Origin of the sequence: Larsenimonas suaedae (genome assembly GCF_023712105.1) — a bacterium.
GTDB classification, from domain to species: Bacteria; Pseudomonadota; Gammaproteobacteria; order Pseudomonadales; family Halomonadaceae; genus Larsenimonas; species Larsenimonas suaedae.
In genome coordinates, this window is the sequence record NZ_JAMLJI010000003.1 from 344,158 (window position 1) to 459,500 (window position 115,343).

The window sequence follows — 115,343 nt, forward strand, 5'->3', positions numbered from 1 at the left end:
TCATTGCCTCGGGTCCAAACCAGCAAAACTCGCATGATACGCCGGATGGGCAAGCCCTGGCAGCCCGGGCATTTCTTAAGCCTCGGCTCAGCATGACGCGAGCGTGCGTGCGATGCTATCATCGCAGGATTGTACGCCCATGACAGCATGATGACTGCACGGGCGATCGTCGATATGAACGTTTTACGAGGGACGCGGCTTGTCACAGTTACCGGTGATCGTCGGCATGGGCGGCATCAACGCTGCCGGCAGAACCTCGAGCCATCAATCCTACAAACGTACGGTGTTAGACGCGCTCCCCGATGCGGAAAAGCGCTATACGCTGACGGGCCTTGCCACGCTCATGGCGCGTGCGTCCTTCGAGGATGGCCAATGGATCGATGCCGATGGCTCTTCCATGGATCAAGAGACGATGATTGCACGTCATCGCGACTGGATTCTTGCGCATACCAACATTCGCCGGATCGAAGATCCACAGTTCGGTGACCATGGGATTGCGGCCAACAAGAAGGCGCAGCTGTCGCTCGAGACCCCTCTGACGTTCATGCTCAGCCGGCGCCAACTGCCCGACCCGCCGCCAGCGCACTGGGATGTTCGCGACATCGACAAGCGAAAGGTCGAAGTAACGGTGCCTGCCGGGCCACTGGATCTGCTATTGCCCGAGAACCGCGACGCTCTGGTCAAAAGCGCCGGTCAACTGCCGACCGGGTTCGAGCCGAGCGCGTTCTATCGAAGCGTGCACCACCCGCGTGGGCTTGCCATGACCATTTTTGGCGCCTCGGACTGCCTCGGCCAGAGCGGCTTCGAGTGGCAGACCATCATCGACCGGCTCGACCCGGACGAGGTGGCCGTCTACGCCAGCAACTCCATCGGACAGCTCGATCAAAACGGTTGGGGTGGCCTGCTGCAAAGCTTTGTCACCGGCCAGCGCGCCACGTCCAAGCAGATGCCGCTTGGTTACGGCCAGATGCCGGCCGACTTCCTCAATGCCTATGTGCTTGGAAGTGTCGGCGCAACCGGCGGCATGCTGGGCGCCTGCGCGACGTTTCTTTATAACCTGCGCCTGGCCACCGAAGACATCAAGCACGGCCGCCGACGAGTGGTCATGGTAGGCACCTCTGACGCCCCCATCACGCCTGAAGTGGTCGAGGGCTTTCGCGTGATGAGTGCGCTGGCCGACGATGCAAGCCTCAAGGCCTTGGACGCGCTGGAGCTTCTTACCGATGAGGACTACCAGCGCGCATCGCGTCCGTTCGCCCTCAACTGCGGCTTTACCATCGCCGAGTCGGCCCAGTTCATTCTACTGATGGATGATGGGCTTGCGCTTGAACTGGGCGCCCAGATTCTTGGATCAGTGCCGGATGTGTTCGTCAATGCCGACGGCTGGAAGCGTTCGATTTCCGCCCCCGGCATCGGCAATTACGTCACGCTCGGTAAAAGCGTCAGCCTTGCTCGAGACATTCTCGGTGATACCGCGATTCGCCAGCGCAGTTATCTCCATGCGCACGGCACAAGCACTCCCAAGAATCGCATCACCGAGTCCCACGTGTTTGATACCGTGGCGCGCGCGTTCGGCATCGAGCAGTGGCCGGTGGCCGCAATTAAATCGTTTATCGGACACTCTCAGGGCAGTGCGCCGGGCGATCAGATCGCAAGCGCCCTCGGCACGTTCGAGTACGGCCTGATGCCCGGCATCGAATCGATCGATGCGATCGCCGACGACGTGGTCGCCGACCGCTTGGCCTTTTCATTCTCGACCCGCCCAATTGAGGCCGATGTGAGCTTCGTCAATGCCAAGGGCTTCGGGGGCAATAACGCTACCGCACCGATTCTGTCACCCGAGGTCACCGAGCGACTTCTCACCAAGCGCCACGGCGAGAAGGCCATGACACAATGGCGCCATCGACGCGATGAGCGGCTTGCCGATGCGGCCAACTACGAGACACGCGCGCAACAGGGCCACTTCGAGCCCTGCTATCGATTCGGTGAAGGCGTGCTGGATGGTCACGAACTCGAGATGCGTGATGACGCACTCGATATTCCCGGTTATGCACACCCGGTATCACTGAAAGCGAACAACCCGTTCGGTCGATTGGATGGCGAATAAATGGCTCGCGCCCCTTTCTTTCGTCTAGGATGCATCAGGATGCCAGGATCGGTACCGCAATGAGGCAAGGCATGAACATTGCAGTCTACCCCGGGACCTTCGATCCCATTACCAACGGTCATACGGATTTGATCGAACGGGCAGCGCGCCTGTTCGACAAGATCGTGGTGGCTGTTGCGGCAAGCCCAGGCAAGAAACCGGCACTGGAGCTCGATACGCGCGTCACACTTGCGCGAAATGTGCTTGAAAGCCTGGATAACGTCGAAGTCGTCGGGTTCAGCTGCCTGCTGACCGAACTGATCGAACAGCATCACGGCCGAATCATTTTGCGTGGCTTGCGGGCAGTATCGGATTTCGAATACGAACTTCAGCTTGCCAACATGAACCGTGCGCAGGCGCCGCATATCGAGAGCCTGTTTTTGACGCCGGAAGTTCAGAACTCCTACATTTCGTCGACGATCGTGCGCGAAATTGCACGGCTTGGAGGCGATGTCACGGCCATGGTGCATCCAGTTGTCGCCAGCGCGCTTCAGCAACACTTTCACTGACCCCATTTGACACCCGGCGGCCCCATGGCCGCCTGACCACGAGGTACTCAGTCATGTCCTTGATGATCACCGATGAGTGCATCAACTGTGACGTTTGCGAACCGGAATGCCCTAACGGGGCGATCTCTCCGGGGGAAGAAATCTATGTCATCGACCCGAGCCTTTGCACCGAGTGCGTGGGGCATTTCGATGAGCCTCAGTGCCAGCAGGTGTGCCCGGTCGACTGTATTCCACTCGACCCCGAGCGCGAGGAAACCCGAGACGCCCTGATGGAGAAGTATCAGCGCATCGTGGCCGCCGGCTAACAGCAGCTCTGCGTCGCGTATAAAAAAACGGCCACCCTGAGGTGGCCGTTTTCGTTGCCTCTGATGCAAGACAAACCATCTAAAAGGCGTAGGTCGCCAGCACTTCGACAATCTGGGATGGCTCGTCACGCCCGAAAATGTCTTCGGCGCCCTCATCGGGCAAGGCGACACCGTAGATGCCCGAGAGCGTCAAACGCTCGCTGACGCGCCAGTTGGCGTAAACATCCAGCTCCTTTGCAAACTCGTCGCTGCCAGCCCCGGCAACGTCTGCATCATCGAGGCGAAAGCGATAGGCCAGAAGCCCCGTTTCCAGATCGTCTCTCGGGGCGATCGAAGCTTTCAGCATGCCGACCTTCAAGTTGCTGTTGAACAGCATGTATTCACCGACAACCTCCCCCATGAACCAGTTACCCCAACCGCCTGCGAATTCGTAGAACAATGTATCGTAGCGTGGGCTGAACTCGGCGTAGCGATAGGCCACTTCGGGCCGCCAGGGCGTTTCGGTAAAGGTGTAGGTACTCTGGAGATACCAGGCGTGCTCGCTGAGATTTTGGGCATCGTTGCGCTCGTGCACGTACTGACCCCCGAGCGCCCAGCCCGGCAGGCGTTCAAGAGGCTTGCCCTTGAGCCGTACGTTCCAGACCGACATGCCGTCGCGGCTCTGTGTGTCGCTGTCTTCGATCTTCAAATAGGCACCGCCCAGCTTGGCGCGCTCGGCAAACGTATAGGACGCATTGATGCCATTGAGGGTTGTTTCAACGTCCGGGCCGCCCTGCTTGTACTTGTCGGCCTCAAGGCGAAACAGATCGGCATGAACGCCGCCCGAGTCAAATGAGGCCACAGCCGCGTTCTTGAACCCCTGGCTTGCGCCGATGTAGTAGCCGCCATATTTTCCAGTGTCGGTGAATCCATCCCCGATCAAAAAACCCTCGCCAAACATGAACTGCTGTCGGCCGAGTGACAGCGTGATGGCGTCGTCGTCCAGCGCATCAAAAAGCGCACCGCTTTGCCAACCGACGTAGGCGCGATCGATCCGGGCGTTTTCGGGATGACCAGGCGTCGCCCCCGACGCATCGCCGTACCTGTTGCCCCGGGTCATGCTGGTGACCGCGGTCAGCCCTGCGAACACCTTGCTCCGCCCCGTATCGAGTTCAGCGCGAAGCGTGGGCATCGCCGTGGCCTCCCACCAGCCGGGGTTTTGCCGTGTAGGCGAGCCTCCGATCGAGCGTGTGGCGCCGAAATTGGCGTTTTTGGTCGCAGCGCCAAACGCGAACGCCTTGAACCCGCCATAAAGCCGAACCCCTGAATCACTTTCATACAGCGTATGTGGCGCAGAAGGCTCCTGAATACCGGGGTCGATGTAATCCAGATCGGTTACTGCTGCCTGCGCTGACGCTGTCATCACCATGCCGGCCTCGAGTGCGCTGAGCCAGAGGATGGCGTGACGTGCGCGTGTCCTGATTGCTCGTTGTTGCATTACCTAGTCCAAAAACGGAGCCGAAGGCTCGGCTCGAAGTAAAACCTCATCACACTGCCTCGCTTCGATGGGTTTCTCATGAAAAAACAAAAGCGTAGACCGTTCGATCCGATAATGACGTACCATTTCTTTATTGTTGCCGGCCCTTTGCTCGCTCGGCCCTTTCGGCTTTCGCTTTGACTACGCTGGACATTCTGATGCTCTCGACATCACCAAACGCTTTCGCCAAGGTGTGGCGGCTTTCATGGCCGATCATTCTTTCCAATATTACGGTGCCCTTGCTGGGCCTGGTCGACACGGCAGTGGTCGGTCACTTGAGCGATGCGCGCTATCTGGCTGCGGTCACTCTCGGGGCGACGCTTTTCAGTTTTCTGTTCTGGGGCTTTGGCTTTTTAAGAATGGGAACGACCGGACTGACGTCACAAGCGGTTGGGCGCGAGGATTCAAGCGCCGTGCGGCATCTTATTGGGCAATCGCTGCTCATGGCCCTTGGGATCGGCCTGGCCCTGATCGCATTTTCAACGCCCTTGATCGAGTTCGGGCTCTGGCTGCTTCAAGGGTCATCCGACACTCAAGCACTCGCCGCCAGCTACGCCCATATTCGAATCCTCTCGGCGCCGGCAGTCCTTGCCAATTACGCCATCATCGGCTGGTTTTTAGGGCAGCAGAACAGCCGCGTCACCCTGCTTTTAATGGTCACCAGCAATACGATCAATATCGTGCTGGATCTGTGGTTTGTGCTTGGTTTTGGCCTCAAGAGCGATGGCGTTGCCACCGCCACCGTCATTGCCGATTATTCGGCCTGCACGCTCGGGCTCTTGCTGGTCGCGCGCCAGCTTGCCTCGGTAGGCGGGCACTGGCAGCCGGAGCGTCTGTTTCGATGGCGTGCTTATGGCGAACTCTTTCGAGTCAATCACCATCTGTTCGTACGCACCTTGTGCCTATTGTTCGCGATGGCTTTTTTCACCGCGCAGGGCGCCCGCATGGATACGGTGACGCTTGCGGCCAACGCGGTATTGATGCAGCTGGTCATGATGACCTCCTATGGGCTGGACGGGTTTGCCAATGCAGCGGAGGCTCTGACCGGCAAGGCTGTCGGCGCCGGTGACTGGGACGCGTTCGGTCGCGACGTTCGCGCCTGTACTCTGTTCTCGCTACTGACGGCGGTCACGGCGTCCCTAGCCTTTCTGGGATTCGGGAATGAGCTGATCGGGCTTTTAACCGACATCGATGAGGTTCGAGACTATGCCGCGACCTACCTGCCGTGGGTAATCATCCTGCCGCTCGTGGCGGTATGGAGCTATTTGCTGGACGGCATTTTCATCGGCGCCATTCAGACTCGGGCCATGCGCGACACCATGGTGATATCGCTTGCCATCTATCTTGCGTGCTGGCTGATGACCCGCCCGCTCGACAATACCGGCCTCTGGCTTTCCTTTACGATGTTCATGCTGGTGAGATCGGCAAGCCTTGGGCTGGTTTATCGTCGCAAACGACGCGCGCAATGGTGTCGCTCTTCGTCATCACCCTAGGAAATGACCCGCGAGGCACTTTCATTAAGCAACAATAGATTAATTTAGATTACAATCATCTGACTCCATACGACCAGGGGTTTAGGCATGCGCTTGATCGGCCATCTACACACATTTAGTTTTCGACGGTTTCTTCTAAATGACCGCTACACCCTGTTCACACTGGGTCTTTTGGCGGTGCTGCTTGGGTATAGCCAGATTTCTTCGGGTTATACTGCCTGGCGGCCGATGCACTACCTGAGCCTCCATACGCTGGTGGAAATGGCCGCTATTATCTTGGCGCTGATGGCAGTGGCCGCACTGATCATGGGCTATCAGCGACAGATTCCTAGAGCGATCGTGCTGATGGCAACGCTTTATGGCCTTTCTGCACTGTTTGACCTATTACACACGCTGACCTTCCCCGGCATGCCTGCCTTTCTGGGTCAGCCGGCCTCGATGGATTTAACGCTACGCTACTGGATACTGGGCCGATTCTGCTCGGTCGGGGCGCTCTTGATCGCAGGGCTTGCAGGCGCGGCCCTGTGGCCTGCGCGAAGCCGTTGGTATGGCTGTGGTCTCGGTGCGCTCTTTTTCATGGCGACCTGCCTCATTGTCATGCAAGGCACGGCCCTGCCGGTGCTTTACGAGGACGGCAAAGGCCTGACAACCGTCAAGATTATGGTCGAGTGGACCTTCGTGGTGGCAAGCCTGTGCGCAGGCGTCATTCTTTACTTCAATCGCAAATTATCGAACTTTGTCGATACCCGGCAACTTGCAGCAGCGGCATGGATCACCGGGCTTTCGGAAATCTGTTTCACGCTTTATGCATCGTCCTATGACGGTTACAGCCTCATTGGCCATGTCTATAAGCTAATGGCCTACGCTCTGGTCTTTCGAGCCACCTTTCTTGCAAGCCTCAAACAACCCTACAGCCAACTGGCTCAGACCAAGCAGGCGCTCGCCCACGCAGAGCAGCGCTGGCAATACGCCCTTCATGGGTCGAAAACCGGCGTATGGGACTACGACGTCTTGAAGAACGACGCCTACCACTCGCCACAAACTCATCGCATGCTTGGCCATACCAACCTGGAGATTCTGAACGGGCCAGCCGAGCATATATGGGCGCAGGTACATCCTGACGACCTCCCCGGCCTGAAGCAGGTCTGCCATAGACATTTATATGATGGCGCTCCTGCAATTCACCACGAACACCGCCTCCTCGATGCCCATGGCCACTGGGTATGGGTTGAAGTTCACGGCCAGGCCATGGAGCACGATGCCAAGCATAATCCCCTTCGTGTGGTCGGCACGATCACCATCATCGACCAGCGAAAGGCGCAGGAGTGGAAACTCGAACAGACACAAGGACGGCTTCAAGCCATGTTCGATGCCTCCCCTCTCGGGATGGCTCTGATCGATGCAGAGGGTACTATTCAGGAATCGAATTCCGCCATGGCCGAACTCTTTCCTCATACCCAGGCGCCCTTGAAAAAAGCCCGGCTGTTCAATGGCCTTGACGGGAAGGATGTTCGACGGCTGCTCGTCGACTGGCGAGAGTACATCGCGCCTCCGAGAGAGGCGTATTTTCCGGTTACGTTTCGACGCGAATATCAGCTGGATACCGCAGCAGGCTCTAACCGCTGGATCGAATGGAATCTGCTGGCGCTGGCCAATGAACCGCTTTATCTGGTGCTTGCCGAAGACATCAACGAACGCCGCCACGCAACCGATCTACTGACCGAAAACGCGGCACTCTATCAGGGCATTTTCGAAAGCGGCAATGCCATAAAACTGCTGATCGACCCGGTTCATGGCGCCATATACGATGCAAACCCACTGGCCGCGGATTATTACGGTCATGACCTCTCAACCCTTCGCACAATGACGATTCAGGCGCTGAGCGGGGAACCCGAAAGCAACGTCAAACAGCGTCTCATGCAGGCACAGCTGCATTCGATCCTGCAGTTCGAGACCACGCACCGTACGGCCCACGGCGAATACCGCGCCGTGGAGGTGCATATAGGCCCCGTGCGTATCGAAGGTGACTTACTGATGTTTTGCATCGTTCATGACATCGAAGACCGAAAACGTGCCGAACAAGCACTCAGCAGGGCCAATGCGCGCCTCAAGACCCAAAGCCTTAGTCGCAAGCAACTCACGTCTCTTAGTAAACGAATGCATGGCGCAACGACGTTCGAGGCCGTCGCCTCGGTCATTACGCAGGACATACCCTCTTGCTTTCCAGGCACCCAAGGTGTTCTTCACCTGACGATCGACGAGCTGAGTGACCCCACCGAGCGTGAATGGGCGCCTGACATACCTCTCAACGTTACATTTACGGTGCTTGAGGACATCATGATCGGTGAACGGTGTATTGGCTCACTCGAGCTCGACACCCCACTCGAGGACGCGGTCGACCAGGAATGGCTACAGCAATACGCCCGCGACTGCATCAACTCGATGATTCTTGCGGTCTTGAATCTAAGGCTTCGAGAACGTCTGCATCAGGAAGCTTACCGGGACCCGCTAACCAAACTCTACAATCGCCGTCAGCTTGACCGCGAGCTTCCGGCTCGACTGAGCGCGGCTTCTGACACGTTGCCACTGACACTGGTCTTTCTGGACATCGATCACTTCAAGACCTTGAACGACACCTATGGCCACGACATGGGCGATGAAGTGCTTAGGCGCCTGGCAGGCATGATCGAGCGGTGCCTAGGCGCGACGGATATGGCCTGTCGCTTCGGCGGTGAGGAGTTCGTACTGATTTTGAGCAATGAATCCATGGAGGGGGCACACAGAAGGGTTCAAAGTCTTCTTGACGGAGTCATGTCAGAAAAAGTGGCGTCAAACGGCCATGTGGTGGAGGGGTTCAGTTTCTCGGCAGGCATAGCTCAAGCCACGCATGCAACACTCGATCCAGCCATTTTGATAGAGCGCGCCGATAGCGCGCTCTATCAGGCCAAGGCACAGGGACGCGCTCGAATCGTCTGTTCGGCTGAGCACTCCCTGTCTCATAGCCGCTGATCGCCCCTCGCTGAATTCACCAACCCATCGCCAACAATAACGGCTCAGTCAGAACCACCTTGTGGTTCAACGCCGGCTAAAACCGTTCATCACTCCCGACGTGTTGACGTCGGATGCGCGGTGCTCCGTGGCGAAGGCAAATCCTTGTACTCATTTGCCATACGCGACGAAAAGCGTCGGGGATAGAGGCTCAATCGCTCGTTTTGACAGAACACCCGCTGTTCCGACGTCTGCCAATGGCAGATATAGGCCGATCCCGAGGAGGAACGCACGCTATTGGTTACCTTTGTCATAAGCATCCCGCTAAGGTTTGGATATTGTTGTCGTCCTGTTTTTACTTTAGCGAACACTGTGCTCTTTGAAAGTATCAGCTCTCCCCTTTTTTAATGCGATCTTGTCACATAAAGAGCTTCTCATATTCCATGCAACTATACTCCCACCGCAGTATCACTCGCTGATGCCAACCAATACGCGATAGTTGCTGTTCTTTAACGCGATAGTTGGTGTTCTTTAGAGCGGTGCGTGTCTAGACTGGCGTTTGATCAGTTTACGCATCAAAGGAGCTTGCATGGCTACAACCACGTCTCAGCGGGACAGACTTCACGCCTGGTGGGATACATTCATCATTGTCGTGGTTGCACTCAACCTGCTGCTGATCCTGTTCGACAGCCTGTACGGTCTGGCCCCGGTCGCTTCGTTAATTGATAGCGGGCCGGCTTGGCTTGCAGAGAATGCGCGCTATCTGCACCAGAACTTTGTGGCCATTGACCTCTATTTCGTCGCGTTTCTGATTCTTGATGTTCTGGCCGGCTGGCTGGTCGCGATCAGGGAGCGTCGCTACCACCGCTGGTTTTTCTATCCCTTTATTCATTGGTACGACGTGCTGGGGTGCATCCCGGTAAGCGGCTTTCGTTTGCTCCGTGTGCTGCGCGTCATCGGTCTGGCAGTGCGCCTTCAGCGCATGGGCGCCATCGATATTCGCCAATGGCCAATCTACAACTTCGTGCACAAGTACTATCAGATCCTGATGGAAGAGCTTTCTGACCGAGTTGCGGTCAAGCTACTGACCAATGTGCAGTATGAATTGACCAACAATGGCGAGCTGGTCGAGCGCATTACCAACGATGTTTTACTGCCCCGCAAGGACGCACTGGTGGACGATCTGGCCGACCGGGCCAGCCGCCTGATCCTTACCAGCTACGGCAAGCACCGTGATGACATTTTGGAGGCGGTCGATGCGGTTATCGCGGGGAGCGTCTCGACCAACCCCGATATTGCCAAGTTGCGGCAACTACCGATGGGCGACCAGATTGCAAAGGGATTGGAACGAAGCCTCGCCCAGGCGCTTATCGGCCTGATCGACAGCGGCGTACGCCAGATCAATCAAACGGGGTCAAGAACGCTTGCCAGGGAGCTTTTAAGCAGTGGTTTCGACGCCTGGGTCGAAGACTCCACCCACGCCAACCGAGAGGTCGAGCAAGTCATGGTCGAGGTTATCGAGGTCATCAAGCACCAGATTCAGACCCAGCAATGGAAGTTTGAATACGGCGTTGGCACCCACGATAACGACCGGGATCAACGTAACCCGAAATAGCGACGGAACAACCAGTCTCGTAGCCGGGCAGGAACGGCAACCATGAGTGGCAGCAATACACCGCCGTTGCCCACACGAATCAAGGCGGGACGGCGGCGCTTTTTAAGTGCCTTGATCAGCCGGGCGGCAAGCGTACTGGCCGGCGTCGAGGACAACAGCTCGGAAGAAGCCGCACGCCGGTCAATGCCTTTTTTATAGACCTGCCAGGCCGAGTGACTGGACTGGCGCGCGGCCAGCTCAGAACGTGCCCGCTTGCCAAACCGTGATTCGATCGCGCCCGGTCGAACCAGAATGACATCGACGCCGAGCGGGGCGAGCTCCATACGCATGGCATCGTTCAACCGATGAAGCGCTGCCTTGGACGCACAGTACACGCCGCCATAGGGCGAGCTTACCTCCCCCGCCACGCTGCCTATGTTGACCACCACGCCGCGCGCCGTGCGCAGCAGAGGCAGGCACGCCTTGGCCAGTAGAATCGGGGCAAACACATTGGTTTCGAACTGATCTCGAAGCGCCTTCGCCTCGAAGTCAAGCACCGGCCCCATGGCGCCGAATCCGGCGTTGTTGATCAGCAGATCGAGCCCTCGCGCCTTTGACGCCGCCGAGTCACCAAGCGATGCGATCAGCGCGTCGATACCGTCTTTGTCGGTTACATCCAAAAGAACAACCGTTGCCCCCAAACGCTCGAGCGTGGCTTTATCCTCATCACGACGTACCGTCGCGATGACCTCATAGCCCGTATCCAATAGCGCACTCACCAACGCCTGTCCGATGCCGCTTGAGCATCCGGTAACCAGCGCTCGAGGCGCTTTCAACTGACTCATGCCATCGTCCCCGCTCTATTTTCGATACATAAGCATCTACTGTTCGCGATACATCAGATGCCCAACTAAGGTTAACGAACTACCGTCATTTCGCGAATATTTCGCGTCGCCGTACCCGTAAGGGTATGGCGTCTTCTTACGTCTATCGCATAGAGGTGCCTCATGGACGAGACCTCCACCACCTTTTCAAACGACCTTCATGGCACTCAGGACCACGCGTCATCCCCCGGTGGCGGCTGGCTTGCCTTGAAAGCGGTCGAACAGCACATGCTGCGCCAGCGTATCCCCTTCAAGGGCAACCAGCTTCTTTTAAAGATGAACAAGCCCGATGGGTTTGACTGCCCAAGCTGTGCATGGCCGGACCCGGTCAAGCCGCACATGGCCGAATTCTGTGAAAACGGCGCCAAGGCCGTCGCATGGGAAGCGACCCATAAGCGCACGGGGCCTGAGTTTTTTGAAAAACACACGGTCACCGAGCTGCTCGAATGGTCTGATCACGCACTGGAAGACCAGGGGCGCCTGACCCACCCAATGCGCTACAACGCCGCATCCGACAAGTACGAAGCCGTCGAGTGGGATCAGGCCATCGCCGAGATCGGGGCTGAATTAAAGGCCATCGACGACCCCAACGACGTCGAGTTTTACACCTCCGGGCGCGCCTCGAACGAAGCGGCCTTCATGTTTCAACTGCTCGGGCGTCTCTACGGCACCAACAACTTCCCCGACTGCTCGAACATGTGCCATGAGACCACCACCGTCTCCCTGCCCATGAGCCTGGGCGTCGGCAAGGCCACAACTACGCTCGATGATTTCGACCACGCCGACGCCGTCTTCATTTTCGGCCAGAACGCCGGCACCAACAGTCCGCGAATGATGGGCGAGCTTTTCAACCTTGTTCATCGGGGTGGCAAGGTGGTGACGTTCAATCCGCTGCGCGAGAAGGCGCTGGTCAAGTTCGCAAACCCTCAAAGCCCGGCCGACATGATGCGCCCCAACGGCACCGACATCAGTAGCCAGTACTATCAGTTGCGCATCGGGGGTGACATTGCAGCCATTCAAGGCATGTGCAAGGCCCTGATCGAAGCCGATGACGAGGCCCAGGCGCATGGCGAGAAGCCGGTACTTGACCACGAATTCATCGAAGCGCATACCCATGGGTTCGAAGCGTTCGTCGACTATTGCAGAGGGCTTTCCTGGCACACGCTCGAGGCCCATTCTGGTCTTGGTGAACATGAACTGAGAGACGCCGCGGACACGTACCGTCGCAGCGAGCGCGTCATCGCCTGCTGGGGCATGGGCATTACCCAGCACCGTTACGGCGGCGACGCGATTCATCAGATCATCAATCTGCTGCTCTTGCGGGGCAACATCGGCAAGCGTGGCGCTGGGGCCTGCCCGGTTCGAGGCCACTCCAACGTTCAAGGCGATCGAACGGTAGGCATTTTCCATAAACCTACCGAAGAGATGCTTTCAGGCCTCGACAAGGCCTTCGACATCACCTGCCCGCGTGAACACGGCCACGATGTGGCTCTGTGCTGCGAAGCGATTTTGCGCGGTGACGTCAAAGCGTTTGTTGGCCTCGGTGGCAACTTCTTTCGCGCCATTGCCGACCAGGAACGTGTAATGGCCGCAACGCTCGATAAGCTTGACCTGACCGTTCAGATCTCGACCAAACTTAACCGAAGCCATCTGATTCATGGCAAGAAGGCCTATATTTTGCCGTGTCTTGGCAAGACTGAACGGGACGTCAAGGCTGGACTGCCCCAGGCAAGTACAGTTGAAGACGGCATGTGCATGGTGCACGCCTCGACCGGCGAGCTTGAGCCGGCCTCTTCTCGCTTGCGCTCGGAAGTCACGATCATCAGCGACATCGCACGTGCTACATTGCCCGTTTATCCCAAGGTGGACTGGGCCTGGATGAGCGAGGATCACGACCGCATTCGCGACAAGATCGAGGCAGTGTTTCCCGATGTCTTCACGAACTTCAACGAGCGCATCAAGACGCCCGGTGGCTTCCACCTCTATAACGCCGCCCGAGAGCGGGTGTGGCTTACCGACACGGACCGGGCCAACTTCCTGTTCGATGCCGCGCGACTGGACTCAAGCATGTCCGCGCCCGAGGCGACACATTTTCAGCTTTTGACGACCCGCGGTCATGACCAGTTCAACACCACCGTCTACTCACTGGATGATCGCTACCGCGACATCTACGGCACACGGATGGTAGCGATGATGAACCCGGACGACATGGCAAAATATGGTCTGGAGGCAGGCAACAAGATCGCCTTTTCAACGGTTGCAGAAGATGGCATCGCCCGTCGAGTGGCCGGCTTCCAAGTTGTGCCTTACGACATTCCAAGCGGCTGTATCGCAAGCTATTACCCCGAAACCAACCCTCTCATTCCCATTGGCTATCGGGATGAGCGCAGCAACACCATTGCTGGAAAATCGGTTCCGGTCACCATCGAGTTGATGGATACCCAGGAAATAGAGAAGCAGACCGGTTTGCTCGCGACGGGGTAACTGAACGCGCAGGACCTTCGAAAAAAGCGCGCCTTTTAAGGCGCGCTTTTGCATCGTATAAAGTAATTTAAGCCAACGTCGATACAAGTAGAGCAACCCACGTTCAATCGTAGGAACCTTGAATGCTCGCCTCGACGCCGCCAGGCTCCCCCTCCCACAATATCCTCTATGCGCGTCAGCCGATTTTCGATCGCGAAGGCCAGCTTCACGGGTTTGAATTCTTGTTTCGTCACACCGATGGCAAGGGCTTATCAGACGGCACCGATGCCCATCAGGCCACCTGTACCGTTTTGCTCAACGCCTTTCTCGACACTTCCATTGAGCACGCCTGCGACGACACCCGCGCCTACATCAATTTTACCGAGGAAACGCTCGAGTCCGAGGTGCCCTTCGACACACGCCACTTGGTGATCGAAGTGCTCGAAGACGTTCCCCAGACCGAAGCCATGGTCGAGCGCCTCAAGTACTACAAGGGGCTTGGACACACGCTGGCACTGGACGACTACGCCCTGAAGGATGCCAATCATGCCTTTGTGCCACTGGTGGATATCATCAAGGTCGACTTTCCAGCCTATGACGATGACATGGCATTGTTGCGCGTGGTGACCGCTCTGAAACGGCGTAACCCGAGGGCGAAACTGCTGGCGGAGAAGGTGGAAACCCAAAAAGACTTCGAGCTTTGCCGACTGGCGGGCTTCGATTTTTTTCAAGGCTATTTCCTGGCGCGCCCCACGCTGATCGAAGGCAAGCACCGTCTGGTTCAAGGCACTGCCGCCTCAAGCCTTGAGCTTCTTGCGCTGTTCCAGGAGTCTGACGTGCACGCAACCGAGGTCGCTCGCATCATTCAGCAGGACCCCGTACTAAGTGTTCGCCTTTTAAAGCTGGTCAACTCGGCGCATCACCAGCGCTCGACCGAGATCGCCTCCATAAAGCAGGCCATTATCCTGCTTGGACTTGAACGCATCCGGCAGCTGGCCTGCCTCATGGCCCTTGCACAGCTCAACGTCAGTTCAGCGCTTCCCAAGCTGGCGCTGACTCGCGCGTTTTTTTGCCAGAGCCTGGCGGCCGCTCACTTTGCCGAGGGCATCAGCGACAGCGCGTTCACGGTGGGCCTTTTTTCGTATCTGGACGCCTTTTTCAAGACCCCGCTCACACACATTCTGGATGCTCTGCCCCTGCATGCCGACATCACGCGGGCCCTGACTCATCACGAAGGCACGCTTGGGCTCTTGCTCGAGACAACGCGCTATTATGAAAACGGTCAGTGGAGCTCTATCCGCTGGACGACCCTGCTCGACCATGGCATCACCCCCGACCTTATCCACCGCGCCTATATGCAGGCTCTGGAAAGCGCCAAGGTGCCGCTGCTTTAAAGCGCAGCTCACCGCCTTTCGTTTGAAAACATCAGCCACCACGACGTAGCGATTTGTTAAAAACGCGCCTGCAACGGATAGGGTGGCGCGTTCAATGGTCATAGCCTTCGCTTCAACGACGAACGGCCATTGAGGAACCCACATGCTTGTTTCCGTGCAAGGACTGCGCGCCCTGGCGGCCTGGCTGGTCGTCTTCCATCACTTCATGCAGGTCTTTTTCGACTTCAAGTCCTCGACGCTGATGGGCCATCTGTTATCGACCCGCGGCCAGGTCGGCGTGGATTTGTTCTTTATCATCAGCGGGTTCGTGATCTACGTGTCCACGGCAGGCAAGCATATGCCGACCACGACCTTCCTGATACACCGCCTCGCTCGCATTGCCCCAGCCTACTGGCTATTCACGCTGATCACTGCCGCGATCATTGCCTTTGCAGGCGATGTGATGCCGGTCTATGGCGTGAGCGTCAAGGAACTGATCTATTCGCTGCTGTTTCTGCCGTCTCAGAACCCGGGCGGCTTCGGCCTCTACCCGATTCTTCCGGTGGGATGGTCGCTCAACTTCGAAATGCTGTTCTACACGATCTTTGCGCTGTCGTTCGCAGTCAACGAGCGCTATCGACTGTGGCTGGTATTGGCGCTCGTCACCCTGGTCTGCCCTATTCTTGCCCACCAGCCCTTCGTCAGCAGCTTCTATACCGACCCCATGGTCTATGAGTTCGTCTTCGGTCTCGGCCTTGGCATGCTCTATCGAAGGAATCGCCTGCCCGAAGGCCTGTGGGTGCCTTTGGCAACCATTGCGATATCGACCGCGTTCCTTCTTAATTTTGACGACCAGACACCGTACCGCTTGTTCACCTGGGGCATTCCGAGCGTCTTGATCGTCAGCAGCGTGATCGCCATGGAGCCGTGGTTTCGAAGGCATCGGTGGCTGAAACACATGGGCGACTGGTCCTATTCGGTCTACCTGGTGCACATCATCGTGCTCTGGAGCAGCGACTATCTGCTTAGACAGCGGCTTGATTTGAGCCCCTACCTCACCTTTGCCCTGTGCATCCCGGCAATCATGGTGCTTTCCTGGTTGAGCTTCGAGCTGATCGAGAAACGGGTTTCAGGCTGGATCAAGCGTCGCCTGACCTGATACCGGACCATCGCTGCGTGTTTCGAAAAAAAACGCCGCCCCGAAAACCGGGGCGGCGTTTTTATGAGGGAAATACCCTCACAGCCGATCTACAGACGTCTCAATCAGGGGCGTGCAAGAAACCGTGGCGCTGGCGCATCGGGCACGTTTGATCGTACTCGGTCGAGCCGCTCGAACAGTTCGGCATGATCCGGCGCCGTCAGATTGATATGGCCAATCTTTCGGCCCGCCCGCTCTTCCTTGCCGTAACGGTGCAGGTGGGCATCGGGCTCGCTCAACACCGCCTCTGTGTCGACGTCCTTTCCGATCAGGTTGATCATGCAGGTCGGATGCAGCGCTCGCGTCGACCCGAGCGGCAATCCCTGGATCGCTCGAAGATGGTTTTCGAACTGGCTGGTAACCGCGCCGTCTTGCGTCCAGTGGCCGGAATTATGCACCCGCGGGGCCATCTCATTGGCAAGCAATGTGCCATCGGCGTTCTGGAAAAGCTCAAGCGTCAGAACGCCGACGTACTCGAGCGCGTCAAGCAGTGCCCGAATATACGCCTCGGCCTGGCGCTGCACTGCCTCGGACACATCCGGCATCGGCGCCATCGAATACCGCAGAATGCCTTCGTGGTGATGGTTTTCAGCCATCGGATAGAATGCAAGCTCTCCGGTTCGGCTTCGCACCGCAATGATGGACACCTCACGCTCGAACTCGACGAAGGCTTCCACCACAAGCTGCTGATGGCCGATCGCGTTCCACGCATCAAACGCTTCGTCGGGCGCGCGCAGCACGGCCTGGCCCTTGCCGTCATAACCTTCGGTCACGGACTTGGCAACCACCGGCGCCCCAAGCGCCTTCACTGCCGCTTCAAGCTCGGCGGCACTGCCGACCAGACGATACGCAGGTGTTGGAATGGAAAGGCTCGAGAACAGCGCTTTTTCTTCACCGCGATGCTGACACACCTTGAGTGCGCGATTGGATGGAAAGACGGGCATCTTGGCTTCGAGCGCCTCAACAAGCGCCACATCCAGATGCTCGAACTCATAAGTGATCAGGTCGGACGCCTCGGAAAACGCCGCAACGGCCTCCGAGTCACTGCCGGTCAGAACATGACCGATGTCGGCACTTGGCCGCCCGCCCGGGTCAAGAAATGAAAAACGGTTGCCCAACGGATACCCCGCCAAAGCGAGCATCTGCCCCAACTGGCCTGCTCCCAAGATCCCTATACGCATGCGCTTTACACCAGAAGCCGAAAAGTGAACATCAATAAATTTCAGAGGCCATTATACACGGGGATCCGGCGTATCGAGTACGGCCTGAGTCTGCTCAGCCCGAAACGCGTCCACGGCCTCTCGCACTGAAGCGTCGTGCGTGCCAACGATCTGAGCGGCCAGTAGACCGGCGTTCTTGGCCCCGGCCTTGCCAATCGCCAGCGTACCAACGGCCACCCCACCCGGCATCTGAGCGATGGAAAGCAGTGAATCCAGCCCCTTGAGCGACTTGGATTCCACCGGAACGCCAAGAACCGGCACCGGCGTTTGGGACGCCACCATGCCCGGCAGGTGCGCCGCGCCGCCAGCACCGGCGATGATGACCTCGAGACCACGCTCGGCGGCGCCTTTTGCATACTCAAACAGCAGATCCGGGGTTCGATGCGCCGAGACCACCTTGACCTCAAACTCAACGCCAAGCCGCTCCAGCATCTGGGTGGCGTGTTCCATTACCGGCCAATCCGATGTTGACCCCATGATGACTCCGACTCTAGGTGCCATGGCGCTTCTCCATTGATCAATAACGCACCGAGCCGTGCCTTGGATCAGCCGACTGGATGCCAGAACGTACAATTAGGGAAACGGCGCAGGATAGCGCTTAAACGGATGGGAGAAAAGGCGCTTAAAGGCACATGATGACCGTCAGTACGGCAAGCCCTGCAACTACCGCGGCTCCCCCGAGCGCAGGGAGAATCGAAGAGCGCGTCGCCCGCTCTGACGTAGCCAGTGCCCCGGGTTGATCGTCACTTAGATAGGAAGACAGCCCAACGACCTGAGCAAGCATCTGACACGCCTGTTCGGGAGGCGTCATCGATTCAGGCTCGAACCAGGGCGCGGGCTGATCGACACAGAGCTCAGGCAGCAGATACGCGCAGTCGCTCATGAACATGAGCCGGTGATTGAGTACCGAATTCTCGGCAAGCCATTCTCGCCCGGGAAAGGTGTCGGGTAGATTGCCGGAATCCACGTGGTATTCCCGAAACGGTCGGCCGACCAGATAGTCGTGCTGACGCCCAAGAATCTGAAACCGGTACGGCTGGCCGTTGAATGTCACCCGAGCCAGGTAGGGAAAGGCGCTGTCGGAGAATGAGGGGGTGTAATCGGTCAGCTGGTTGCTGTTTTCGATACGACAGGCCAAGGTGTCCCAGAGGCCATGAGTCAACCACTCGGTGGCAAACCCGTGATCGCTGTGCTGGTTCCAGGCCAGGCGCTGGGTGATCACCTGAACCAGGTAGCGATACATTCCCTCGGGCACCGGATAGCGCCCCGGCTGCAACGGCAGCGCCCCATGACCGGCCATACGCTCGGGGTCGAACCTCAATACCCCAAGAAGGCTGATGCGCGCTTCATGCTCATCGATGAAATAGAGCTTCAAGGGCGTCATGCACGACCTTGACGTATCCTGACTCACGACCAGCTCGCTCGGCACCTGTTTCGTTACCTGCTGAACGAACGCAGCCACTGTATCGAAATACGCACGGGGATAATGAGTGCCGGATCGCTTGATCATGGGAGCTACGCTGTATGTAAAGGGGTGGTACCGCTATAACGACCATCTGCGCATTTTTTTCAGCTATCGACAAAACCCATACCGGCGAAGGCCCATGTGAAAGTGATTGCGATGCGCCTGGTTGTACTCGGGCCCGAGTACCGTACCGAACACGTCACAGGCCCCATCAAACGCCTGATGCCAAAATAGCCCGCGCTCGCCGCCATCGTCCCATTCACGCTCAAGTGTCAATCGACGCCCATCGTCCAGCACCACACCCGCCAGGTCGAACGCATCAGCCGTGGCGTGCTCGCTGCGCCGCCCTTCGGGCCGGTTGTACACGTTTCGACAGGCAAAGCTTCCGTAATGCACGACCTGGCGTACAGGGCTGCCAAGGGTTCGTTCGGCGATGGGCTGTAGCCGATGACGCTCGAACATCAGCCACCTGACCGCCAACGGGCAGCTTGCCAGAAAGGACGCATTGAACCGCACGCCGGTTTCAAATACGCGAGCGGCCCGCTCGAGCCGACACTGACCCAGCTCGAGGGGTTTTTGAGCCACAATGTTCAGCTCAGAACGGTCGTTTTGCTCCTGCGCCAGGGTTTCCCAGCACCGGTCGGCGTCGCCTTCAAGCCGTGCCAGTTTCCACCGAGTCATCCAGGTGATCGGATCCTTGATCGCAAGCGGGGCGAAGGGGTTGTAGGCGGGGGGAACCGGTGACCATTTAGCCTGTGCATACATGCCCCAAAGCAGGACACCCATCAAGATGACGCCGATTGCCAATAGCCAACGCATAGGCTTTCCTCGCTGTTTAACACAGCATAGCCAAGGCACTGCGCATAAAAAATCCCATGCAGGGCATGGGATTGGAAGGAGTGTGCTGTCTGACGTCACATCGGCGTCACAACAACGGTTCGAGTCTGGCGTCTCGAACACCGCCATATGTTAGCCTGCTAACGCTTAACACCCTAATAGCTAAAACAAATCGCTGTAATTATCTATAGCTATCTGTCGTATCTTTTACGATTCCTGATCGCTCGAATGGCCGTTACGCTCGGTATTGATGCGTCGATTGACGGTGCGCGGTGAGCGCTTGATGCGCTCGCCCACATTGCCGGACAGCTCATCGGCTTCAAAGATATCCGCACCCACAGGCGTCTCATCGTGGCGACGATAAAGATGCGTCAACATGGCCTTGCGGTCGCTTCGAAGCTCCTTGAGCAGCACATACAGCATGGCGTACACGATAAAGGTAAACGGAAGCGCCGAAAGTACCGAGGCCGACTGCAGCCCCTTGAGCCCGCCTGCCACCAGAAGCGTCAAACAGATCGCCGCGATCAGAACGCCCCACACGATGCGCTTATAAAGCGGCGGATTGAGCGAGCCGTTATCCGTCATCTGAGACACGATGTAGGACGCGGAATCGGCCGAGGTCACCAGAAAGATAAAGATCAAAATCATCGCGATGAACGACAGCACGCCCGAAAACGGCATTAGATCGAACATCTTGAACAGCGCCGTGGTGATGTTGCTGTCGGTTGCTTCAGCAAGCTGCGCGCCCTGAAACAGATCCATGTGCAGCGCCGCGCCGCCAAATACCCCGATCCAGAGACACGCAAGCAGCGGTGGCACGATCAACACCCCAAAGACGTACTCCTTGATTGTGCGCCCGCGAGACACCCGCGCAACGAACGTCCCGACGAACGGCGACCAGGCAATTACCCAGGCCCAGTAGAACACGGTCCAGGAGCTCGCCCAGTCCTCACCGCCATAGGGTGACATGCGAAGGCTCATGCCAATGAAATTCTGAAGATAATCCCCGATGCCCATGGTAATGGTCTGAAGGATCGCGATGGTCGGGCCGGTGAACAGCACATAGAACATCAGGCCAAGGCACAGCCCCATATTGAGATTGGACAGTCGCTTGATGCCCTTATCGAGCCCGGAGGCCGCCGAGGCCATGTAACACAGAAACATCGCCCCTGTGATGATGAACTGCCACAGCATGCCCTCGGGAACCCCGAAGACGAAGTGCAGACCACCGTTGATCTGAAGCACGGCAAGTCCAATGGAGGTGGCCACCCCCATTACGGTCGCAACGACCGCGAACACATCGAGCGCATCACCCACTCGACGCCCTTTTGGCAGCTTGGCCGTGAGCGGCGATAAAACGGTCGAGACCATGCCACTTTGCCCTTTTCGAAACTGGGTGTAGGCGATGATCAACCCAACGATTGAAAACGCCGCCCACTGATGCACGCCCCAGTTGAAAAACGCATATTGAATGGCCAAGCGCGCGGATTCCGGCGTTTTTCCGTCGACGTCACCAAACGGCGGCGCCATGAAATGCGTCATTGGCTCAGCCATGCCGTAAAACACCAGCCCAACCCCGAAGCCGGCCGCCAGGAGCATACTGACCCAGGAAAAGAAGCTGTAGGTCGGCTTGCTTTCCTGAGGCCCCAGGCGAATCTTTCCGTACTTGCTGAACGCAAGTGCCAGCAAAAAGATCACGAAGCCAAATACGGAGAAAAGATAGAACCAGCCAAAGATGTGGGTCACCCAACCAAGGGCGGTATTGGCGTAATTGCCGAACTGCTCCGGCATGAGCGCCCCTATCGCGACCAGACACGCGATGACCAGCGCTGAGGTATAAAACACTCGATGGGATTTTTGAGTGGAAGCCATAAGCGTTGCTTGTCCTCCTGTTGTTATTTGTGGGTAGCCCGTCTGTCGATATACACCCGCCAAGTACCCAGACAGACGTTCCTATCACTTTGCCGCGCTGCCCTTTTCTTCGTTATTCATGAGTAAACTCACTAAAGGCCAACGTGCTGAAGACTCAAGTGCTGAAGGCCAAAAGTGGATCCATTGAAGGATTCAAACGAAACAAGGGGGTGCACTAGGCACCCCCCTGTCGGATCCGCTTACCGCGGCAAATTACATAACAACTATAGCGAACTATCGACTTTTATCCATAACGACCTGTTATGTAGTCCTCGGTCTGTTTTTTCGCCGGCTGAGTGAAAATCTGGTCGGTCTGGCCGCACTCGACCAGCTCACCCAGATACATGAACGCCGTGATATCAGAGACACGCGCCGCCTGCTGCATGTTGTGCGTCACGATGGCGATGGTGTATTCCTTCTTGAGCTCGTTGATCAGATCCTCGATGTAGCCCGTCGAGATCGGATCCAGCGCCGAGGTCGGCTCATCCAGCAGAATGACCTCCGGCTTGACCGCAATCGTTCGCGCGATACAAAGGCGCTGCTGCTGGCCACCGGAGAGCGCCTGGCCGTTGTTCTTGAGCTTGTCCTTGACCTCATCCCACAGCGCGGCGCGCTTCAGCGCCCATTCGACCCGCTCGTCCATGTCCCGGCTCGACAGCCGCTCATAGAGCTTCACACCAAAGGCAACGTTGTCATACACCGACATCGGGAACGGCGTCGGCTTCTGGAACACCATGCCAATGCGCGCACGCAGCAGGTTGATGTCGATGCGCTTGTCATTGATGTTCTGACCGTTGAGCAGCAGCTCGCCCTCGGTCTTGAGGCCGGGGTAGAGGTCGTGAATCCGGTTGAAGCACCGCAAGAGCGTCGATTTGCCACAGCCGGATGGACCGATGAACGCGGTGACCTGATTGGCCGGAATCGACAACGAAATGTCTTTAAGCGCTTGGAAGTCACCGTAATAGAAGTTCAGGTTGTTAACCTGCAACTTGGTCGGATACGCCGACTGATCCACCGCCGCGCGCTCCGGTATCGTATGACTGAATGTCGTCGTCATGGCGTTGGCCCCTGTGCGCGAATACGCATACGTTTCTTTTGATTGAGTCGTCATCACTCTATTACCCCTTGCGCCGTTCGGAAACGACACGCGCCACAATGTTCAAAAGCAAAATCGCCACGGTCAGGATCAGCGCCCCCGCCCAGGCAAGTTCGACCTGACGCGGAATGAACGAATTGATGGTCATGTTCTGATAAAGCGTCATCGGCAGGTTCGGCATCTCGGAATTGAGATCGAAGAAATTCCACTGATTCGAATTGAGCGAGGTGAAGATCAGTGGTGCGGTCTCGCCGCTGATGCGTGCGCACCCAAGCAGAATGCCCGTGATGATTCCGGCACGCGCTCCGCTGTAGCAGACCTTGCAGACCACCAGCCAGCGATGCGCGCCAAGTGCCGATGCCGCCTCTCGAAGCGAATTGGGCACAAGCTTCAGCATGTCTTCGGTCGAGCGAATCACCACCGGAATGATCAGAACCGCCAGCGCCGCGACCCCGGCCCACCCGGAGAAGTGGCCGCTCGGCAGCACCAGAATGGCGTAGATATAAAGCCCGACGATGATCGAGGGCGCCGACAGCAGCACATCATTGATGAACCGAATAAAGCTCGCCAGCCGCGACTTGCCGCCGTACTCGGCAAGCCAGGTACCGGCGGCCACACCGACGATGGTACCCACAATCGTTGCAAGCGTGGTCATGATCAAACTGCCGAGAATGGCGTTACCAAGCCCGCCACCTGTCATCTTGGTGCGCTCGGTAAACACCGAAAGCTCAAGCGCCGAGGCGCCCTTGGTGACCAGACTGAACAGAATCAGCAAAAGCCAGATAATACCGAAGGCCGCAGCCGCCATGCAGAACGCCATCACCACGCGGTTGAACAGGCGACGACGCCGATAGACCGGGTTCGACGGCGTTAGATGCGGTGAACTCTCACTCATGGTGCGCTCTGTCATTTCGGCGCCCTCCGGTCCATCCGATTGAGCATCACGCGGGCAATCGCCAGCACGATGAAGGTAATGACGAACAGCATCAGGCCAAGCGCCAGAAGCGCCGAGCGCTGAAGGCCGTCCGCTTCCGGAAACTGGTTGGCGATCAGCGCCGCGATCGACGTGCCCTGCCCGGTTACTGTCGGGTTGAAGAACAGGTTATTACCGATGACAAACGTCACGGCCATGGTCTCACCCAGCGCTCGGCCAAGCCCGAGAATCACGCCACCGACCAGCCCGCCCTTCACCGACGGGAAAATAACGCTCCGGGTCACCTCCCAGGTGGTGCAGCCAAGGCCATAGGCCGATTCGCGCACCATTGGCGGCACGGTCAGCATCACATCCCGCGTGATGGCCGTGATGAAGGGAATGATCATCACCGCAAGAATCAGACCTGCGGTTGCAAGGCCGGTACCGGCCGGGAAGATGGTCGGAAAATGGCTTTGAAGGAACGGGGCCAGAACCTCCACACCCCACATGCCATAAATGATCGAGGGAACACCGGCGAGCAGCTCGACGGTCGTCCCGAGCGGACGCCTGAGCGCCGCCGGACACTTCTCGGTCAAAAAGATCGCGATGCCCATGGAGACCGGTACGGCGATCGCGATGGCAATGCCTGAGGTCACCAGCGTTCCATAAATGGCCGGCAACGCACCGAAACGGTCCAGGTTGGCCGCCCAGCGGTCCTCGGTAAAGAAATGCCAGCCGAATTCGGACAGTGCCGGCCAACCCGAGATGGCCAGTGACATCATGATGGTTCCCAGAAGCAGCAGAACCAGCAGTGCAAAACCTCGGGTCGTGTGTTCGAACAGACCATCGAGGCGGCGGTTGCGCTTGACGGCGGATTGTTCGGTTGGCGTCGCGCCGAGCGTTACATCCTCGGACGCGCCAGACGTCGATTGGGTCACTGCATTACCCTCTTGCAACCAAAGTGACACATGAAACTTCTCTTATACAAAAACGCCGTGGCCGCAAGGCCACAGCGTCTTCATGACTCACGGCGTGGCTTACTTGGTCCAGACCTGCTCGCCGCTCTGGCTCTTGATCTGTGACCAGACGTCCTGACGGATCATGCTGGAAACGTTGTCGGGAATCGGAACGTAGTCGAGCTTGGTCGCGGCGTCGTTGCCGTTCTTGTAGGCCCAGTCGAAGAACTTGAGCGCCTGCTTGGCCGCCTGCGGGTTCTGAACGTCGGTGTGCATCAGGATGAATGAGGCACCCACGATCGGCCAGCTCTGACCACCCGGCTGATCGGTCAGCACCAGATAAAGGCCATCGGCATTTTTCCAGTCGGCATTGGAGGCAGCCGCCTTGAAGCTTTCGATACCGGCGGTCACGAAGTTGCCGGATTTATTCTCGAGCTGAGCGACCTTCAGGTTGTTCTGGTGGGCGTAGGCGTACTCGACGTAGCCGATCCCGCCCGGCGTACCGGCGACCTGATTGGCAACACCTGCGTTGGCCTTGGCGCCGACACCTGCAGGCCAGGCAACGGACTTGCCTTCACCGACATTGTTGGCGAAATCACTGCTGACCTGTGCCAGGTAGTGCGTGAAGAGGAAGTTGGTGCCAGAGCCTTCTGCGCGATAGACCGGCGTGATCTGGGTGTCCGGCAGATCCATGTCTGGGTTCAGCTTGGCGATGGCGTCGTCATTCCAGTTTGAGATTTCGCCCATGTAGATCTTGGCAAGGGTTTCGCCATCGAGCTTGATCTTGGTGCCATCGATGCCCGGCACGTTCACGACCGGCACGACGCCGCCCATGATCTGCGGCCACTGAACCAGGTTGTTTTCCTTGAGCTCGGAAGGCTTCATCGGCGCATCGCTTGCACCAAAGGTGACCGTGCGCGCGGTGATCTGCTTGATGCCGCCGCCTGAGCCGATGGCCTGATAGTTAAGGCCGACGCCCGTTGCGTCCTGATAGGCGTCAGCCCACTGGGAGTAGACCGGGTACGGGAAGGTCGCACCTGCGCCAGTGATCGTGTCGGCGGCCATGGCCGAGGCCGAACCCAGCACGAGGGTCGAGGTGACAAGCGTTGCAGCAACGTTCTTCAACATCTTGGGTAGCTCCCTGATAGAGGCAACAGATGGCATATGAGGTGGCGCGTTTGAGAGCGCTTCGTTTCGTTGCCGCTTAAGGTAGCAACCCAATATGTCAGTTTTGTGTCAGCCACCCCCAAGCCCCCGACGCGCTCACTCCGGCACAGCGTCTCCAAGCTGCCAGTATTCGATCGGACGCTTGACGCAAAAGAGCTCGATCGCCTCGCCCGTGACCGCCTCGATCAGCGCATCGGCCTTGTCGGGGTCGAGCACGAACATCACCTCTTCCGGCCGATCATTGAGCTCGAAAAAGTGCGCGCTGTGGTAGCGATGGTCGTTGCCGCGGCTATCAAGCGCGGTTCGGCGCGTATAACGCTCGATGCCGTGGGCCTTGGCAAGTTCGATCACCCGGTCAAGTACCGGCGTGCCGTGGGCCTTGCGCCCTTCCGGAGCCATGAAGGCCACTTCAAATCCGTTCATCCTGTCGCTCCTGTCATCATCCATCGAATCAACTTGACCGTGGCGAACCCAAGCCCGGTCATGCACAGCGCCCCAACCACGTGAAGCGCGATACCGGCAAGCGCCGTCAGATACCGACCCGACTGAAGCAGGCTCCACATTTCGGCCGAAAACGTTGAAAACGTCGTCAATGCTCCAAGAAATCCGGTCACGACGAACAGTTTCAACGCCGGCGGCAGCTCCGGCAGCGCCATGAAACACGCAAGTGCCATGCCGATCAGCCACGACCCCAGCCAGTTGGCGATCAAGGTGCCCGGCGGAATGGCAGGAAACAGGGCGTTGAGCATCAATCCCAACCCCCACCGAAGATTGGCGCCCAGTGCCGCACCCAGCCCGATGGCAAGCATCGAATACCACATAGCGTTCTCACTTCAATTGCATCGCTGAAGGTAAATTGCATCGTTGAAGGCAATGCGCCTTGCCCATCAAAAGGATAAGCTGGATTTAAGCTACGTTCGGTTAAATGCGCAACTCCGGCGATTCAACGCCATTCATTCGATAAATCGCATGCATTGTCATTAGTGGCATATTCTCGCCTCTTCGTAACCATTCATGGTAATTTAACCGACTTTGAATATAGCGCGCCCCTTCCCGGGCTCTCGTCGACCTGCGCAAGACGCCAGACATGCTGAAATGCCTACGCCCGCTGAACTCCCCCACATCGCTCTCACCGCTGCAGCAGCGGCTCTATAACACGTTCTGGTACGTCAACGTTCTGGCACTACTTGCACTGGTGCCCTACCTGATCATCGATTTGTTCATCGCGCCCTATCTCTGGGCCTTTCATGCGCTGGCCTCGGTGCTTCTGCTGTGCTCGCAGGTGCTGTTGCATCAAGGGTATTTGAAGGTATCTCAATTAATGTCGCTGCTGACCAGCCTTGGCATCGTAACGCTTGCCTTTCTGGCCTTCGGCGGCGACAGCGGCATGGAGTACTACTACTTCCCGATCATGGTGGCGGCCGCGGCCAGTAGCGTCTGGCCGATATGGCGGCGCATCGTGCTGACGGCCGTTATCGCAACGCTTACGTTGATCCTGATGCTGCCCTCGTTCTACGCCCCCTGGCTCACGCTCGAGCCGAACATCCTGTTGAGCGTGCGCTTCTATAACATGGCCATGGCCAGCACGATGCTGATATTCATCATGTTTCGGGCACGGACCCTGATGGAGCTTCTCGGCCGGGACGCCGACATCGACCCCCTCACTCATACCCTTAATCGGCGCGCCTTCTTTCTCGCCGCAAGACGGCTTCAACGCCGCCGCCAGCGTTTTGCCCTGCTTCTGCTGGATCTGGATCACTTCAAATCGATCAACGACCGCTTTGGCCATGACGTCGGCGACCAGGCCCTGATTCACGTCGCCGCGCTGATGAAACAGCACACCCGGCGCCACCGTGACGCCCTTGGCCGCTATGGAGGGGAGGAGTTCGTGCTGATGCTCCAAGGGGCGTCAAAAGAGCACGCGCTTCGCATCAGTCAGGCACTGTGCGCGACCATCGCCGAGACGCCGTTTACCTATCGAGGGCACACCCTTGCGATGACCGTCTCGATCGGCGTCAGCCTGTCCGATGAATCAAGCGATCTGGATACCGTGCTTTCCCTGGCGGACCAGCGGCTTTATCAGGCCAAGAGCGCAGGACGAAATCGGGCCATCATGTAGATGGCCCGATCGGTGCGGTAGGTGGAACCAGGGCGTGGCTCAGGCACGCCAGAATCAGCGGCGCTCGCGAATGGTGCGTTCGTGTTCGTCGAGGAACGGGCGCTCGGCCGGGTCGATTCGATCCATGCCGGACACCACGCGGTGCCAGTACGGATACTGCGGCGCCTGCTGGGTCAAACGGTCGAGGCGCTCGGTTTCTGAGTCGTCAAGTTCGAGCTCGACCGCAGCAAGATCGTCTTTCAGATGCGCATCCGACCGCGCGCCAATGATCAGAGCCGTCACGCCCGGACGATCCTTGAGCCACGACAGGCAGACCCGGGCAATGGAGCACTCATGCGCGGCGCCGATCTCGGCCATCGCTTCGATGATATCGAGCGCACGCTCCATGTCGTGTACGTAGGGTTCCGGCCACCCTGAGCCCTGACGCGTGTTTTCAGACGTTGCCTGACCGCGGCGAACGCTTCCGGCCAGAAGCCCCTCGCCCATCGGCCCCCACACGAGCGTACCGACGTTCTGATCGAGCGCCATCGGCATCAGCTCGTACTCAGCCTCGCGGGATTCCGGCGTGTAGTAGATCTGCTGCGAGACCGGACGCATCCAGCCGTTCAGATCTGCGGCTCCCAGCGTTTTCATCATTTGCCAAGCGGTATAGTTCGAGGTGCCGAAATAACGGATCTTGCCGCTTCGAACCAGATGGTCGAGCGCCTCGAGCGTTTCCTCGACCGGCGTCACGCCATCCCAGTTATGAATCTGATACAGATCGAGATGATCGGTGCCAAGCCGTTTGAGGCTGGCCTCGACGCCGTTGATGATGTGGTAGCGCGACGCGCCGCTGGCATTGGGATCGTCACTCAAGGGGCTTCGCACCTTGGACGCCAGCAAAATATCCTGACGCTTGCTGCCAAGCGCCTGCCCGACCAGCTCTTCCGTAAGCCCAAACGAGTAAAGATCGGCGGTATCCACCATATTGACGCCGGCATCAAAGGCAAGGCCCATATGCCGTTTGACGTCATCAAGCCCAAGGCCGCCGCATTTCTCGAAGCCGCCACGGCCTCCGTAAGGCACCGTGCCAAGTACCAGCTCTGACACCATGAGCCCTGAATTTCCGAGCGGACGATAACGCATAGTCTTGGCCTCCTTGCCACTTAAGTCGAAGACCTCAGTCTGGCAAAGACACGGTGTTTCTCAAGGCGATCTCATGATCGGCCCCGGCCGGGGTGACGAACGCCCAATTCCCTGAGCTGTTCGGTCTGATTGACCAGACTGCCCTGCCCGTCCTTCAAGCGATTGAGCGCCTGCTGGTGGCTTTTTTGCGCGCGGGTGAGCTGCTCGCCAACGTCCTCGAGGCTTGAAACGAAGCCGTGGAACTTGCCCAGCAGCCGCTCGGCGCGCTCTGTGATCGCCCGGGCGTTTTCATTCTGACGCTCCAGCCGCCAGAGATTGGCCACCGTCCTCAGGCTTGCAAGCAACGTCGTCGGCGTGACCAGCACGATGTGGCGATCAAACGCAAACTGAAAAAGGGTTGGGTCATGCTCGAAGGCCAGTGCGAACGCCGGCTCCACGGGCATGAACAAAAACACCATGTCCGGTGAGTTAAGCCCGTGAAGTGCGGCGTAATCCTTGCGGGCAAGCCGCTCGACGTGTTGACGCACTGCGGCGAGATGGCGCTTCAATGCGTCACGACGCGCAGACTCCTCCTCGCATTCAATGAACGCCAGATAATCCACCAGCGACACCTTGGCATCGACGATCAGGTGCCGGCCTTCCGGGAGATCGATGATGACGTCAGGGCGGGCTCGCCCCTGCTCCCCGGTAAGGGCGACCTCGCGGCGATACTCATGCCCCTTTCGAAGCCCGGAACGCTCCAGCACGGTCTCAAGAAGCATTTCGCCCCAGTTGCCCTGCTGCTTGCGATCGCCCTTCAAGGCCTTGGTGAGGTTGGCGGCGTCGTCACTCATCTGACGGTTGAGACTGGCCAGCTGGTCGATCTGGGTACGAAGACGCACCTGCTCGCGCTGCTCATCGCTGTGAAGTGTTTCGAGCCGTCGCTGAAAGTGACCGACCTGCTCCCGGAACGGCCCCAAGAGCGCCTCGAGGCTCTGACGGCTGCGGTCATCGAACTGGCGGCTGCGCTCGTCGAAAATGCGCCCGGCCAGATGTTCGAACTCCTGGGTGAGCCGGGCTCTGGCCTGCTTCAGCTCATCGAGCTGAGCCGCGTGATGGGCCTGGGCCTGTTCATGGCGTGACTCGAGCACGGCCAGCTGCGTTTCGGCGTCATGGCGGGCACGGGCGTCCTGAACCGCCTGCGCGCTCAGCGTCTTGAACTCCTGACGCACGTCTTTCAGGGTTTGCTGACTCTGCTCCAGAAGCGCGTCGCGCTCGGCAAGCAGCCGCTCGGTTTCGTTGCACTCCTGGGTCTTGTGATCAAGCGCCTCCTCGCACTGACCGAGTGTCTCGCCAAGCTCGACAATTCGCCGGCGCAATAGCCACACCGGCACCAGCGCACCGCACAGGAGCCCCGCAATCATCGCGACAACCAGCGCTAACGCATCATTTGACATGGCCGACTTCCATTTGAAACGTAGGGGATGAGGTGTCCGAGAGTGTATCAGCGAACTATCAAATCGGTGCCTGTCACGCCGCGCCCTTGAATCGAGTCTTCGTTATCCCAACCCATTTTAATGAGCACGGGCAAAGCGTCCTGATGGCGTCTACGATAATGAGCACGCTATCGATTCATGGAGGAAAGAGATGGAAACGATCACGCTACCGAACAGCGACCTCACCGGCAGCCGCATCGCACTTGGCACCTGGGCCATCGGCGGCTGGATGTGGGGCGGCACCGACGAAAAGCAGTCGATCGATACGGTCAAAAGCGCGGTCGAGCGCGGAATTACCACCATCGACACCGCCCCGGTCTATGGCTTTGGCGAGTCCGAAACGCTGGTCGGCAAGGCGCTCAAGCAGCATGGCCTGCGCGATCAGGTGTTGCTTGCCACCAAGTGCGGCCTCAACTGGACCGAAGACAGCGCCGTCTACCGCGACGCGACACAGTCGCGCCTGACGCAGGAAGTCGAGGACAGCCTTCGTCGCCTTCAGACCGACCGCATCGATCTGTATCAGCTGCACTGGCCCGACCCCACCGTCGAAATCGACGAGGTGGCCCATACCCTGCAAACGCTCAAGGAACAGGGCAAGATTCGCGCGGTCGGCGTCAGCAATTTCAGCGTCGATCAAATGAACGCCTTCAACCGCGTCTGCCCGCTGAGCACGATCCAGCCACCCTACAACCTGTTCGAGCGCGACATTGAACGCGACATTCTGCCAGCTGCGCGTGACGCCAACATCGGCACGCTCACCTACGGCGCGCTCTGTCGCGGACTGCTGTCCGGCAAGATGCGCGAAGACACCACCTTCGATGGCGATGACCTTCGAAACAACGACCCCAAGTTCCAAAAGGGCCGCTTCGAGCAGTACCTGAAGGCCGTCAAGCGCCTCGACGACTACGCCCGCGAGCACTACGACAAGACCGTGCTCGAGCTGTCGCTTCGCTGGCTTCTGGATCAGGACGGCGTCTCCATCGCGCTTTGGGGCGCACGCCGCCCGGATCAGCTCGACCCGGCCGGCAACGTCATGGGCTGGTCGCTCGATCAAAACGCCAAGCGCGACATCGATGCCATCTTGGATGACTGCATCACTGACCCGGTCGGCCCGGAATTCATGGCGCCGCCCACGCGTAACGACTAGGGTTTACCCGCCCGGACGCGTCAAGGCGCGTCCGGTTTCCGAGACACATACCGACATGACACAAGGAGTAGTTTCATGACTCAGTCTCTTAAAGGCGTTCGCGTTGCCATTCTCGCAAGCGATGGGTTCGAGGAATCCGAACTCAGCGTCCCCCGCGCCGAGCTGGACGCAGCCGGCATCGAAACCCACATCATCGCGCCGGAACACGGCCACATTACCGCGTGGGCCGAAACCGAGTGGGGCGAGAAATACCACGTCGACAAGACCCTCGATGAGGTCAGCGCCGACGACTACGCCGCCCTGATGCTGCCCGGTGGTGTCATCAATCCCGACACGCTCAGACAGAACGAGAAGGCACAGGCCTTCGTGCGCGGCTTTTTCAAGGCCGGCAAGCCCGTCGGTGCCATCTGCCACGCACCGTGGATTCTGATCAATGCAGGCGTGGTCGACGGCCGTCGCATGACCTCCATTCCTTCGATCTCAAAGGACCTGATCAACGCAGGCGCCGAGTGGGAAGATTCAGAAGTGGTCTGCGACAACGCGCTGGTCACCAGCCGCAAGCCCTCTGATCTCGACGCCTTCTGCAGCAAGCTGATCGAAGAGATCGATGAAGGCCGTCACAGCAAGCAGCACGCTTGATAGAGCGCTCTAGATCATCACAGCGCACCAAGTTACAGCACCCTAAGTTACAGCACCCCATCATCACGGACGATAAACGGAGCTAGATTCATGTCAGAGCTGAAAGGCACCAAGGTCGCGATTCTCGCCACACATGGCTTCGAGGAATCCGAGCTTACCTCGCCGAAAAAGGCACTCGAAGCGCAAGGTATTGAAGTGCACGTCGTTGCCCCCGAACGCGGCAGCATCCGCGCCTGGGCCGAAACGGACTGGGGCGCCGAGTATCCGGTCGACAAGACCCTCGATGAGGTCAGCGCCGACGACTACGACGCACTGCAACTTCCGGGCGGGCTGTTCAACCCCGATACCCTGCGCGGCAACGAGCAGGCACTCGAATTCACTCGCGCGTTTTTCAAGGCCGGAAAGCCCGTCGGGGCGATCTGCCACGCGCCGTGGATTCTGATCAACGCAGAAGTCGTCGAAGGCCGCCGGCTGACGTCGGTCGCCTCGGTTTCACAGGATCTAACGAACGCAGGCGCGAAGTGGGAAGACGCCGAAGTCGTCTGCGACAGCGCCCTGGTCACCAGCCGCACGCCGGCCGACCTGAACGCGTTCAATGCCAAATTGATCGAGGAAATCAAGGAAGGCAAACATCGCAAGCAGCACGCCTGATGCGATCACTTCCTTGACTGAAATGAAAACGGGCGCCCAAGGGCGCCCGTTTTTTTAGTGAGACCGTCGAGGGTTCATCGCCCATTCAAACCGGTCGATCACCTCCTCCGCCACCGGCGGCGTTCGAAGCGATACCCACACAAACACCGGCAGATTCAGTAAAAGCCCCCAGAACCCCGCGTGAATATCCAGGGGGTTGCGCCAGATCACCGTGAACAAAAGCGTCACCACGAACCCGCTTAAAAGCCCAGCATAGACACCCACCGTCGAGGCCCGCGGCCACAGGAACATGCCGATGAACGCCGGCACCACCTGAGCGGCAAACCCAAGCCCCACCAGCAGGATCATCACCAGATTCGACGGCTCCGTGATCGCAACCGGCGCGACAATGCCCGCCATGATCACAATCAAGAGCCCACGCGCCAGACGCGCGGTGGCGTCATCGCTCAGACCGGTCATGGGCTTGACCACGTCATTGGCCCAGGTAAGCGCCGTCGAGTGCAGAAACGGCTCGCACGAGGACATCGCGGCCGCAAGCGTCCCCGCTCCCAGAAGCCCCGCGAGCCAAACCGGCATGCTTGTGAGCGCCAGCTCGAGCGCGACGGTATCGGCGCGCGAAAGCTCGGGGAGCGCCCATACCCCGATGAACCCAACCACCACCATCGGCAAAATGATCACGTAGTAGCTTGGAAGCCAGGTGGCACTTCGTCGAAGCGCTCCGGCGCTTTTGGCGCTCATCCACTGCACCCAGACCGGGGGCATGAACGAGATCATCGAGACCACGATCGCGGTGGTCCAAAACGAAAAGCTCATTGAGCCATCCGCGCCCGGAAGGGTCAGGTACTCGGGGCGCTCGCGCTGAAACCGCTCGAATACCGCGCCAAACTGCCAGCTTCCGGTGAACTGATGCGTCGCCCACAGCCCGACCCACCAGGCCACGATCAGCATCAATCCGCCCTGGAACGCATTGGTCAGCCCAATGGCCCGCTGGCCACTCACAACGAGATAGATCGCCATTACACCAAGCACCAGCCAGACCGCCGCCGACACCGGAAGTGCGCCCCCGCTGAACACGTTCAGAATGTAGGCCGCGCCGATCGTCTGAAGTACCGCGTACGAGAGCGTACCGATCGACATGACAAGCGCTGCCAGCGCCCCGAGCCCCGCGCTCTGATAGCGGTCCCGGATGGCACTGGCCTGGGTCACATGGCCAAAGGCGTTGCCGAGCCGCCACACTTTCGGGCCAACGTACCAGGCCACCAGCGCGAGATAGGAGAGATAGACCACCACATAAAAGACCGGAACGCCCTTGCTGTACGCCCAGCCGGGGGCGCCCATGAAGGTATAGGCACTGATGCTTCCGGCACCGATCAGCAGATACAGCGTGACCGAGCCCATGCTGCGCCCGGCCACTGCCCACTGCTCAAGCCGCGCCATGCTGTGGCCATGACGCGCATAAAGCCCGATACCCAGCGCAACGATCAGATACCCGACCGTGATCAGAAACGGCGTTTCAGTCATCGTCGCCTCGCCCACAGATCCGATTCCCGATCACCATTGCAAGGGTCGAGGCGCCAACAATCACATACGCCCACACCGCGAGCAACGGAAGACCCGCGACCAGCACTGGCCGGTTGACCCAGGCCACCACCGGCCAAAGCCCCGACACGATCACCAAAAGAAACAGCCCGACGCACAGCCAGCCACCGCGTGTGCTCGGCCGCATGAGTGCCAAAGGTTTTTTCACGTACCACTCCCGCTTAACAGTCTTTAGGGCGCCATTGTCGGAAAGCGCGAGGCGTGATGCTACCCGGGCATGTCAAAAACCGGCGTCTGAGTCCCCTGGTACGTAGCACGCATCATCGGCTCGGCTCCGATGGCCTAAAGCTGCCCGGGCCCAACGCCGTTATACGGGCCACCCTAATCTTGGCTCATGCCCTGGCCTTACGGAGATCGTCATGCTGAATGCGTTAACCCGTCTTGCCCGTTCACCGCTCAAGAAAGAAATCACGATTGTTCATACCGACCCAGACCGACTGGCAGCCGATGCGCGCAAGCTTTCAAGCGCTCGGGTGATTTTCGGGTTCGTTTCGCCCACGTGCGATATGGCGCGTGTTCATCGAACGCTTTCAGAGGCAGCGCCCGAGGCAACGCTGATGCTGAGCCTGAGCGCCGGGACGCTTCTGAGCCAAACGGATCAGCCGCTCTATCTGTCGGCCGAAAGCCAGAGCATCGTGCTTCAGGGCTGGCACAACGATCTGGTCGACTCACTGCATGTGGTTCGAGTGCCGCTTCACTGCGAAGACATAAAGAGCGGCCAGCCCCGGCTGTCGCTCGATGAGCGTGTGACGCGAATCCGCCAGGAAGTCGAGCGCATTCGAGTGCCGTTCGAGATGGACCATACCGACACCGTCGCCATCACGCTGGTCGATGGGCTTTCCAACAGCGAAAACTTCTTGATGCGCGCCATATACGACAGTCGCCGCTTTCCGATCATGTTCGTTGGCGGCTCATCCGGCGGCCCGCTCGATTTCAGCTACACCTGTCTTGCAGATCGTCAGGGCGTGTTCGAAAACCACGCATTGATCGGCTTCGTGAAACTCAAGAAACCCTATCGGTATTCGGTATTCGGTATTTAAGTCGCAGAATTTCAAGGCGACACCCACCCGTTTCACCGTCGGCGAGAGCCGGCCGGAGCTTCGCACCCTGACCAGCGTGGTCGACCCCAACAGTGGGCGTCTCATGAACTTCGTGTCGGCGCTGTGTGCCCGATTCAATTGCGAAGCCCATCAGCTCGAGCACTACCTTAAAAGCTACACCTTCGCCATTCGCATCAACGGCGAGCTGTATATCCGCTCGATCCTGAAGTTCGACGTCGAGGCCGGCTGCGCGCATTTCGCCTGTGACCTGGCCTGCGGTGATGAGCTGGTCATGGTTCAGCCGACCGATTTCTGCGCCCAGACCGACGCCGACTTCAAGGCTCATCATGAGGGCAAGGGGCGGCTGGTTGGCGGCCTTCTCAACGACTGCATTCTGCGCCGTCTCAACAATGACCAGGCGCTCGCGCACCTTGATACCTTCGACCCACACCGGGTATGCGGTTTCTCGACCTTTGGCGAGTTGCTTGGCGTCAACATCAACCAGACGCTTTCTGCACTGCTGATCTACGACCCCGCGCCCACGTTCAAGGATACCTACACCTCTGAATTCGTGACGCACTACTCGGATTTCTCAAACTATTTCAATGAAACCGAGCTCAAGCGGCTCTACATGATGGATCGGATGAAATCACTTCTGATCGATAATCTGACCGACTACCGCCGGTTTACCGAAAGCATCATGCAGGACTTCCCCGAGTTTCAGGCGTCGATGACCACCTTTGCCGACACACTCGATGAGGTGACTCAACTCGTACTCAAGTTTTCAAACGACATGAGCAGGAACTCAGCCACCTCTGCCGAAGTCAGCGAGCGCGTTCATGAGTTGAATACCAATACGGCTCAGGCCAACGATCTGCTCGGCATCATTCATGGCATCGCGCAGCAGACCAACCTCCTGGCGCTCAATGCTGCCGTCGAGGCCGCCCGTGCCGGTGAACATGGCCGCGGCTTCGCCGTGGTGGCCGAGGAAGTACGATCACTTGCCATCAAGACCCAGGACAGCCTGACCCAGATCACCGACGTCATCGGGGCGGTTCATGGGTCGGTCGGCACCGTCAGCGACCGGCTCGAACACATGGCAGCACTGGTGGCAGAATTTACGCTTCAGGGAAATCAGATCCAACAGACCGTGACCGCCTCCTGCGCAGAGGCCGATCAATCAAAGCAAGGGCTCGATCAGATGCTTACGCGTACCGCAAGCATTCATCAGCGAATGGAGCAGGACGCCGAGCACATGGAAGACATCCTCAAACTGAGCCGCCTGCACTGAGCCCTGGAAAAATTTGCCCAAATCAGCGCTCTAAACCAGACTGAATCAGACAGAAAGCCATTGGTTAAGGAGAACCGATATGACGACGATGATTGTGGTAGCCGATGCAGCCCGTGCACGTATTTTCATGCACGATGCAGGCCTGATGAAAGAAGCCGACGCTCTGGTGCACCCTGAAAGCCGCGAACATACGGGCGATCTCAGAACCGGCGGTAAGGGCGATTCGGGCAATGGCCCCCACCAGCGTCAGACCGGCGACGACGGCGCCACTTCCGACAAGCACGCCGAATTTTTCGCCAAGGAAGTAGCAGAGTATATGAAGAAGGCCCACGATCAGGGCAAGGCGGATCGGCTTATCATCGCGGCAGCGCCCAAGTTCCTCGGCGCACTGCGTCAGAAGATGGACAAGTCGTTGGCTCAATGCGTCGATCAAAGCGTCGACAAGGACCTCTCCAGCGCCAGCGCCGAGGAAATTCGTGACAAGCTGGTACCGAAAGCCACCCTCGCCTGATATGAGCACGAAAACAGCTCATGAGACGTACCGCCCAAACGTAAAAAAGCCCGCGATTGCGGGCTTTTTTACAGCGGCACTGATCAATACTTACTTGATCTTGGCTTCGCGGTAGACAACGTGCTTGCGAACGACCGGGTCGTACTTTTTGAACTCAAGCTTGTCTGGGGTATTACGCTTGTTCTTCTTGGTGGTATAGAAGTGGCCTGTACCAGCAGAAGAAACGAGTTTAATCTTGTCACGCATGTCAGCGCTCTCCGAAAAAGGTCGTTGGGTTAGACGCGTTCGCCGCGGCTGCGCAGATCAGAAAGAACAGACTCGATGCCTTTCTTATCGATAACGCGCATGCCTTTGGAAGAAACACGCAGTTTAACGAAACGCTTTTCAGACTCGACCCAGAAGCGATGCGTGTGCAGATTGGGCACGAACCGGCGACGCGTCTTGCGCTGAGAGTGTGAAACGTTGTTACCGGTCACCGGACGCTTACCGGTAACCTGACAAACCTGGGACATGGAAGCCTCCAAACCGTAAGCGCTGAACGCTTATGTAGGTATTAGGGTGATAGTGTCGGGCAAACCGGGAAGTGGCAGGCGCAGGCCTTATGCCCTGTACTCAAAGGGCGTACTTTATACCAGACACCCCACCCTCAAGCAACCCGAGGGCTTGGTTTTCCCTAAAAAAAGGCCGGTTTTCCCTAAAAAAGCGGGACCGGAAACGCTACAGCCAACCCCGCTCGGCAAACGAGACAACCTCACCATCACCGACCACGAAATGATCGAGCACGCGAATATCGAACAAACTGAGCGCATCCTTGAGGATGCGCGTGATCGAACGGTCCGCGTCACTGGGTTCGGCCACGCCCGAGGGGTGGTTGTGCGCAAAGATCACAGCACCCGCATGAAGGGCCAGTGCCCGCTTGGCCACTTCCCTCGGGTAGACGCTTGCCGCATCGAGCGTGCCGGTAAAGAGTTGCTCGAACTTGATCACCCGATGTTGGGTATCAAGAAACAGCGCAGCAAACACCTCGTGGCTGAGGTCACGCAGGTGCGCCGATAGAAACCGACGCACCAGCAAGGGGGACGTCAGCGCATCCCCCCGGCTCAACGTGGTTTCAAGGTGGCGTTTTGAAAGCTCGAGCACCGCCTGAAGCTGAACGTACTTAGCCTGCCCAAGGCCATGCGCCTCACAGAATGTGGCCTCATCGGCGTCAAGCAAAGGCCTTAATCCACCGAAGCGCGTCAGAAGATCTCGCGCCAGATCCACTGCAGAGCGCCCCTTGACGCCGACACGCAGGAAAATGGCCAGAAGCTCTGCATCACTCAGCGCATCCGGCCCCATCGTCAACAGTTTTTCCCGGGGGCGCTCACCCTCGGGCCAATGGCAGATCCCCATGCAACTTACCTCGCACACAGTGTGAAGGTAAGTATCGACATCAGTTGCCTATTTCTTCAGACGGCAAGCACATACAGCAAAGCACTCACGGGAGCGTATTGGGAGGAGTCCAGGCCCGAAGGGCTGCCTTGCGCGCCGCCGATTTCTGCTCGGGCGTCAATGACCAGTCACCCTCATAAAGCGCACCTTCCCAGGCCCCGTAGGTCGGGTTAGGCAACAAAATGAAGCGCCGGCCGAACAGCGCCTGATCGGACTGCGCCGCCTGGCGACGACTTGAGGCGCTGTCGTAGGCACTTCGGAAGTCGGCCAGATTATCGCCCATCAGCAGTACCACCTTATGCTCGGCAAGTGCCTGGTCGCGGCGAGCCTGCTTGTCGGAGTCGTCGGTCTTGAGCAGTAGCCTTGAGGGCGACAATTGCGGAAAGCCGAGCACGGCGAGGGTATCGTGTGTCGCTTGCCACCCAACGTGATCGCGGTTGGTGATGTAATAGACCGCAACGCCCTTTTGATCGGCGTAGTTGAGGAAGTCCACCGCCCCCGGCATCGCATGCGCCTGTCTACTTTCCATCCAGCGTTGCCACAGCTCGTCGCTGTACGCCGTATCCTTGCCGACCAGATACGCCTCGAATGCGCTGTTGTCGATGATGGTCTCATCGGCGTCCACGATTATCGCAAGCGGTTTGTCACCGGCCTTGTGATACTCAAGCGCCCGATCGAGCCGGTCACGGGCCACATTGAACGCCTGATAACTCAAGGCCTGGTATTCGGCCGCGCTTTGCATCCACGCGGTTGCCATCACCAACTGCTCGTTGAGCTCTTGATTGGTATAGGAAGACGCGCTCTTGTCAGGCGGCGCCGAGGCGCAGCCACTCAATAGACCGAGCGTCATCACGGCGAACGTACAGGATCGTGCCAGCGTCATGGTCACCTCACAAAGGGTCGGGTCGGTTCGGGTTGGCTTGAACATCACGGTTAAAGACAGCATAGCGGCTCACATGAGCGTTGCATCATGAACCATGACGGTCACTCACTGCGGTGCTAAGGTAGACGCCTGATCCCAAGGAACTCTCACTGATATGTCTTCGTTGACCGGCCAGCGGATCCTGCTTGGCGTAAGCGGTGGTATCGCGGCCTACAAAAGCGCGGTGCTTGCGCGCCTGATGAAGAAGGCGGGCGCTGAGGTACGTGTCGTCATGACCGAGGGCGCACAGGCGTTCGTGACCCCCATGACCTTCCAGGCCCTGACGGGCGAACCCGTTCGAACCACCCTGCTCGACTCGGACGCCGAAGCGGGCATGGGCCACATCGAGCTGGCGCGCTGGGCTGACCTCATTGTCATCGCGCCGGCAAGCGCCGATCTCATGGCGCGCCTGGCAAACGGCATGGCCAATGACCTGCTGACCACGCTGTGTCTTGCAAGCCCGGCCAAGCGCTATTTGGCGCCTGCGATGAATCAGGCCATGTGGGCGCATCCGGCAACACGGGAAAACCTCGCTCGCCTCACAGGCCATGGCTGGCAGATGCTTGGCCCGGACAGCGGCGAACAGGCCTGCGGCGATGTCGGCAGCGGCCGAATGCTCGAACCCGAAGCGATCATGGCCGAGCTCGAACGTGAACGTGCGACACAGCCAGAAGATTTTGCCCAGCGCACCGTGATCGTCACGGCCGGCCCCACGGTCGAGGCCATCGACCCGGTGCGTTACCTCACCAACAAAAGCAGCGGCAAGATGGGCTTTGCACTGGCCGAAGCCGCTCGCGCCCGTGGGGCACGCGTTATCCTGATTGCAGGGCCGGTCACACTCGACACGCCGTCAGGCGTTGAGCGCGTCAATGTTCAAAGCGCGCGCGACATGCTGGACGCCGCCTGTCGCTACGCCATTGATGCCGATATCTTCATCGGCTGCGCGGCGGTGGCCGATTACCGCGTAGCGACGCCTGCTGAGCACAAGCTCAAGAAAACGCCCGGTTCAACCGGGCTGACGCTTGAACTGGTCGAGAACCCGGACATCATCGCAACGGTCGCGGCACTGCCGGCCCGGCCCTTCATGGTGGGCTTTGCCGCCGAAACGCGTGAGCTAGAGCGCTTTGCCACCGACAAGCTCGCGCGCAAGGGACTCGACATGATCGCCGCCAACGACGTGCTCGCGCCGGATCTCGGCTTTGGGAGCGATCACAACGCCGTCACGCTCTACTGGCAGGACGGCGACAGCCCTCGCCACGAAGCACTGCCCCCGGCCACCAAACGAACACTGGCCCATGGTATTCTTTCGCGTCTTATGGCGAACTTCAGCGCCAAGGCATCATTTGACGACAGGACTCCCCATGGACAGACCGAGGCTTAAAGCCAAGATTCTCGACCCGCGCGTGCATGATTTCCCACTGCCCCACTACGCCACCGAAGGCAGTGCCGGCATGGACATGCGGGCCATGCTCGATGCGCCGCTCACCCTCGCCCCAGGCGAATGCGAACTCGTGCACACGGGCCTTGCCGTCTACATCGACGATGCCCGTTATGCCGGAATGGTGCTGCCCCGCTCGGGCCTTGGCCACAAGAAAGGCATCGTGCTTGGCAACCTGGTCGGCCTGATCGACTCCGACTACCAGGGCGAGCTGATGATTTCGGTGTGGAACCGGGGTAACGAGCACGTCACGCTCGAACACGGCGAGCGCATCGCACAATATGTTCTCGTTCCGGTCATGCAGGCCGAGCTCGATCTGGTCGAGGACTTCGAAGACAGCCTCCGAGGTGCTGGCGGCTTCGGCCATTCCGGCCGCCATTGACCGCGTGACTCAACGAGTTCGACCATCATGAACGACGCTTTTGCCAGTATTTTCAGGGCCTATGACATTCGAGGCATCGTGGACGAGGCCCTGACGATCGACGGCGCCCGCCTGATCGGCAAGGCCATCGGCAGCGAAGCGATTCACCGGGGTGAACATCGCCTGGCGGTTGCACGTGACGGCCGCGTGTCCGGCCCGGACATGACAGACGCCCTGATTGACGGCCTTATCAGCACCGGCATCGATGTCATCGACATCGGCATGGTGCCGACACCGGTGCTTTATTTCGCCACGCACCACCTCATGCAGTGCCAGTCCGGCGTGGCCGTTACGGCAAGCCATAACCCGTCGAACTACAACGGCTTCAAGATCGTGCTGAACGGCGAGGCGCTGTCAAATGAAGCCATCACTCGCCTGCATGAGCGCATCGTTCAAGGCGCGTTCGCAAAGGGGCACGGTCAGCGCATCGCCCACGACCTCTCGCCCATCTACACCCAGCGCATCCTCGATGACGTGCACCTCGAGCGCCCGCTCAAGGCCGTGGTGGATTGCGGCAACGGCGTGGGCGGCGAACTTGGCCCTTCCATTCTCGCCGCGCTTGGCGTCGAAGTAGTGCCGATGTACGAAACCATCGATGGCACCTTCCCAAACCACGCCCCCGACCCCGGCAAGCTCGAAAACCTGAGCGATCTGGTGGAGCGGGTGCGCCTTGAAGGCGCTGACCTCGGCATTGCCTTTGACGGTGACGCCGACCGCATCGGCGTAGTTACCCCAAGCGGCGAGATCATCTACCCGGACCGGCTGCTCATGGCGCTGGCCGAGGACCTGCTTTCTCGCACGCCGGGGGCAGGCGTGGTGTTCGACATCAAGTGCACCTCGAATCTGGCCCGCATCGTTTCCGAGGCCGGTGGCGACCCGGAGATGTGGTACACCGGGCACTCGCTGATCAAGGCGCGCATGCGCGAAACCGGCGCGCTGCTTGGCGGCGAGATGAGCGGCCACGTGTTCTTCAAGGAGCGCTGGTACGGCTTCGACGACGGCATCTACGCCGCCGCTCGCGTGCTGGAACTGCTGTCGAGACAGCCTGAGGACGCCGATGCGTTTTTCGCTCGCTACCCGCAGGATCTGTGCACGTCCGAACTCAACGTGAGCGTGACCGACGCCGAAAAGTTCGCACTGGTCGAACGGTTTGCCACCACCACGGACTTCGGGCCGGATGCCACCAAGACCCTCCTTGATGGCATTCGGGTCGACTACCCCGATGGCTGGGGCCTGTGCCGGGCGTCCAATACGACGCCTGCCCTGGTGTTTCGCTTCGAGGGCAAAAGCCAGGCTGCGCTGGCCCGCATTCAGGACTGCTTCCGGGCCGCGCTCACAGTTACCGCGCCGCATGCCGTCCCCACGTTCTAAAGGCCATCGCCGCGCACGCTGGAGCAGAACGCGCCCTCAAACAGCGCGTTCTGCTCGCCCTGCAACTTGAGCGACCACGTTATTCAATCGACCACGCAACCGACTCAAATATTCACTCTATTCGAACACTCAGTCCATTCGAACACTCAACCGCCACACTCAGGAAGGTTCCATGAATTCACACGAGCGCGACCCGGCTCAGGTCGTCAAGATTCTTTCCGAAGCCCTGCCCTATATTCAACGCTTTTCCGGCAAGACCGTGGTGGTCAAGTACGGCGGCAATGCCATGACCGATGACACCCTGATCGACTCCTTCGCCCGGGACATCGTTCTTCTGAAGGAGGTCGGCCTGAACCCCATCGTCGTTCACGGCGGCGGACCCCAGATCGGCCAATTGCTCGAGCGGCTCAAGATCGAGTCCCGCTTCGTCGAAGGCATGCGCGTGACCGACTCGGAAACCATGGACGTGGTGGAAATGGTGCTTGGCGGCCTGGTCAACAAGAGCATCGTCAACCAGATCAACCAGGCCGGCGGCAAGGCGATCGGTGTGACGGGCAAGGACAACGCCCAGATTCGCGCCCGTCAGCTCAAGGTCCAGCGTTACAGCCCGGAGCTTGCCGCGCCTGAAATCATCGACATCGGCCATGTCGGTGAGGTGGAACACATCTCGACGGATTTGATCGACATGCTCTCCCAGGCCGATTACATCCCGGTCATCGCCCCTATCGGTGTGGATGAGCACGGCGCCTCCTACAACATTAACGCTGACCTGGTCGCCGGCAAGGTGGCAGAAGCGCTCAATGCCGAGAAACTGATGCTGCTGACCAATGTGGCCGGGTTGATGAACGCCCAGGGCGAGGTCATGACGGGGCTTTCGACCCAGGATGTGGACCGGCTGATCGAGGATGGCACCATCTATGGCGGCATGCTTCCAAAGATTCGCTGCGCGCTGGATGCAGTCAAGCAGGGCGTCAACAGTGCCGTTATTGTCGATGGGCGCGTCGCGCACGCCATCCTGCTCGAAATCTTCACCAACTCGGGCGTGGGGACGCTGATTACCGACAACGCCTGAATCTTGCGGGCTTTTAGCCCGCTCTGATGTCTCAAGCAGGGAACAACGGCGTATGGCCACTACTAAAAAAGGCGCCGAACGGCGTGAACAGATCCTTCAGGCACTGGCGAAAATGCTTGAAAGCGATGATGGCAAGCGGATTACTACGGCCTCGCTTGCAAGCGAGGTCGGTGTTTCGGAAGCTGCGCTTTACCGCCACTTTCCAAGCAAGTCAAAGATGTTCGAGGCGTTGATCGACTACATTGAAACCATTGTGTTCGAGCGCCTTACGGTCATTGCCCGCGATGATCTACCGATCGACCAGCGCTGCCATCATACCCTGAAACTGGTGATTGGCTTTGCCGAGAAAAACCCGGGACTGTGCCGTCTGATGACCGGCGAGGCCCTGGTCGGAGAAACAGCGCGACTCAAACCACGCATGCAGCAGTTCTTTGATCGCATCGAAACACAGCTGAAACAGAGCCTACGTGAAGCTCAGGCCAGTGAGCAGGCGCGCCTTCCGATGACGGTCGGCGCCTGTGCGCACCTGCTCATGACGCATCTGGAAGGCCGTATTACGCGGTATTCGAGAAGCCGGTTCCGGCACTCGCCCGCTGAGCACTGGGACGAGCAATGGGCCATTCTTTCCTCGGCCGTGTTCGCCCCCGAGCGTGCCCACCTGGCGCTCTAGGCTCGCGCTTCATGAACGTCAGCCTTTGGGCGAGACCAGACGGGTCGCGAAGGTCTGGGCGTCGACCGGCGTTCCGAAATAGTACCCTTGCAGCACGTGGCAGTCCTGTTCACGCAGATACTGCCACTGCTGCTCGGTTTCCACCCCTTCGACAATCACTTCAAGTGACAGCGCATGCGCCATGCTGATCACGGCCTTGATCACGCCGCGCTCTGGCGTACGTTCCGGCACACCGTCGACGAACCGCTTGTCGATCTTGAGCCGGTCGATCGGAAGCGACGCCAGATACGCAAGCGAGGAGTAGCCGGTACCGAAATCGTCCAGCGCAATTGCCACGCCCTTGGCACGCAGCGCTTCGAGCACATGGTGGCTGACCGTCAGATCTCGAATCAATTGAGTTTCGGTGACTTCAAGCTCCAGCCGATCCGGCGTCAGATCGAACCGCGCCAGTAGAATGGCTACCTGATCGACCAGCGTCGACGTCAGTTGCAAGGTGGAGACGTTGACCGAAACCCGCGGGACAATGATGCCTTTATCGTCCCACTCCGCGATCTGCTCACAAACGGTAGCCAGGCTCCAGCGCCCCAGTTCGGCGATCAACCCAAGCTCTTCGGCCAGGGGAATGAAGCGCTCGGGGGAAATTTCACCAAGGGTGTCGTGGTACCAGCGCATCAGTGACTCCGCTCCGATCACACGACCATCCTCGGCACTGACCTGCGCCTGGTAGAACATGGACAGCTCATCACGCATCAACGCGCACCGAAGCGCCTGCTCAAGCTTCAGGGGGGCACTGTCTTCTTCATAGAGGCCAACGCTGTACTCCGCGTGCAACCGGTTGTGCGCCCGCGCGTGCTGGAGTGCTAGCCGGGCATGACGCAGCAAGGCGTCCGCCCCCTTGTGGGTATCCGTGGCAACGCCTGCGGTAATATCGACGGTGACCGACTGACGGCCCAGCCAGTACTCGGGCTTGAGCGTCGCCATCAACCGCGCCAGTACGCCGTGACGGCGTTCGGCGTCCGGGAGATAAACCGCAAATTCGTCAGCGCTCAGGCGGGTCAACATGGCATCGGTGGACACACATGCCCGGATGCGCTCGGCCACCTGTTTCAAGAGCGAGTCACCGGCCTGATAGCCAAGACTGTAATTGATCGCGCTATAGCGAACGATATCGAAATAGAGCAAGGCCCCGGGTTCTTGTTCCCGCGTCGCGTTTTCCAGGTATTCAAGAAATGGCAGACGATGCAGAAAGCCGGTGATGGCATCGTGTTCTGCGGCGTGCGCCAGATGTTGCTGGCGGCGCTGGTGGCCGGTCATATCAAGCAAAACGCCCTCGAGCGTATCGCCGCTGGCCCGGCGTCTTAATACCCCACGATCCAATACCCAGGTGATCGGCCGGTGCCAGCCAAGCCCCGGCGCCAATCGATAGAGGATCTCATAGCGCTGATTGTCTTCCGAAAGCGCTGCCAATGTCTGGTGCCAATGTTCACGGTCTTCGGGATGCACCAGCATCTCGAAGCCAGCTCGCTGGTGCAACGCCTGCGTTTGGCCATTCAATAGCACATTGGCGCCCTGACTCAGAAAACAAAGTGTCTTGGAATTGCGCGACAGGCAGTACACGGCGCCTGGCAAGCGGTCGACAATGGCCTCGGCCAATGCCTGACGCGAATCCTGCCCGTCACCCTCTGAGCAATAGGGAGTTACAGTAAGCGGGTCATGCTCCGCCTTGATGTGAGAGAGCCACCACTGCCGAAGTTTCACGTTGCCGGGCCTCTATTACCTTTCTTGTTATGGACTTCTACCCTGCCCGCACCAAATTCGGAAGCGATAATTAGTAGATTGACATAAAAAAGCCCGGCTCTTACGAGACCGGGCGTTCTGATTACAAGGCATAACGTCGCATCATGCAGCGGCGTTATCCTCGATCATGTAGGACTTGAGCTTTTTCATGGCGTTCTTTTCAAGCTGTCGGATACGCTCGGCAGAGACGCCGTATGTGTCAGCAAGCTCATGAAGCGTTGCCTTATGCTCAGCCAGCCAGCGGCGCTGCAGAATGTCTTTCGAGCGCTCATCGAGCTGAGAGATGGCATAGGCCAGTCGACGAGAGGAATCCTCTTCCCAGTCCGAATTTTCAAGCAGTTCAGCCGGGTTCAGCTCGCTGTTTTCGAGATAGCTCGCTGGCGCCTGCGATGTCGCCTGTTCATCGTCTTCACCCGGCGCGTAATCAAAGCCTGCATCGTGCGCGGAAAGACGGCTCTCCATTTCCCGTACAACACCGGGCTTCACGTTCAAGTCAGACGCGATGGCATCGACTTCATCGTTGTTGAGCCAGGCAAGACGCTTTTTAGAACCACGCAGGTTGAAAAAGAGCTTACGCTGAGCCTTGGTCGTCGCGATCTTGACGATACGCCAGTTGCGAAGCACGAATTCATGAATTTCGGCCTTGATCCAATGCACCGCGAACGAGACCAAGCGAACGCCCTGAGCCGGATCGAAGCGTTTGACCGCCTTCATCAGACCGACGTTACCTTCCTGAATCAGATCCGCCTGAGCCAGACCATAACCTGAATAGCTGCGCGCGATGTATACAACAAAGCGCAGATGTGACATGACAAGACGCCGCGCCGCTTCGAGGTCGTTTTCCTCGTGCAGTCGCACCGCCAGTGAATGCTCCTCTTCTGCCGACAACACCGGAATGCCGTTAACGATCTGAATATACCCGTTAAGGTCATTGCCTGGTGACAAATTCCCGATAGGCTGAAGACTATTGCTCATGTGCACCGGGTCTCCACGTTGCCCTTACAATGCGTTGCTTCTTTAGAAGACAAAACGCGATTAAAGTTCCCTTGACCCGCCAGTATAACGTATTTGCGCCTAAACGCTAAAGAGGCCTCGTTTCACTTGGGCGTCATGTGTGACAAATGTCGGCCAACAGCAATGAACGCGCCAAGCCAGCCAAGTAGCGTACTGACGATCAGTAGAAACAGGGAACCCTCAAAACCAAGTGACGGCACGGCCCACTGACCGCCATAACTTTCAGCCAATGCCGTCAATGGGGCAGAAAGCCAAGCCATTCCGGCGGCAAGCAAAATCAGAGAAGCAATGCCGCCGCCGAGCCCAAGCCAGGCCCCACTGTAGAGAAACGGCCGTCGAACGAAGGCATGCGTCGCTCCGATGAGCGTGATGACCTCGATTTCCTCTCGTCGATTTTCGACCGACAGTCGAATTGTATTACCCACGATCAAGATCACGCCCAGTGCGAAAAGTGCCCCAAACGACAGCACTACGCGCTGACCGAGCGTCGACAGCTGCTTCAACCGCTCGAGCCACTGCATGTCCACCTGCGCCTCGTCCACCTTCGGCATCTGCTTGAGCGCAAGCGACAGCGCCGAGACCGCCTCGGGGGTCTGAGTCACGGGTTTTACGATCAACGCCGCCGGCAATGGATTCTTATCCAGCCCGCTCAGGGCGTCACCGAGGCCAAGGGTTTTCTGAAATTGCTCAAGCCCCTGCTCGGGCGTTACCAGAGTTACAGAGCCGACATCATCGCGGGCGCGAACGCGCTCCAGAAGCGAGCTTGCATCGACGTCGCTGGCCGAAGGTGTCATGTAAACCGTGAGCTGGGCGGTGTCTGACAGGTTGCGATCAAGCACCTGCGCACTGCCTAGAAGCAGCCAGAGCGCTGCGGGCAGCACCAGAGCCACCGCGATCGCCATCAGCGTCATCGCCGTGCCGATCGGGCGCTGTTTCAAACGGTGCAGAGCATCCCGCGCCGTTTGACGGTGGTGTGCCTGCCAGGCAAGACGCTGCCGCTCAAAGGACGATTGCTGATTACGTGCGCCCTGGCGCGTACGACGTCCCTTTTTCATGAACCCATCCCCTCATCGCCCACGAGACGCCCCTCGCGAAGCCGTAATACGCGATGCTTAAGCCGCGCGATCAAGGCCAGATCGTGACTTGCGATCAGAACCGTCGTACCAATGCGATTGAAATCCTCGAACAGCCGCATGATGTCTGCAGAGAGCTGCGGGTCCAGGTTACCGGTCGGCTCATCGGCCAGCAGAAGCGCTGGCTTGTGCACTACCGCGCGCGCAATGCCGATCCGCTGCTGCTCACCGCCGGAGAGTTCGATGGGCAACGCCTTTTCGCGATGAAGCAGCCCGACCTTATCCAGTGCCGCACGCACCCGACGCGCTACCTCATCGGCCGTGAACCCTTGAATCGACAAAGGTAAGGCGACGTTTTCGAACACGCTTCGATCAAACAGCAGCTGATGGTTTTGAAATACCACCCCGAGCTGACGTCGATAGAACGGAATCTGGGCGTTTCCAAGCCGACCAAGATCGTGCCCGGCCACCACGATTCGGCCTCGAGACGGCCGCTCGAGGCACGTCAAAAGCTTAAGAACCGAGCTCTTGCCCGCGCCGGAATGCCCGGTCAGAAACACCATCTCGCCACGAGACAGGCGGAAGTTCACATCCGCCAGCGCCTCGAAACGCCCTCCGTAACGCTTCCCTACGTGTTCGAAGGCAATCATCGGTTACGACTCGTCTTCCTGGGTAAACAGCGCCTTGACGAAGTCATCCGCCTTGAACGGCCGTAGATCATCAAGCGTTTCGCCCACCCCGATATAGCGAATCGGGGTCTTCAGCTGCTTGGCAAGTGCAAAGATCACGCCGCCCTTGGCGGTGCCGTCGAGCTTGGTCAGCGTGATGCCGGTCACCGGAACGGCTTCGTTGAAGGTCTGGGCCTGGCTGATCGCGTTTTGCCCGGTGCCGGCATCGAGCACCAGCATCACTTCATGTGGCGCGGTGGCATCGAGCTTGGCCATCACGCGCTGCACTTTCTTGAGCTCTTCCATCAGATGCGACTTGTTGTGCAGTCGACCTGCGGTGTCGGCAATCAGGATATCAACGCCACGCGCCTTGGCGGCCTCGACCGCATCGTAGATGACAGAGGCACTGTCAGAGCCGGTGTGCTGAGCGATGACCGGCACACGGTTACGCTCGCCCCACACCTTGAGCTGCTCGACCGCAGCGGCACGGAACGTATCACCTGCAGCCAGCATGACGCTTCGACCCTGAGCCTGATAGCGCTTGGTCAGCTTGCCGATGGTGGTGGTCTTGCCCACACCGTTGACGCCGACCATCAGGATCACGAACGGCCCCTTGCCCTTTTCAGGCAGACGCAAGGGCGCAGTCACCGGCGCAAGTACGGCCGTAAGCTCCGATTGAAGCGCCTCATACAGCGCATCGGAATCGGCCAGCTCCTTACGAGACGCCCGCGCCGACAGGTTATCCATGATTTCGGTGGTCGCCTCGATGCCGACGTCCGCCATCAGAAGTCGGGTTTCCAGCTCCTCGAGAACGTCGTCGTCGATCTGTTTCTTGCCAAGCAGAAGCGTTGCAAGGCCACCGGTCAGATTGGATCGGGTCTTGCCAAGCCCCTTGCGAACACGAGAAAACCAGCCCTTGCGCTCAGGCTCGGCGGAATTCGCCTGCTCAGGCGCCGTTTCCACCGGGTCGAACATTGCCGGCAGATCATCGGGCTTCGGTGCCGCAGGAACCTCTACCCTGGCACGTACTGGCTCGGGTTCGGGTTCGGGTTCGGGTTCGGGTTCGGGTTCGGGTTCGGGTTCGGGTTCGGGTTCGGGTTCGGGTTCGGGTTCGGGTTCGGGTTCGGGTTCGGGTTCGACAGAGCGTAGCTCCGGCTCGACCGGGTCCGCCGCAGGTGCCAAAGGCTCTGCATGAGGCGCTTCGTCACGGTCTGGTGCGGGGCGTGTGGTGTCAGTGGTTGCGCGCGCGGCATCGGCTGCCTCGGTTTCCCGGCGCAAAACCTCTTCCCAGGTAGGCTCGTCGGAACGGGCCTCGGGCGTCTGCTCGGGCTCCTCGGCAGGCTGTCGTTCAGAGTCGACTGGCCGCTGCTCAGGCGTTACAGGTGGCTGCTCGGGCTCAACAACTGGAGACGCATCTTCAGCATGTGAGGCCGTATCCTCATCTTGAGACTCTTGAGAAAGGCGCTGCTGCTCCTGCTCTTTCTCCTGCTGGGCTTGCTTTTGCTTTTTGCGTTTAAAAAAACCGAACATAGATGGCTGTCTTTGATTGTCGATTCGTCACACCATAGTGGAGTCGTGGCCACTATGCGCAAATGGATGGCGTCGATGCGCCCGAAAACTGGGGCGAATGGCAAACCACCGCCATCCTACCACTGTGTCGTGCTCACGGGTACAATGCGCGCCATGACTCGACACCGCTCCCGCTCTCCATCCAAACCGGCCCGCCACGGTAAACTTCGCCTCATCGGCGGAGATTTCAAACGGCGCCAGCTTCCGATCCTGGACCGCCCGGGCTTGAGGCCCACACCGGATCGCGTCAGGGAAACCCTGTTCAACTGGATCGGCCCTCTAGGTGGCGCTCATGTGCTCGATGCCTTCGCCGGCAGCGGCGCGCTCGGCCTTGAAGCCCTGTCGCGAGGCGCAGCCTCGCTCACACTGATCGAAAAGGACCGTCAGGCCGCGCGCCAGCTCGAGGACAACCTGACAACGCTTGACGTTCGAGAGCGCGCAACACTTCATCGCCTCGACGCACTGGCCTGGCTGGACTCGGCCGAACCGATGCCCTATGGCCTGGTCTTTCTTGACCCTCCATTCGGTCAGGGGCTTGCCGACCCCATCTGCGCCCTTTTGGAACGTGGCGGCTGGCTTACCGAACAGGCAATGATCTATCTCGAAGTCGAACAGGCATTGGTTCCGAACGTGCCGGCGCACTGGCGGCTTGAAAAACAGACACGCGCCGGGGAAACCCAGGCCCGACTGTATCGCCGCACGCCTCTTGCCGAGGGGGATACAGACGCGTAGTCTTTCCGCCAGACGCAGCGCGTCAGGTCAAAAAGGACGATCAGGAGAGGTCGATGAGTATAGAATTGTTTGATCAACTCGAACAGAAAGTCAGTACAGCGGTCGACACCATCGAAATGCTACGCATGGAAGTGGAAGAGCTGCGTCAGGAAAACGAACAGCTCAAGAGCGAGCGCACTCAGTGGGAAAGTCGCTTGAACGGCATCCTGGCGCGTTTTCAGGAATTCGACGCACAGCCTGCACAGGCCGAAGCGACTCACAGCTGAGGCGCTAGGCCGATGATGTCGTATCCAGATCACAAAGCGGGTACGACATCAAAACCCCATCTTCCCGCTCTGCCCCGTCGGCCGGGTAATACCCCGGACGCACGCCGTCCTGAATGAAGCCTCGCTTGACGTAGACACCAATGGCAGCCGCATTGCCGGCCCGCACCTCGAGCAGGAGCCGCTCCTTTCCGAGCGCCCGCCCGGAATCAACCCCGCGCATGACCAACATGGACGCTACGCCGCGCCGTCGCCGCTCCGGCGCCACGACGATCAGTTCAATTTCAGCATCGAAGGGCTGAAGACCGAGCACCAGCACACCGATCAATGCCCCATCTTCCCAGACGCCCCAGACTTCATGCTCCGGGCTACCCAGCGCCCGCACGAAATGGACCTTTGACCAGGCGCTTTCATGGCACCGTTGGTCCAGCGCCACGATGTCCTCGAGGTCACTGAGTGTGGCCTGTCGCACGTCGTACATTGATTCATTCATCCAAACGTTGCGCTCGCTCATCTGTTGATCCATGCCACCACTCATGCCACGGCTCAAGCCCTGCCCAAAGCGCGCGCTTGGCGTCGGCCGTATCAAGTTCACCCAGTGCAGGGCCCTGCCAGACCGGCAGCGTTAACAGCGTACTGTGCTCATCCTCAACCCCCAGCACACTCGAAAGCGTGTCATCGGAGCCGAACGTCAACACGCGCTCGATGAACCAGCCACGCTCCTGCCGACCGCGGATAAACGCACGGACGCCGTCCTGCGCATCGCCGAGCGGGTCGTGACACAAGAGCCCTTCGACGATCGGCCACTCGAATGATTCGAACGCGATCGGCTGACTCGGAAAGATGCGCCGAGCCGCCAGCAACGCACGCAGTAGCGCCTGATGCCGAGGCGAGATCTCGCCCCCGAGCGCGACGATCAACCAGCGCCCCTCGAGCGCCGCCACCGACCAGGAAAACGCCAGCGGTGCTTGAGTGGGCTCCGAAGGCACTGCTTCAGTGACCGACTCGCGCTTTTCGTCCTCGGGAAGCTCGATGCGCTCCTCAAGCAAGGCCCGCGCCGAGCGTGGTGACGCGGACGACGTATCGTCAGCCTGGGCCTGCCCAGGCTGAGACGGCGCGGTTACAGGTGCCGTGTGGGCAGGCGTCGTATGGACAGGCGCATCGGCTCGGCTGGCATCGCGCAGCGCCTCGACCCCTTGACGCGGCCCACGCTCGACGGCCTCGGGTAGCGCCCACTCGCAGGCCTGGGTCGGCTCTGCAAACGGCAAGCGATAGCGGGCCTCCCACGTGGGAAGCCCCATTGCCTCAAGGTACTGGCGGCGCTGCGGTTCACTGACCATGGACGTCCATTACTGTCCGGCGCCCATGCAGTTCGGCGATTCAGGACGCGCCTTGCCTCGGGCTTCCCATTCGCTTGGCGTATAGAGATGAAGCGCCAGGGCGTGCACCGGGCCCGCCAACTCATCGGAGAGCATGCCGTAGATGCGCTGATGACGCTTGACCTGAGTAAAGCCCTCGAACGCCTCGGAGACCAGAGTCACCTTGAAGTGCGTTTCCGAATTCGGTGGCACATGATGCTTGTGGCTTTCGTTCTCCACCTGCAAGACGTCCGGGTTCAAGTCCTTCAATTTTTGTTCTATGACTTCCTGGATGCGCATTGAATCACCCCTGCTGGTTGAACATGTCGTGCGTTATGTGTGCTTCGCGGGTCGCTTTTTTACTCGTTATCGGCAAGGGCCCGGGCACGCGTCAGACGCGATGCGCTGAGTGCCAGCGCGATCAGGGCCGCCACGATGGCCACGTTCAGCGCAAGCGTGATGAGCCCTGCGTGCGAGGTCTCGATGATTATTCCAGATAGCGCCAGCGCAACCAAGGCAGCACCCAACGACTGGCCGAACGTACGAACGCTTGCCATCACTCCGGCGGCGGTGCCGCTTTGCGCCCGCGGCAGGCTGCCCATCAGCTCACGGTTGTTGGGCGACTGATACAACCCGAACCCGAAACCACAAAGCGCCGTGCGCCAGACTACGTCCCACATTGGCGCTGACGATGAGAGCGTGGCCAGAGCAATGACGCCTGCGATAAAGACGATGATACCACCGGTACAGACCAGTGGCGGCGAGAACTTGTCTGCAAGCCGTCCGGCCCGAGGCGCAGTGAACATGATGGCCAGCGGCCAGGGGGTGAACAGAAGCGCCGATTCGAGCGGCGTATAGCCAAGCTCGCTCTGAAGCAGAAACGGCACGCTCAGAAACGCCATCGACTGAGAGACCCAGGCGAAAAACGACGTCACCGCCGCCATCGAGAACCGCGCCTGCCTGAAAATGCCCAGCGGCAAGAGCGGGTAATCGATCCGCTGCTGACGCCGGATAAAGGCCGCGCCGGCGATGAACCCCACCGCCAGATAGACCGCCCAGCTCATGCTCCCCTCTCGACGCAGCTCATCCACCCCGATAACCAGCCCGCCGAGCATCAGCGCCGAAAGCACCGCACCCAGAACATCGAAGGGCGCACCGTTGCCCTCTGAACGCGGCAGATAGCGCAGGGTCAGAACCAGTGCGGCGGCCCCCATCGGCAGGTTGATCAAAAACAAGAGCGGCCAGTCACCGAGCGCCAGAAGCACACCGCCAAGCGTAGGCCCTGCGGCCACCCCGGTTGCCACCACCATCGAGGACACCCCGAGCGCGCTGCCAAGCAGCCGCGACGGAAAAACCGAGCGATAAAGCGCCGGCCCCAGACTCATCATGGCCGCGGCGCCCAACCCCTGAAACGCGCGAAAGACGATCAGCGTTGTCAGAGAATTCGACAGCGCACACCCAAGTGAGCTTGCAACGAAGACGATCAGCCCGCCAATGTAGATCCGCCAGGCGCCAATTCGGTAACTCAGCGCCGCGAACGTCAAGATGGCGGCAGCGCCGGTCAGCTGATAGACGTTGACGATCCAGATCGCGTCCGAGGAAGAGACATCGAGGGTCTCTGAAATGGTGGGCAGCGCCACGTTGACGATGTTCATATCGAGCACTGCCATCAACGAGCACAGCATCAATGCAGCCATCGCCAAGGCCCGGGCGCGCGGCGGTAAGCCGTCGTCGTCCGGTTTGGAGGAGAGTAAGTGTTTCACGTGATACCGTTTCTCATTTTCATTTGAAATGAGAAGGCATCTTAATCGTCCTGACCCTCATTGACAAAGTCATCGCCCATGTCATCGCTTGATAGCGGTGACGCGCCGTCAAGGTCCACGGTCAGGTAGCTGTACTCGAGACGCACGAACTCCTTGAACAGTGCCCAATCACGCGGTGCAGGCCACTGGGTTTCGTCGTCCTCCCAGGCACCGAACTCGTGCTCGAGGATGTCGACAAAGCGCTCGTGAACATAGGCGTGCAAGGCATTCTCGGTATCCATCTCCGGAATGAGGTACACGGTGCTTTCGCGCTCGACGTCGTCAAGAAGAAGATCCTCATCGCCCTCGGTGGGCTCCAGAGAATTGATCCAATCGATGAACGCCTGGGTCGGACGAACGCTCAAGGCCGAACGATTGACCAGATGCATGGTGTACTCCTTGCGTTAAAAGCGATGGAGCGCCCTCGGTTTCGAGGGCGCTCAGGCACACACAGGGTAGCGGTCGCGCCGCCCCGTGCCAAGCACCGTCATCCGGCAGGCGTTACCCCGCCTGGGGACGCATGGCCGGGAACAGCAGCACATCCCGAATGGAGGGGGCATTGGCCAGGAACATGACCAGCCGATCGATACCGATACCCTCACCGGCCGTCGGCGGCATACCATACTCAAGCGCCCGGATGTAATCGGCGTCATAGTACATCGCCTCTACATCGCCGGCGTCCTTCTCTGCCACCTGCGCCTGGAACCGCTCGGCCTGATCTTCGGCGTCGTTGAGCTCCGAGAAGCCGTTGGCGATTTCACGCCCGCCAATGAAGAACTCGAAGCGGTCGGTCACGAACGGGTCACGGTCGTTTCGACGCGCAAGCGGGCTGACTTCGGCCGGGTACTCGGTGATGAACGTCGGGCGGTCCAGCCGGTGTTCGGCAACCTCCTCGAAGATCTCGGTCTGCACCTTGCCAAGGCCCCAGCCGGGCTTGACGTCGATGCCGAGTCGTCCGGCAAGCGCCGTCGCGGCCTCGAGCGATTCAAGCTCAGTCGCCTCGATGCCCTCGCCGTACTTGAGAATCGAGTCCTTCAGCGTCAGCCGATCAAACGACTGGGCCAGGTCATAATCGGTGCCCTGATAATGCACGGTGGTCGAGCCCAGCACCTTTTGCGCCACCTCACGCAGGAGCGTCTCGGTCAGATCGATCAGCGCGGTGTAGTCGGCGTAGGCCCAATAGAATTCAAGCATGGTGAATTCAGGGTTGTGCCGCGTCGACAGCCCCTCGTTACGGAAGTTGCGGTTGATCTCGAACACTCGTTCGAAGCCGCCGACCACCAGCCGCTTCAGATACAGCTCCGGCGCGATGCGAAGATACATGTCGATGTCGAGCGCATTATGGTGGGTGACAAACGGTCGCGCCGTTGCGCCGCCGGGAATCGGCTGCAGCATCGGCGTTTCCACTTCCATGAAGGCGCGCTCGTTGAAGAACTGGCGGATCGCGGCGATCACGCCGGCGCGAATCCGGAACGTATCGCGCACTTCCGGGTTCATGATCAGATCGACGTAGCGCTGTCGGTAACGCGCTTCCTGATCGGTCAGGCCATGAAACTTGTCGGGCAGCGGGCGCAGGCTCTTGGTCAAAAGCCGAGCCTCAACCATCATCACGTACAGGTCGCCCTTGCCGGATTTATGCACGGGGCCATGGCCATAGACGATGTCGCCGATGTCCCAGCTCTTGATGTCCTCGAGCACGTCCGTTGGCAGCCCTTTCTTGTCAACGTAGAGCTGAATCTGGCCGGACACGTCCTGAATCACGATGAAGGGCCCGCGCTTTCGCATGATGCGCCCGGCCACTTTCGCGTGACGGTCTTTTTGCTCGAGCTCGGGCTTTTCGAACGCGCCAAGCTCGGCCTGCAGGTCCGCCGCCAGATCGTCGCGGGCGACGTCGTTCGGAAACGCGCTGGTGCCCTCGCTTGAGGCCTGCTCTCGCCGCGCGCTCAGTTTGGCCCGACGCTCACTGATCAGGTGATTGTCGTCGGCCTCGAATGATGAAGTGTCCTGTTCTGACATGGTCTGTCCTGTTGATGAACCCTGAGCGTCTTGCCGATGCCCGGTTTACAGCCCCTGCTTGAGGCTCGCCACGATGAATTGGTCAAGATCGCCATCGAGCACTTTTTCGCAGTTGCTCGACTGCACGCCGGTCCGCAGATCCTTGATCCGCTGATCGTCCAGCACGTAGGAGCGAATCTGGCTGCCCCACCCGATGTCGGCCTTGCTCTCCTCGGCCTCCTGCTTGGCGGCGTTGCGCTTTTGCATCTCGAGTTCCCAGAGCTTCGCCTTCAACTGTTTCATGGCGAAGTCACGGTTGGCGTGCTGACTGCGCTGGCTCTGACACGACACCACGACCCCCGTGGGTTCATGGGTAATTCGCACCGCCGAGTCGGTGGTGTTGACGTGCTGACCGCCTGCCCCGCTCGAGCGGTAGGTGTCGACACGAAGATCCGAGGGGTTGATCTCGATCTCGAAGCTGTCATCGACTTCCGGCGACAGGAACACGGAGGCGAACGAGGTATGACGACGGCCGCCGGAATCGAACGGGCTCTTTCTCACCAGGCGATGCACGCCGGTTTCGGTGCGAAGCCAGCCAAAGGCGTACTCGCCCTGAATATGAATGGTGGCGGACTTGATGCCGGCCACATCGCCGGCCGAGAGCTCGGTAAGCTCGGCCTTGAAACCGTGATGCTCGGCCCAGCGCAGATACATGCGCAGCAGGATATTGGCCCAATCCTGCGCCTCGGTGCCGCCGGAGCCGGACTGAATATCGAGGTAGGCATTGTTGGCGTCCATCTCGCCCGAGAACATCCGACGAAATTCCAACTTCTCGAGCTGTGTCTCGAGACGGTCGAGCTCGGCGCGCACCTCTTCGACCGTGCCCTCGTCCTCTTCCATCACCGCCAGTTCCAACAGCTCCTCGTTGTCACTGACGCCTTGCGTCAGGCCATCGAGCGTTGCCACCACATTTTCGAGCTGCGCGCGCTCGCGCCCGAGCTTCTGGGCGTAGTCCGGGTCGTTCCAGACGTTCGGGTTTTCAAGCTCCCGGGTTACTTCTTCCAGCCGATCCTTCTTTTCGGCATAGTCAAAGATACCCCCTCAGGACGTCTGTCCGTTCGGACAGGTCCTTGATGTGCTGATAAATCGGGTTGATCTCTTGCATGATCGTCCTCTGTTGCCACGGGCCCGTCCTGCGGGCGAAAGGACGCCATTGTAGCCAAGGCGCTGCCCTGGCGTCATCCGCGAGCGCTTGATCGGGCTAGAAAAGTCAGGCCCGTCAAGCCCCACCCCCGACCACCGACGCTCATCAAGTCACTCGACACGAACCACGCATTTCGCCCGAGCGCCTGTCTATACTGGGCACCGGGTTCATTATCTTTTCAGGGAATCGATCATGTACAAGAAGAAGACACATCAAGCCCTTGCACTCGCTCTCGGGCTTGGGGCAGCGCCACTCACGATGGCGGCGACCCTCAACGTCGGCATCAGCGGCGACCCCTCCTCGCTCGATCCGGCCAAGATCACCGGCGGCGTGTGGGAAGAGGACATCCTGCGCGACATCTACGAAGGGCTGGTGTCGATCAGCGCCGACGGCGAAGTCATCCCGGGCGTTGCCAACTCGTGGGAGATCAGCGAGGACGGCACCACCTACACGTTTCATCTAAGAGACGACGCCAAGTGGTCAGACGGCACGGCCGTGACCGCAGACGACTTCGTCGCCGGGCTTCGCCACCAGCTCGACCCCGAAACGGCCGCCAACTACGCACAGCGCCTTTACCCGCTCAAGAACGCCCAGGCGATCAACGCCGGCGACAAGCCTCTCGACAGCCTCGGTGCCGAATCGAAAGACGACGGCAAAACGCTGGTCCTGACCCTGAGCGAGCCTACGGCGTACTTCTTCAAATCGCTGGTGCTGCCGATCGGCTACCCGATTCCAGCCCACCTCAAGAAGGAATACGGCGCCAAATGGAGCGATATCGGCCATATCGAGACCAACGGCGCGTTCAAGCCGGCCAAGTGGGTCTCGCACTCCGAGCTGACCACCGTCAAGAACCCGCATTTCCATGACGCCGACGCCGTCAGCCTCGAGGGCGTCGACTACTTCCCGATGGAAGACAAGAACGCCGGCATTCAACGCTTTCGTGCCGGCGAGCTCGACATCCTGCGCGATTTCCCCGCCTCGCGGTATCAGTGGCTCAAGAAAAACCTCGCGGAGGCGACCCAGCTTTACCCATCGCTTGGCACCTATTACTACGTCTACAACCTGAAGGACGGCTCACCGGTCACGGATGTGCGCGTACGCAAGGCATTGAGTCTTGCCATCAACCGCGAGGTCATCGCCGAGAAACTGCTCGATGGCGCCGTCACGCCCGCGACCACCCTGGTTCCGCCCGGCACCAGCCACTATGACGCCCAGCCGCAGCCAGGGCTTGATGCCCCGTATGCGGCGCGCCTGAAAACCGCCAAGGCATTGATGGAAGAAGCCGGCCACGGCCCGGACAAACCGCTGGAGCTCACGCTTCGCTATAACTCGAGCGATGAGCACAAGCGCATTGCCGTCGCCGTCGCGGCCATGTGGAAACAGCTCGGGGTCAAGGCACAGCTTCAAAACACCGAGGCCAACGTGCACTACGCCGATCTGATGGCCGGCAAGTTCGAGGTGGGTCGCGCCGCCTGGATCTCGAGCATCGATGATGCCCAGAACTTCCTGCAACTGCTGCTTCAGAAATCGAACAACTACGGGGACTACCAGAACACCGAGTATCAGTCATTGATGGCAAGATCGGACACCGAGCAGGACGCCGATGCCCGTGAAAGTTTGATGGAGCGCGCCGAAACACTGGCGCTTTCAGAGTACCCGCTCACGCCGATCTACACCTACAGCTCGCGCAACCTGGTCAACCCGGACCTTGAAGGCTGGGCCAACAACGCCCTCGACATGCACCCCGCTCGCTGGATGTCCATCGAGAAGTAAGTACGATGAGCGCGCGGCCGTTTTGGCCGCGCGCGTTTGCCTGTAGACCCGCTAGTACGCCGTTAGCTTATAAGGCTCGGGCGACACCAGCGATTCGAGCTCACCGAGCTGTGCGAAATCGACGCGCTCCAGCACAAGGTTCAACACCACGTCCTGCTGACGGAGATCGCGGACCACTCGTACCCGCGTTGGCTGCCCCGACTGATCAAGACGCATCACCCACGCCAGATACCCGCGCGAAAACCGCACCAAGCTGCCGATCGGATAGAACCCGTGGCGCTGCACGTAGCGAGTGACCCAGTGCCGCTCGAACTGCTCCGGACGCTGATAAACGAATCGATACGCCTCCATCGCCGTGCTCGCCCGGCGATCGCCTCTCGGGCGCATCATCGCATCGATCACATCGATCACCGCCGCCATTTTCGACAGCGGCGTCAGCGCCTCGGCCTCGAGTCCATCGGGATAGCCAGAGCCATCCAGGCGCTCGTTGATGCCCTGAATGATTTCAAGGCACATGGCCTTTTCAATCTGCGCCGTAGTCTTGAGCGCCTCAAGCAACACCGGCACATGCTGGCGAAACCGGTGACGGCGGTCAGCCTCGAACTCCCCATCGAGCGTTGGAAACTCAGGCCCGATCATCATCGCCTTGCCCATGTCGTGTACAAGCGCGGCAAGCATCGCCGAACGAGCCCGCGACGCATGCTCGGGCTCGGCCAGCATCAAATCGCACAGCCGGCACGACACGCAAAGCGAATGCTGAACCCACTGCGGCTCATCGGAAAGACACCCGAGCGCGTAGAACACCTGCTGACGATTGTGTTTGAGAAGCTGGATCAATCGGTCGGCACTCTTGGCAAGGGCGCGCTCAGGCAGTGGCGTCTTTTGCTGCAACGCCAACAGATAAAGGTGCTGCGTCCGCACGATATCCCGCAGATCATCGACCATCGGTGAGCGCACCTCGACAGGCCGGCCCCGGGTGCGGCGCTGCCCTTTCCTTGCAGCCGTTGAAACGTAGAGCGCCGACGCCCCGGCAAACTGCATGGCCTCCCCGTTTCGCCAGGCCACTTCGCGCTCCGTTTCGCTTAGAATGTGCATCAACTGCTGCACCTGCGCCTGAGCGAGATTTAAAAAGGCAAGCCCAACCCGAGCGTGGTGAGAGGCGGCCAACGGCCTGATGTAGCGAATCTCCGCCGCCCCCTCAAACCGCTCCTCGCTTGGAAACACCATCGACAGTGATACCGTCATGCCCACTCGGAGTGGATCACACCGCGACAGCGGCAACTCCATCATGCATCCACCGTTCGAGATGTCGCCGAGCCGCCCCCGTATTGCCGCCTGTCCCTCTAAACACATCAGCTCGAGCGGCACCTTCATGCCAGACGTCAACGGAATACGAGCACTCTGGCGCTTCGAATCTGTATTAAGCGCCTCCGGAAGCCCGGTCTCGAGCACTCGGCCATCCTCGACATGGCGCGTCCGTTGGATGCAAAGGCCGCTGAAGCGCACCACCTGCTGTGCGCTCTCGGCAATCAGTATCAGGCGCCCTGATTCCATGAAGGCCGCCTCCAACCCCGGCATGTTCGTGACGCGAATCTGAAGGCATTTTTCCGCATGATCGAAAAACTCGAAACGCGCGGGATAACGTGTTTCGGAATGATCTTCGAAACAGACGGAGATACTGCATGGTTGGTACGCTAACCCATCGAGAGCGTGCATGATGGAAAGAGGATCGCGAAGCTCGACTGATCCACCCTCCTCCAAGGAAGGCGTCGTCGCAGATGGCTCTGCCATTGAGAATTCCCTGTACCGAAAAAGCGGGTGACGCTTATTTTCACTATCGGCCAGGGTGAATTATCGCTTTATGGCGCCAAAAACATTCAAAAAAACTCAATTAGCGTATAAAACATCGCATCCGCTATCTCAGCCCTATGGCGCTGTTACCGCAAAGGGCTTGAGTGAACACGCTGAGTTTTAGGTGAAGAACCCGCCCGCAAAATAGCCCTCTCTTAAAACGGGGCAAGGTCTTTACTCCCAATATTGTTATGAAATAACATAATTAAAAACCAAGGAGGATTTATGAAATCAGGCATTCACCCCGAGTACCGTAAGGTCGTTTTCTACGACACCAGCGCCGATGTGTACTTCAAGACCGGCTCGACCATGTCTTCCAGCGAGACCATCGAGTGGGAAGACGGTAATAGCTACCCGCTGATCCGGCTGGATATCTCCTCGGCGTCGCACCCGTTTTATACCGGCAAGCAGCGCTCGGTCGGCACCGAAGGGCGCGCCGCGCAGTTCAAGCGCCGCTTCGGAAGCCTTGGGGCGCGCCGCAGTTGAGACGTCCCCGTGCCTCTCCTTTTTAAAGACCCGGCGACGGGTCTTTTTTTATGCGCACGTCGCTCCCCTTCTGCCTGATCGGCCGTCGGCTTTGATCGCATCGGATCATTAGGGATATCTGGACAAGGCGCATTTTCTGACTGTATGGTCAACTTCGGTCATATACTAAGCACCATAACAATCGTTGACCCGGGCCATACCCGACCAGAACACAACAATCAGTCAGGATACTCTGCCATGAAAACCCCATTTCAACGGTTCGCAGGCGCGTTTGCCGCAACTGCGCTGCTTTCCGCAACGCCTGTCTGGGCGCAGACGCTCAACATCGGAGTCATCGGCGAACTCGCCTCCTTCGATACCTCTCAGGTCTCGGGCGGCACCTGGGAATCGGATGTGTTGCTCGATGTGTTTGAAGGCCTTGTGACCCAGAATCCGGAGGGTGAGGCAATCCCGGGCGTTGCGACCGACTGGGACATCTCCGACGACGGCCGAACCTACACCTTTCACCTGCGAGACGACGCGAAATGGTCCGACGGCACGCCGGTCACCGCAGGCGATTTCGTCTTCGGCTGGCGCCATCTCCTGAACCCGAAAAACGCCTCCAAGTACGCCTATAACCTGTACCCGATCAAGAACGCCCGCGCGGTCAATACCGGCGAACTGCCGCCGGACGCGCTCGGCGTGGTCGCAAAAGAAAACGGCAAGACCCTCGAAGTCACGCTTAACGAGCCGACGCCCTACTTCATCGAACTTCTGACCCACTACACCGCCATGCCGCTACCAAGGCACACGGTCGAGAAATACGGCCGCGACTGGACCGACATGGACCACATCGTGACCAACGGCGCGTTCAAGCCGGTCGAATGGGTGTCTCAGTCGCGCATCACTGCGGTCAAGAATCCCGAGTACTACGACGCCCGGGATGTCGCGCTCGACAAGATCAACTACTACAGCACCGAAGACCGCAACGCCGGCATCTCCCGCTTTCGCGCTGGAGAGCTCGATGTGCTGCGCGAGTACCCCTCGAGCCGCTATCAGTGGCTTGAGGAGAACTTGCCCGAGGCCACGCACATGAGCCCGATGCTTGGCAGTTACTACTACGTGTTCAATCAGCGCCAGGGGGAGCCCACGGCCGACCCGAAGGTGCGCGAAGCGCTCAATCTGGCGATTCGCCATCAGGTACTGGCCAAGCAGATCATGGCCGGCACCTTCCTGCCGGCCTACGCCTTCGTACCACCGGGCGTGCACCACTACACCCATCAGGAGCTGCCGTTCAAGGGGCAATCGATGGACGAGCGCATGGCGCGGGCAAGCGCCTTGATGAAGGAGGCAGGCTACGGGCCGAACAACCCGCTCGACCTCACGCTGCGCTACAACTCAAGCGATGAACACAAGAAGATCGCCATTGCCGTCGCGGCGATGTGGAAACCGCTCGGAGTGCGCGTGCACATGCAGCAGGCCGAGGCCACCGTGCACTATCAGGCCATCGCCCAGGGCGATTTCGACGTCGCCCGCGCCGGCTGGGTCGCCGACTACAACGACGCCGAGAATTTTCTGGCGCTACTGGGTACTGGCGCCGGCAACAATTACGGCGCCTACTCGAGCCAGGCGTTCGACCAGAAAATGACCAAGGCCTCGACCACCCTCGATGCCGGCAAACGCGAAGCGCTGCTGCAGGATGCCGAGCGCATTGCCATCGATGACAACGCCGCCGCACCACTGCTTTATTACGTCACCCGCAACCTGGTCAATCCGGCGCTTACCGGCTGGCAGGACAACCCGGTGGACGACCATCTCTCTCGCTGGGTGAGTTTCACACCCTGACGCGTCGTAAAGGACTTGGCCGTTTCGCGCGTCTCCTTCTCGCGAAGCGGCCGACAGCTCGCTAGGATAAGCGCGCGCTTACTTCTTTCATGATGACGTTGACCAAAGCTCAGGAGATGCCTTCGATGCGCCCTCACGTTCTTTCCCTTCTCGGTCGCCGACTGCTCGGTGCGACCTTCGTGCTCGGGCTCGGCCTTGCCCCGGCGATGGCCGATACCCTGCGGGTCGGCACCCAGGGTGATCCCGCCTCGCTCGACACCGCCCACATCGGTGGCAGCGTGTGGGAAAACGACATTCTGGGCGACATTTACGAAGGCCTGGTGACGCTCTCGCCGGAGGGCCAGTACATCCCCGGCGCTGCCAAATCCTGGCAGGTCAGCGACGATGGCCTGACCTGGACGTTCACCCTCAGAGACGACGCCCGCTGGTCCGACGGCGAACCGGTGGTGGCGGACGATTTCAAGCGCGCCTTTACCCGTTTGATGACGCCAAGCAACGCCGCCGTCTACGCGAGTCTCTTCTATCCGATCAAGAACGGCCGCGCGATCACGGAAGGCACCGCCGCCTCGGAGACCCTCGGTGTGGACGCGCCGGACGCGCGCACGGTGGTGTTTCACCTGGAGCGGCCCACGCCCTACTTCGAGGCGCTTCTGGCCAACATCGCCGCCTCGCCGGTGCCGACCCACGTACTGGATCAGTTTGGCGATCACTGGGCAGAACCCGAGCACATCGTCACCAATGGCGCGTTCACTCCGACCGACTGGGTGGCCAACGACCATCTGAGCACGCAGAAAAACACCTATTTTCATGACGCCGCGAGCGTCTCGCTCGACGGTGTCACGTTTTATCCGATCGAAAACCGCAATACCGGCTTGAGACGGTTCCGTGCCGGTGAGTTCGACCTCGTTCGCGATTTCCCCCCCGAGCGGTATGAGGCGCTGAAGGAGCAGCTGCCGGGCGCGGTGCATCTGGCGCCCCAGCTTGCCAATTACTATTTCGCGCTCAACCAGCGCGACGGCCACCCCACCGCCGATGCGCGGGTGCGCGAGGCGCTCAACCTTGCGGTACGACGCGACATCATCACTGACAAGATCATGAACGGGACCGTCACCGCCGCCCGCGGCTTCGTGCCCGACGGCGTGAATCAGTACGATGCCCAGTCCATGCCGGGGCTTGAGGCGCCGATGGATGAGCGCATGACGCGCGCCAAGCGCCTTCTGAGCGAGGCCGGCTACGGCCCGGACCGCCCGCTCGAGCTGACGCTTCGCTACTCCACCACCGAGGCCAACAAGCGCATCGCGATCGCGCTGGCCTCGATGTGGAAACCGCTCGGCATCAAGACCTCGTTGATCAACGCCGAAGGCCGCGTGCACTACGCAGACCTCGCCGCGGGCAAGTTCGATGTCGGCCGCGCCAGCTGGGTTGCCGATTTTGACGATGCGGCCAACTTCCTCGGCATCCTCGAGCAGGGCGCAGCCAAGAACTACGGCGGCTATCAAAGCGATGCGTTCGATGATCTGATGGCGCGCGCCGCGCGCACCCAGGACCCGGAGACCCGCCAGACCCTGCTCGAGCGCGCCGAACGGCAGATGCTTGGGGACTACGCCTTGATCCCGATCTACATCGACACCTCGCGCAATCTGGTGAACCCGAAGCTCACGGGCTTTGCCGACAACGCCCTGAACCGCCACCTGTCGCGGTGGATCAAGTTCAACGAGTCGGACCACTGACCGGCCGTGCGCACCGACGGGCCTCAATAGCGACACACTCAATAACAACAAGCGCAATAACGACAAGGGAGTCTTTCATGGCCGTTCACTGGCGCACGCTGCTTACCGCACTGCCTCTTCTTTTGAGCCTGGGCACCGCCCAGGCCGCCACGCTTCACGTGGATAACGAAGGCGAACCCGGCTCGCTCGATCCGCAAAAATCGGCGAATCACTGGGATTCACGGATTCAAAAGGCGATGTTCGATCGCCTGGTCGACACCGCCGCCGATGGCCGCCTGATTCCAGGACTGGCCTCGCGCTGGGACGTATCCGATGACGGCACCGTCTACACCTTTCACCTGCGAGACGCGCGCTGGTCCGATGGCACACCGATCACCGCCGAGGACGCCGTGTTCAGCCTCCGCCGGCTGTTGATGCCGGCCACCGCCAACCACAACGCCAACCTCTATTACGCGATCCATAACGCGCGGGCGGTCAACCGCGGTGAGCGGGCGCCGGAGGCGCTCGGCGTCAAGGCCCTCGACGCCCACACGCTCGAGATCACGCTTGATCACCCGAGCGGCTACTTCCTGCAGGCCATGGCCATGGGCGAGGCCGCGCCGCTGCCGCGCCACGTTTTAAGCACCACTAAGCGCTGGATCGTTCCGGGCGACACCGTGGTCAGCGGTGCATTTACGCTTGGCGAGTGGCACCCGCAGTCGCAGCTCACACTCGAGAAAAACCCCGCGTTCTACGCCGCCGACACCGTCGCGCTTGACCGCGTGGTGATGTACCCGCTCGAGGACACCAACGACGCCATTCGTAGGTTTCGAAACGATCAGATCGATCTGTCGTTTGCCCAGGTGCCCTCGAGCCGAATCGACTGGGTGCGCGCCCAAAGGCCCGACGCGCTTCGCACGGCGCCGTGGGCCGGCGAATATTTCTACATGTTCAACCTGCGCGACGGCGCCCTGGCCGACGCCCGTGTCCGCAAGGCGCTGAACCTGGTCGTCCGGCGCGAGATCATCACCGACAAGGTGCTCGGCACCGGCATGCGCCCAAGTCATCGCTTCGTGCCCGAGGCCATGAGTGGCGCGGACGGCGTTACCATGCCAGGGCTCGATGCCCCCTACGCCGAGCGCGCCGAAAAGGCCAGGGCCCTGATGCGCGAGGCCGGCTACGGCCCGGACACCCCGCTCACGCTGACCCTTCGCTACAACACCGATGACGACCACAAGAAAGTCGCCGTCGCGGTGGCGGCGATGTGGAAACCGCTCGGGGTCACTGTCGAGCTCTACAACTCGGAAGGTGCGGTGCACTACGCCGCGATCAAGCAGTGCCAGTTCGACGTCGCCCGCTACGGCATGGTCGCGACCGTCAACGACCCGATCGACCTGGTCGGAAGCTACGCCGCAGGCGGCAGTGCTGCGGCCGCCAGCGGCTATCAAAACGCCCGGCTTGACGCGCTCATCGAAAAAAGCGCTCACATCGCCAATGCGGCGGACAGACGAAAGGTGCTCGGACAGGCCGAACAAACGCTTCTGGACGACTACGCGGTACTTCCCATTTTTGACTACGTCTCGAACCACCTGGTCTCCCCCAGGGTGCAGGGCTTTGAAGACAACGTCATGGATGAGCATCCGCTGCGGTTTCTGTCCCTTGCGTCCCCATCCACCCCCTCACACTCTGGAGAATGACATGGCACCGAGTGCACGACGCCATGGAGGCCACCGTCCATGCTGAGCTACACCCTGAAACGGCTGGCCTTTGCCGTGCCTACGCTTCTGGTCGTGATCACGATCTCGTTTTTTTTGATGCGTGCAGCGCCTGGCGGCCCGTTTGACGGCGAACGGCAGCTACCGCCTGAAATCGAGGCCAACCTCAAGGCGGCCTATCATCTTGATGAACCCCTGCCGATGCAGTACCTGCGCTACATGGGCAACCTGGCTCAGGGCGATTTCGGGCCGTCGTTCAAGTACAAGGATTTCTCGGTCACCGAGCTGATCATGCAGGGCTTTCCCGTAAGCCTTGAAATCGGCGGGCTCGCGATCGGCCTTGCGCTTTTGATCGGGCTGCCGCTTGGCGTGATCGCCGCGCTCAAACGCAACAGCACCATCGATTATCTGGTGATGTCGCTGGCGCTTGGCGGCATCGCGGTACCGAACTTCGTGATCGCGCCGATCATGGCGCTGGTGTTCGGGGTGCTGCTCGGCTGGCTGCCGGCCGGCGGCTGGAACGGCGGCGCCCTGCCCAACCTGGTGCTGCCGGTGATCGCGCTGTCGATTCAGCAGATCGCCTACATCGCCCGCATGATGCGCGCCTCGATGATCGAAACCATGGGCAGCCACTTCATCCGCACCGCCCGCGCCAAGGGCCTTTCGGAAGTGCAGGTGGTGCTGCGCCACGCGCTTCGCCCCTCGCTTTTGCCGGTAGTGTCATATCTCGGCCCGGCGATTGCCGCCATCGTCACCGGCTCGGTGGTGATCGAGCAGATTTTCGGCATCCCGGGCATCGGCCGCTACTTCGTGCAGGGCGCGCTCAACCGCGACTACACCCTGGTGATGGGCACGGTGGTGTTCTACGGCGCGCTGATCGTGCTGATGAACCTGCTGGTGGATCTGCTGTATTCCGCCCTTGACCCCCAGATTCGATACGACGACTGATTCGCCATGAAGACAAACCGCGAGAGCGCCTCATGACCTCGACAACGACCCCCTACCGCGGCGAGCACGACGATACGCCGCTGCCCGCCGGCGGCCCCAACCCACCAGCCGGGCCTGACAAGAACACCGGCGAGAGCCTCGGCCGCGAAGCCTGGCGCCGGCTCAAGCAGAACAAGGCCGCCATGGCGAGCCTTGTGATTCTCACGCTGATGGCGCTGGTCTGCTTCATCGGTCCGCATCTGCTGCCCTGGGCGCTCGATGAAGTCGACTGGAGCAACTTCCAGACCGCCCCCTCGCTTGAAAACGGCCACTATTTCGGCACCGACGCCAACGGCCGCGACATTCTGGTGCGCACCCTGTTCGGCGGCCAGGTTTCGCTGTCGGTGGCGCTGGTGGCCACCTTTGTCTCGCTGGTGATCGGCGTACTCTACGGGGCGGTGGCCGGTTACGTCGGCGGGCGCACCGACAACCTGATGATGCGCTTCGTCGACATCATGTACTCGCTGCCGTTCATGTTCCTGGTGATTCTTTTGATGGTGGTGTTCGGCCGCAATATCTTCTTGATCTACGCCGCCATTGGCGCGGTGGAATGGCTCGACATGGCGCGCATCGTGCGCGGCCAGACGCTCGCACTCAAGCGCCGCGAGTTCATCGAGGCCGCCCATGCGTTAGGCGTTGGCGGGCCGACCATCGTGCGGCGCCACCTGATCCCCAACACTCTCGGTCCGGTCATCATCTACGTCACCCTGACCGTGCCCAAGGTCATCCTGCTGGAAAGCTTTCTGTCGTTTCTGGGCCTTGGCGTGCAGGAGCCGCTTACCAGCTGGGGCGTGTTGATCAGCGAAGGCAAGGACATGATGGAAAGCGCGCCGTGGATGCTGATCGTGCCGTCACTCTTTCTGGCCGTGACGCTTTTTTGTCTCAACTTTCTCGGCGACGGGCTGCGCGACGCCCTCGACCCGAAAACCCGCTGATCGGAGGCCACCGTGTCTGCACTGCTTGAACTCGCTCACCTGAGCGTCACCTTCGATCTGCCCACCGGCCCGGTCACCGCGGTCAAGGACGTAAGCCTTGAGGTCAAGGCCGGCGAAACCGTCGCCCTGGTCGGCGAATCCGGCTCCGGCAAGTCGGTCACCTCCACCGCCATCATGCGCCTGCTGCCGGAACTTGCCTGCATCGAGGGCGAGATCCGCTTCGATGGCAAGACCCTGACAAAGCTCAAGGACCGCGACATTCGCGCACTGCGCGGCAACGACATCGGCATGGTGTTTCAGGAGCCGATGACCTCGCTCAACCCGATGCACCGCATCGAGCGCCAGATTCGTGAAGTGCTCGAAAAGCACACCAAGCTTCGCGGCGACAAGGCGCGGGCGCGGGTGCTTGAACTGTTGACCCAGGTCGGCATTCCCGAGCCCGAGCGGCGGATGAACAGCTACCCCCATGAGCTCTCCGGCGGCCAGCGCCAGCGCGTGGTGATCGCGATGGCGATCGCCTGCGAGCCGAAGCTCTTGATTGCCGATGAGCCGACCACCGCGCTCGACGTCACCGTACAGGCCCAGATCCTGGAACTGCTCGGTGAGCTTCAGGCGCGCTACGGCCTCGCGATCCTGTTCATCACCCACGATTTGAACTTGGTCCGCCACGTCGCCGACCGGGTCTGCGTGATGCAGCACGGCGATCTGGTCGAGCAGGGGCCGACCCGTGAGGTCTTCGCCAGTCCGAGCCACGACTACACCCGCATGCTGCTCGCCGCCGAGCCCGACGGCGTCAAGGCCCCGGTGGCAGACGCCGCCCCCGTCGTGCTCGATGCCCGCGACGTTCACGTGCGCTTCACCACCAAGCGCCATCTCTTTCGCCCGGATGAAACATTCGAGGCCGTACGCGGCATCGACCTTCGCGTTCGCCGCGGCCAGACCGTCGGCATCGTCGGCGAATCCGGCTCGGGCAAATCGACCCTTGGCCGGGCGCTGTTAAGACTCTTGCCAAGCACCGGGCAGATCGAATTCGACGAAATGGCGCTGCAGCCGCTCGATCAGAAAGCGCTGCGCCCGCTTAGAAAACGCTTTCAGGTGGTGTTTCAGGACCCGTTCGGCTCGCTGTCACCGCGGATGACGGTCGGCGAGATCATCAGCGAAGGGCTCAAGGTGCACTTTCCGGAGCTTTCCCGGCGCGAGCGCGAGGCCCGCGTGATCGAGGCGCTTAACGAGGTAAAGCTCGACCCGGCCATGCGGGCGCGCTACCCCCATGAATTTTCAGGCGGCCAGCGCCAGCGCATCGCCATCGCCCGTGCGCTGGTGCTGAAACCGGAATTTCTGCTGCTCGATGAGCCAACCTCGGCACTCGACCGCTCGGTGCAGGTGACGGTAGTGAACCTTCTGCGCGAGCTTCAAAAGAAACATGGGCTTACGTACGTGTTCATCAGCCACGATCTCTCGGTGGTGCGGGCGATGTCCGACACCGTGTTGGTGATGAAAGACGGCGCCGTCGTGGAACAGGGCCCGTCAGAAGCCATCTTCACCGCGCCCCGCGTCGACTACACCAAGAAATTGATCGAGGCGTCGTTCATCGACCGCGTCGCCTGAGATCGACCGATTCGGGCATTGGCCCGAGCCGACGGCCCTCACCGGTCGTCGGTCGCCCTTCGCGGCGCACACCGCGAAGGCTCTTTTGCACGACAGACAGTCGTGAAGCCGTTTAAACGACACACAACAAGGAACAGACGCATGACACGTCGCCCCCTCCTCTGGCCTGCCCTCGGGTTTCTGGCCGCCGCCGCCCTCGCCGGCTGCGCCCATGACGCGCCGCTTTTTGGCCCTGGCGGCTTCGATGACGCCAAGACCGATACCGCCAACGCCGAGCGCCGGGCCGAGTTCGACCGCCTCGACACCGATGGCAACGGCGTGATCGACCCGACCGAAGCGGCAAGCGACAGTGCCGATGAGGCGCTGCCGTTCAATCGGCTCGACACCAATCAGGATCGAAAGATCTCCCGTCAGGAGTTCATGGACGCCGAGCTCGACTGACCCCCACGTTTTCCCTAAAAAAAAGAAGTTGAAGGATATTCATGGTTTCTTCCAAGACGGTACGTATCGCCGGCCTCGGCCTTGCAACGTTTTTCATCGCCCAACAGGCACAGGCGTTCATCGCCTACGAAACCCCCAAGGATCGGCTCACGATCAGCGGGCGCATCGCAGGCGGCAGTACCTTCGTCAATAACGTCGATGACGATCACAATTTCACCAACGCAGGCTCGCGCGTTCGACTCATCCACGAGCACAATTTTGAGGGCGGCTGGTCATCGATTGCCCGCGCCGAATGGGGCTTCGATCCGTTTTTCGAACACGGCGACGACGACCACTACAAGCGCCTGCTCTACGCAGGGCTCAGCAACGACGAGTACGGCACGGTACTGATCGGCAAGCAGTACTCGGTCTGGTACGACCTGGTGGCGGTGTCGACCGACTGGTTCTGGTACAACGGCGCGACCGCCCAGGGCTCGTTTGCAGGACGCTCGGGCGATGGCGGCTTCGAGGGCACCGGCCGCGCCGACAACGCCATCTCCTACCGCAACACCTTCGGCGACTGGAGCGTCGGGGTGCTCTATCAGAGCGATGAGGATCACGCCCACGGCGAACGCACGCCCGTTTATGGTCAAATCGGCGGCCAGCGCGTGGTCACCGGGTTCAACTCCGCGACCAACGGCCTCGAGCGCGACTACACCGGTCAGGTGGCGGTGAACTACCAGGCCACCGACGACTGGTCCGTCGGTGCAACCTACTCCCACTCGGCGATCGATCAGTACCGAAACAGCGGCAAGCAGGCACAGAACGTCAACGCCTGGCTGCTCGGCACCCGCTGGACGCCGGGCAACTGGTACTTCGCCCTGACCGGGGGCACCTACCGCAACCTGATTCGCTCGAGCACGTTCTCAGGCGTGGATGAGGCTGACGGCATCATCGATGAAGCCCACGGCTATGAAGGCGCCGCGTTTTATAACCTCAAGGGCTACACGCCCGGCACCGTTCAGCTCTACAGCGGCTTCAACCGGCTGGAAGACGCAGGCTCCGACGCCCGCAGTGCGTTTTACCTCCTGGGTGCAGCGTGGCTGACCTTCAACGACAACCTGATTCTCGCGGTCGAACACACCTTCGATGACAGCAAGGACGCCGAAGGCGGCGACGACGCCGGTAACGACGCAACCGTTCTGTTCGCGCGCTACAACTTCTAAGCGCTTACGTCTAGGCGCTTACATATAGGCGCCACGCCCTGCCGTCGCGTGCCGAACCTCCCGCTCGGCGCGCGACGGCGCAGCGATTGACAGCGCCGCCCGCCCCGGAAAAGATGGCCTCTTCTTTGTTTCCACGAGGCGGCTCATGCCCTCCCTTCCTTTGCAGAAGGCTCGAGCACTGCTCGAGCAGTACCCCGACATCGAGACCGTCGATGTCCTCATCAGCGACCTCAACGGCGTGATGCGTGGCAAGCGCCTGCCCCGAGACGGCCTGCTCAAGGCCTGCACTCAGGGCATTCAGCTTCCCGCCTCGCTGTTTGCCCTCGACATCTGCGGCAACACCATCGAGGAAACCGGCCTTGGGCTTGATTCCGGCGACGGTGACCGCACCTGCTGGCCCCTGGCCGACACGTTCGCCCCGACGCCCTGGCGCCCGGGTCGGGCTCAGGTGCTTATGAGCATGTTCGAGCCCGACGGCACCGCGTTTTTTGCAGACCCGCGCCACGTGCTGGCGCAGACGCTTTCGCGGTTTAGCGAGCGCGGGCTTACGCCGGTGGTGGCGCTCGAGCTCGAGTTCTATCTGGTCGAGCGCCGGCGTGACGCCCGTGGGCGCATTCATCCGCCCTGCGCCCCAAGCACCGGCGAACGCGCCGTACAGAGTCAGCTCTACGCCATGAACGAGCTCGATGAGTACGCAGGTGTGCTTGAAGACATTCAGGCCGCGGCCCGCGCCCAGGGGCTGCCGCTCGACAGCGCATTGAAGGAATGCGCGCCGGGCCAGTTCGAGATCAACCTGATTCACTCGAGCGACGCTCTCGCCGCCGCCGACAGCGCGGTACTGCTCAAGCGCCTGATTCGCGGCGTCGCCGAGCAACACGACCTTGAGGCCACCTTCATGGCCAAGCCCTTCGGCGATGAAGCCGGAAGCGGCGCTCACGTGCACATAAGCCTTGAAGACGCCCACGGCACCAACCTCTTCGCCGCCGATAACGGCGCGCCCACCGGAAGCGACACACTCGGCCACGCCATCGGCGGGCTGCTCGAGCTGATGCCTGCGTCAATGGCAGTGCTCGCCCCCAACCTGAATTCGTTTCGCCGGTTTCAGCCCGGGCTTTATGTCCCAATGGCGCCGTCGTGGGGGGTGGACAATCGCTCGGTGGCGATCCGGATCCCGTCAGGCCCCGACCACGCCCGTCGGCTCGAACACCGCGTGGCAGGCGCCGACGCCAACCCCTACCTGCTGCTTGCAACGCTTCTGGCATCGATTCTTTACGGGCTTGATCACCGGGCGGCGCCCGGCGCACCCATTGCCGGCAACGCCTATACCCAGCTCGCACCCAGTCTCACCAACAGCTGGCGCGAGGCCCTGAGCCTGTTCGAACACAGCGACGCCCTGAAAGCGGCACTTGGGGAGGCGTTTCATTTTGTCTACTGCGCCAATCGGCGCGCCGAGCGCGAGCAGGCGATGGCTCGGGTCAGTACGCTTGAGTACGACTGGTATCTACGCCACGTGTAGGGAATGCATGGGATAGGGCCACGCTACCAGCCGAGCCGGTCGCGCAGCTGGTAGTACCAGGCGCCCAGCGCGCTCAGCGGCACGCTGAACGTACGCCCGCCTGGCAGCCGACGGTGCGCAATGCCTGCAAAGGCATCGAAGCGGCTGCCATCGCCGGCAAGCGCCTCGGCCACCAGACATCCGGCCAGGTGGGAACAGGTCACGCCGTGACCGGAATAGCCCTGCGCGTAATAAACGCTCGCCTCCACTCGGCCGAACTGGGGCAATCGGTTGAGCGTCAGCAGGAAATTGCCGCTCCAGGCGTAGTCGATCCGAACGTCCGAGAGCTCCGGAAAGGTGGTCAAAAGCTTGGGGCGAATCGCGCCTTCGATGCTGTCCGGATCCTGACCGCCGTAACTCACGCCCCCACCGTAGAGCAGGCGTTGATCCGCCGTCAGCCGGTAGTAGTCCAGCAGGTAGTTGCAGTCTTCCACCGCGCGGTCGGTCGGAAGCAGTGCCCGGGCCTGCGCGTCGGTGAGCGGCTCGGTGGTAATGATCTGCGTGCTGGCGGGCATCGAACGGCGCTCCATGTCGGGCAGTAACCCGCTCATGTAGGCGTTGCCGGCCAGCACCACCTTGCTCGCCCGCACCTCGCCGCGCTCGGTACGCACGCACGCGGGCTCGCCCGGCGTGACCGAGATGACCGGTGAGCCCTCAAAGACGCGCCCGCCCTGGGCTTCGAACGCCCGCACCTGCCCGAGCAGCAGATTGAGCGGGTGCAGGTGCCCGCCGGAATGATCGATCAGCACGCCGGTGTAGCGCTTGCTGCCCACCTCACGCCGGTAGGCATCACGGCCCAGAAGCTCGAGCTCTGAGTGGCCATAGCGCGCCCAAAGTGCCCGATGGTCCTTGAGGCCCTGCCACTGGCGCTCGGTGCAGGCGGCGAACAGATTGCCCTCTTTCAAATCGCAGTCGATGGCGTAGCGCGTGATGCGCTCACGAATGATGCGGTTGCCCTCGAACGCCATGCTCCCGAGCGCCCGCGCGGTCTCAGCGCCGTAACGGGCCTCGATCACGTCCATGTCCCGGCTGTAGCTGTTGACGATCTGGCCGCCATTGCGCCCGGAGGCCCCGAACCCGAGCTGCTCGGCCTCGAGCAGTACCACATCGAACCCGCGCTCGATGAGATGCAGCGCCGTGGACACGCCCGTGAACCCGCCTCCGACCACACACACATCGCAGTCAAGCGCGCCCTCGAGCGGCGCATGTTGTGAGGCATCACTCGCGGTGGCGGCGTAGTAGGACAGAGGGAGGCGAGATGCGCTCATGGCAGGCTCCGGTAAAGACGCACGATAAGTGACCGCGCGTGAGATCGAACTACGCGCGAACTGGAAACACCCAGGGGGGCCGAGCATATCAAGTCCGCCCGCCTTGTACATTGCCACGGCTCCAGCCACGCCGGCGATGCTACACTGGGTTCGCCGTTTTCTAATTCAAGCGAGGTCACGATGTCTGGCAGGTTCTCATTACGCGCCGTGTGTGCAGGCGTTGCACTGACGTGCACCGCCTCAATGGGCTGGGCCGCCGAGCCCCCCGCCTCATCCACATCCACCAGACCCTCAGCCCCATCCACCGAAGGGCAGTGGTCACTCGGCGACCTCTACGCCTCGCCCGAGGCCTGGCAGGCGCAGTTCAAGCGCACCGCCAGGGACGTCGATGCCCTCTCGCGTTTTAAAGGCCAGCTTACCGAGTCGCCCGAAAAGCTCGCCAGAGCGCTTGACGCCATCGGCGAGGTGGAAAAGACCACGGCGCGCCTGGCGGTCTTTGCAAGCCTCACCGCCGATGAAAACCTCAGTGACAACCGCGCTCAGGAACGCCAGAACCGCATAACGCAGCTCGGGGCGCGACTCGACAGCGTGACCGGCTTCGTGACCCCGGCGCTTGCCGAGATGCCGCCCGAAACGCTGGCCGATTGGGCGACTCGCCCGGTGCTTGCCGACTACCGCTATCGCCTGACCCGCATCAGCGAGCAGGCACCGCACATTCTCGGCGCCGAAACCGAGTCCGCGCTGGCGGCGCTGGCGCCCGTAACCTCCTCGGAAGAAAGCTACTCGCTGCTGTCAAACGCTGATATTCCCTGGCCCGAAATCACCGTCAACGGTGACCTCCGCCGCCTTGACAGCGCCGGCTACGCTGCGCTCAGAAAAAGCGACGACCGTGCGGTACGAAAGCAGGTCTTCGATACGTTCTGGGCCACATGGCAGACCTACGCGACCACCTTCGGGGCGCTCTTGAACAAGGAAGTGACCGCGCACGTCACCAGCGCGCGCCTGCACCACTACGACAGCGCCCTCGACGCCGCGCTCTCGAGCAATGACATCCCGGTCGGGGTCTACGATCAACTGGTGGCCTCGGCCAACGCGCACCTGGATAGCCTCCATCGCTATCTAAAGCTCAGGCAGCGCCTGCTTGGCGTCGAGACACTGCGCTACTACGACATCTATCCGCCGCTGATTGCCCGTGCCCCGGAGTTCGATCTGAATCAGGCCAAGGCGCTGACGCGTGAGGCCACCCAACCGCTTGGGCAGGCGTATCAGGGGCTGTTAAAAGAGGCCACCGACGCCGACTGGACCAGCGCCTACCCGGCCAGGGGCAAACGCTCGGGGGCCTACATGAACGGCGCGGCCTACGATGTGCACCCGTATGTCCTGATGAATTTCAACGGCCACTACAGCGACGTCTCGACCTACGCGCATGAGTGGGGCCATGGCGTGCATTCGATGCTCACAAGCAGCCACCAGCCCTGGGCGAGCGCCGATTATCCAATTTTCACCGCCGAAGTGGCGTCCACCGTCAACGAGTTTTTGCTGATCGATCACATGATCGCCTCGGCCGACACGCCAAGCCTCAAGCTCTACTACCTCGGTCAGGCGCTCGAATCGCTTCGCGCGACGTTTTTCCGCCAGACCCAGTTCGCCGAGTTCGAACGCGCCATTCACCAAAGCGTCGAGCACGGCGACTCACTCTCGGGCGAGCGGCTGAACCGCATGTACGGCGCACTGCTTGAAAAATACTACGGCGTCGATAAGGGCGTGATGCAGATCGACCCGGCCTACCACGTTGAATGGGCCTACGTGCCGCACTTCTATTACAACTTCTACGTCTATCAGTACGCGACCTCCATCACTGCCGCCTACGCGATCGCCCGCGAGCTCGAGGCCGGAAACCTCGACGCGCGCACGGCCTACCTCAACATGCTAAAGCGTGGCGGCAGTGACAGCGGCTACCGGTTGATCAAGGCAACCGGCGTGGATCTGGCAACGCCTGCGCCCTACGACGCCCTGATGGGCTACATGAACGACCTGATCGATCAGGCCAATGCGCTTTTGGACAAGCACCCGGAACTGGGCGCGCAGTAATTGACGCAAAACGCCCGGCAGGTGCCGGGCGTTGGGTCGTGTCTTGATGTAGCACGTGGTGGGCGAAGGGCTTGAACGCCCCCCTTAGAAGCGCCAGGTCACCTGCGCACCGAAGCCATGGCCATCGCTGTCGTAGCCGGCGTCATAGGTGCCGCGCTGCGGGTTGCTCTGGCTGACGCTCACGCTCTCTTCGTTGAAGTAGCTGTAGGAAACATCGAAGGTCAGCGTATCGGTGGGCTGCCAGCCGGCGCCGAGTGAGTAGATCCAGCGGTCGCCGGTCGGGACACGCACCGTGCGGGTGGCGCCATCCATCGGCGACTCGTCATAGGCAACGCCTGCACGCACTACCCAGGCCGGGTCGAGCTGATAGCTTGCACCGACGGCGTACATCCAGGTGTCGTCCCAGTTTTCAGGCTCCTGAATGTCGTTCACCCGCGGATTGCTGTTTTCGACGTAGAGCTCATCGAAGCGGCTCCAGTGCGTCCAGGTGGCGCTTGCCATGACCGTCCAGCGCGGGTCGAGCTTCTGCGTCAGCGAGAGCTCAACCGATTCCGGCAGGGTGATGTCGAGCTTGGCATCGCTTCGCGCCGACACCACGTTGAAGGTCGCGCTGTCGAGCGTGTTGTTGTAGGTGGTGTGGCCTTCCAGGCTGTAATCGACCTTCGAGCGGTAGGCGAGACCGAGCGTCGTGGCCTTGGTCGGCTGATACATCAGACCGATGTTATAGCCCCAGGCCTGATCATCGCCCTCAACCTTGACGTCGCCTTCATTGGTCGGGTCGAGCGGATTGGCCGTGGCCGCGCCCAGCTTGCCGTCGATCCAGTTGTAGGTCACGCCGAGGCCGAGCGACCACTGATCGTTGAACCTGTAGGAAAGCGTGGGCTGCGCCGTGACCACTTCGACGCGACTGTAGTCACCGAAGTAGCGGCCCTGGAAGTCGTCGCTGTAATCGGTGATCAGGCCGAACGGCACATAGACCCCGAACCCAAAGGTCCAGCGCTTGTCGAGCGGCACCACGACGTAGCCGAACGGGATCGCCTCGCCCGGAATCATGTCGCCGTCGCTCTCGCCGGAGACCGGAAGGCCAGTCAGCGGCTGACCCGAGTCTCGGGTGGTGATGTCGCTTGAGAGGTTCAAGTAGACCGTACCGACGGTCAGTTGTGCCTGGTCAAGAAACGACATGCCGGCTGGGTTGTTGAACACGGTAGCCGCGTTGGTCGGTGTCGAGGCCCGGCCGGCGAAGCTGGTGCCCTGGGTCACCACGTCCTGCTCGTTGAGCTGAAAACCGCCTGCCCAGACCGGCCAGCATGCCCCGAGTCCGATCAGTCCTGCGCTTAGGTGTAGCGTCTTCTTTTTCATGGTCATGTCCCTTGCTCACGCGGCGCTTGCCATTCAAACGGGCGTTTACCGCAATCTCTTATGTTTTGGAAGAACCTGACCTTCCGGTCAATCCCGACCTTGGCCGCACGACCAAGGTCGGCCGACATTCATATCGATGCGCAGCGCTTGACCTTTGTGTTACCCAAAGGTTTTAAACTGCAGGCCTATTCGACACGAGGTCGGCGCGATGAAAAAAGTCAGCGAAGTGGCAAAAGCCGCCGGTGTCACGGCCGAAACCGTGCGCCACTATACCCGAGAGGGCTTAATTAGTTCGACTAGAAACCCGAATAATGGCTACCAACTTTATGATGATGAGGCGCTAAGACGCCTGCGCTTCATTCAGCAGGCCCGCACGCTCGGCTTCAGCCTGAAAGACATTCACGACATTCTGGCCCATACCGAACACGGCGATTCGCCCTGCCCGTTGGTGCGTGATCTTTTAAAGGAACGGCTGCCACAGGTGCGCGAGGAAATACGAGCGCTGGAGCAGCTTGCCAAGCGTATGGAAGACGCATTGGAGAGCTGGTCAAGCATGCCGAACGCCGCCCCGAACGGCCACACGCTCTGTCAGTTGATCGAGCACTGGGAAGCGCCCGCTGACGAACCGACGCCCGACGCGCCATCCACGCAGGGAGACAGGCAATGACCTTCGAATCCACCCCGCACCAGATGCAGTTCGAGCTTGAGGGCCTTTCCTGCCAGGGCTGCGTCAAGACGCTCCGGCGCGGCCTCGAGGCCATGGACAATCAGGCAACGATCACGCTCGATACTCGCCACCTTGTCATCGGGTCCACCAAGCCCCGAGAAGTCATCGAGCGCACCGTGGCGGACGCTGGATTCACCGCGCGCCCGGCCACACGCACACGCCAGGTCGCGACCATGAACTGCCAGGGCTGCGTCTCGAAAATGCGTCGCGCGGTCCAGGCCCTCGATCCCGAGGCTGCCATCAAGGGCGAGCCGGCTCAAAAACGGCTTACGATCACCTCCGTTGCGCCTGACACCGACATCGACCGCGTACTTACAGAGGCCGGCCACCCACCGGCCGCTGAGCCCTTGGACGCAGAGCCTGTCGAACCGGGAAATGCCCCCACGGCCGCCCGCGAGCCTATCGACACGACGCCTGTCGTCGAAAACCAGGGGGCGCAGACGCTGGAACTGGCCCTGACCGGCATCACCTGCGCCGGCTGTGTGGCCACCATCCAGAACGCTCTGGACCGCGCCGACGGCGTGGACCACGCGACGGTCAACTTCGCCAGCCGCAGCGCCCAGGTTTCGACCCGGCTGTCGCCCGAGGCGCTTGTGCGCGTTATCGAGGACGCCGGCTATGGCGCGAGCGTGGCCGAAAGCGCCGACGCACTCGACGCCGCGCAAAGCGACAACGCCACCAAAGAATTTCGGCACAAGGTGCGAGACAGCGCGCTCGCCCTGGTGCCGGGCGCGCTGCTCATGGGGCTGATGTTCGTGCACATGCCGGCGTTTTCCGGCGCCGAGCGTCTTGGGTGGCTCGGTGTGGGCCTTTTGGTGCTCGCGCTCATGGCCACCGCCGGGCGCGGCTTTTTTACCGCAGCGTTCAAGGCCGTACGCCACCATCAGGCCAACATGGATCTGCTGGTGGCACTTGGCAGCGCTTCGGCCTGGGGCTACTCGATGGCCGTGGTCGCTCGGCCCGAACTCTTTCCCGACAGTGCCCGCCACCTCTACTTCGAGGCGCCGCTGATGATCATCGGGCTGATCAGCGCCGGGCAGGCGCTGGAGGTGCGCTCACGCGGCAAGACCTCTCAGGCCCTGCGGGCGCTTCTGGACCTTCGGCCATCGACCGCGCGCCGAATCGGCCCCAACGGAGACGAGAATGTTGAGATTGAGCGCATCGCGGTCGGCGACCGGCTGCGGGTACGCCCGGGCGAGCGCGTGCCGGTCGATGGCGTGATCGAGGAAGGGCAAAGTCGGCTTGATGAGTCGATGTTGACCGGCGAGCCGGTGCCGGTGTCCAAGCGCGTCGGCGATACCCTCACCAGTGGCACCCTCAATGATCAGGGTACGTTGATCTACCGCGCCACTCAGGTCGGGCGTGACACGACGCTTTCACGCATCATCGGTCAGGTGCGCGACGCCCAGAACTCCCGGCCGCCGATCAGTCGGCTCGCCGACCGGGTCGCCGCCGTGTTCGTGCCCGCGGTCATGATTGCAGCGGTACTCGCCGCTCTTGTCTGGTACAACCTCGGCCCCGAGCCGCAGGTGATGCACATGCTGATTGTCGCCACCTCGGTGCTGATCATCGCCTGCCCCTGCGCACTCGGGCTTGCCACGCCGATTTCGACCATGATCGGGGTCGGCCGCGGCGCGACCATGGGGGTGCTGATTCGAGACGGCGACGCCCTTCAAAGCGCCAGCCGGCTGGATACGCTGGTCGTCGACAAGACCGGGACACTGACCCAGGGCAAGCCCTCGGTCATCGATCACTGGCGTGCGAACGAAGGCGACAGTACCGCGGCGGTAGTCAAGGCGCTCGAAGCTCGCTCGGAGCATCCGCTTGCGCGTGCGCTCTCGGCGTTCGAGCCGGTTCAGGCGGCCTGCGATACCGAGATGGTCGATATCACCTCGGTCACATCTCGCGGTATGGCCGGACACGACGCGGCCGGCCGGCACTGGCGCATCGGCAACCGGGCGTTCATGGGGGAACACGGGGTCGCCCTGACCGACGGCGAGCCAGTCCTCGAACGCTGGCGAGCGCAGGCCCCTACGGTTGTGTACGTTGCCTGCGATGAGCGCCTCACCGCGCTCTATGCCATCGCCGACCCGATTCGCTCGGACGCGGTGGACGCCGTGGCACGGCTGAAAGCGCGTGGTCTCATGCTTGTGATGCTGACCGGGGACAACCGAGCCACCGCCGAAGCCGTCGCCCGCGCGCTCGACATCGATGAGGTTCGAGCCGAATGCCGCCCGGAGGACAAGCTCGAGGCCATAAAAGCCTACCAGCGCCAGGGCAAGCGCGTCGGCATGGTCGGTGACGGCATCAACGACGCACCGGCGCTCGCTCAGGCCGACGTCGGCTTTGCCATCGGTACCGGTACCGACGTTGCGCTCAAATCGGCCGGCATGGCGCTGATGCGCGATAGCCTTCATGGGGTCGCCGACGCCATCGCGCTGAGCCGGGCAACGCTTACCAACATCAAGCAGAATCTGTGGGGTGCGTTCGGCTACAACACGCTCGGTATCCCGATCGCCGCCGGTGCGCTCTATCCGCTGACCCACACGCTGCTGTCACCAATGGTCGCGGCGCTTGCCATGTCACTGTCCTCAGTGACCGTGGTCAGTAACGCCAACCGGTTGCGACGCGTTAGCTTGAACCAGGAGACACGCTCATGACATTTTTCGTCAACGCCTGCGGGCTACTTCTGATTACCGCGATCATCGGCTGGTTCTGGGGCCCCTCGCTTACGCGCCGCGGAAAGAAACCGTAGTGACGACCTAGGGCTTGAGGCGGGTCGACGAGGCGCGCTTTCGTTTTCTGAGGTGGCGCTTGCCACAGACGTGCGGGCGGCACCAGCGCCGCCCATGCCCGTGATCGATGAAAAACCAGCTGCAGCCATCACACTGCCGTACTTGATCAAGCGCGTGAGTTCGAAGAAACGCCTCGATTTCGAGGGCAATGGCGTCTTCCCACCGCGACGGCGACATCGAGGCGACACGCCACTCCATGCACTTACCTGATTCCATGCACTTACCTGATTCCATGTACTCGCCTGATTCCATGCACTCACCTGACTGGCCCAGGTGCGCCCGTCCAAGTGCCTGACTCAAGCGCGCATTGAGCGCATCCCCCAAACGCACCTGGGGCGTGCCATTCACGTGCGCCTGCACGTGCTCGTAAAAAAGCTGCTGGAGCGTCAGGATGTCATGCAGTATCCGCGCATGACGGTCGGCGCTTTCACCGGTTTCAAACAGTTCTCGCCATGCACGGCTGAGCACGCCTGATGCCTCGAACCAGGCCATGAGCGCCGGCCAGTCTCTCAAGCGATTGTGCCGGCGACTGCGGCCGGGATCGTCCACCGTATTCAGAAAATCAAGCGCCGGATGCCCGGCAATGACATCGCGTTGGGGCCAGAGCACTTTCGTTGAACGGGACATGACGCCTCCTTGACGATATCAACAGAGTATCCCCTGGTCGGCGAAGAAACCATGACAGTCACCGCGCCACGCCCATCGTGCGCATATGTGCACAGCCCGCCGGACCGATCATGCCCCGGCCCTTGAGCGCCCTCATGCGCACGCCCCTCTGCTAGTCTGAAATCACGCTCAGCAACAAGGAGACCGACATGACATCGACCGCGCCCCCGCTCGGCCACGTGCTTGAAAGCGTGCTCTACACCGAGAACATGGCTCGCGCGCAGCAGTTTTTCGAAACCGTGATGGGTCTCGAGTCGTTTCGACGCGATGAGCGCTTCACCAGCTACCCCACCGGCAACACCATGCTGCTGCTTTTTCAGAAGGGGCAGACCGGTGACACCGTCGTACTGCCCGAGGGCATGGGCACCATCCCGCCGCACGATGGCAGTGGACGCACCCATTTGGCCTTTGCCATCGAGGCAGAGAGCCTGCCGGCCTGGGAAACCCATCTCACGGCGCACCGTGTCGAGATTGAAGGGCGGACCCACTGGCCCGGTGGAAGCGACAGCATCTATTTCCGTGACCCCGACGGGCACTTACTGGAGCTGGCAACACCAGGGCTCTGGCCCAATTACTGAGCCGCCTGGAAATCAGATTCAGCTTTCGCCGCGGTAACGCTCAGGGCGGTGGTTGATCATCACGATGGCGTTCAAGGCAACCGCCCCGACCACCGAGAGCGCGACCTTTTCAGGCGGCAGTACAAAAAGCGCCGCGACCATCAGGGCGATGTCGATGGCAAGCTGGATGTGACCTGCGCGGGCGATGTGGCGATCCTGAAGATAGAGGGCGAGGATATTGATGCCGCCGAGGCTGCCCCGGTGGCGAAAGAGCGCGAGAATGCCGAGCCCGATCAACGAGCCTCCCACCAGCGCCGCGTACAGCGGCTGAACGTGGGTTGGGCCCAGCCAGTGCGGCATTGCCATCGAGAACAGCGACAGCAGCGCAATGGCGGTAAAGGTCTTGAGGGTGAAGGCAACCCCCATCCGCACGAAGGCCAGCCAGTAGAACGGAATGTTGACGAGGAAGAAGATCGGGCCGAAGTTCCAGCCGGTCACGTAGCTGACTAAAAGCGCAAGGCCTGCAGTGGAGCCGATCAGAAGCTCGGCATCGCTGTAGAACTGGATGCCGAGGGCGGTAAGACTGACGCCGATCAAAATTGCCAGCGCGTCCTCCCAGGGTCGATGGTGAAGTACCGAGTGCATCATGATGATGTCCTTTATTGTTGTGCCACATGGGTGGTGGTTATCCGGGCTTCGCTTGTGGCGCGGCCCCACAACAAACCTACTCAGCCTCTTACGCCCTGTCGAGCGCTGTTACCGCCTCCATATGCTCGACCATCAGCTGGATCGATTCCCGCCCTCGAAAGCGGTTACGGTTGAGCTTGAACGCCACACGCACCCGATCGTCGACCGCCACCGGCAGCGCATCGCCCGGGTCGACCGCCCGGAATCGAATTGCCTTGATCAAGGCCCCGCCGGCCTCCAGCGTCAGCATCAAATGGTTGCCCTCACTGCCGACCAGCCGGGCCTGATCCACTCGAAATTCGCCTTCAAACACCGGGGCATCGAATTCACGCCCGAACGGCGCCAGATGCGCAAGCTCATCAAGCGTTGCCAGGCTCATCTGCGCCGGGGCCAGTTCGCCGTCGCATAGAATGCGGGGGTACAGCGGCCGGGTACCGAGCTGTTCATCCACCGCCTGAACGATCGCGCGCGTGAACGCCGCCACCGCATCGATGGGCAGCCCCACCCCGGCCGCGCCGCTGTGACCGCCGAATCGCGGCAGCGCCTCGGGCGCAAGCTCGAACGCACGCTGAAGCGCGTCGCGAAGGTGCACACCGTCCACCGAGCGGCCAGAGCCGGTGAGCATGCCGGGGTCGGCGGCCGGCGTCAGCACAAAGGCCGGCCGACCGTAGGCCTGCACCAGGCGCGAAGCCACAATCCCCTGCACCCCGGCGTGGCCCTCTTCAAGGAAGACCACCAGCACCCGCGCCTCATCCCGAATCGCCGGCTGCACCCGAGCCCGCGCGGTCTCGACCATGGTCTGCTCGATTGTCTTGCGGGCCTGGTTGTCCTGGTCGAGCAGCGTCAGGTACTCGCGGGCAACGTCGTCGCGCTCGGCCAGCATGAAATGAAGCGCCGCGTAGGGGTCATCGAGGCGGGAGCGCGCATTGATGCGCGGGCCCATCTGAAACGCCAGCGTCTCGGCATCGAACGGCGTGCTGTCCGGCCCCAGCCGCTCGGCCATCACGCGCCAGCACGGCGCGTCCATCCGATTGATCAGAGAAAGTCCGAGGGTGACCACGGCGCGGTTGATTGCGCTGTCACCGAGCGAGACGCAGTCGGCCACGGTCCCTAGCGCCACGTAGGACAACCACGGCGACAGCTTGGGCGACTCGGCCTCGAGCTGTCCCCGCTTGATCAGCACCGAACGGGTCAGCGACATCACCAGCCACGACACCATGCAGCCGGCAATGGTGGTGTCGGGGTAGTCGCAGTCCGCGCGCGAGGGATTGACCACCGAGTGGGCCGAGCGCGGCGGGCCGTCGACGGGCAGTGCGTGGTGATCGGTCACCACCACGTCGATGCCGGCCGCTGCAAGCTGGGCAAGCCGCGCCTCATCGGACGAGCCGCAATCGGCGCTGATGATGAGACTTGGACGTGGCGTCAGCGCCAGCGTCTTGTCCACCAGCGGTTGGGAAATGCCGTAGCCGTCCTGAATGCGGTGGCCGATCAGGCTGTGAAGACGCGCCCGCGGCACACCGAAGAGCTCATTGAGCGTTCGAAGGATCACCACGTGGGAGGTGATGCCATCAACGTCGTAATCGGTCAGGATACCGATGTGCTCACCGGCCTCGACCGCCTGGGCAATGCGGGCCGCCGCCCGCGGCGCATCGATCAGCCGCTCGGGATGGGCGATGTGTCGAAGGCTCGGATTGACCAGCGCCTCGACCGGTGCCCTGGGCGTATCAAGCCTGCCGGCAAGAATCCGGGACTGAAGCTCGGACAGCCCAAACGCCTGCGCCTCGCGATACACGGACTCATTCAAAACGCGCCGGGTGATGCGCGGCGTCACGCTGGAGGAAGTCGGGGTCATTGGGTACCTGGATCGAACGCGGGCGTTTCACCCTCGCTTGCCGCGAGAGTGAAACGGGTGACTCGTGGTTAGCGCCTGAACGCGCTCAGCGGCGATGCTCGGCCACGAAGCGCTGGACGGCCTCGAGCTCGGCCGGCAGCACCTCATAGCGCTCATCGCGCTCGAGAAGATCCGCCATCGATGGCGGCAGGGGCGCGCCTTCGAAACCGGCCTTGACCACGGCGTCCTCGAACTTGGCCGGGTGGGCCGTGGCAAGCGTGACCATCGGGGTGGTCTGATCCCAGCGCTTGGCTTCGGCGGCATAGAAGCCGGTGGCGGTGTGCGGGTCAAGCAGTTCGCCGGTACGCTCGAACGCGTCTCGAATCACATCGATGATGCCTTCATCTGAAAGCGTTGCGCTGTCAAAGCGCTCACGAAGGCGAGACAGCGGCGCGTCGGCAAGCGCTGCCGGCTCCTGCTGGAACCGCTCGAGCAGCGCACGCACTTGCGCGCCATCACGGTTGTAGGCGTCAAACAGCAGCCGTTCGAAGTTGGACGACACGACGATGTCCATCGAGGGCGCAAGCGTTGCCAGAAGCGCCTTCTTGGAGAAGTCGTTGTCGGCAAGCGTGCGGTGCAGGATATCGTTGGCGTTGGTCGCGATCACAAACTGCTTGACCGGCAGGCCCATCTGGCTTGCGGTGAACCCGGCGTAGAGGTTACCGAAGTTGGCAGACGGCACGGTGAAGCTGACCTCACGGTGCGGCGCGCCGAGATTGACGGCGGCGTACACGTAATAAACGATCTGGGCCATGATCCGCGCCCAGTTGATCGAGTTGACCGCGATCAGGCGGGTGCCGTTCAGGAAGTCCTGGTCGGCAAAGCTGCCCTTGACGATTGCCTGGGCGTCATCGAAGTTGCCCTCGATGGCGATGTTGAAGACGTTGTCAGACAGCACCGTGGTCATCTGGCGCCGCTGCACTTCAGAGACCCGCTGATGCGGATGCAGGATGAAGATGTCCAGATGATCGCTGTGCCGGCAGCCTTCGATCGCGGCCGAGCCGGTATCGCCGGACGTCGCCCCCATGATGACGCCCTTCTCGCCCCGCTTTTCAAGAAAATGGTTCAGAAGCCGGCCAAGCAGCTGCAGGGCGACGTCCTTGAACGCAAGCGTCGGGCCGTGGAACAGCTCGAGCAGGTAGTGGTTCGGGCCAAGCTGAACGCTTGGGACCACGGCGTCGTGCTTGAAGGTCGCGTAGCTTTCATCGATCAGCCGGCGAAACGTGGCGTCGTCGATGCTGTCACCGACGAAGGGTTTCATGACCCGAAACGCCACTTCACTGTAGGGACGACCTGCCATGTCAGAAAGCTCGTCGGCACTGAACTGCGGCAGGGTTTCCGGCACGTACAGGCCGCCATCGCTTGCAAGGCCTGTTAGCAGCACTTCCTCGAAATCGAGAGCGGGGGCTGTTCCCCGCGTACTGATATAACGCATCGTTGATCTCACGGTTACCGCGCCGAGCCGGCGCGGGCATCATCAGGCGTTGTCGTCGAGGTTTTCCACACGAATGCGCGTAACACTTCCGGCCACGTCGGCCAGCGCTTCGAGCTGGCGGATCGCCTCGTTCATGCTGGATTCGCGGGTGCGGTGCGTCATCATGATGATCGGCACCAGTTCGCCCTCGGTCGCTTCCTTCTGGATCAGCGCTTCGATGCTGATGCCCTGTTCGGAGAGGATCGAGGCGACCCGGGCCAATACGCCGGGGCGGTCGACGGCCTGAAGGCGCAGGTAGTAGGCGGTGACGATGTTTTCCATCGGCAGTACCTGCGGAGCCGCTTCGCCCTGCTCGTTGATGCCGCTGAAGGCCAGATACGGTGTGCGGTACTTGTGTTCGGTGGCCATGTCACGCGCCACGTCCAGAAGGTCCGCGACGACTGCAGAAGCCGTCGGTTCGGCACCGGCACCGGCGCCGTAATAGAGCGTGGGACCTACGGCATCACCCATGATCTCGATGGCGTTCTTGACGCCATGCACATTGGCAAGCAGGCGCTGCTTGGGCAGAAGCGTCGGATGCACGCGAAGCTCGATGCCCTCTTCGGTGCGGCACGAGATGCCCAGGTGCTTGATGGTGTAGCCAAGGTTGTCGGCCTGTTCGATGTCTTCGCTGGTGATCTGCGAGATGCCTTCGGTGTAGGCCTTCTCGAACTGAAGCGGCACGCCGTAGGCGATGGACGCAAGAATCGTCAGCTTGTGCGCGGCGTCGATGCCCTCGACATCAAAGGTCGGGTCGGCTTCGGCGTAGCCGAGCGCCTGCGCTTCGGCCAGAACGTCGTCGAAATCGCGGCCGTCTTCACTCATGTGCGTCAGGATGAAGTTGCCGGTGCCGTTGATGATGCCAGCAAGCCACTGGATCTTGTTGCCACCAAGGCCTTCACGCAGAGACTTGATGACCGGAATCCCTCCGGCGACCGCAGCCTCGAACGCAACGATCACGCCCTTTTCGGCCGCAGCCTGAAAGATTTCGTTGCCGTGAACGGCGATCAGCGCCTTGTTGGCGGTCACGACGTGCTTGCCATTATCGATGGCTTCAAGCACCAGTTGACGGGCAACGTCGTAGCCGCCAATCAGTTCGACCACCACGTCGATCTCGGGATTGCGCGCAACCTCGAACACATCGCGGGTAATATTGATCCCGGTCAGGTCGCAATCGGGGTTGTCACGACGCGCGCCAACCTGTTCGACCACGATCGGCCGTCCGGCACGGCGCGCGATTTCATCGGCATTGCGCATGAGCACATTGAATGTGCCACTGCCTACCGTGCCTAGACCACAGATTCCTACCTTGACCGGTTCCAACGTTGTCATCGTTTTGCTACCCAACCGTGTGTCCAAAAAGGATCGAATCGATCCGCGTCTCTAAATCTAAATAAGGGTCGACCAGTGTAACGTCAAAGCCGCCGGCAATGAATGCCGCGCGCGCGATGAGTTACGAGTTATCGATCATGTCGATCAATCGCTCGGCCGGCAGATACCCGGCAATCAGCTCACCGTTTGGCAGCATGATCGCAGGCGTCCCCTGCACGCCAACCTGCTGGCCGAGCCGATACTGCTGGGCCACCTTGCTGGTGCAGCCGCTCTTGCCACGCTTGCCGTCGCCGTTCATGGCAGCCGTCATCGCCTCGGTCTTGTTGGCCGAGCACCAGACGTTTGCCAGTTCCTCGGCGCCTTTCGAGTTCATCCCTGCCCGCGGGAAGGCAAGATAGCGCACCTCGATCCCGGCCTTGTTGAGCATCGGCACATCCTCGTGCAGCTTGTGACAGTAAGGGCATGTGGTGTCGGTAAACACCGTGATCACGTGCTTGACCTTACCGGCGGGCTTGAACACCACCATGTTCTTTTCATCGACGTTGTCGATCATCGCCTGACGGGCATTGGCCTGTTTCTGTTTGGTCAGATTGACCAGGCCCTTGTCGGTGTTCTTGTACAGATCGCCCACCAGCAGATAATGACCCTGATCGTCGGTATAAAAGGTTTCACCCGAGGTCAGCTGGACCTCGTTGATGCCCGGCAGGGGTGAGCTCGCAACCGACTGGACCGGCATTTTCTTGCCGTTGACGACCAGCTTGTCGGCAAGGTCTGTCGTGTCCGCCATCGCCTGATGAGCCGTCAGTGCCAGTAAGCCGCCAAGCATCAGGCGGCCGATGTAGGTGCGTGAGATCATGTCAACCTCTTGGATGATGAGTGGCGTGCAGGGCTTCCAGACGCGCCTGCGCGACGTGGGTGTAGATCTGGGTCGTAGAGAGGTCACTGTGCCCTAAAAGTTCCTGAACGACACGCAAATGTGCCCCGTGATTGAGAAGGTGGGTGGCAAAGGCGTGTCTAAGCGTATGCGGCGACAGGGGTTTGCGAATGCCGGCCGTGAGTGCGTGGCGCTTGATGCGGTGCCAGAAGGTCTGGCGGGTCATGAAGTTATCACCGCGGCCCGGAAAGAGCGGGTCGCGCGTGATCACCGACATCAGTGCCGGCCGACCCACCCGAAGATAGAGGGTCAACCAGTCGATGGCGGCTTCGCCCATGGGCACCAGCCGCTCCTTGTCGCCCTTGCCGTGCACCCGCACCACCCCTTGTCGCAGGTTAAGATCGTTGACCCGAAGACCCACAAGCTCACTGACTCGAAGACCACAGGCGTACAGAAGCTCGAGCATCGCTCGATCCCTGAGCCCGAGCGGCTCGTCGGTATCGGGCGCCTCGAGCAGCGCGTCAACGTCGGCCTCATCCAGCGTATCCGGAAGATCGGGCCGCACCTTCGGCATCGCGACCCGACCGACCGGATCATGATCGATGATCGCTTCTCGAAGCCCCCAGCGATAGAACCTGCGAAGACTCGACAGTAGCCGAGCGTTGGAGCGCTCGCTGTAGCCGTGTGCCAGGCGCTCGCTGAAAAAACGCTCAACGTTGTCTTGGCGTGCCTCGAGCAGCAACGCCTGCTGCTGCTCGAGAAAGCGCAGCCAGTGCCTCAAATCGGTGCGGTAGGCCGAAAGCGTATGGGCGCTTGCGCCCCGTTCGAGCCAGAGCGCGTCGAGAAAGGTGTCGATCAACGGATCATGCTCGGCCATTGCCACTCCTTGCGCGTGCGCTTCAAAAGATGCGATGAGCGCATAAAAAAAGCCCCGCGGCAATCATGCCAGCGGGGCCTTGCTGTCGGCCAGTGTTCAAACCGGCCTCGCGTAATGACGCGATTAAGACAGCTTTTCCTTGATGCGTGCGGACTTACCGCTGCGCTCACGGAGATAGTACAGTTTGGCCTGACGAACGTCACCGCGACGCTTGACGGAGATGCTGTCAACGACCGGGCTGTACGTCTGGAAGGTACGCTCGACGCCAACGCCGTGAGAGATCTTGCGCACGGTGAATGCAGAGTTCAGGCCACGGTTACGCTTACCGATCACCACGCCTTCGAACGCCTGAAGACGCTCGCGGCTGCCTTCGACAACCTTGACTTGTACCACAACGGTGTCACCCGGGCCGAACGCAGGAACGTCTTTGTTCATCTGCTCGTTTTCGATTGCCTGGATCACCTTGTTCTTGCTGCTCATGACTTGCTCCTAAACTGTTCTTTGATGCCCACCGATTAATGCACGGCAGGCGTTGATCCCGGCGCTCGAAAACGCGGGAGTCACCTTGTGGATGACACATCCTGTCGGCTTCACCGAACTCGCCCTGATGTCGACCGCTCACCGGGCTAGGAGGATGCACCGCCGTCGCTGTCTGCGACGTAGTCCTTCTTGAACGCCTCGAGCAGGGAAAGTTCCTCCTTGCCAAGCGTTCGGTCATCAAGCAATTCCGGGCGTCTGAGCCAGGTTCGGCCCAGTGACTGCTTGAGCCGCCACTTGCGAATTTCGCCGTGGTTGCCGCTCAGAAGCACGTCCGGAACGCGCTTGCCGTCGATTTCTTCCGGCCGGGTGTAGTGGGGGCAATCCAGCAGCCCATCGGCAAAGGAATCCTCCTCGGCCGACCCTTGATGCCCAAGCACTCCCGGCACAAGCCGAGCAACGGCATCAATCAACACCATGGCCGGCAGTTCGCCGCCACTTAGAACGTAATCACCAACCGACCACTCTTCATCGATGTCGGCCTCGATCACGCGCTCATCGACCCCTTCATACCGCCCGGCGACCAGAATCAGCTTTTCTCGGCCCGATAACTCTCGCGCCCCTTGCTGATCCAGTGTCCGCCCCTGCGGCGACAGATAAATAACGCGCGCAGGCGTGGCGTCCTCGCCGTGATCGCGCGCTGCGGCCCGAGCATCGGCAATGGCTGAGCGCAGCGTGTCGACTTTCATCAACATGCCAGGCCCGCCACCATAGGGCCGATCATCCACGGTGCGGTGCCGGTCAGTGGCGTAGTCGCGGGGGTTCCAGAAGCGAACGCTCAAAAGCCCCTTGTCGACTGCTCGCCCGGTCACGCCGTGGCGCGTCAGCGCCTCGAACATGTCCGGAAACAGCGACACAACGCCTATCCACACAGCACACACCCCATCGGATGTTGGCTCCGGCGCATGTTAAAACTCCGGATCCCAGTCCACGGTCATGACGCCCTGCTCCAGATCGATGCGCTGAACCACGCCATCGATATAGGGCAAAAGCCGTTCACGCTTGTCCAGACTGTCCGCATCGCCCTTGACCACCAGTACGTCATTGGCACCGGTTTCGAACAGATACTCGATTCGGCCAAGCACATCGCCGGACACGGTAACGACCGAGAGACCTTCAATCTGATACCAATAGAATTCATCCGTACCGAGCGGCTCGAGCTTCTGAGTAGGCAGCCAGATCGTGGCGCCAGCCAACGCTTCGGCATCGGTGCGTGAATCCACCCCGTCCAGAAACACGACCAGACCCTTGCCCTGCGGGCGCCCCTGGCGAACGCGCATGGAAGTCAACGACTCTCCCGTGCCGACCAGCCAGTCAGGGTACTGAAAGATATTCTCGATGGGACTGGTGTAGGAATACACCTTGAGGCCGCCCTTGACGCCATGAGGGCTTGTCAACGTGCCAAGCTGCACCCGCTCGGAAGCACTCTTGTCACCTTGTACGGACGTCTTCAGGGCTGACATCGATCTTACGCCTCGGACGGCGCGGCTTTGCGAGCTTCTTTGACCAGCTCACGCACGCGGTCAGACAGCTGTGCGCCCTGGCTTTCCCAGTGAGCAACGCGGTCCAGATCAAGACGCAGGCGCTCTTCACCACCACGGGCAACCGGGTTGAAGAAGCCAAGACGCTCGATGAAGCTGCCGTCACGCTTGCGGCGCGAATCGGTAACGTTGACTTGGTAGAACGGACGCTTCTTGGCGCCGCCACGAGCTAAACGAATGGTAACCATATCGCTCAATTCCTTTGGTTAAAGACGATCAGGGCAGTTTTGCCCGGCTGAAACACTCACGTGCCCGCATGATGCGGGCACGTAGGTTTGAGGCCGCCGTATTTTACGGGAAACTTCAAGACTTGGGAACCACAAGGCAGGCGTTATTTACGGAAGGAGCCTCCCGGGCCACCGCCCATGGGCCCCCCCATTTGACCGCCGCCCATGCCGCCGCTTCCGCCCATCATGGAGCTCATGCCGCGCATCATCTTCTGCATACCGCCTTTCTTGCCCATCTTTTTCATCATCTTCTGCATCTGCTTGTGCTGCTTGAGAAGACGATTGACGTCAGCGATCTGCGTACCGGAGCCGGCACTGATGCGGCGTTTGCGCGAGCCGGTAATGAGTTCTGGCTTGCGGCGCTCTTTCGGCGTCATCGAGTTGATCATCGCCTCGAGCTTGCCAAATTCCTTCTCGCTGGCCTGTCCCTTGGCAAGCTCAGCCATCTGCCCCATGCCGGGGAGCTTATCCATCAGGCTGCCCATGCCGCCCATCTGCTTGAGCTGCTGGAGCTGATCGCGAAAGTCTTCCAGATCGAAGCTCTGGCCTTTCTTGATCTTCTTGGAAAGCTGATCGGCCTTTTTCTTGTCAACGGTACGCTCGGCTTCCTCGATCAGACTGAGGACGTCACCCATGCCGAGAATGCGCGAGGCGATACGATCGGGGTAGAACGGCTCGAGCGCGTCGGTCTTCTCACCAATCCCGAGGAACTTGATCGGTTTGCCGGTAATGTGTCGCACCGACAAGGCGGCACCGCCACGGGCGTCACCGTCGACCTTGGTCAGGATCACACCGGTCAGCGGCAGCGCCTCGTGAAACGCCTTGGCCGTGTTGGCCGCATCCTGGCCGGTCATGGCGTCGACCACGAACAAGGTTTCCTGCGGCGATACCGCCTTATGCAGGTCCTTGATCTCGGTCATCATGTTTTCATCGATGTGCAAACGCCCGGCCGTATCGACCAGTACGACATCGTGGAACTTGATGCCCGCGTGCTTGATGGCCGCGTTGGCGATATCGACCGGCTTCTGAGAGCTGTGCGACGGGAAGAAGTCGACCCCAACCTCGGACGCCAGTGTTTCGAGCTGGTCGATCGCGGCGGGACGATAGATGTCTGCCGAGACCACCAGCACCTTTTTCTTCTCGCGCTCACGCAGGTACTTGGCAAGTTTCGCCACGGAGGTGGTCTTGCCCGCCCCCTGCAAACCCGCCATCAAGATGATCGCGGGCTGCTTGCGACCGAGCTCGAGCGGCACATTCGCCTCGCCCATGATCGATTCCAGCTCCTGCTGGACGATCTTGACGAACTGCTGGCCCGGCGACAGGCTTTTTGAAACTTCCTGACCCACGGCGCGCTCGCGCACCTGATCGACAAAGGCTTTCACCACCGCCAGTGACACGTCCGCTTCCAAAAGTGCACGACGCACTTCCCGCAGGGTGTCCTTGATGTTGTCTTCGGTAAGTTTCGCCTGCCCGGAAATCGATCTGAGCGTGTGCGACAGGCGATCTGTCAAGCTGTCAAACATAAGCCTCTCCGGCAAGGAAGCACCGCGTGCAACGACGCGACGCCTGGGTAATTTCGTAATTTGCGGCGATTATACGCACATGACGAGACGGCCTCCATGGGTGCGGCGTCGATTGGCCGCAATGAACGGGCCGATACGTCGGATGTCTTGGCCTCAAGGTTGCGTTATAGTGGCCTTGACGTAGTTTCCGCCGATCTGTTCGATTCCATAAGGATAACGCTTGTGATACCGGCGCTGCCCTTCGCCCTAGCCGCCACCGTCCTCTATTTCAGTGCAGGCCTGTGGCAAGCCATGGCGCTTGCCCGTCGCGTGGCCTTGAGACCCCACCCCATTCAATTTCTCGGAGGATTGGGCGCGGTCAGCCATGCCGTTGTCGTGTATTTCTCGATCAACGCCACCCATGGCGTCAATCTGGGCCTTTCCGAAAGCGCATCACTCGCCTGCTGGATGATGGCCGCTCTATTGATCGTCATCAGTCTGTTCAAGCCCATCATCGCAGCCGCCGCGGTCCTGCTGCCGGTTGCAGGGCTTTCAGTGATGGCCGTGGTGAGTCTTCCGGGCAACATGATCGAGTCCGGGTTCACACCAGGCATTCTGGTGCACATCGCCACCTCAATCCTTGCCTATGCGCTCTTAAGCATTGCCGCCGTGTTGTCCATCCTGCTGGCCTTTCAGCAGCACGCACTCAAGAAACACCACCTTCGCGGTATCGTTCAGGTATTGCCGCCTTTGGTGCGAATGGAGCGGTTGCTGTTCGAGGCCATCGGTTGGGGCATGTTCTTTTTGAGTCTGGCCATCGTTTCAGGCTTTCTGTTCGTCGACAACCTGTTCGCCCAGCACCTGATCCATAAAACGGTTCTGTCGCTGATGGCCTGGGTATTGTTCGGCGTCTTGCTCTGGGGGCACCACCAAAAGGGCTGGCGTGGCCAGCGCGCGGTGCGATGGACGCTCGCCGGCAGCGCGCTGCTGCTGATGGCGTACCTCGGCAGCAAGCTTGCCATGACCCTGATTTATTGAGCCGCAGCCCGAGCCGCGGCTTGACAGGCCTGCCCTGAATCCATAAAACCAGCTTCTGCTTTGTTATTGAGGATGCGTAAACGTTGAGCGACGACACTCCGTTAGGGTTGATGTTCACCCTGCTCATACTGCTCATTGCCCTGTCGGCGTTTTTTTCAAGCTCCGAAACCGGAATGATGTCCATCAACCGCTACCGTCTGAGCCACCAGAGCAAGGCCGGTGACAAGGGCGCCAAGCGGGTCATGAAACTGCTTGGACGACCGGATCGCCTGATCGGGGTTATCCTGATCGGTAACAATTTCGTCAATAACCTTGCCGCCTCGATCGCAACCATCATTGCCATTCATGTCTTTGGCGAGGTGTCAGGCCCGGCCATTTCCACCGCCGTACTGACGCTGGTCGTGCTGATCTTTGCCGAGGTCACGCCAAAAACGCTGGCCGCCGTCAAACCCGAGCGCATCGCCTTTCCCGCCTCGATCATTCTCGAACCGCTTTTAAAAATACTCTACCCGCTGGTGTGGCTGGTCAACGGCATATCCAACGGCCTGTTGCGCCTGATCGGCATCAAGGACGTTTCCGGCGGCGCCTCGAGCCTGACTCGAGACGAGCTTCGAACGGTGGTGCATGAAGCCGGCTCGCTGATTCCCAGACGCCACCAGTCGATGTTGATTTCGATCCTCGATCTGGAAAACGTGACGGTCAACGACATCATGGTGCCGCGCCACGAAGTGGTCGGGCTCGATCTGGAAGAGCCGCTCGAGACGCTACTGTCGGAAATTCGCTCAAGCCAGCACACCCGCCTGCCCGTGTTCAAGGGCGACATCAACAACATCATCGGCATCCTGCATTTACGCAATGCCGCCCGCTTTCTGTCCAGAAGCGAGGTCACCAAGGCCTCGATCGTGCAGGAGGCCCGCGAACCCTACTTCATTCCTGAGTCCACACCACTTCATACTCAGCTGCTGAACTTTCAGCAGCAAAAGCGCCGCATTGGTATTGTGGTTGACGAGTACGGCGACATTCAGGGACTTGCGACGCTTGAGGACATTCTCGAGGAGATCGTGGGCGAATTCACGACCGACGTGTCCGGCACCCATCAGGACATTCAGCTCCAAAACGATGGCAGCTACGTCATCGAGGGCACCGCCAATATCCGCGAAGTCAACAAGGTGCTCGGATGGCAGATGCCGACCGACGGCCCGAAGACGCTCAATGGCCTGATCCTCGAACAGCTCGAATCCTTCCCGGACGCTACCGCCTGCCTTCAGATCGGCACGACCCGCATGGAGATTCTTGACGTCAAGGACAACCTGATCACGGCGGCCCGCTGCTGGCAGGCCACCGTGCGCCGGCCGCTAAGGGAAGAGCCTTGAAACACTGCACGTCAAGGGCTGATTCAGGTTTATTGCAAGCCAAGCCAGTACGCTAGAGCGCTTTAGAAGAAATGGAGCACTCCATGCCTTTTGACGCGCACCAAAACCGATCGGCCCAGCGGGCGCTGATGGCCCAGTTATCGGGTTGGAGCATGGGCATGGCATTTGCGCTGTCGTCGCTTACGGTCGCGGCAGCGCCGTGCAGCGCAGGCCTTTCTCAAGACGATGTCTTGCATCTCACGCGATCGGGCCACATCAAGGCATTTCCTGCCATACTGGAAAAAGCACGCCACCACCATAGCGGCAAGCTGCTTGAAGCCGAACTCGAGTGCGATGCCAAGGGGCGCTACGTCTATGAGATCGAACTTCTTGACCAGGACGGCATGGTCTGGGAGCTTAAGTTTAACGCCGTTACCGGCGATTACATTACCGCCAACGAGGAAGAGTAAGTTATGCGGCTTCTTTTGGTAGAAGACAACGTGCCGCTCGCGGACGAACTCAACGCGCTGTTCAGCCGTAACGGATACGCGGTCGACTGGTACACAGACGGCCGCGACGCGGCCAACATGGCCGTGAAGGAACCGTATGACGTCATCGTGCTGGATCTCGGCCTGCCTGGCCGACCAGGCCTGAGCCTTCTTGAAGAATGGCGAGAAGCCGGGCTCGATATTCCGATCCTGATCCTGACAGCCCGCTCGAGCTGGAGCGAACGCATCACCGGGCTTCGCGCCGGGGCCGATGATTACCTGCCCAAACCGTTTCATCCCGACGAGCTGATTTTAAGGCTTCAGGCTCTGGTTCGACGCCGTCATGGTCAACGCCCGTCCCCGACGCTCAACGTCGGCGGCGTGACGCTTGATGAAAACAGTCAGACTGCGATTCGCGACAGCAACGGCACGCCTGTAAGCCTCACCCGCGCCGAATTCGCCATCATGCGCTATCTGATGCACCACCCGGAGCATGTCATTTCCAAGGATCGTCTACTCGATCATTTGTATGACAGTGAGCATGAACGCAATCCGAACGTGGTCGAAGTCCACATCAACCACCTGCGACAGAAGCTCGGCCGCGGCATCATCGTGACCCAGCGAGGGCAAGGCTACCGCTTTGGTGGCGACACCACGCCATGATGTCGCTGACGCGTCGACTTGATCTGGGGCTTTTGATTGCAAGCCTTCTGGTCATGCTGCTGCTGTCTCAGGGCAGCGTGCTGCTGTTCGACCATGTCACTCGAAACTACCTGGGCGAACGCCTTCAGGAAGATGCTGAAAACCTGATCGCCACCCCGACGCTTGACGACTTGAAGCACGATCCCAACCCCGAAAGTCTTCGAGCGTCGTTCAACCGCGTCTACTCGGGGCACTACTTCTCGATTCGGATCGACGGCGGCCAGGCCGTTCGCTCACGCTCGCTTTGGGATTACCAGATCGGCACGCACGGCGATGGACTGGTGCCCGGCCTCGCCGACGGCCCGGGCAATCAGAAGCTGCTGGTCTGGAGCGGCACCTACCAGCGCGGCGGCCACACGCTCGACGTAACGACAGCGCTCGATTACACCCCGGTCACCGAACGCCTGTCCTGGCTTCGCTGGTCGATCTGGGGCTTTGGTGGCGCCATGGCAGGCCTTCTGGTACTGATTCAGCGCCGGGTCATCCGACTCGGACTCAAGCCGCTTGACCGCCTGCAGCGCGAACTCGCTCAGCTGCACGAAGGCCAGCGCATGACACTTGAAACCCCGATGCCGGATGAAATCGCACCAGTGGTCACCGAGCTCAACCATCAGCTCAGCCGAATCGAACAAGTGCTCAACCGCTCGCGCGACGGGATTGCCAACCTCGGGCACGCTCTAAAAACCCCGCTTGCGGTCATGGAAGCACTACTGGGCCGTGAAGAGCTGGATCATCTTCCAGACATCAAACAGGGGCTACGCCATCGCCTCGATGATATTCACCGCCTGATCGAGCGCGAACTTCAGCGCGCTCGGCTCGATACCGGCGAAGTCTCTGCCGCCGCCCGATTCAAGCCCGAAAGCGACCTGCCACCGCTGTTGGACACCTTGCGTGAAATTCATGGCGCGCGGGTCCGCTTTTGCGTGACGGGCGACCGTCCGGCGTCACTGCCCTGGGACCGCGACGAAGTGCTGGAAGTGCTTGGCAACCTGCTCGATAACGCTGGAAAGTGGGCGACCAGTCAGGCGCGCCTGACGCTTTCGACCACCAGTCAGGCGCTAACGCTTCAAATCGACGACGATGGACCAGGTATTGCACCGGAATATCGAGGCGACGTTCTCAATCGAGGCACGCGTCTGGACGAACAGGTAGCAGGGCACGGCCTTGGGCTCGGGATCGTTGAGCAGATCGTCGGCCATCACGGCGGAACGCTGACGCTCGATGACAGCGAGCTCGGCGGGCTCAGGGCATCGATCACACTGCCCTGGCCTACCTCCTCGACTGCCAAAACCTAGCGCGGCTCGCCTGCCAAAAACTAGTGCGGCCGGCGCAAGGGCGGCGTACTTGCATTAAGATCGCCCTCCTCCTTGAGCGCGACGACGCGATCTCTAAGCGCCTCACGCCCAGCATCCGGCGCCATAGCCTCACCAAAATGCAGACACACCTTGGCGCGAACGCGCCGAGGAAAGCCCTTGAAGGGGCCGCCGCCCTGACGTGAGGTCCAGGAGCCCCAAAGCCCCGACAGCGACGCCGGCACGACCGGCACCGGGTCTCGCCGGAGAATCAGGTCAATACCGCGGCGAAACTCGTGCACCTGACCATCACGAGTCAGGCGTCCTTCCGGAAAAAGCATCACCACCTCGCCATTGGCAAGCGCCTCACTGACCTGATCAAGCGCACGGCGCATCCCCTTTGGGTCGCTTCGTTCGGACTCGACCGGAATGGCGCCTGCCATGCGGAAAAACCAGTTGAGCCAGGGCGACTCATAAATCGGCTTATCCATCAGAAATCGGAGCGGCCTGGAGCTTGCACCGCCCAGTACCAGCGCATCCATGAAACTTACGTGATTGCAGACAATCAGCGCAGGGCCGGTAGCAGGAATGTTGCGTCGGCCGGTCAATCGCAGGCGATACCAGATATGGATCGTTAAAAAGATCACGATACGCATCAACGGGCGCGGATGACGCGTTGCCACACTGACCGCGATCATCAGCGACAACAGTGACAGCAGGCCGAACAGCAGATTCAAGGACGCCTGAAACACGCCAAGCATCACCAGCCCGAAGACCGCCGCTGCGATCATGAACAGTGCGTTCAGAAGATTATTGGCCGCGATCATGCGTGCACGCTGACCGTCCGGGCTTCGAAGCTGAATCAGGGTGTACAGCGGCACGATATAAAGCCCGCCACCAAGCCCGATCATCATCAACTTGAACAGCATCAACCAGAATGCCCCCATCCCCAGGAGCGCCTCGAGCGACAACGGCGCACCAGCGAACGGCTCGGTCAGTGCGAACCACCCACCACCCAGCGCGATAATGCCCGCCCCGAGTGGCACCAGGCCAATTTCGAGCCGGCCGGCCGACAGGCGCGCGCAGACGAACGAGCCGAGCCCGATTCCGACAGCGAACGCCCCCAGTAGAAAGCTGAAGGCCTTTTCAGGCCCCATTACCACATCCTTGGTCCACTGCGGCAATTGGGTGAGGTAACAGGTACCGAGAAACCAGAACAGGCTTATGCCCACCAGCGCCTGGAAAATGCCACGCGCATGCCAGGCATCGCGCATGACCGAGACCGACTCTCGAATCGGGCGCCATACGATGGACTGTTTTTGCGCCGGCGGCGCCGAGGGAATGGCGTGGCTGATCATGACGCCCACCAGCGCGACCGACCAGAGACACAGCGCCGGCAGCCAGCCACCTCCTTCGCCGGTGATGACAAAGGCCGAAGCCAGCGTGCCAAAAAGAATGGCAAGAAACGTACCCATCTCGACCCAGGCGTTGCCACCTACCAACTCATGCCGGCCTAGATGCTGCGGCAGGATTGCGTACTTGACCGGCCCGAACAGCGCCGACTGTACGCCCATCATGAACAGAAGCCCGAGAAGCGCCGCGTACGAATCGGTCAACAGCGCCCATGCCGCCCCGGTCATGGTCATAAGCTCCAGCCACTTGAGCCCAACGATCAATTGGCGCTTGTCGAGAGCATCGGCAAGCGTTCCGCCAAGAGCGGAGAACAACAAAAACGGCAGAATGAACAGGCCTGCGGCCAGATTGTTGACCGTACCGGCGTCCCAGCCGCGCTCGGGCACGGCCACGAACGTCACCAGCAAAAGCAACACGTTCTTGAAAAGATTGTCGTTGAAGGCACCCAGCGCCTGCGTCCAGAAAAAAGGCGCAAATCGCCGGTGAATCATCATGTCAGCGCTCACGCTCACTCCTTGTGGTAACGCAACCCCTTGATGATGGTGCCCAGGAGTTGATCCAGGAGTTCATCGACTTCAAGCGGCGCACCCTCCCACGAGCCAAGGCGTCGCGCTAGCCCAAGCTGCACCAGGCCGTGTACGCTCCCCCACAGCGAACGCGCCATGCGGTTGGCTTCAATAGCGGCCAGATCCGGCTGTATCTCGCGAAGCGTCTGCTCGACGCGAACGAACAATTGTTCGATCATCATATTCTGACGCTGATCAAGCTCGCCCTCCTGGGCCAGCGGATGTTCGAACAGAAGCTGCCATCGATAGGGGTGCTCGTGCGCAAACTGCCAGTAGAACTTGGCTAGACGATGAATCCGTTGCCCCGGGTCAGCGCAGGTATAATCGGCATCGATGCGCTCGCGCAGATCGTTGAGCGTGTCGATATTGACGTATTGAAGCAGATTGCTGAAGCTGCCATAGAGCTTTAAAAGCGTGCTGGGGGCACACCCGACTTCTCGGGCGATCGAGCGAAGTGACAATGCGTGAATCGGTTGTGTCTTGAGCCATTCATCGCATGCCGCCATCACTCGCGCATGCAGCTCCTCAGGCGCATGCTGTCGTGGACGGGCCATTGCATTCCCCTAGTATAATTATCATCGAACAGCGTTTTCATACAGCATATCGCTCCGTTACCTAAACGCAAGCGCTTTGTGCGCTGGGGTAACGCAACCCCCTTATCATGCAAGGAAGTGTTATGGCAGGCCGACTCTGGGTGGGCGATTTCGCACTGCCCTCAAGCCTTTCGCCGCTCAATGTGCGCCACCCGCGAAGAGAAAGCCCCAACATGGCGCCGCGTCAGCCGATCACCGTTGTGCGCAGACTCGATGAGGGCCTGGTTCAGGACGAATGCTTCTGGGGGCTGACACCCTCCTGGCTCAAGGTGCTCGACCACGCCCCGCACTGCGCGCGGGCCGAATCCCTGTTCGAGCGCGCGATGTTCAAGGAGGCGATCGCCACACGCCGATGCCTGATCCCGGTCTCCGGCATTTATGTGTGGAAACCGCAGCCCAAGCGCAAGCAGCCCTTTTTAGTGGTTCACGCCAAGCGCCGCCCCCTTCTTCTGGCCGCGCTCTGGACCCGGTTCGAGCAATCGATCGTACAACAGGACAGCTGTGCACTGATCACCGTGCCAGCGATCGACCACCTTGACGCGTTGACAGACCGTCTACCGGCGATGATCGCGCCCCACGCGGCCCGAAAATGGCTTGATCCAGAACTCGAGCTGTCCCACGTCTCCCAGATGCTTGCCCGCCCTTATCCGGAACCGATTGGCGCCTATCCGGTCTCAACACTGGTCAATGATCCCGCCCATCAGGATCGACAATGCACACACCCGACCGGCCCGTTCATCACCGATGCATCCTCATGAGCTCTAGAGTGACCCAACCCCGCTCCATACGTATCGCGGCGCTATTGAGCCTCTGGCTTGGCTGCACCGCGGCTGCGCACGCAGACGCGATTCATAAAAGCCCGAACGATCCGAGGAAGTATCACGCCTTCACGCTCGATAACGGCGTGCACGTCATTACCGTGCACGACCCGAACGCCGAGCGCGCCGCAGTCGCCATGAACGTCGATGTCGGCAGCAAGGAAGACCCGAACGCGCGCCCCGGGCTTGCCCACTTCACCGAGCACATGCTGTTTCTGGGAACGAAGACGCACCCGGCCCCGGAGGGGTTCGACACGTTCATCAGCCAGCATGGGGGGGACAACAACGCCTATACCTCGCTGACCGACACCAATTACCACGCGACCATCGAGCCTGATGCGCTGGAGCCGCTGCTGGCCCGATTCGGTGAATTCTTTGCAGCGCCGCGGCTCGACGCCGACCACGTCGACCGAGAGCGCCACGCCGTCAACGCCGAATACCAAATGCGTCGCCACGACGACAACGCTCGGCTGCGTGATGTTCTTTCACAGCGCATGAACCAGGACCATCCTGCCAGTCGGTTCACCATTGGCTCGCTCGACACGCTCAGTGGCCCCCCGAGTGAGCTTCGACGTGCGGTCGAGCGCTTTTTCACGCGCTACTACCGGGGCGATAACATGACGCTTGCGATCAGTGGCCCACAGCCTTCCCACCGCCTCGAGCAGTGGGCACGGCGCTATTTCAGCGCTGTCAGGAAGGCGTCGCCGCAGCACCGGGACGATACGAGCGCGCCGCTGCCACCGCTGATGGCTGAAAACGCCCTGCCTCAGGCACTTCGTGTAAAGACACTGGAGCAGCAGCGGCAGGTGCGCTTTCTGTTTCCGATTCAGGATCCAACGCAATCGCCGACCGACAACGCGGTCTCCTACATCGCCAGTCTGATCGGTGACGAGGGCCCCGGGAGCCTGCTGGCCGCCCTGAAAGCGCGCGGCTGGGCCAACGCGCTGTCGGCCGGCACCGTGTCAAGTGACGGCACCAATGCGTTTTTCTCCGTACGCGTCGCCCTGACCGCCGAGGGCGCCCGGCATATTGCCCACATTCAGGCCAGCATGTTCGAGGTTATCCAGCGCATCGAGCATTCAGGGCTTGACCGCTGGCGCCTGAACGAACAGCGCCGCCTGACGGATCAGCAGTTCACGTTCGAATCCCTGCCAAGCCCAAGCGCGCTGGTGGGCTACCTATCGAGCGCGGCAGGCACCTATACCGACAAAAACCTTCGCCGCGGCCCCTACATCACCGGTGAGTTCAATGCCCCGCGCCTTCGAGCGGTGCTTGCCAGGCTGCGGCCCGACCGTCTCCTTCGCATCTACAGCGGACCCGAGGTCGACGGTGATTGCCAGAGCCCCTGGTTCGACACGCGCTATCAGGTCGTACAGCCGGCCCACTGGCAAAAGGCCGACGCGCTGTCAGGGCTTTCGCTTCCGATGCCGAACCCCTACATCGCGACCGACCTGACCCAGCGAACGCTCGAGACGACACCACCGACACAGCTTTCGACACCTGAGGGCATGACGGCCTGGTACCACGGCACAACCCGATTCGGTACGCCCAAAAGCAGCTGGCACCTAAGCCTTCAAAGCCCGCTGACCAGCCAAAGCGCGCGCGGACAAATGGCGACAACCCTGCTCAGCCAATGGTTGATCGATAGCCTTGGCCGGACCCTCTATCAGGCCTCGCTCGCCGGCCAGTCGATCGGCGCTTACGCGCACGCGCGCGGCCTGACGATTCAGGTCGAGGGCTGGCGCGACCGTCAGGACGTCATTCTGGGCACCCTGATTCATCAACTTAAACAGGGTGAACTAACTGACACCGACATCGCACGCCTGAAGCAGAATCTGCTCGACGGGTTCGAGAGTCAGGCGCAGGCACCTGCCTATCAACAGCTTCAGCAGCGCATGGCCCAGACAGGCCTTTCGCCCGCCTTTTCGACCGACGAGCAGAAAGCCGCGCTGAGCGCACTGACGGCTGAGGACCTTCGCGCCTTTAGAATTCAATTTCTTGAGCGCCTGCATCTGGATGCGCTGGCGGTCGGAAACCTGACCCGGCCACAGGCCGAGCACACACTGGGGATGATTCAACAACGGCTCCGGCCAACGCTTGGCTCTAACGCCATCCCTTCACTTGCCGCAATGCGCCCGACCCGAGCCCAGCCTCCCTGGTCGGTACCGGTCGAGGACCCCAATCATGCGGCACTGACGTATCTGGTCTGGCCTGACGCCAATGACACCAGTCGTGCGGCGGCGGCAGTCCTTGGGGCATGGCTTGAAAGCCCGTTCTACAGCATGCTCAGAACCAGGGAACAACTGGGGTATCTGGTGTCGGCAGGGTATCAGCCGTTGATCGACGTCCCGCGTCTGGCGTTTGTGGTGCAATCCCCCAAGACCTCGGGCATTGATCTATCACACCGCATCGACCGCTTCATCAACGCTCAAACCCCGCCAGCCACGCCCGCAGAGCTTGCCCCCTTCAAGCAAAGCGTGCTTCACGCCTTGAAGCAGCCTGCGCTTACCCTGTCGGAACTGGCCAATCGACACTGGCAAGCGCAGGCGTTTGGTCAGCTCGGTAACGACCCACGAACGCGCCTGATCGACGCAGTCAGTGCGCTGACACCGGCCACGCTCCAGCACGAATGGCGTCAGGTGATGCGCGAACCAGCGTTCAAGCTGATCGCCGACCCCGCCGGCTCAAACACAAAACCGCAGACCCCGCCGCCTCCGGCCTGGGCCGCCATCGACGTCATACCTGAAGCACCCTCGAAAACGCGGGAGATCACGGAAACGGCCCATGAGGCCGCCCTGAACATCACGAGCCCCTAAACGCATAGAGCGCGCCAATTGGCGCGCTCTATGCGGCTTGATCCCACAGAACGGCTTCGTCGGACGCGAAGGCTTAGCCGAACGCGTCTTCCGGCATCATCGCCTCGACGTAAAGCACGAGCTCTTCGAGAATGTGGCGCTTGCTCTCTTCGAGTTCACTCTGGTTGTAGCGCTCGATCAACCGGGCGAAATCCCTGAGCGTTAGCGACGAGAGCTGCGGCGAATTCATGCGCTCCCAGCGAAAGCGATCCCACTGGGCCTTTTCCTCGCCAGAAAGCGTTTCGGGGTAGTTGCGTGCCCGGTAACGAAAAAGCATTTCTTCAAGGCGCGGGTCCTGAAACGAGGGTGACCACTGAGTCAACGCCTCCGGTTCTGCTTCACGAACTTTCGCCATCTCGCGCTTGTCGGTGCTGCCGAAGAATGCGCCCCCATAAAGCATAAGATCCGGATCCTGCACCGAATCCCCCGGCGGCTCACTGAAGACCGCCCGTGCCTTCTCGGCCACGTCAGTTCGCCCAGCCAACCCCTGCCAGTGCTGCTCGGCCGTAGCCTTGTCGATCGAGAGACGTTCGGCGACGCGCTCATCAACCACCGAGATGGGCATCACCACCGGCGAGCGGTTGATGTGAATCACCTTGAGTGGAATGCGGGTGGTGCCTTCACTCAACTCCTCGGCGCTTGCGAACACGCGCGCCCGGATGTCATCGGCAGAAAGCTCGAACAAGGGTGCCGGATCGACGGCAAGATCATAGACGATCACGCCGTTGGGGTTGGTCGGGTGCTTGGCCAGCGGCACGATCAAGGCGCTGCAGCCTCGTGCGGCCGGGTAGCGTCTCGAGACATGAAGCATCGGTTTCTGGCGCGTGATATCGAGCTTCTCAGACACCACATGCTTGCTCTTGAGCGACAGAAGGTAGTCAAAGAGCTTGGCGTTTTTCGACTTCAAGAGCTTGGCAAGCTCGATGGTTGCATACACATCCGCCAGCGCGTCGTGGGCATTGCCGTGATCGATACCGTTGGCGGCGCTCAGGTGCTCAAGCTTGAAGCTCGGCACGCCCGGCTCACGCTCAGGCCATTCAATTCCATCAGGCCTCAACGCATAAAAGGCCCTGACCGCATCGATCAGATCCCAGCGGGAATTGCCGTTTTGCCACTCGCGGGCATAGGGGTCGATGAAATTACGGTAAAACAGGTGCCGGCTGATTTCATCGTCGAAGCGCAGCGTATTGTAGCCCAGGGCGCAGGTGTTCGACGTCTGCATCAATTCATTGATGCGGCCAGCAAACTCGGCCTCCGGCATGCCTTCACGCCGCGCTTTCTGGGGCGTGATGCCGGTCAGCAGACAGGCGTCCGGATGCGGCAGGTAGTCATCCGCCGGCTGGCAGTACCAAATGACAGGCTCACCGATAACGTTGAAATCATCATCGGTTCGAATCGCGGCAAACTGCGACGGCCGATCCCTGCGTGGGTCGGCGCCGAAGGTTTCATAGTCGTGGAACAGGAAACTCGAAGTCACCCGGCCTCCTTTCGATGCATCAAAGGGTCAGGTGTCGTCCTTGCTGTTGGGCAAGGTCACGTTGAGTTCGAGAATGGAACAGTCATCTTCGCTGTCGAGCGTGATGTTCACCGCATCCTGATCCACGGACACGTAGCGTCGAATGACTTCCAAAAGCTCCTGCTCAAGCATCGGCATGTAATCAGGCTGCCCACGGTGGCCCCGTTGATGGGCCACGATGATTTGAAGGCGCTCCTTGGCGACCGATGCGGATTTCTTGCGCTCTCGCTTGAGAAAATCGAGAAGTTTCACCGGCGCCCTCCAAACATTCGACTCAGGAAGCTTTTCTTCTGCGCTTCGTGGAATCTAAGCGGCACATCTTCGCCCAAAAGCCGAGACACCGTGTCGGCGTAGGCCTGGCCTGCATCGCTGTCATCGTCGTGGGTGACCGGCACGCCCTGGTTCGAGGCGCGAAGCACCGCCTCGGACTCAGGAATCAGGCCGAGCAGCTTGATGGAGAGAATTTCGGTGATGTCGTTGAGATTGAGCATATCGCCATGATCGACGCGGTGCGGGTTGTAGCGCGTGATCAAAAGATGCTCCTTGACCTGCTCCTTGCCCTGCTCGGCCAGACGTGTCTTGGACCCCAAGAGCCCGAGAATGCGGTCGGAGTCGCGCACCGAGGAGACTTCGGGGTTGGTCACGACGATGGCTTCGTCAGCGTAATACATGGCCAACTGCGCGCCGCGCTCGATGCCGGCGGGCGAGTCACAGATGATATAATCGAACTCGTCTTTCAGGTTGTTCAAGATCTGCTCGACGCCTTCCGGTGTCAGAGCATCCTTGTCACGCGTCTGAGAGGCGGGAAGGATGAACAGGTTTTCGGTGCGCTTGTCGCGAATCATCGCCTGATTGAGCGTGGCCTCGCCCTGGATGACGTTGACCAGGTCATAGACGACCCGACGCTCGCACCCCATGATCAAGTCGAGGTTACGAAGGCCCACGTCGAAATCGATCACGATCGTCTTGTTGCCACGAAGCGCCAGACCTGTCGCGATGGCTGCCGCGCTGGTTGTTTTACCCACTCCGCCCTTGCCGGAGGTCACTACGATAATCTTAGCCAAAATCACATTCCTATGCTGACGTTAAACGCGATGACGGCTGGCCAAACGCCAGCGTCGGGCTCACAGCGCCTCAATATGTAAATGGTCTTTTTCCAGATAGACCTGAATGGCCTTGCCAAGCAGCACCGGGTCGATGTCCTCGAGCCGCTTGTAGTTGCCGCTGACGGAAAGAAGCTCGGCGTGAAGCTCGTGGCAGAACACGCCCACGTCGGTGTCTCCATGAATGCCTGCCAACGCGCGACCGCGCAATGGGCCATAAACGTGGATGCTGCCTGCGGCGAGAATTTCCGCACCGGCATTGACCGCACCCACCACGACAAGATCCCCTTCCGGTGCACTGATCTGCTGACCGGAACGCACGGTGCCTCGGTAGACCCGGCCACCATGAGCCACGAGGGTCTCCGCCGCCACAGGCTCGGCAACAGCGGGCTCGGCATCTGGCACCGGGGCGAGCGTGTGCGTGCGCGCCTCAACCGGTGGAAACCAGCCAAGCCCAAGCGCCCACGCCGATTGTTTGGCGCTTTCGCCGCCGCCGCGCACGGCCACCGGCAACAGCTTATGCGACCGACAGATCGCGCAGAGCCGCTCAAGGGCCAGGTTCGGTCCATCGACCTTCTCGACGCTCAACACCACCGGAGTGTGCTGGAAAAACGCCGGAGATTGACTGACCTTGCCACTGAGCTGAGCCTCGACCTCTTCGGGGTCTGCACTGGACAACTCCATGACCGTCATCGGCAACATACCGCCTTTAAAGGTGAAGGCCGTATTTTCTCTGTCCACGTTAAGGCTCATGCCATGCTCCACGTTGGCTGACGTTTTTCATATCAAGGCCCTGCCCTGCGTGCTTTTGGCGGCTAACGCTATAGGCAAGTCCCTGCAAACGCAATCGATGATACGGCCTCGACAGAACAATGTCAGGTGTTGCCAGCATGCGACAGTTTATCGGGGCGTCCTGCGCGATATGGCAACGGTCTTTTGCTTAAAATGCATGGCGCTGCCATGTAAACTCGTCGCATCAATAAATATTACGGTCGTGTCGGGCCTTTGCGGTTCCCAGACGCGCCTCTCTCGCTCAGGACAGTTCATGTTTGGATTTTTCAGCCGTTTTTTCGCCCCTGCGTGGCGACATCCCGATCCCAAGCGTCGCCGAAAGGCCATTGACGATCTCGACCCCGAACAGAACAGAGCCGCGCTCGAGCATCTACTCGACGATAGTGCAACCCAGGTCCGAGACGCCGCACTGCTCAAGCTCGATGATCCCGAGCGCTTCATTGAACGTTTGGAACACCAACAGAACGACGTTATTCAGGCACGGTTGATCAAGCACCTGAACGGCAGTGCCGCCGGCGCTCTTTCGCTGGAAACCCGTCAGAAGCTGCTTGAAACGCTGAGTGAGCCGGCCCTTTTGAAAACCGTGGCCTTCAACGCCGACAATCAGCAGCTGCGCCTGACGGCCCTCGAGCGTCTGCGCGATGAATCGGACCTGATCGAGCAGGCCTGCCACAACAAGGTGGCGGCCGTCCGTCACGCCGCGGCGCAGCGTGTAGAAAGCGATCAGGGTCTTGAGCAGTTGATCAAGCTCTCGACTCGAGACCGCAACATCGTACGTCTTGCACGCAACCGGTTGAATGAGCGTCAGCAGAACGCGCGCGAACTCAAGGCGCGCCATGAACAGCGCGAATACTGCATTGGCCTGATCGAAAAGCTCGCCAGAGGCAGCTGGGAACCTCAATACGAAGCCCGTCATCGTCATGTCCTAAGGGAATGGGATCAACTTGCAAGCGAGGCAGATGCCGACCAAAGTGCGCGCTTCAAGGCCGCACATCATCAGTGCGAAGAAACCATTCGGGCGCATTACAACGCGCAATTGGCGGCCGAGGAAAAGTCCCGCGCCGAAACCGAGGAGCGCGAGGCGCGAACGGCCACCATCGAGGCGCTCGATAATGCCCTGGATCATCTGAAACGGGAGCCGCACCCGCGACGTCAGGACATCGACAGTCTGCTGGCGCTCAGACGCCTTCAGGCCGAGCGCTGGATCAATCTAAGCGAGGACAACGCGCCCGCCCCAAGCGTACAGGCACACTATCTCGAGCGCCTGGCCACCATCGACTGTCTGGTCAACACCTGGCAGACCCTCGATGAGCACCGCACCCAAATCGAGCAGGCGCTTGATCAAAGCGACATGGATGCGCTTGCGACTCATCGCCAAGCGATCGATTGGCCCCGCGAGTATCCGCTACCGCTTCTGCTTCAGGAAGTGGACACGGCGCTGGCCACGCACGCCGCTCCGAACACCGACACGGCTTCCGACGATGAGGCCCGGGCCGAATCCGAACACATCGCCAAACAAGCCGAGCAGCTCGAACAGCTGATCGAATCGGGCGAATTGCAAAGCGCCACGCGCCTTTTCGATGTCTTGCAGGCTCGCCACGCCAAGCTCGACGCCCGATTCCAGAAGCAGCACGCCGCCCACATCAAGCGGCTCAAGGCGCGCATTGCCGAACTTCGGGACTGGCGAAGCTTCGTGGCCGCGCCCAAACGCGAGCATTTGTGCCAGGCCATGGAGGAGTTGGCTCACTCCGATGAGGCCGAGACCAACCGAGAACAACGCCATCGCCAGCTCGTCAGTGAATGGAAACAGCTCGGCAGTGCCGCTGCCTCTCGCGAGCTTTCCCAGCGGTTTCGTAGCGCCTCAGACCAGGTGCGAAAAAATCTTGAAGGCTATTATCAGCACCTGGATCAGCAGCGCACACTGAACAAGCAGTACTGCGAGGCCCTGTGTGACCAGCTCGAGCAACTGATCGACAACGCCGACCAACTGGCTGACCCGGACGCGCTTCGCACCATCCGAAACAAGGCCCGAGAAGAGTGGCGCACGTATTCGCCGCTGCCCCGGGAAGACGTGGCAACCCTTCGCCATCGATTTGGCCTTGCGCTTCAGGGTGTACAGACACTCATTGATCAAAAGGCCCGCGGCATTGCCGAACAGAAACAGGCCCTGGTCGAGCAAGCGGAGCAACTTCTGACCGACGAGCGGGACATCGAACAGCGTACCCGGATCGCCAAGGACCTCCAGAAACAGTGGCGCAGCCTCGGGCGTGCACCAAAAGGCGATGAGCAACGGCTTTGGAAGCAGTTTCGAAACGTCTGTGACCGGCTGTTCGAGTGGCGGGACAGCGAGCGCACGACGCGCAAGGGTGCACAGGACCAGCAGCTCGACGCACTGCAGGCCTTGATCGACCGTGTGGATCAGTGGCATCCGACGCGGCTTGAGGACAGCGCCTATCTGGATCAGGTCGAGCAGGAACTGGAAGAATATCAACCACTGCCCAGAGGCCGACGCAGCGAGGGCATGCTGAAACGCTGGAACGGCATCGTTCGGCGCCGACGTGAAGAACTCGACTCACTGGCAAATGACGAGCTCAAGCAACGCTGGCATGCCTGGCAGCCTCTGCTTGAAGCCCACGTCGAGGCCGACGAAGCACGAATGCAGGGCGACACGTTCGAAGACGTTGGCTCATTGACCCTTGAACCGCCGCTGACCAAACAGGCCCAGCGCGCACATCAGGCCCGCAATCTCAATCGACGTCATGGCACCCCCACCGAAGACGACACGCTTCAGCGGCTCAAGGTGCATCTGGCGCTCATGGCAAATGCACCGATCAGTGCCGACGACAATGACCGTCGACTCGACATCCAGGTCGCACGTCTTAACGATAACGTCGGCCAGGAATACCAGCTGAGCGACGAATTCTCACAGTGGTTGTGCCAGTTGATTGCGACCGGGCCAGTAACGCGCACCCAGTGGGCACGCCTCAAATCCGAGCTGGATCAGCTGGTCACCCAGCTTGATTTCCATCAATGAACTCTTTTTGCCAACAAATGGTTGACGCCGGCCTGAAAATCCGTATTATACAGCCACGTCGATGCGGGGTGGAGCAGCCTGGTAGCTCGTCGGGCTCATAACCCGAAGGTCGTCGGTTCAAATCCGGCCCCCGCTACCAAATATGAAAAAGCCGACTCATTTTTTGAGTCGGCTTTTTTTACGTCTCAATAAAATCATCACACCTGCCCAAATCTAGACCAGGCGCGACTTAGTCCGGGTCGTTGGCCGCCTCCTGTAAACCTCCGCCGCTCTTTCCGAACATATGATACTTCAGATACGCCGCCTCGCGGTGCCGGCGTGCGCTGTACGCATCCCCAAAGTCCACCAGCTCGGTAATCATGCCCATCCAGTTATGGGTCAGTGCATAGGTCCAGAACCGCGGAGTACGGTGGGCCAAGTTGGGGCCGTACTGAACGGCGAGACTGACAACTACCGTTGCCGCGGCTGACGGCAAGGCAGTCCATCCTTTTTCAGGCGACGCATTCTGCTGCGCGTCGAAGCGGTCAGCAACGTCTTTGATGATCGCGCCGTAAACGGCTCGGTCCAGCTGAGTCACTTCCTTTTCGGTCAACGTAAGCGGTGCATTCTCCAGCGCCTCGGCGGCCTTGTGCTGCTTGAGCCCGACATAGGGCGCAAGCTTTTCGATCAACCCTCGCGAAAGCGCCAGCCCGGCCAGACGCTCCATCGACATTTGGCCGATATCGACACCATGCGCCACCGTCACGCCGCTGTTGCTTTGTCCGAGCATGGGCACACAGGCCGTGGTCGGGTCCCCGGCCTGCTCGAGCGCATGGATGAACTCGAAATCGATGGCGGCGGTATATACGAGGGTTTCTGTAGGGAAAGATGCCTGAGTCATTCGTGTGCTCCTGGGTCGGTAGATTCACTACCAACTTAATGAGCGAATCGGCACAATTCAGCCAATCTTGCGTGTCCTAAGTTCCCTTACACATCCTGGCCGATCGGCGCATCGAACGAGAGCGCCTGACCGCTTGCATCGCTTTGCTTGGCAAGCTCAAGAAGCCGCATGACTTGAAGTGCGCTGCCCAGACTGACCGGCGACTCGCCGCCTCTGAGCGCATCGCGTACGCCCTGATAGAAGGCCGGGTAATTGCCCGGTTGAGTGGGCACGGTCTCGCGTACAAACGCTCCATTTTGAAGGCGCACAATCTCACCGGGCGTGGCGTCATGCCCCCAGCCGTCAAACGTCGGCCGAGCTCCACGGCGTAGCATGCTCTCTTGAGGATCAAGCCCGTAGATAGTGAAGCTGCCCTCGGTGCCATGAAGCGAAAATCTCGGTGTCGGCGCACAGGCAACCGTAGTGCTGTGCAGAATGACTCGAAAGTCATCATAGCGAAGCACCACATGGAAATAGTCCGTTGCCTGCGCCTGATCGCGCAACGCCCCCAGATCAGCGAAGACCGAACGCGGCGGCCCAAACAACTCAAGCGCCTGATCGCCCAGATGGGCCCCCAGGTCCATCCAGACACCGCTGCCCTCGCCCGGCTGCTCACGCCATTTTGACGCGTCTACAGCAGGTCGAAAGCGGTCGAAATGCGACTCGAACTGGGTGAGCGCGCCAAGCGTGCCCTGCTCGATGAGCTGTCGGACTGTCAAGAAATCGCCATCCCAGCGCCGATTGTGGAAAACGATGGCCTGCTTGCCAGTTGCCTCACTGATCTCCTTTACCTTGAGCGCCTCGGAGTAGTTCAGCGCGAACGGCTTATCGATTACCACGTGCTTGCCCGCCTGCATCGCCCGGATGGCCAGATCGGCGTGGGTATCGTTAGGGCTTGCCACCACCACCAGCTCGATCTCGGGATGCGCAAGCACCTCATCAACACTACCCACCGAAGCGTTCGGATAGGCCCTTTTGACCTTATCGTTCTGCCGTGTTGCCACCGTATGCAATGAAAGGCCTTCAGTGGTCGTAATCAGCGGCGCGTGAAACGCCGTGCCGGCCAATCCAAAGCCAATCATTCCGACGTTAATCGCGTTGGTCATGAGTTCTTCCTTGGTCTTTTGTCATTGCGCTGTATTCCTGCCGCGAGCATTCACTAAACTACGGTTGAATTCAGCGCTGTCCGACAGCATTAAAGTGATCACGAACATACCCAGTTAGGAAGGTGCCATGCAAATAGTCGACCCCCGCACCGGGGCTCCGATGGAGAACCCCGCAGAAACCTCCGGCCACCGCGCCGGCGCCCAGGATGTCGATGACGCCAGCATCATCGTGACCGTGGACATGAGTAACTTCCAGCAGGTCGTTCTGGAAGGCTCAATGAATACGCCGGTCCTGCTCGAGTGCCTATCAAGCGGCAACGACGAGTGCCAACGCCTGACCCCCGTACTTGAAAAACTGGCCCGCGAATACAAGGGCGCGTTCATTCTGGCCAAGCTCGATATCGACTCCGAGCCTCAGATTGCCGCGCAGCTGGGTGTTCGCGCCGCGCCGGACGTCAAACTCATCGCTCAGGGTCAGCTTTATGATCAGTTCCAGGGCGCTCTGCCCGAACAGAAGATCCGCGAGTGGCTTGGTCAGTACCTTGAAGCGCCGCAGGATACGGGCTTAAGCACCCAGGCTCAGGCCGAACAAGCCGTTGAGCAAGGCGATACGGCAACAGCCAAGACGCTCTATCAGCAACTGATCAATGAATCGCCAAATCATCATGAGTACAAGATCGATTACGCGGGCGTTCTAACCGCTGAGGGCGACTTCGCGCAGGCGCTCGAGATTCTCGATGCACTCCCCCCCGAAGACCGTGATAGCTCAAAAGGCCGCGGTGTACGCGCCCGCATCGAGTTCGCCAAGGAAGCGCCCTCGCGTGAGGACGT

Annotated in this window: 104 protein-coding genes, 1 tRNA gene and 1 pseudogene (2 of these 106 only partly in view); 49 read left to right on the top strand and 57 right to left on the bottom strand. The window is 60.3% G+C overall.

Annotated elements, in window-relative coordinates; all coding sequences use genetic code 11:
- Window positions 1-4, bottom strand: partial view of a tRNA (guanine(46)-N(7))-methyltransferase TrmB gene (gene trmB, locus NAT49_RS11140; protein WP_251594188.1) — the start only. Its footprint begins 680 nt before the window's first position; the window shows 4 of its 684 coding nt (coding positions 1-4); the start codon lies at window positions 2-4; its stop codon lies beyond the left edge, outside the window.
- Window positions 5-226: 222 nt separating this feature from the next.
- Between trmB and NAT49_RS11145 the strand changes: the two genes are divergently transcribed.
- The 3 genes from NAT49_RS11145 to NAT49_RS11155 all read left to right on the top strand — a co-directional run bounded on the left by NAT49_RS11145 (window position 227) and on the right by NAT49_RS11155 (window position 2,960).
- Complete coding sequence (locus NAT49_RS11145; RefSeq protein WP_251594403.1) at window positions 227-2,107, top strand: beta-ketoacyl synthase; 1,881 nt, start codon at window positions 227-229, stop codon at window positions 2,105-2,107.
- Window positions 2,108-2,178: 71 nt separating this feature from the next.
- On the top strand, window positions 2,179-2,655 hold the full coding sequence (gene coaD / locus NAT49_RS11150) for a pantetheine-phosphate adenylyltransferase (protein ID WP_251594189.1): 477 nt from the start codon (window positions 2,179-2,181) through the stop codon (window positions 2,653-2,655).
- A gap of 53 nt (window positions 2,656-2,708) precedes the next feature.
- Window positions 2,709-2,960: a YfhL family 4Fe-4S dicluster ferredoxin gene (locus NAT49_RS11155; RefSeq protein ID WP_251594190.1), complete on the top strand. Its 252-nt coding sequence runs from the start codon at window positions 2,709-2,711 to the stop codon at window positions 2,958-2,960.
- A 79-nt stretch (window positions 2,961-3,039) separates the two neighbouring features.
- Here NAT49_RS11155 and NAT49_RS11160 read toward each other — a convergent pair whose 3' ends face one another.
- Window positions 3,040-4,437, bottom strand: coding sequence for an alginate export family protein (locus NAT49_RS11160; protein ID WP_251594191.1), 1,398 nt, complete (start codon window positions 4,435-4,437; stop codon window positions 3,040-3,042).
- A 197-nt stretch (window positions 4,438-4,634) separates the two neighbouring features.
- Between NAT49_RS11160 and NAT49_RS11165 the strand changes: the two genes are divergently transcribed.
- The 3 genes from NAT49_RS11165 to NAT49_RS11175 all read left to right on the top strand — a co-directional run bounded on the left by NAT49_RS11165 (window position 4,635) and on the right by NAT49_RS11175 (window position 10,572).
- Entirely contained in the window at window positions 4,635-5,969 is a 1,335-nt protein-coding gene (locus NAT49_RS11165) for an MATE family efflux transporter (protein ID WP_251594192.1), read from the top strand.
- 87 nt (window positions 5,970-6,056) lie between these two features.
- Entirely contained in the window at window positions 6,057-8,978 is a 2,922-nt protein-coding gene (locus NAT49_RS11170) for an MASE3 domain-containing protein (protein ID WP_251594193.1), read from the top strand.
- Between the two features lie 568 nt (window positions 8,979-9,546).
- Window positions 9,547-10,572 (top strand): ion transporter, encoded by a 1,026-nt coding sequence (locus NAT49_RS11175; RefSeq protein ID WP_251594194.1) that lies wholly within the window; start codon window positions 9,547-9,549, stop codon window positions 10,570-10,572.
- Here the strand turns inward: NAT49_RS11175 and NAT49_RS11180 are convergent.
- Window positions 10,554-11,396, bottom strand: a complete 843-nt coding sequence (locus NAT49_RS11180) for an SDR family NAD(P)-dependent oxidoreductase (protein ID WP_251594196.1) — start codon at window positions 11,394-11,396, stop codon at window positions 10,554-10,556. The genes NAT49_RS11175 and NAT49_RS11180 overlap by 19 nt on opposite strands.
- 162 nt (window positions 11,397-11,558) lie before the next feature.
- Here NAT49_RS11180 and NAT49_RS11185 point away from each other — a divergent pair, with 162 nt between their 5' ends.
- The 3 genes from NAT49_RS11185 (at window position 11,559) to NAT49_RS11195 (ending at window position 16,430) form a co-directional block, all read left to right on the top strand.
- A complete protein-coding gene (locus NAT49_RS11185) occupies window positions 11,559-13,919 on the top strand; it encodes an FdhF/YdeP family oxidoreductase (RefSeq protein WP_251594198.1) in 2,361 nt (786 codons plus the stop codon).
- Window positions 13,920-14,041: 122 nt separating this feature from the next.
- Window positions 14,042-15,292, top strand: coding sequence for an EAL and HDOD domain-containing protein (locus tag NAT49_RS11190; RefSeq protein ID WP_251594199.1), 1,251 nt, complete (start codon window positions 14,042-14,044; stop codon window positions 15,290-15,292).
- A 142-nt stretch (window positions 15,293-15,434) separates the two neighbouring features.
- Window positions 15,435-16,430, top strand: coding sequence for an acyltransferase family protein (locus NAT49_RS11195; protein WP_251594201.1), 996 nt, complete (start codon window positions 15,435-15,437; stop codon window positions 16,428-16,430).
- A 104-nt stretch (window positions 16,431-16,534) separates the two neighbouring features.
- Here the strand turns inward: NAT49_RS11195 and NAT49_RS11200 are convergent, their stop codons facing one another.
- The 11 genes from NAT49_RS11200 to crcB all read right to left on the bottom strand — a co-directional run bounded on the left by NAT49_RS11200 (window position 16,535) and on the right by crcB (window position 26,855).
- Window positions 16,535-17,650 carry a 5-(carboxyamino)imidazole ribonucleotide synthase gene (locus tag NAT49_RS11200; protein ID WP_251594202.1) on the bottom strand — a complete coding sequence of 372 codons (1,116 nt, stop codon included), beginning with the start codon at window positions 17,648-17,650 and terminating at the stop codon, window positions 16,535-16,537.
- Between the two features lie 51 nt (window positions 17,651-17,701).
- Entirely contained in the window at window positions 17,702-18,190 is a 489-nt protein-coding gene (purE, locus tag NAT49_RS11205) for a 5-(carboxyamino)imidazole ribonucleotide mutase (protein ID WP_251594203.1), read from the bottom strand.
- Window positions 18,191-18,311: 121 nt separating this feature from the next.
- Window positions 18,312-19,199, bottom strand: coding sequence for a hypothetical protein (locus tag NAT49_RS11210; RefSeq protein WP_251594204.1), 888 nt, complete (start codon window positions 19,197-19,199; stop codon window positions 18,312-18,314).
- Between the two features lie 63 nt (window positions 19,200-19,262).
- Window positions 19,263-19,973 (bottom strand): extensin-like domain-containing protein, encoded by a 711-nt coding sequence (locus NAT49_RS11215; RefSeq protein WP_251594205.1) that lies wholly within the window; start codon window positions 19,971-19,973, stop codon window positions 19,263-19,265.
- A gap of 225 nt (window positions 19,974-20,198) precedes the next feature.
- The gene (locus NAT49_RS11220) at window positions 20,199-21,863 is read right to left on the bottom strand and encodes a BCCT family transporter (RefSeq protein WP_251594206.1); all 1,665 of its coding nucleotides are present in this window, start codon (window positions 21,861-21,863) and stop codon (window positions 20,199-20,201) included.
- A gap of 283 nt (window positions 21,864-22,146) precedes the next feature.
- Window positions 22,147-22,959 carry a phosphate ABC transporter ATP-binding protein PstB gene (gene pstB, locus NAT49_RS11225; protein ID WP_251594207.1) on the bottom strand — a complete coding sequence of 271 codons (813 nt, stop codon included), beginning with the start codon at window positions 22,957-22,959 and terminating at the stop codon, window positions 22,147-22,149.
- A 61-nt stretch (window positions 22,960-23,020) separates the two neighbouring features.
- The gene (pstA, locus tag NAT49_RS11230) at window positions 23,021-23,893 is read right to left on the bottom strand and encodes a phosphate ABC transporter permease PstA (protein ID WP_251594208.1); all 873 of its coding nucleotides are present in this window, start codon (window positions 23,891-23,893) and stop codon (window positions 23,021-23,023) included.
- Window positions 23,894-23,904: 11 nt separating this feature from the next.
- Window positions 23,905-24,849 (bottom strand): phosphate ABC transporter permease subunit PstC, encoded by a 945-nt coding sequence (pstC, locus tag NAT49_RS11235; protein WP_251594209.1) that lies wholly within the window; start codon window positions 24,847-24,849, stop codon window positions 23,905-23,907.
- A 99-nt stretch (window positions 24,850-24,948) separates the two neighbouring features.
- Window positions 24,949-25,995: a phosphate ABC transporter substrate-binding protein PstS gene (gene pstS / locus NAT49_RS11240; protein WP_251594212.1), complete on the bottom strand. Its 1,047-nt coding sequence runs from the start codon at window positions 25,993-25,995 to the stop codon at window positions 24,949-24,951.
- A gap of 135 nt (window positions 25,996-26,130) precedes the next feature.
- A complete protein-coding gene (locus NAT49_RS11245) occupies window positions 26,131-26,457 on the bottom strand; it encodes a DUF190 domain-containing protein (protein WP_251594214.1) in 327 nt (108 codons plus the stop codon).
- Window positions 26,454-26,855: a fluoride efflux transporter CrcB gene (gene crcB / locus NAT49_RS11250; protein ID WP_251594215.1), complete on the bottom strand. Its 402-nt coding sequence runs from the start codon at window positions 26,853-26,855 to the stop codon at window positions 26,454-26,456. Before crcB ends, NAT49_RS11245 begins: the two co-directional genes overlap by 4 nt.
- A 266-nt stretch (window positions 26,856-27,121) precedes the next feature.
- Here crcB and NAT49_RS11255 point away from each other — a divergent pair, with 266 nt between their 5' ends.
- Window positions 27,122-28,153 carry a GGDEF domain-containing protein gene (locus tag NAT49_RS11255; RefSeq protein ID WP_251594217.1) on the top strand — a complete coding sequence of 344 codons (1,032 nt, stop codon included), beginning with the start codon at window positions 27,122-27,124 and terminating at the stop codon, window positions 28,151-28,153.
- A 54-nt stretch (window positions 28,154-28,207) separates the two neighbouring features.
- On the opposite strand, the gene NAT49_RS11260 is transcribed toward NAT49_RS11255, so the two are convergent.
- Together NAT49_RS11260 and NAT49_RS11265 are read right to left on the bottom strand one after the other, a co-directional pair.
- Window positions 28,208-29,278: an aldo/keto reductase gene (locus NAT49_RS11260; RefSeq protein WP_251594218.1), complete on the bottom strand. Its 1,071-nt coding sequence runs from the start codon at window positions 29,276-29,278 to the stop codon at window positions 28,208-28,210.
- A gap of 71 nt (window positions 29,279-29,349) precedes the next feature.
- Entirely contained in the window at window positions 29,350-30,714 is a 1,365-nt protein-coding gene (locus NAT49_RS11265; protein ID WP_251594219.1) for a DNA recombination protein RmuC, read from the bottom strand.
- A gap of 190 nt (window positions 30,715-30,904) precedes the next feature.
- Between NAT49_RS11265 and NAT49_RS11270 the strand changes: the two genes are divergently transcribed.
- From NAT49_RS11270 to NAT49_RS11280, 3 genes are all read left to right on the top strand, one after another.
- Window positions 30,905-31,900, top strand: coding sequence for an aldo/keto reductase (locus NAT49_RS11270; protein ID WP_251594220.1), 996 nt, complete (start codon window positions 30,905-30,907; stop codon window positions 31,898-31,900).
- Window positions 31,901-31,975: 75 nt separating this feature from the next.
- Complete coding sequence (locus tag NAT49_RS11275; RefSeq protein WP_251594221.1) at window positions 31,976-32,539, top strand: type 1 glutamine amidotransferase domain-containing protein; 564 nt, start codon at window positions 31,976-31,978, stop codon at window positions 32,537-32,539.
- A 90-nt stretch (window positions 32,540-32,629) separates the two neighbouring features.
- Complete coding sequence (locus NAT49_RS11280; RefSeq protein WP_251594222.1) at window positions 32,630-33,190, top strand: type 1 glutamine amidotransferase domain-containing protein; 561 nt, start codon at window positions 32,630-32,632, stop codon at window positions 33,188-33,190.
- A gap of 54 nt (window positions 33,191-33,244) precedes the next feature.
- On the opposite strand, the gene NAT49_RS11285 is transcribed toward NAT49_RS11280, so the two are convergent.
- Together NAT49_RS11285 and NAT49_RS11290 are read right to left on the bottom strand one after the other, a co-directional pair.
- Window positions 33,245-34,711 carry a sodium:solute symporter family protein gene (locus NAT49_RS11285; RefSeq protein WP_251594223.1) on the bottom strand — a complete coding sequence of 489 codons (1,467 nt, stop codon included), beginning with the start codon at window positions 34,709-34,711 and terminating at the stop codon, window positions 33,245-33,247.
- On the bottom strand, window positions 34,704-34,937 hold the full coding sequence (locus NAT49_RS11290) for a hypothetical protein (RefSeq protein WP_251594224.1): 234 nt from the start codon (window positions 34,935-34,937) through the stop codon (window positions 34,704-34,706). Before NAT49_RS11290 ends, NAT49_RS11285 begins: the two co-directional genes overlap by 8 nt.
- Before the next feature lie 211 nt (window positions 34,938-35,148).
- Between NAT49_RS11290 and NAT49_RS11295 the strand changes: the two genes are divergently transcribed.
- The 4 genes and pseudogenes from NAT49_RS11295 (at window position 35,149) to NAT49_RS11310 (ending at window position 37,631) form a co-directional block, all read left to right on the top strand.
- Entirely contained in the window at window positions 35,149-35,829 is a 681-nt protein-coding gene (locus NAT49_RS11295; RefSeq protein WP_251594225.1) for an FIST N-terminal domain-containing protein, read from the top strand.
- Window positions 35,830-35,932: 103 nt separating this feature from the next.
- A pseudogene (locus NAT49_RS15080) lies at window positions 35,933-36,301 on the top strand (FIST C-terminal domain-containing protein); the annotation flags it as partial.
- A 321-nt stretch (window positions 36,302-36,622) separates the two neighbouring features.
- On the top strand, window positions 36,623-37,120 hold the full coding sequence (locus NAT49_RS15085; protein WP_251594405.1) for a methyl-accepting chemotaxis protein: 498 nt from the start codon (window positions 36,623-36,625) through the stop codon (window positions 37,118-37,120).
- A 40-nt stretch (window positions 37,121-37,160) separates the two neighbouring features.
- Window positions 37,161-37,631: a baeRF12 domain-containing protein gene (locus NAT49_RS11310; protein WP_374708807.1), complete on the top strand. Its 471-nt coding sequence runs from the start codon at window positions 37,161-37,163 to the stop codon at window positions 37,629-37,631.
- Between the two features lie 90 nt (window positions 37,632-37,721).
- Here NAT49_RS11310 and rpmG read toward each other — a convergent pair whose 3' ends face one another.
- The 4 genes from rpmG to NAT49_RS11330 form a co-directional block, all read right to left on the bottom strand.
- The gene (rpmG, locus tag NAT49_RS11315; protein WP_251594227.1) at window positions 37,722-37,877 is read right to left on the bottom strand and encodes a 50S ribosomal protein L33; all 156 of its coding nucleotides are present in this window, start codon (window positions 37,875-37,877) and stop codon (window positions 37,722-37,724) included.
- Between the two features lie 29 nt (window positions 37,878-37,906).
- Window positions 37,907-38,143, bottom strand: a complete 237-nt coding sequence (gene rpmB / locus NAT49_RS11320; protein ID WP_251594228.1) for a 50S ribosomal protein L28 — start codon at window positions 38,141-38,143, stop codon at window positions 37,907-37,909.
- Between the two features lie 205 nt (window positions 38,144-38,348).
- The gene (gene radC / locus NAT49_RS11325) at window positions 38,349-39,023 is read right to left on the bottom strand and encodes a RadC family protein (protein ID WP_251594229.1); all 675 of its coding nucleotides are present in this window, start codon (window positions 39,021-39,023) and stop codon (window positions 38,349-38,351) included.
- An 85-nt stretch (window positions 39,024-39,108) separates the two neighbouring features.
- On the bottom strand, window positions 39,109-39,945 hold the full coding sequence (locus NAT49_RS11330) for a 5'-nucleotidase, lipoprotein e(P4) family (RefSeq protein ID WP_251594230.1): 837 nt from the start codon (window positions 39,943-39,945) through the stop codon (window positions 39,109-39,111).
- Between the two features lie 154 nt (window positions 39,946-40,099).
- On the opposite strand from NAT49_RS11330, the gene coaBC reads away from it, so the two are divergent.
- From coaBC to slmA, 5 genes are all read left to right on the top strand, one after another.
- Entirely contained in the window at window positions 40,100-41,365 is a 1,266-nt protein-coding gene (gene coaBC, locus NAT49_RS11335) for a bifunctional phosphopantothenoylcysteine decarboxylase/phosphopantothenate--cysteine ligase CoaBC (RefSeq protein ID WP_251594231.1), read from the top strand.
- On the top strand, window positions 41,346-41,804 hold the full coding sequence (gene dut / locus NAT49_RS11340) for a dUTP diphosphatase (RefSeq protein ID WP_251594232.1): 459 nt from the start codon (window positions 41,346-41,348) through the stop codon (window positions 41,802-41,804). Before coaBC ends, dut begins: the two co-directional genes overlap by 20 nt.
- Before the next feature lie 27 nt (window positions 41,805-41,831).
- On the top strand, window positions 41,832-43,214 hold the full coding sequence (locus NAT49_RS11345) for a phosphomannomutase/phosphoglucomutase (RefSeq protein WP_251594234.1): 1,383 nt from the start codon (window positions 41,832-41,834) through the stop codon (window positions 43,212-43,214).
- A gap of 172 nt (window positions 43,215-43,386) precedes the next feature.
- A complete protein-coding gene (gene argB, locus NAT49_RS11350; protein WP_251594237.1) occupies window positions 43,387-44,286 on the top strand; it encodes an acetylglutamate kinase in 900 nt (299 codons plus the stop codon).
- 52 nt (window positions 44,287-44,338) lie between these two features.
- Entirely contained in the window at window positions 44,339-44,956 is a 618-nt protein-coding gene (slmA, locus tag NAT49_RS11355) for a nucleoid occlusion factor SlmA (RefSeq protein WP_251594238.1), read from the top strand.
- Between the two features lie 18 nt (window positions 44,957-44,974).
- On the opposite strand, the gene NAT49_RS11360 is transcribed toward slmA, so the two are convergent.
- The 5 genes from NAT49_RS11360 to ftsY form a co-directional block, all read right to left on the bottom strand.
- Window positions 44,975-46,714 carry a putative bifunctional diguanylate cyclase/phosphodiesterase gene (locus tag NAT49_RS11360; RefSeq protein WP_251594240.1) on the bottom strand — a complete coding sequence of 580 codons (1,740 nt, stop codon included), beginning with the start codon at window positions 46,712-46,714 and terminating at the stop codon, window positions 44,975-44,977.
- Window positions 46,715-46,855: 141 nt separating this feature from the next.
- Entirely contained in the window at window positions 46,856-47,728 is an 873-nt protein-coding gene (gene rpoH / locus NAT49_RS11365) for an RNA polymerase sigma factor RpoH (RefSeq protein WP_251594242.1), read from the bottom strand.
- Window positions 47,729-47,850: 122 nt separating this feature from the next.
- The gene (ftsX, locus tag NAT49_RS11370; protein WP_251594244.1) at window positions 47,851-48,822 is read right to left on the bottom strand and encodes a permease-like cell division protein FtsX; all 972 of its coding nucleotides are present in this window, start codon (window positions 48,820-48,822) and stop codon (window positions 47,851-47,853) included.
- Window positions 48,819-49,490, bottom strand: a complete 672-nt coding sequence (ftsE, locus tag NAT49_RS11375; RefSeq protein ID WP_251594246.1) for a cell division ATP-binding protein FtsE — start codon at window positions 49,488-49,490, stop codon at window positions 48,819-48,821. Before ftsE ends, ftsX begins: the two co-directional genes overlap by 4 nt.
- A 3-nt stretch (window positions 49,491-49,493) precedes the next feature.
- Complete coding sequence (ftsY, locus tag NAT49_RS11380; RefSeq protein WP_251594248.1) at window positions 49,494-51,038, bottom strand: signal recognition particle-docking protein FtsY; 1,545 nt, start codon at window positions 51,036-51,038, stop codon at window positions 49,494-49,496.
- A 153-nt stretch (window positions 51,039-51,191) separates the two neighbouring features.
- On the opposite strand from ftsY, the gene rsmD reads away from it, so the two are divergent.
- Together rsmD and NAT49_RS11390 are read left to right on the top strand one after the other, a co-directional pair.
- On the top strand, window positions 51,192-51,809 hold the full coding sequence (gene rsmD / locus NAT49_RS11385) for a 16S rRNA (guanine(966)-N(2))-methyltransferase RsmD (RefSeq protein ID WP_251594250.1): 618 nt from the start codon (window positions 51,192-51,194) through the stop codon (window positions 51,807-51,809).
- A gap of 53 nt (window positions 51,810-51,862) precedes the next feature.
- Window positions 51,863-52,075, top strand: a complete 213-nt coding sequence (locus tag NAT49_RS11390; protein WP_251594252.1) for a cell division protein ZapB — start codon at window positions 51,863-51,865, stop codon at window positions 52,073-52,075.
- Between the two features lie 4 nt (window positions 52,076-52,079).
- Here NAT49_RS11390 and NAT49_RS11395 read toward each other — a convergent pair whose 3' ends face one another.
- From NAT49_RS11395 to prfB, 7 genes are all read right to left on the bottom strand, one after another.
- Window positions 52,080-52,598 carry a GNAT family N-acetyltransferase gene (locus NAT49_RS11395; protein WP_251594254.1) on the bottom strand — a complete coding sequence of 173 codons (519 nt, stop codon included), beginning with the start codon at window positions 52,596-52,598 and terminating at the stop codon, window positions 52,080-52,082.
- Complete coding sequence (locus NAT49_RS11400) at window positions 52,558-53,412, bottom strand: hypothetical protein (RefSeq protein ID WP_251594257.1); 855 nt, start codon at window positions 53,410-53,412, stop codon at window positions 52,558-52,560. Before NAT49_RS11400 ends, NAT49_RS11395 begins: the two co-directional genes overlap by 41 nt.
- A 9-nt stretch (window positions 53,413-53,421) precedes the next feature.
- Entirely contained in the window at window positions 53,422-53,730 is a 309-nt protein-coding gene (locus NAT49_RS11405) for a BolA family protein (protein WP_251594259.1), read from the bottom strand.
- 59 nt (window positions 53,731-53,789) lie between these two features.
- Entirely contained in the window at window positions 53,790-55,193 is a 1,404-nt protein-coding gene (locus NAT49_RS11410; RefSeq protein ID WP_251594260.1) for an MFS transporter, read from the bottom strand.
- A 41-nt stretch (window positions 55,194-55,234) separates the two neighbouring features.
- On the bottom strand, window positions 55,235-55,621 hold the full coding sequence (locus tag NAT49_RS11415; RefSeq protein ID WP_251594262.1) for a hypothetical protein: 387 nt from the start codon (window positions 55,619-55,621) through the stop codon (window positions 55,235-55,237).
- Window positions 55,622-55,733: 112 nt separating this feature from the next.
- Window positions 55,734-57,248, bottom strand: coding sequence for a lysine--tRNA ligase (gene lysS / locus NAT49_RS11420; protein WP_251594264.1), 1,515 nt, complete (start codon window positions 57,246-57,248; stop codon window positions 55,734-55,736).
- A gap of 45 nt (window positions 57,249-57,293) precedes the next feature.
- Window positions 57,294-58,392 (bottom strand): peptide chain release factor 2 gene (prfB, locus tag NAT49_RS11425; RefSeq protein ID WP_251594266.1). Its coding sequence is split into 2 segments (ribosomal slippage): window positions 57,294-58,316 and window positions 58,318-58,392, totalling 1,098 coding nucleotides; the frame shifts between segments, so codons are not numbered across the junction.
- A gap of 231 nt (window positions 58,393-58,623) precedes the next feature.
- Between prfB and NAT49_RS11430 the strand changes: the two genes are divergently transcribed.
- On the top strand, window positions 58,624-60,204 hold the full coding sequence (locus NAT49_RS11430) for a peptide ABC transporter substrate-binding protein (RefSeq protein ID WP_251594268.1): 1,581 nt from the start codon (window positions 58,624-58,626) through the stop codon (window positions 60,202-60,204).
- A gap of 51 nt (window positions 60,205-60,255) precedes the next feature.
- Here NAT49_RS11430 and NAT49_RS11435 read toward each other — a convergent pair whose 3' ends face one another.
- Window positions 60,256-61,758, bottom strand: coding sequence for an HD domain-containing phosphohydrolase (locus NAT49_RS11435; RefSeq protein ID WP_251594270.1), 1,503 nt, complete (start codon window positions 61,756-61,758; stop codon window positions 60,256-60,258).
- A 522-nt stretch (window positions 61,759-62,280) separates the two neighbouring features.
- On the opposite strand from NAT49_RS11435, the gene NAT49_RS11440 reads away from it, so the two are divergent.
- The 10 genes from NAT49_RS11440 (at window position 62,281) to NAT49_RS11485 (ending at window position 74,481) form a co-directional block, all read left to right on the top strand.
- Complete coding sequence (locus NAT49_RS11440) at window positions 62,281-62,541, top strand: type B 50S ribosomal protein L31 (RefSeq protein ID WP_251594273.1); 261 nt, start codon at window positions 62,281-62,283, stop codon at window positions 62,539-62,541.
- Window positions 62,542-62,778: 237 nt separating this feature from the next.
- On the top strand, window positions 62,779-64,365 hold the full coding sequence (locus tag NAT49_RS11445; RefSeq protein ID WP_251594275.1) for a peptide ABC transporter substrate-binding protein: 1,587 nt from the start codon (window positions 62,779-62,781) through the stop codon (window positions 64,363-64,365).
- 125 nt (window positions 64,366-64,490) lie between these two features.
- On the top strand, window positions 64,491-66,095 hold the full coding sequence (locus NAT49_RS11450; protein ID WP_251594276.1) for a peptide ABC transporter substrate-binding protein: 1,605 nt from the start codon (window positions 64,491-64,493) through the stop codon (window positions 66,093-66,095).
- A 77-nt stretch (window positions 66,096-66,172) separates the two neighbouring features.
- The gene (locus NAT49_RS11455) at window positions 66,173-67,771 is read left to right on the top strand and encodes a peptide ABC transporter substrate-binding protein (RefSeq protein WP_251594279.1); all 1,599 of its coding nucleotides are present in this window, start codon (window positions 66,173-66,175) and stop codon (window positions 67,769-67,771) included.
- A gap of 39 nt (window positions 67,772-67,810) precedes the next feature.
- A complete protein-coding gene (oppB, locus tag NAT49_RS11460; RefSeq protein WP_251594281.1) occupies window positions 67,811-68,737 on the top strand; it encodes an oligopeptide ABC transporter permease OppB in 927 nt (308 codons plus the stop codon).
- A 32-nt stretch (window positions 68,738-68,769) separates the two neighbouring features.
- Window positions 68,770-69,711, top strand: coding sequence for an ABC transporter permease (locus NAT49_RS11465; RefSeq protein ID WP_251594283.1), 942 nt, complete (start codon window positions 68,770-68,772; stop codon window positions 69,709-69,711).
- Window positions 69,712-69,723: 12 nt separating this feature from the next.
- Window positions 69,724-71,319, top strand: a complete 1,596-nt coding sequence (locus NAT49_RS11470) for an ABC transporter ATP-binding protein (protein ID WP_251594285.1) — start codon at window positions 69,724-69,726, stop codon at window positions 71,317-71,319.
- A 141-nt stretch (window positions 71,320-71,460) separates the two neighbouring features.
- A complete protein-coding gene (locus NAT49_RS11475) occupies window positions 71,461-71,760 on the top strand; it encodes an EF-hand domain-containing protein (RefSeq protein ID WP_251594287.1) in 300 nt (99 codons plus the stop codon).
- A gap of 41 nt (window positions 71,761-71,801) precedes the next feature.
- On the top strand, window positions 71,802-72,965 hold the full coding sequence (locus tag NAT49_RS11480) for a porin (protein ID WP_251594288.1): 1,164 nt from the start codon (window positions 71,802-71,804) through the stop codon (window positions 72,963-72,965).
- A gap of 145 nt (window positions 72,966-73,110) precedes the next feature.
- Window positions 73,111-74,481 carry a glutamine synthetase family protein gene (locus NAT49_RS11485; protein WP_251594290.1) on the top strand — a complete coding sequence of 457 codons (1,371 nt, stop codon included), beginning with the start codon at window positions 73,111-73,113 and terminating at the stop codon, window positions 74,479-74,481.
- Between the two features lie 23 nt (window positions 74,482-74,504).
- On the opposite strand, the gene NAT49_RS11490 is transcribed toward NAT49_RS11485, so the two are convergent.
- Complete coding sequence (locus NAT49_RS11490) at window positions 74,505-75,788, bottom strand: NAD(P)/FAD-dependent oxidoreductase (RefSeq protein ID WP_251594292.1); 1,284 nt, start codon at window positions 75,786-75,788, stop codon at window positions 74,505-74,507.
- 180 nt (window positions 75,789-75,968) lie between these two features.
- On the opposite strand from NAT49_RS11490, the gene pepF reads away from it, so the two are divergent.
- Window positions 75,969-77,879 carry an oligoendopeptidase F gene (pepF, locus tag NAT49_RS11495; protein ID WP_251594294.1) on the top strand — a complete coding sequence of 637 codons (1,911 nt, stop codon included), beginning with the start codon at window positions 75,969-75,971 and terminating at the stop codon, window positions 77,877-77,879.
- 84 nt (window positions 77,880-77,963) lie between these two features.
- Here the strand turns inward: pepF and NAT49_RS11500 are convergent, their stop codons facing one another.
- On the bottom strand, window positions 77,964-79,238 hold the full coding sequence (locus NAT49_RS11500) for an OmpP1/FadL family transporter (RefSeq protein WP_251594296.1): 1,275 nt from the start codon (window positions 79,236-79,238) through the stop codon (window positions 77,964-77,966).
- Window positions 79,239-79,446: 208 nt separating this feature from the next.
- On the opposite strand from NAT49_RS11500, the gene NAT49_RS11505 reads away from it, so the two are divergent.
- Window positions 79,447-79,905: a MerR family transcriptional regulator gene (locus NAT49_RS11505; RefSeq protein WP_251594298.1), complete on the top strand. Its 459-nt coding sequence runs from the start codon at window positions 79,447-79,449 to the stop codon at window positions 79,903-79,905.
- The gene (locus tag NAT49_RS11510; RefSeq protein ID WP_251594300.1) at window positions 79,902-82,625 is read left to right on the top strand and encodes a heavy metal translocating P-type ATPase; all 2,724 of its coding nucleotides are present in this window, start codon (window positions 79,902-79,904) and stop codon (window positions 82,623-82,625) included. Before NAT49_RS11505 ends, NAT49_RS11510 begins: the two co-directional genes overlap by 4 nt.
- Window positions 82,626-82,727: 102 nt before the next feature.
- On the opposite strand, the gene NAT49_RS11515 is transcribed toward NAT49_RS11510, so the two are convergent.
- Complete coding sequence (locus tag NAT49_RS11515) at window positions 82,728-83,387, bottom strand: CGNR zinc finger domain-containing protein (protein ID WP_251594302.1); 660 nt, start codon at window positions 83,385-83,387, stop codon at window positions 82,728-82,730.
- A 188-nt stretch (window positions 83,388-83,575) separates the two neighbouring features.
- On the opposite strand from NAT49_RS11515, the gene NAT49_RS11520 reads away from it, so the two are divergent.
- A complete protein-coding gene (locus NAT49_RS11520) occupies window positions 83,576-84,004 on the top strand; it encodes a VOC family protein (RefSeq protein ID WP_251594304.1) in 429 nt (142 codons plus the stop codon).
- Between the two features lie 18 nt (window positions 84,005-84,022).
- Here the strand turns inward: NAT49_RS11520 and NAT49_RS11525 are convergent, their stop codons facing one another.
- From NAT49_RS11525 to ffh, 11 genes are all read right to left on the bottom strand, one after another.
- Window positions 84,023-84,631, bottom strand: coding sequence for a YitT family protein (locus tag NAT49_RS11525; protein WP_251594306.1), 609 nt, complete (start codon window positions 84,629-84,631; stop codon window positions 84,023-84,025).
- A gap of 88 nt (window positions 84,632-84,719) precedes the next feature.
- Window positions 84,720-86,522, bottom strand: coding sequence for a single-stranded-DNA-specific exonuclease RecJ (gene recJ, locus NAT49_RS11530; RefSeq protein ID WP_251594307.1), 1,803 nt, complete (start codon window positions 86,520-86,522; stop codon window positions 84,720-84,722).
- A gap of 85 nt (window positions 86,523-86,607) precedes the next feature.
- Window positions 86,608-87,996 (bottom strand): threonine synthase, encoded by a 1,389-nt coding sequence (gene thrC, locus NAT49_RS11535; protein ID WP_251594309.1) that lies wholly within the window; start codon window positions 87,994-87,996, stop codon window positions 86,608-86,610.
- Between the two features lie 42 nt (window positions 87,997-88,038).
- Complete coding sequence (locus NAT49_RS11540) at window positions 88,039-89,358, bottom strand: homoserine dehydrogenase (protein ID WP_251594407.1); 1,320 nt, start codon at window positions 89,356-89,358, stop codon at window positions 88,039-88,041.
- 130 nt (window positions 89,359-89,488) lie between these two features.
- Window positions 89,489-90,223, bottom strand: coding sequence for a thioredoxin fold domain-containing protein (locus NAT49_RS11545; RefSeq protein ID WP_251594311.1), 735 nt, complete (start codon window positions 90,221-90,223; stop codon window positions 89,489-89,491).
- A 1-nt stretch (window position 90,224) separates the two neighbouring features.
- Window positions 90,225-91,118 (bottom strand): site-specific tyrosine recombinase XerD, encoded by an 894-nt coding sequence (xerD, locus tag NAT49_RS11550; RefSeq protein WP_251594312.1) that lies wholly within the window; start codon window positions 91,116-91,118, stop codon window positions 90,225-90,227.
- 123 nt (window positions 91,119-91,241) lie between these two features.
- Window positions 91,242-91,598, bottom strand: a complete 357-nt coding sequence (gene rplS, locus NAT49_RS11555) for a 50S ribosomal protein L19 (protein WP_251594314.1) — start codon at window positions 91,596-91,598, stop codon at window positions 91,242-91,244.
- A 146-nt stretch (window positions 91,599-91,744) separates the two neighbouring features.
- A complete protein-coding gene (gene trmD, locus NAT49_RS11560; RefSeq protein ID WP_251594316.1) occupies window positions 91,745-92,527 on the bottom strand; it encodes a tRNA (guanosine(37)-N1)-methyltransferase TrmD in 783 nt (260 codons plus the stop codon).
- A gap of 36 nt (window positions 92,528-92,563) precedes the next feature.
- The gene (gene rimM, locus NAT49_RS11565; protein ID WP_251594318.1) at window positions 92,564-93,118 is read right to left on the bottom strand and encodes a ribosome maturation factor RimM; all 555 of its coding nucleotides are present in this window, start codon (window positions 93,116-93,118) and stop codon (window positions 92,564-92,566) included.
- A gap of 5 nt (window positions 93,119-93,123) precedes the next feature.
- Window positions 93,124-93,384, bottom strand: coding sequence for a 30S ribosomal protein S16 (gene rpsP / locus NAT49_RS11570; protein WP_251594320.1), 261 nt, complete (start codon window positions 93,382-93,384; stop codon window positions 93,124-93,126).
- Between the two features lie 143 nt (window positions 93,385-93,527).
- The gene (gene ffh, locus NAT49_RS11575) at window positions 93,528-94,946 is read right to left on the bottom strand and encodes a signal recognition particle protein (protein ID WP_251594322.1); all 1,419 of its coding nucleotides are present in this window, start codon (window positions 94,944-94,946) and stop codon (window positions 93,528-93,530) included.
- Between the two features lie 222 nt (window positions 94,947-95,168).
- Between ffh and NAT49_RS11580 the strand changes: the two genes are divergently transcribed.
- From NAT49_RS11580 to NAT49_RS11600, 5 genes are all read left to right on the top strand, one after another.
- Complete coding sequence (locus tag NAT49_RS11580; protein WP_251594324.1) at window positions 95,169-95,963, top strand: cytochrome C assembly family protein; 795 nt, start codon at window positions 95,169-95,171, stop codon at window positions 95,961-95,963.
- A gap of 83 nt (window positions 95,964-96,046) precedes the next feature.
- Window positions 96,047-97,336: an HlyC/CorC family transporter gene (locus NAT49_RS11585; protein WP_251594326.1), complete on the top strand. Its 1,290-nt coding sequence runs from the start codon at window positions 96,047-96,049 to the stop codon at window positions 97,334-97,336.
- A gap of 83 nt (window positions 97,337-97,419) precedes the next feature.
- A complete protein-coding gene (locus NAT49_RS11590; protein WP_251594328.1) occupies window positions 97,420-97,785 on the top strand; it encodes a PepSY domain-containing protein in 366 nt (121 codons plus the stop codon).
- Window positions 97,786-97,788: 3 nt separating this feature from the next.
- Window positions 97,789-98,466: a response regulator transcription factor gene (locus tag NAT49_RS11595; RefSeq protein ID WP_251594330.1), complete on the top strand. Its 678-nt coding sequence runs from the start codon at window positions 97,789-97,791 to the stop codon at window positions 98,464-98,466.
- Complete coding sequence (locus tag NAT49_RS11600) at window positions 98,463-99,800, top strand: sensor histidine kinase (protein WP_251594332.1); 1,338 nt, start codon at window positions 98,463-98,465, stop codon at window positions 99,798-99,800. Before NAT49_RS11595 ends, NAT49_RS11600 begins: the two co-directional genes overlap by 4 nt.
- A gap of 20 nt (window positions 99,801-99,820) precedes the next feature.
- On the opposite strand, the gene NAT49_RS11605 is transcribed toward NAT49_RS11600, so the two are convergent.
- Window positions 99,821-101,716 (bottom strand): MFS transporter, encoded by a 1,896-nt coding sequence (locus NAT49_RS11605; protein WP_251594334.1) that lies wholly within the window; start codon window positions 101,714-101,716, stop codon window positions 99,821-99,823.
- 2 nt (window positions 101,717-101,718) lie between these two features.
- Window positions 101,719-102,330, bottom strand: coding sequence for a TetR/AcrR family transcriptional regulator (locus tag NAT49_RS11610; protein ID WP_251594335.1), 612 nt, complete (start codon window positions 102,328-102,330; stop codon window positions 101,719-101,721).
- Between the two features lie 122 nt (window positions 102,331-102,452).
- Between NAT49_RS11610 and NAT49_RS11615 the strand changes: the two genes are divergently transcribed.
- Window positions 102,453-103,127, top strand: coding sequence for an SOS response-associated peptidase (locus tag NAT49_RS11615; RefSeq protein WP_251594337.1), 675 nt, complete (start codon window positions 102,453-102,455; stop codon window positions 103,125-103,127).
- 8 nt (window positions 103,128-103,135) lie between these two features.
- A complete protein-coding gene (locus NAT49_RS11620) occupies window positions 103,136-106,003 on the top strand; it encodes an insulinase family protein (protein ID WP_251594339.1) in 2,868 nt (955 codons plus the stop codon).
- Window positions 106,004-106,076: 73 nt separating this feature from the next.
- Here NAT49_RS11620 and sbcB read toward each other — a convergent pair whose 3' ends face one another.
- Genes sbcB through minC form a run of 4 tightly spaced genes read right to left on the bottom strand, consistent with a single transcriptional unit; the run spans window position 106,077 to window position 109,414 of the window.
- Window positions 106,077-107,519 (bottom strand): exodeoxyribonuclease I, encoded by a 1,443-nt coding sequence (gene sbcB / locus NAT49_RS11625; protein ID WP_251594341.1) that lies wholly within the window; start codon window positions 107,517-107,519, stop codon window positions 106,077-106,079.
- Window positions 107,520-107,546: 27 nt separating this feature from the next.
- Window positions 107,547-107,810, bottom strand: coding sequence for a cell division topological specificity factor MinE (gene minE, locus NAT49_RS11630; RefSeq protein ID WP_251594343.1), 264 nt, complete (start codon window positions 107,808-107,810; stop codon window positions 107,547-107,549).
- Entirely contained in the window at window positions 107,807-108,622 is an 816-nt protein-coding gene (minD, locus tag NAT49_RS11635; protein WP_251594345.1) for a septum site-determining protein MinD, read from the bottom strand. Before minD ends, minE begins: the two co-directional genes overlap by 4 nt.
- Before the next feature lie 60 nt (window positions 108,623-108,682).
- On the bottom strand, window positions 108,683-109,414 hold the full coding sequence (minC, locus tag NAT49_RS11640) for a septum site-determining protein MinC (protein ID WP_251594347.1): 732 nt from the start codon (window positions 109,412-109,414) through the stop codon (window positions 108,683-108,685).
- A gap of 292 nt (window positions 109,415-109,706) precedes the next feature.
- Between minC and NAT49_RS11645 the strand changes: the two genes are divergently transcribed.
- Together NAT49_RS11645 and NAT49_RS11650 are read left to right on the top strand one after the other, a co-directional pair.
- A complete protein-coding gene (locus NAT49_RS11645) occupies window positions 109,707-112,487 on the top strand; it encodes a DUF349 domain-containing protein (RefSeq protein WP_251594349.1) in 2,781 nt (926 codons plus the stop codon).
- 62 nt (window positions 112,488-112,549) lie between these two features.
- A tRNA-Met gene (locus NAT49_RS11650) sits at window positions 112,550-112,626 on the top strand.
- Between the two features lie 90 nt (window positions 112,627-112,716).
- Here NAT49_RS11650 and NAT49_RS11655 read toward each other — a convergent pair.
- Both NAT49_RS11655 and NAT49_RS11660 read right to left on the bottom strand, forming a co-directional pair.
- A complete protein-coding gene (locus tag NAT49_RS11655; RefSeq protein WP_251594350.1) occupies window positions 112,717-113,367 on the bottom strand; it encodes a pesticin C-terminus-like muramidase in 651 nt (216 codons plus the stop codon).
- An 86-nt stretch (window positions 113,368-113,453) separates the two neighbouring features.
- The gene (locus tag NAT49_RS11660) at window positions 113,454-114,512 is read right to left on the bottom strand and encodes an oxidoreductase (RefSeq protein WP_251594352.1); all 1,059 of its coding nucleotides are present in this window, start codon (window positions 114,510-114,512) and stop codon (window positions 113,454-113,456) included.
- A gap of 127 nt (window positions 114,513-114,639) precedes the next feature.
- Here NAT49_RS11660 and NAT49_RS11665 point away from each other — a divergent pair, with 127 nt between their 5' ends.
- Window positions 114,640-115,343: the 5' portion of a tetratricopeptide repeat protein gene (locus NAT49_RS11665; protein WP_251594354.1), read on the top strand. Its footprint extends 235 nt past the window's final position; only the first 704 of its 939 coding nucleotides appear in the window; it begins with the start codon at window positions 114,640-114,642; its stop codon lies off the right edge, out of view.

Bases quoted from the DNA above. Each gene is read 5' to 3' on its own strand.
- NAT49_RS11145 (WP_251594403.1), top strand. From the start codon at position 227: ATGGGCGGCATCAACGCTGCCGGCAGAACCTCGAGCCATCAATCCTAC.
- coaD (WP_251594189.1), top strand. From the start codon at position 2,179: ATGAACATTGCAGTCTACCCCGGGACCTTCGATCCCATTACCAACGGT.
- NAT49_RS11155 (WP_251594190.1), top strand. From the start codon at position 2,709: ATGTCCTTGATGATCACCGATGAGTGCATCAACTGTGACGTTTGCGAA.
- NAT49_RS11160 (WP_251594191.1), bottom strand. From the start codon at position 4,437: ATGCAACAACGAGCAATCAGGACACGCGCACGTCACGCCATCCTCTGG.
- NAT49_RS11165 (WP_251594192.1), top strand. From the start codon at position 4,635: ATGCTCTCGACATCACCAAACGCTTTCGCCAAGGTGTGGCGGCTTTCA.
- NAT49_RS11170 (WP_251594193.1), top strand. From the start codon at position 6,057: ATGCGCTTGATCGGCCATCTACACACATTTAGTTTTCGACGGTTTCTT.
- NAT49_RS11175 (WP_251594194.1), top strand. From the start codon at position 9,547: ATGGCTACAACCACGTCTCAGCGGGACAGACTTCACGCCTGGTGGGAT.
- NAT49_RS11180 (WP_251594196.1), bottom strand. From the start codon at position 11,396: ATGAGTCAGTTGAAAGCGCCTCGAGCGCTGGTTACCGGATGCTCAAGC.
- NAT49_RS11185 (WP_251594198.1), top strand. From the start codon at position 11,559: ATGGACGAGACCTCCACCACCTTTTCAAACGACCTTCATGGCACTCAG.
- NAT49_RS11190 (WP_251594199.1), top strand. From the start codon at position 14,042: ATGCTCGCCTCGACGCCGCCAGGCTCCCCCTCCCACAATATCCTCTAT.
- NAT49_RS11195 (WP_251594201.1), top strand. From the start codon at position 15,435: ATGCTTGTTTCCGTGCAAGGACTGCGCGCCCTGGCGGCCTGGCTGGTC.
- NAT49_RS11200 (WP_251594202.1), bottom strand. From the start codon at position 17,650: ATGCGTATAGGGATCTTGGGAGCAGGCCAGTTGGGGCAGATGCTCGCT.
- purE (WP_251594203.1), bottom strand. From the start codon at position 18,190: ATGGCACCTAGAGTCGGAGTCATCATGGGGTCAACATCGGATTGGCCG.
- NAT49_RS11210 (WP_251594204.1), bottom strand. From the start codon at position 19,199: ATGATCAAGCGATCCGGCACTCATTATCCCCGTGCGTATTTCGATACA.
- NAT49_RS11215 (WP_251594205.1), bottom strand. From the start codon at position 19,973: ATGCGTTGGCTATTGGCAATCGGCGTCATCTTGATGGGTGTCCTGCTT.
- NAT49_RS11220 (WP_251594206.1), bottom strand. From the start codon at position 21,863: ATGGCTTCCACTCAAAAATCCCATCGAGTGTTTTATACCTCAGCGCTG.
- pstB (WP_251594207.1), bottom strand. From the start codon at position 22,959: ATGACGACGACATTCAGTCATACGATACCGGAGCGCGCGGCGGTGGAT.
- pstA (WP_251594208.1), bottom strand. From the start codon at position 23,893: ATGAGTGAGAGTTCACCGCATCTAACGCCGTCGAACCCGGTCTATCGG.
- pstS (WP_251594212.1), bottom strand. From the start codon at position 25,995: ATGTTGAAGAACGTTGCTGCAACGCTTGTCACCTCGACCCTCGTGCTG.
- NAT49_RS11245 (WP_251594214.1), bottom strand. From the start codon at position 26,457: ATGAACGGATTTGAAGTGGCCTTCATGGCTCCGGAAGGGCGCAAGGCC.
- crcB (WP_251594215.1), bottom strand. From the start codon at position 26,855: ATGTGGTATTCGATGCTTGCCATCGGGCTGGGTGCGGCACTGGGCGCC.
- NAT49_RS11255 (WP_251594217.1), top strand. From the start codon at position 27,122: ATGCTGAAATGCCTACGCCCGCTGAACTCCCCCACATCGCTCTCACCG.
- NAT49_RS11260 (WP_251594218.1), bottom strand. From the start codon at position 29,278: ATGCGTTATCGTCCGCTCGGAAATTCAGGGCTCATGGTGTCAGAGCTG.
- NAT49_RS11265 (WP_251594219.1), bottom strand. From the start codon at position 30,714: ATGTCAAATGATGCGTTAGCGCTGGTTGTCGCGATGATTGCGGGGCTC.
- NAT49_RS11270 (WP_251594220.1), top strand. From the start codon at position 30,905: ATGGAAACGATCACGCTACCGAACAGCGACCTCACCGGCAGCCGCATC.
- NAT49_RS11275 (WP_251594221.1), top strand. From the start codon at position 31,976: ATGACTCAGTCTCTTAAAGGCGTTCGCGTTGCCATTCTCGCAAGCGAT.
- NAT49_RS11280 (WP_251594222.1), top strand. From the start codon at position 32,630: ATGTCAGAGCTGAAAGGCACCAAGGTCGCGATTCTCGCCACACATGGC.
- NAT49_RS11285 (WP_251594223.1), bottom strand. From the start codon at position 34,711: ATGACTGAAACGCCGTTTCTGATCACGGTCGGGTATCTGATCGTTGCG.
- NAT49_RS11295 (WP_251594225.1), top strand. From the start codon at position 35,149: ATGCTGAATGCGTTAACCCGTCTTGCCCGTTCACCGCTCAAGAAAGAA.
- NAT49_RS15085 (WP_251594405.1), top strand. From the start codon at position 36,623: ATGAGCAGGAACTCAGCCACCTCTGCCGAAGTCAGCGAGCGCGTTCAT.
- rpmG (WP_251594227.1), bottom strand. From the start codon at position 37,877: ATGCGTGACAAGATTAAACTCGTTTCTTCTGCTGGTACAGGCCACTTC.
- rpmB (WP_251594228.1), bottom strand. From the start codon at position 38,143: ATGTCCCAGGTTTGTCAGGTTACCGGTAAGCGTCCGGTGACCGGTAAC.
- radC (WP_251594229.1), bottom strand. From the start codon at position 39,023: ATGGGGATCTGCCATTGGCCCGAGGGTGAGCGCCCCCGGGAAAAACTG.
- NAT49_RS11330 (WP_251594230.1), bottom strand. From the start codon at position 39,945: ATGACGCTGGCACGATCCTGTACGTTCGCCGTGATGACGCTCGGTCTA.
- coaBC (WP_251594231.1), top strand. From the start codon at position 40,100: ATGTCTTCGTTGACCGGCCAGCGGATCCTGCTTGGCGTAAGCGGTGGT.
- dut (WP_251594232.1), top strand. From the start codon at position 41,346: ATGGACAGACCGAGGCTTAAAGCCAAGATTCTCGACCCGCGCGTGCAT.
- NAT49_RS11345 (WP_251594234.1), top strand. From the start codon at position 41,832: ATGAACGACGCTTTTGCCAGTATTTTCAGGGCCTATGACATTCGAGGC.
- argB (WP_251594237.1), top strand. From the start codon at position 43,387: ATGAATTCACACGAGCGCGACCCGGCTCAGGTCGTCAAGATTCTTTCC.
- slmA (WP_251594238.1), top strand. From the start codon at position 44,339: ATGGCCACTACTAAAAAAGGCGCCGAACGGCGTGAACAGATCCTTCAG.
- rpoH (WP_251594242.1), bottom strand. From the start codon at position 47,728: ATGAGCAATAGTCTTCAGCCTATCGGGAATTTGTCACCAGGCAATGAC.
- ftsX (WP_251594244.1), bottom strand. From the start codon at position 48,822: ATGAAAAAGGGACGTCGTACGCGCCAGGGCGCACGTAATCAGCAATCG.
- ftsE (WP_251594246.1), bottom strand. From the start codon at position 49,490: ATGATTGCCTTCGAACACGTAGGGAAGCGTTACGGAGGGCGTTTCGAG.
- ftsY (WP_251594248.1), bottom strand. From the start codon at position 51,038: ATGTTCGGTTTTTTTAAACGCAAAAAGCAAAAGCAAGCCCAGCAGGAG.
- rsmD (WP_251594250.1), top strand. From the start codon at position 51,192: ATGACTCGACACCGCTCCCGCTCTCCATCCAAACCGGCCCGCCACGGT.
- NAT49_RS11390 (WP_251594252.1), top strand. From the start codon at position 51,863: ATGAGTATAGAATTGTTTGATCAACTCGAACAGAAAGTCAGTACAGCG.
- NAT49_RS11395 (WP_251594254.1), bottom strand. From the start codon at position 52,598: ATGGATCAACAGATGAGCGAGCGCAACGTTTGGATGAATGAATCAATG.
- NAT49_RS11400 (WP_251594257.1), bottom strand. From the start codon at position 53,412: ATGGTCAGTGAACCGCAGCGCCGCCAGTACCTTGAGGCAATGGGGCTT.
- NAT49_RS11405 (WP_251594259.1), bottom strand. From the start codon at position 53,730: ATGCGCATCCAGGAAGTCATAGAACAAAAATTGAAGGACTTGAACCCG.
- NAT49_RS11415 (WP_251594262.1), bottom strand. From the start codon at position 55,621: ATGCATCTGGTCAATCGTTCGGCCTTGAGCGTTCGTCCGACCCAGGCG.
- lysS (WP_251594264.1), bottom strand. From the start codon at position 57,248: ATGTCAGAACAGGACACTTCATCATTCGAGGCCGACGACAATCACCTG.
- NAT49_RS11430 (WP_251594268.1), top strand. From the start codon at position 58,624: ATGTACAAGAAGAAGACACATCAAGCCCTTGCACTCGCTCTCGGGCTT.
- NAT49_RS11435 (WP_251594270.1), bottom strand. From the start codon at position 61,758: ATGGAATCAGGGCGCCTGATACTGATTGCCGAGAGCGCACAGCAGGTG.
- NAT49_RS11440 (WP_251594273.1), top strand. From the start codon at position 62,281: ATGAAATCAGGCATTCACCCCGAGTACCGTAAGGTCGTTTTCTACGAC.
- NAT49_RS11445 (WP_251594275.1), top strand. From the start codon at position 62,779: ATGAAAACCCCATTTCAACGGTTCGCAGGCGCGTTTGCCGCAACTGCG.
- NAT49_RS11450 (WP_251594276.1), top strand. From the start codon at position 64,491: ATGCGCCCTCACGTTCTTTCCCTTCTCGGTCGCCGACTGCTCGGTGCG.
- NAT49_RS11455 (WP_251594279.1), top strand. From the start codon at position 66,173: ATGGCCGTTCACTGGCGCACGCTGCTTACCGCACTGCCTCTTCTTTTG.
- oppB (WP_251594281.1), top strand. From the start codon at position 67,811: ATGCTGAGCTACACCCTGAAACGGCTGGCCTTTGCCGTGCCTACGCTT.
- NAT49_RS11465 (WP_251594283.1), top strand. From the start codon at position 68,770: ATGACCTCGACAACGACCCCCTACCGCGGCGAGCACGACGATACGCCG.
- NAT49_RS11475 (WP_251594287.1), top strand. From the start codon at position 71,461: ATGACACGTCGCCCCCTCCTCTGGCCTGCCCTCGGGTTTCTGGCCGCC.
- NAT49_RS11480 (WP_251594288.1), top strand. From the start codon at position 71,802: ATGGTTTCTTCCAAGACGGTACGTATCGCCGGCCTCGGCCTTGCAACG.
- NAT49_RS11485 (WP_251594290.1), top strand. From the start codon at position 73,111: ATGCCCTCCCTTCCTTTGCAGAAGGCTCGAGCACTGCTCGAGCAGTAC.
- NAT49_RS11490 (WP_251594292.1), bottom strand. From the start codon at position 75,788: ATGAGCGCATCTCGCCTCCCTCTGTCCTACTACGCCGCCACCGCGAGT.
- pepF (WP_251594294.1), top strand. From the start codon at position 75,969: ATGTCTGGCAGGTTCTCATTACGCGCCGTGTGTGCAGGCGTTGCACTG.
- NAT49_RS11500 (WP_251594296.1), bottom strand. From the start codon at position 79,238: ATGAAAAAGAAGACGCTACACCTAAGCGCAGGACTGATCGGACTCGGG.
- NAT49_RS11505 (WP_251594298.1), top strand. From the start codon at position 79,447: ATGAAAAAAGTCAGCGAAGTGGCAAAAGCCGCCGGTGTCACGGCCGAA.
- NAT49_RS11510 (WP_251594300.1), top strand. From the start codon at position 79,902: ATGACCTTCGAATCCACCCCGCACCAGATGCAGTTCGAGCTTGAGGGC.
- NAT49_RS11515 (WP_251594302.1), bottom strand. From the start codon at position 83,387: ATGTCCCGTTCAACGAAAGTGCTCTGGCCCCAACGCGATGTCATTGCC.
- NAT49_RS11520 (WP_251594304.1), top strand. From the start codon at position 83,576: ATGACATCGACCGCGCCCCCGCTCGGCCACGTGCTTGAAAGCGTGCTC.
- NAT49_RS11525 (WP_251594306.1), bottom strand. From the start codon at position 84,631: ATGATGCACTCGGTACTTCACCATCGACCCTGGGAGGACGCGCTGGCA.
- recJ (WP_251594307.1), bottom strand. From the start codon at position 86,522: ATGACCCCGACTTCCTCCAGCGTGACGCCGCGCATCACCCGGCGCGTT.
- thrC (WP_251594309.1), bottom strand. From the start codon at position 87,996: ATGCGTTATATCAGTACGCGGGGAACAGCCCCCGCTCTCGATTTCGAG.
- NAT49_RS11545 (WP_251594311.1), bottom strand. From the start codon at position 90,223: ATGATCTCACGCACCTACATCGGCCGCCTGATGCTTGGCGGCTTACTG.
- xerD (WP_251594312.1), bottom strand. From the start codon at position 91,118: ATGGCCGAGCATGATCCGTTGATCGACACCTTTCTCGACGCGCTCTGG.
- rplS (WP_251594314.1), bottom strand. From the start codon at position 91,598: ATGAGCAGCAAGAACAAGGTGATCCAGGCAATCGAAAACGAGCAGATG.
- rimM (WP_251594318.1), bottom strand. From the start codon at position 93,118: ATGTCAGCCCTGAAGACGTCCGTACAAGGTGACAAGAGTGCTTCCGAG.
- rpsP (WP_251594320.1), bottom strand. From the start codon at position 93,384: ATGGTTACCATTCGTTTAGCTCGTGGCGGCGCCAAGAAGCGTCCGTTC.
- ffh (WP_251594322.1), bottom strand. From the start codon at position 94,946: ATGTTTGACAGCTTGACAGATCGCCTGTCGCACACGCTCAGATCGATT.
- NAT49_RS11590 (WP_251594328.1), top strand. From the start codon at position 97,420: ATGCCTTTTGACGCGCACCAAAACCGATCGGCCCAGCGGGCGCTGATG.
- NAT49_RS11595 (WP_251594330.1), top strand. From the start codon at position 97,789: ATGCGGCTTCTTTTGGTAGAAGACAACGTGCCGCTCGCGGACGAACTC.
- NAT49_RS11600 (WP_251594332.1), top strand. From the start codon at position 98,463: ATGATGTCGCTGACGCGTCGACTTGATCTGGGGCTTTTGATTGCAAGC.
- NAT49_RS11610 (WP_251594335.1), bottom strand. From the start codon at position 102,330: ATGGCCCGTCCACGACAGCATGCGCCTGAGGAGCTGCATGCGCGAGTG.
- NAT49_RS11615 (WP_251594337.1), top strand. From the start codon at position 102,453: ATGGCAGGCCGACTCTGGGTGGGCGATTTCGCACTGCCCTCAAGCCTT.
- minC (WP_251594347.1), bottom strand. From the start codon at position 109,414: ATGAGCCTTAACGTGGACAGAGAAAATACGGCCTTCACCTTTAAAGGC.
- NAT49_RS11645 (WP_251594349.1), top strand. From the start codon at position 109,707: ATGTTTGGATTTTTCAGCCGTTTTTTCGCCCCTGCGTGGCGACATCCC.
- NAT49_RS11655 (WP_251594350.1), bottom strand. From the start codon at position 113,367: ATGACTCAGGCATCTTTCCCTACAGAAACCCTCGTATATACCGCCGCC.
- NAT49_RS11660 (WP_251594352.1), bottom strand. From the start codon at position 114,512: ATGACCAACGCGATTAACGTCGGAATGATTGGCTTTGGATTGGCCGGC.